The organism is Klebsiella planticola (assembly GCF_000783935.2).
Lineage (GTDB): Bacteria > Pseudomonadota > Gammaproteobacteria > Enterobacterales > Enterobacteriaceae > Klebsiella > Klebsiella planticola.
In genome coordinates, this window is sequence record NZ_CP026047.1 from 3737660 (window position 1) to 3852372 (window position 114713).

Consider the following 114713-nt stretch of genomic DNA (forward strand, 5'->3'; position numbering starts at 1 on the left):
TCTGTGCCAATACTCAGGATACGGTTATCCATGCGCTGCGCGATGTGATTAAACATACGCCGGATCTGCTCAGCGTCCGCTGGAAGCGTGAAGGGTTTATTTCCGATAGCGCCGCGCGGAGTAAAGGCAAAGAGACGCCGGTTAACCTGCTGGGCTTTAAAGACGGCACCGCGAACCCGGTCAGCAGCGATAAGGCGCTGATGGATGAAGTGGTATGGGTGACCGCCGATCAGGGTGAGCCGGCATGGGCAACCGGCGGCAGCTATCAGGCGGCGCGAATCATCCAGTTCCACGTGGAATTCTGGGATCGCACCCCGCTGAAAGAGCAGCAGACCATTTTTGGGCGCGATAAGCACAGCGGCGCGCCGCTGGGCATGCAGCATGAGCATGACGTGCCGGATTACAGCCGGGATCCTGACGGCGATATTATTGCCCTGGACAGCCACATTCGACTGGCGAACCCGCGGACACCGCAGACGCAGTCCAGTCTGATGATGCGTCGTGGCTACAGTTATTCGCTGGGCGTAACCAACTCCGGGCAGCTGGATATGGGACTGCTGTTCGTCTGCTATCAGCATGATCTGGAGAAGGGATTCCTGACGGTGCAAAAACGCCTTAACGGCGAAGCGCTGGAGGAGTACGTCAAACCTATCGGCGGTGGCTACTTCTTTGTGTTACCGGGCGTTATCGACAGCCAGCACTTCCTGGCGCAATCCCTGCTTGAAGCCTGACGCACCTGCCCGTAAGGGCAGGGCGTTTCTGCTGTTTTTCCATTCTTTTTTTGTATTTCCTGCCTTGTGTTATTTTTCTGTAATCTAAATGACGGAAACTCGCTCCAGCTGTACAGGGAAATATTTGTTGCGTCTATGTAAAAAATAAGTTGCATTAAGAATAATTTTTGATGTACTTATTACAGACGCGGTAGTTCCCGGCAGTGATGTCGTTTCACTATGGAGATCGCGAATGGTAGGGTCCTGTACCGGACAACGCAAAACAACACACCGTACTCTTCAGCACGGAGGGAAAACCTCCGGCAGCGATTTCGTCAGCGTAAATTCACCTCTTTCCACCCCCACAGAACATCCGAACCCTGACCGGGTACGCGGTGCGCGTAGCCGTGACTCGTTGTCAATTCAACCGGCAAGCAATGGCTTAAAAGGAAGCCAAACCTCAATCGTTTGTGCGCATAATCGCGTCGATGCTGACGCGTGTGATGTAAACCAACAACGCAAGGTGCTATCCATGGGAAGACAAAAAGCAGTGATCAAAGCTCGTCGTGAGGCAAAACGTGTGCTGAGACGCGATTCGCGCAGCCATAAGCAACGCGAAGAAGAATCGGTCACATCGCTTGTGCAAATGAGTGGCGTAGAAGCAATTGGCATGGCGCGGGACAGCCGTGATACTTCCCCAATTGAAGCGCGCAATGACGCTCAGGCGCATTATTTGAATGCCATCGACAATAAACAGCTGATTTTTGCAACGGGCGAAGCCGGGTGCGGTAAAACCTGGATTAGCGCAGCAAAAGCCGCCGAAGCCCTGATTCACAAAGATGTGGACAGGATTATTGTTACCCGTCCCGTTCTGCAGGCCGATGAAGATCTCGGCTTCTTACCGGGAGATATCGCCGAGAAGTTTGCTCCCTATTTCCGACCGGTGTACGACGTACTGGTGAAGAGGCTGGGCGCTTCCTTTATGCAATACTGCCTGCGACCGGAAATTGGCAAGGTGGAAATCGCGCCGTTCGCCTATATGCGCGGACGTACATTTGAAAATGCCGTGGTGATTCTGGACGAGGCCCAGAACGTGACGGCTGCGCAAATGAAAATGTTTTTAACCCGCCTCGGGGAAAACGTGACGGTCATCGTGAACGGCGACATTACCCAGTGTGATTTACCCTCTGGCGTGAAGTCCGGGCTGGTCGATGCGCTGGCGCGTTTTGAGGAAGACGAGATGATCGGCATTGTGCGTTTTACCGCCGATGATTGCGTCCGTTCGATGCTCTGCCAGCGAACGCTGAAAGCCTACTACTGATCGCTATCTTGTGTGCAAAGCCCGGGGAAACCCGGGCTTTGTTATTTTGATGCGGCGACGAGGCCGGCAGCGAAGCGCTAACCCCTGTTAACCTATCGCGCCCAGCGCATCTTCGCTGCCCTGCGTTTTCGGCAGTAAGAACAGGGTGGCGAAAATATCCAGCAGATACAGAAGGGCCAGCAGCGTGATGGCAGCGGTGAACGACCAGTGGCTGACGCACAGACCAATCACCAGCGGCCCAAAACCACCGACGCCGCGACCAAGGTTAAACAGCACGTTCTGCGCCGTAGCGCGGACCTGTAGCGGGTAGGTATCAGAAATAAGCGCCCCGTAGCCGCCAATCATGCCGTTGACAAACATTCCCATTACCGCCCCGGTAAACAGCATCAGGGTCGGGTCCCGCAGCTGGGCATAGATAATGACCATCACGACGGCCCCAACCTGGTAAATCAGAAAGATCTTCCAGCGGGCGAAACGGTCCGCCAGCACGCCGAACAGCCAGATGCCGAAGGTCATCCCCACGACGGTGACCGCGGTCCAGAGTCCTGATTTGGTGAGCGAAAAACCAAAACTGGAGGAGAGATAGCTGGGCATCCAAATCATCAGGCCGTAGTAGCCAAAATTCTGTACCGAGCAGAGGATGAGGATCCCGATACTGGCCTTCGAGGTGGCGCGGTCAGCAAACAGCATCCGGAGACGGGTCGTGAAGGAGACCTGTTGGGTGACTGCGATATCTTTGGTAAACGCGTCGGGCTCCCCCATGCCGCGGCGAATGGCAAATGAGACCAGGGCGGGCAGCAGCCCAACGAGGAACATTCCGCGCCAGCCGATGATATCCAGCAGGAGAGGGGTGATAAAGGCGGCAAGCAGCACGCCAAGCTGCCAGCCGATACCGACCCATGCCGAGGCGCGATTGCGTTTGCTGGCGGGCCAGACTTCAGCAATCAGCGCCATGCCAATACCGAATTCGCCGCCTAGCCCCATACCTGCAAGAGTTCGATAGGCCAACAGATCCCAATAACCCTGCGCAACCGCACAGAGGCCGGTAAAGACCGAGAACATCAGGATCGTGAAGGTCAGGACGCGAATACGGCCCAGGCGGTCGCTGAGATGACCGAAAAAAATCCCGCCCAGTACCGCGCCAATCAGCGTCCAGGTCACGAGGGAACCGGCCTGAGAAGTGCTGAGCGCCAGCGAAACGCTGATCGCAGGCAGCATGAAACCGAGGATCAGCAGGTCAAAGCCATCCATTGCGTAGCCGCTGATCGCCGCGACCATCGCTTTCGCCGGCGTGACGCCGCGTTTGTTAAGTGGAGAAGAGAACGTCATGTCCAGACCTTAGAGTGAAAATTGTGCGCCAAGTATAAGTTTGTCGGCGGCCGCAATCTACAGGCAACGCGGGGTAAAAGGGTCCGGGCAAGGCAAGAATGCCGACCGCAGGAAAAGGCATTCGCGCTGCCGTCGGTCAGGGCGATGCGGTAGGCGGAAAAAACGTGGCTGCGTACGGACTTTCGGCAGACGACCAGGTGGTACGCATATCCACCTTTTTGTGCCTTAAGTCTGGCCCCCCCCTGAAGGGGCCGGGTGTTATTTTAGCCCCTCCCATAGTCCTTCAACGATCGCGGCAGCCATTGAGGAACTGTGGCCGGTATGTTCCACGCAATATGACTGCGCGGTATCGAGGTCTTTGCGAACACGGTGGCTTTTGGCAAATGCCTGGCTTGATACCGATGAACCGCCCGTGTAGATCTCAAGGCTGGCAACGCTTTCTGCATGACGCGTCACGTCAAAACGATTTACGCCGACTTCATTGTTGAGTTTTCCGTACTCCAGAAGGTATCCCTGAGAAAAAAGCTTATCCTGCATGCAAGAGTATATCGCTCTGGGTTTTGCTGAATCCTTGTAAAAGTAGCTTTGGGTGACCTCAGTATCCTTGCCGTACGGCTGAAGCGATGCGCAGCCGGCAATCAACAAGGGGACCACAAGAACAGTTCTTTTCCGCATAAAGGTTATTCCTTTTAAGGATACGTATCATTGCGCCATCGGTCATAAGAACAGATATTCCTGCTATGCTGCGCTCCGCTATTTGACATCCTCTTTAAGGAGTAAATATATCAACACTGAGGTGGGGCAATGCTTCAGATTTTAATTCTAATATTAACGAAGTCGGGTAAACCTGAGATAAACAAACTTAAGATAAAACTTTCCGTATCTGATGGGCTAAAGCAGAACTGCGTTGCAACCGCTGCATACATATAATTAACACTCCGGACATTGGTATTAACAAAAGGGCTGTTGGTGTTGATTCAATTAGCAGGGTAGAAGTGGCAATGGCAATGCAGGAAAATACTGCACTCACGCCACCACTTTGCTTCGCGAAAAGCTGAATAAGGGGACGGTCATCCACTCGACTGTTTGAGGACCAAATCTGCTATATCGTGAAAAAAATAGTACAGGTTCTACTAACACGCTTTTTAACTATACGGCGACCACGCGTGACAAACCCCTACAATCGACTTCGTTGTCGTCATGATATTGCATGATCCTGTCCCCGCATTATGGGTCTGACTTTTTCTGCCAGGCCCGCTTCATTCACACTGAGATTTGGCTTGATTTGAAACTTAAACGGAATTCAAACACCAGCAAATTAGTTTGTTTTATAAATATTACAACTATTATAATTAACTTACGAAATCATTGCGGTGGTGCTGTATTTCTGAAGTGAAGATCATTGAATTATATACAAATTAAATTTCCTCATGTTACATGCGTGCTAATAAAAAGATCCGCGGGATACTTTTCAATAGGAATAAACTATCAAAATGTTGGTTTTGATAGTTTATGTGATTTTGTGATTTTTATTAGATGGTTTAATTTCTGTCGCATATGAAATGCACATGATTGTCATCTGGCTTTATTTATAAACAGGGGGCGGGAAAGATATTTCTGACAATAACTTTATTTAACTTTACATTGGTTAGTCCGCTAAGAATTGGGGAATATTCCTATGCCGGCGCTGGCAATTTTCTGTAGCGGAGAGGTTTTTTTCTAAAATTCAGCGTGCATCATGTCTGAGACGCTCTACCAGAGAGGGCCTGATTGCTTATTCGTCACTAAAGGGGAGGTTGCCATTTTATTTAAAGTCGCTAATGATTGTTTATTGATTCAAATCAAGTCATTTTTATAATGAATCGCATAAACAAAGAGTTATTTTTTTGTTGCTCATTATTTATTAAGATTTTTCCTCAAAAAAACAATGATGAAAACTTCATATTTAATCATTGGCCTGGAATACAGTGGCGCTTACAGGCTGAAAAATGATTTGTTTTATCTATCAAAACCCATGTTGATTTGAGTTAAAAACTGTTAGGAAAAATTTGGGTGGTATGATTTAAATAAAGGTGTAAGAAAACAATACTAAACAATTTTGAATGTGTCTGTTTGACACGTTGATTTCGTGTGCGTTGAATAAACAGAGAGAAAATGCGATATCATATTGTATCAGATAATTTATATTTTCTCCTGGGGGTCAGAGGACTATTTAACCGGAAGGGGTTGTTTGCATTTATATATTACAGCTGTGAGCAGTCTACGCTGGAGTTGATGCGTGATATCAATGGTCATCTGAAACCTGGTGATGTGCTGGTTTGTGCACTCAATGATATTATTCTTAGGCAGAATGTACTGAAGTTATCATGCGTATTGTTTGGGCGAATATTATTTATGCCTTTTTTTACAGTATCTGAAAAAACGACGGGTTCATTACCCTGGGTCCTGAATAGTACTGTAACAGAAGATGCTTTCTTTATTCTCCTGAAGAAAATGGAAACCGCTACATACTCTAAAAGAAATATCACCGATAAACATATGGAAACAATAGGGTTTCTGACGTCCGGTAAAACAATTAATGAACTGGTCATGGCGACGGGCTGGACCGCGAAAAAACTCTATTACCAGCGAACGGCATTGCTGAAGAGGTGCGGTCTTACCGGAACCACGGATCATGAAGTTCTTCTCTGCAGAGACATATTGACCTTATTAAGGAGGCATAACGTAACGAAAGCTGAAGTACCGCCATCTCAACATCATCTGTCAAAAGGTGAATATTATTCATAGTTAAGTAGTAAAGGGACCTGTATGAAAAGAAATACTTTATATAAAGCCTTAATTTCCGCTTTCGTGATTGTGGGGGGCTTGTCAGCCAATGCAAACGCTGCCGACGGTACCATCAACTTTCAGGGAACAGTAACATCGAGCGCCTGTACCACCATTGTTGGGGCGGCTCCGGCTGGAGGGACTGCCGGGAGTACCACAACCGTTAACCTTCCTCCGGTATCTGCCGACACGCTGAACGCCCTGGCCGGTACCTATGCCGGACATACCGCATTCACCATTCAGCTGACCGGATGTCAGGCTGCCGGTTCGTTGAACAGCGTGCGCGCAACGTTTTCTACCGCTTCTCCGGCTGCCGGAGACAATACGGTAATGGGCAATACCGCCCCTTCCGGTGCGGCCGACGTGGCAGTTGCGATTCTGACCGCGCAAAGTGCACCGGTTCATCTGAACGGTGGCACATTGCTCGATCCCGGTGCCGCGCTCCCTACCGCGGCGGCCGGTCCGGTCACTCTTAATTATCTGGCGGCATACAAATCCCTCAGCACAGCCGTCACCCCCGGTCCTGTCACTGGCATTGCCGACTACGTGATTTCCTATTTCTGATAATACGGAATAACTGTTGTATTTGTGATTAAAGCCGGGTCGACCGGCTTTTCTGGGTAACGACAGTATCTGGTTTCTACCGCGCTATACCGGGGAATATCATTATATGTATCGTTTTTTACTGCGCTGTATTCACACGGAAGAACCACGGAGTCAGGTATCCCGGATATCGATGATTCTCCCGGTGCTTTTCAGTAGTGTCAGCGTCAGTGTTTTTGCCGGAAACGATTTTGAGGAAGCGTTTTTGCGGCGCGATAAAAACGGTGTATCTCAGGATGTTTTTATGTACCAGGATCCTGTTATGCCCGGGAGGAGACTGACTGATATCGTTATTAACGATCGGTTACGGGAAAAGACCGAAATTGACTTCGTCAGCAATGGCAATAACAAGGTTATCCCCTGTCTTTCATACCGCCAGCTGAAAGCCTCAGGCATCAGGGTTAGCCACTATTCCGGCTGGGAAACCCGCGAAGGGGAAGCGGCTGGTTCGTCTGACGCGGAAACCTCCGTGCCTTCCCGCTGTGAAGATCTCGCGCTGCGAATACCTGCTGCTTTTGTTCAGTATGACCACACCCACCAGGTGCTGAACATTACCGTACCGCAGGAGGCCATGGACAACGAGCGCTTCACCATGATCTCGCCAGCTGAATGGGATCACGGCACTCCCAGTCTGCGCTCATCCTACAGCGGCTATTTTTACTCGTCACGGCTGAAGGGGGCATCCGGACCGGGCTGGAAGGTAGATGATAGTACCACTGAGAGTGCCTGGCTTAGCCTGAATACCACGGGAAATGCCGGCCCATGGCGTCTCTACAGTATTGATTCGTTTTATCGTAATGACCGGCATCAGTGGAAATCCAATCATGACAGAGCCTATCTGGCACGTGATATTGCGTTACTGCGCAGCAGCCTGCAGGTAGGTGAAATCTACACCCGAACCTCAGGCACGATGACCGGAGCCATCCCTCTGCGGGGGATCTCGCTGGCAACCAGTGAACGCATGTCGCTCGATAACCAGTACAGCTATGCACCGGTTATCCGGGGAGTGGCGCGCACTAACGCCAGATTGACTGTGCGCCAGCGTGATGCGGTGATTTACAGCACGTTGTTGACCCCTGGCGCATTCGCAATTGATGATCTGTATACCGCTCAGGTGGGGGCCGATCTTGACGTTATGGTGGAGGAATCGGACGGGCAAATTCAGTCCTTCCGGGTTCCCTATACGGCCCTGCCGGGCATGATTCGTGCCGGCTCGATACGCTACAGTCTGGCCGCCGGTACCTGGCGCGGTCCGGACGGTGGGACATCCGAACCTGCGCTGTTATCCGGCACTCTGGAATACGGTTTTGAACATTTCACCCTGAATAGTGCATCTGTGATGACTGAAAATTATCAGATGTTCTCCTCGGGAGCGGCATGGAATATCGGTGCAATCGGGGCTTTCTCTGCCGACCTGGCGTATGCCCGCCACAGCGAAACCTGGAGAGATAACCGCCAGCGCGAAGGTACGGCAGCCAGGCTGCTTTATGCCCGTCAGTTTGATGTCACCGGGACATCATTGCAACTGCTGGGCTACCAGTATCAGTCCGAGTCCTTTCTTGATGCCGGGGAATTTCTTGCACGTCAGAGCCAGAGCTGGATTGACGGGTATGCTCCGGATACGACGACCTGGCAGAGGCGCCGGCGTAACCGGATGGAGATGACCGTCAGCCAGAATATGAACTCTGTCGGCAATCTGTATATGACCATCAGTCAGGAAAGCTTTTACGGCACGGGGGATAAAAACAGCTCGCTGAGTGCCGGAGCGGGTACCACCGTCGGTTCGGCCAGCGTATCCCTGGCCCTGACGCATAATCGTTACCAACGTCTCAGCGATAATCAACTCACTCTTTCCCTCAGTCTGCCGTTGTCAGTATGGCTCCCCGCCAGGCAGGATGCTGGTTTTCTGAGCTATGGTCTCAGCCGCAACAAAAACAACCAGTACGGCCAGTCTCTGGGGTATGCGGGCAACAGCGCTGGCAACGACTTCAGTTATTCGGCCAGTCTCCAGCGGGATACTCAGGGGGAATACAGTCAGTCAGGATCTCTGGGCTGGAATAGCAGCAGGGCAAATATCACCGCAGGAATTAGCCACGCAAGGGATTATCGCCAGTACTCCGCCGGGATGTCCGGCGGTGTGACGCTGTACCGCGGAGGGGTCATTATGTCGCCGCCATTGGGTAACACCGTGGCGATTGTTGAAACCCCTGGCGCGGAAAATATCAGGGTTTCCGGTATCAATAATGCCCGGACCGATTCAGCTGGCCGGGCGGTGGTGACCTGGCTGACGCCTTATCGCTATAACCAGATTAACCTGGACGCCGGGGAGTCTGATGGTGCTGAGTTGCAGGAGTCGTCCCGCAAAATCGTCCCTACAGAAGGTGCCGCCGTGCTGCTCCGGTTTGCCACCCGGTCGGGTAGAAGAGCGCTGGTGGAAATTTACAGCCGAAAAAGTATTCCGCTGGGTGCGCTGGCGTACACCGAAAGTGCTCCCGGTGTTAATGAGACCGAGGAGGCCGGTATCGTGGGTCAGAAAGGACTTGTCTGGCTGACCGGGCTGGATACCCACAGGGCGCAGGTACTGAATGTTATCTGGGGCCAGCGGCCTGAAGAACGATGCCAGATTGCGCTTTCCGCACCCACTGAAGAGCAGCTTAAACCCGATAACTGGCATAAAAAAATCAGAGCGGAGTGTCTCTGATTCTTCACCATGAAACTGCATAAAAAGAGTAACGTAATGAAATTGCTGAAATTATATATCACCGGGCTTCTGACGGTCATTTTCCTCGCCGGTACGGCGACAGCCGGCGTCAGGCCGCAACTGACACGCATTGTTGCCTATGCACAGGACAGAGAAACTCCGGTAGACGTGATAAATGACAGCCAGGAGACCTATATGGTGCAGGCCTGGTTAGAAGATCTTCGGGGGAATGACAATGATCTTCCGCTGGTGCTGACTCCGCCGGTGATGAAGCTTGAGGCTAAAAAACAGGGGAAATTCCGACTCGTGGTTCTGAGGGGAGGGATTGCGAAGGACAGAGAGTCCGCATACTGGCTATCGCTGCAGGAAATACCGCCAAAAGCCGGCAGTGCAAATAAGCTGGTGATTGCCGTACGCAGCAGACTTAAAGTTTTTGTCCGTCCTGACGGACTTAACTCTGCCGGTGCCCGCGATGCGGTAAAGCAAATTCGCTGGAGTCTTGAGAAAGACGGTAATGCCGTCTGGCTGAAAGCAAGCAATCCCACGCCTTATTTTGTCAGCTTTGCCCGCCTGAGTGTGGGGGCCGGCAAGGGGATTACGTTGGAGGATCGCCATCGTATGCCTCCGCCGTTTGGTAGCGAACGTTACCGTCTGCCTGCTTCAGTTAACCATACCAGCGTGACCGTGACCTGGAGTGGGATCCATGACTGGGGCGGTGCGGGTGAAGAATACCGGGCGGAGCTAATACCATGAAGAGGGCGGCAGGCACATGTATCGTACTCATCAGAATAAGGGGTCTGTCCCTTTTTCTGATGGCTGTCGTGCTTATGTTTACTACAACAGTAACGAGGGCAACGACGTATACCATCAGTTACGTCTGGTCATCCGCCAGTGACCCTAATGTGAATAAACTGGCAGGACAATGTTCTTACACCTATCCGGATAATCAGCCTTTTTCTGTTCCCCGTTCCGTTGTTGCCGATAACTCGGTACCGGCAGGAACGATTCTTGCTTCGTGGAGTTACGCTGACTTAAATGTCCCTCTGTCGGTGAGTTGTAGCGGGAGCGGTATTGAAGGTACGACCCCGCTCGTCTCTTCTTCATATGGCGGGATTATTGCCAATTCAAGCAGCCTCACCGTTATGGGATATAATATTGCGGGGTCATTAGTGGATTCAGGGATCCTGAACACCACCGTCCCCGGTATCGGTATTCGGTTTTATGTACAGTCAGATACGCCGGACCTAGGGAACGGGATTGATACGCCTGCCTATATTCGTCTGGCCGGGTTTGGTGACTCTTCCGGTTCAGCTGTATTTGCCGCAAGTGGTGTGGAGTATCCGTATGCTGGCCCTACCGTAGGGCAGGCGGCTCTGGCCATGAGTATGCTGCGGTCGCGTACAGAAAATGGAACGACCCTCTGGTATATTCCAACACGGAGTTTATCGATTTCCCTGCGGGCTGAACTGATTAAAACCGGTTATGTAGAGAATTATGGTCCAGTCTCCTTCAGTCATCTGTTTAACTCGTGGATAACGCCATCTCCATCGGGTTCGGCGAGTGTTGTCCTGCCTCCTTCCATCCATTTTCTGACGGGGACGGGGGTGACGCTGGTCCGGCCGACCTGCAAACTGAGCTCACAGCGTCCAACGGATTATTCGGTCAACATGGGAACGTGGGATGCCAACACCATTTCCCGAGAGGGAGCCCCTGCCTTCGGGCCTGATGTTCCGGTTCCGGTGGAACTGGAGTGTAATGGGATGGCGGAGAATATCCGAATGCGATTTGAAGATGCGGGAGCGTCGCCTCTTCCGGTGAGTAACATTGGTCTTTACGATGCCGCCGGTGGACATAAAATTGATGGGCTGGAAATTGAGCTGCGGTACAACGGTAACCATATTGATGTCAACGGGTCGGCCGTCAATATTGGGAGTTATGGTTCGGGGGCCACGTCTGTGGGGGGGGATAAGATGTTTGCTGTGCCATCGACAAGTTTTGTGCCGATAACCTTCCAGGCACGCTATATCCAGCGAGCAATGATCACGCGATCTGCCGTCAATTATACCGGGCCAGTCAGCGGCACCGTTAATCTGTTTATGGTTTATGACTGATGATGCTTTCAACGGGGATCTGCTGCGGGGAAGAGAGGCCTGCTCGCAGCGCGATCCCTGATGCTCGCAGGACTGCGCCAGCTGTCGCACCCCGGTCGGGGATTCTCATCCCCCCGCAGGCATGCAACATGCAAAAAAAAGCCCGCATTTTCATGCGAGCTCTTCTTTAAATATGGCGGTGAGGGGGGATTGACTCGCTTTGCTCGCCCTACGGGCAGCCTGTTCGCTACGCTCTCAGTCTGTCCAGCTGGCTGCGCCAGCTGTCGAACCCCGGTCGGGGATTCTCATCCCCGCAGGCGTGCAACATGCAAAAAAAAAGCCCGTACTTGCGTACGAGCTCTTCTTTAAATATGGCGGTGAGGGGGGGATTGACTCGCTTTGCTCGCCCTGCGGGCAGCCTGTTCGCTACGCTCTCAGTCTGTCCAGCTGGCTGTCGCCAGCTGTCGAACCCCGGTCGGGGATTCTCATCCCCCCGCAGGCATGCAATATGCAAAAAAAAGCCCGTGACTGCGTACGAGCTGTTCTTTAAATATGGCGGTGAGGGGGGATTGACTCGCTTTGCTCGCCCTGCGGGCAACCTGTTCGCTACGCTCTCAGTCTGTCCAGCTGGCTGCGCCAGCTGTCGAACCCCGGTCGGGGATTCTCATCCCCCCGCAGGCGTGCAACATGCAAAAAAAAGCCCGTGACTGCGTACGAGCTGTTCTTAAAATATGGCGGTGAGGGGGGGATTGACTCGCTTTGCTCGCCCTGCGGGCAGCCTGTTCGCTACGCTCTCAGTCTGTCCAACTGGCTGTCGCCAGTTGTCGAACCCCGGTCGGGGCTTCTCATCCCCCCTGGTGGTGCAACATGCAAAAAAAAAGCCCGTACTTGCGTACGAGCTCTTCTTTAAATATGGCGGTGAGGGGGGGATTCGAACCCCCGATACGTTGCCGTATACACACTTTCCAGGCGTGCTCCTTCAGCCACTCGGACACCTCACCATATTGTTTTGCTGCTCACCCTGGGTGGGCAACGGGGCGCTACTATAGGGAGTTGCGCTAAAACGGTCAAGCAGTATTTATTCTTTCTTTACCGTTCGGTCAAGCAATGAACACTACGCCAGCCGAAAACCGTCAGGGCAGCAGTTTTAACGCTGAGAATCAAGCTGTTCGCTATTCTTCAGGACATCCTGAGCTTTACTGTAGCTTTCGATCAGCAGCTGGTAGGCCGGGAAGATTTTGGTATACACCTCCGCCCACTCCGCAGCATCCGGACGGTTCCAGCTGCGCTGGAGCTCGGAAGCCACCGCCGCGGTATCCATCGGCACGACGCCAGCTTGTACCACGCGTGCCAGAGTGATCTCCTGCGCCATCTTGCTGTAGGTGCCGGACGCATCTATGACGGCGAAAACCCGATAGCCGTCGGCAACTGCGGCGATAGAGGGAAACGCCATGCAGACGCTGGTAATGGTGCCGGCAATAATCAACGTCTTGCGTCCGGTAGCTTTCACGGCGGCAACGAAATCCGGATTATCCCAGGCGTTGATTTCGCCTTTACGCGCAATGTATTGCGCGTGAGGCGCATTTTCGTGGATTTCCGGGATCAGCGGCCCGTTCGGCCCCTGCGGTACCGAGGCCGTCGTGATCACCGGGAGTCCTGCCAGAGAGGCCATTTTTGCCAACGTGGCGGCGCGAGCGCGCAGTTCAGGCATTGGCATATCGCCCACGGTCTGGAACAGGCCGCTTTGATGGTCAATCAATAACATGGCAGTATCGTTCACATCAATCATTGGACGGGAGTCGTTAAAGTTTGCTGGAGCAGACATCTTATTTACCTCTGTAGTTTCAGATTTGGCCAAAGCGGCCGCTGTTGTAATCCCGCACGGCTTCTGCGATCTGGGCTTTTGTGTTCATCACAAACGGGCCGTAGCCTACGATGGGTTCCTGTAACGGCTCACCAGCCAGCAGCAGTACCCTGGCGTTAGCCGTAGCGTGGAGATGAATCGCTTCTCCTTTCTGACTTAACACCACCAGCTGGCCTTCACGGGCATTGTCACTGCCGTTGACGTTGACTTCTCCTTCGAAAACCACCAGCGCGCTGCTCCAGCCATCAGGTTGCGTGAACGTCACGTCGTGGCCGTGATTTAACTGCATATCCCAGACATTCAACGGCGAGAAGGTATGCGCAGGTCCGGCAATATCACCGTAACTGCCGGCGATCACCCGCAGAGTACCGGCGCCATCCGGTAGGGCGGCATCAGGAATGACATCCGCCGTAATGCTCTGATAGCCAGGATGGGTCATCTTGTCTTTGGCTGGCAGATTGACCCACAGCTGGATCATTTTCAGCTCCCCGCCGGTGCGGGTAAATTCCGCCGAATGGAACTCTTCATGCAGAATGCCGGCACCTGCGGTCATCCACTGCACATCGCCTGGGCCAATGATGCCGCCTTTGCCCGTTGAGTCACGGTGTTCAACTTCACCGGAATAGACGAGGGTCACGGTTTCAAATCCGCGATGCGGATGTTCACCGACCCCGCGCTTACCGCTTCCCGCCGGGAAATAGTGTGGACCGGCATAGTCCAGTAGCAGGAAAGGACTCAGCTGTTCGCCCTGTGTCTGGTAAGAAAATAGCGAGCGAACCGGGAAACCGTCGCCCACCCAGTGCTGTGCGGGGGAGGTATAGACACCTGTAATCTGTTTCATTGTGCTCTCCTGTGTGTCTGTTTCTGATGTCAATAAGCTTATATGTGCGACCTATAAGCCGGTAGATAGCAAAAATGACCTATACTGTTCTAAAAATGGAACAGTGGGGGAAGGATGCAGGATCTCAACGATTTAGCCTGGTTTGTGCAGGTGGTGGATCATGAAGGATTCGCTGCTGCAGGAAGGGCGCTCGATCAGCCCAAATCAAAGTTAAGCCGCCGGATAGCGCAGCTGGAAGAACGGCTTGGCGTGCGCTTAATTCATCGTACGACCCGACAGTTCGTGGTGACTGAAGTCGGGCAGACGTTCTACCGGCACTGCAAGGCGATGTTGATAGAGGCTGAAGCGGCGCAACAGGCAGTGGAAACATTGCGTTCGGAACCGCGCGGTAGCGTGAAGCTCACCTGCCCGGTGACCTTATTACATGCGCATATCGGACCAATGCTGGCGCGGTTTATGCTGCGTTACCCTGGGGTGAATGTGTTGCTGGAGGCAACGAACCGGCGGGTTGATGTTGTTGGAGAAGGGGTCGATGTCGCGATTCGCGTACGCCCGCGACCGTTTGATGACAGCGATCTGGTGATGCGTGTGCTGGCCGATCGCGGGCATCGGCTGGTGGCCAGCCCGTCATTGATTGCACGCATGGGGCGACCTCAGGTGCCATCAGAACTGAGCGCGTGGCCTGGGCTCAGTCTTGGGGCCGGCAGGCATCAGCATAAATGGCAACTGACAGGACCAGGGGGGGCGCGGGCGGAAATTTACTTCACGCCGCGTATGGTGACGACGGATATGCTGGCGCTGCGCGAGGCTGCAATAGCGGGCGTCGGAGTGGTTCAGCTACCGCTGTTAATGGTCCGCGACCAGTTGGCTGCCGGTGAGCTGGAGGTGATACTCGATGCATGGCAACCGCAGCGGGAAGTGATTCACGCGGTCTTCGCCTCTCGCCGCGGTATGCTGCCATCGGTGCGAGCACTGGTAGATTTTCTGAGTGAAGAATATCAGCGAATGGAAGAGGATTGATCTTTTGCCGGCGTGGTGTAGGCGAGACAGTTCTGTCGACTCCCGGTCGGGGCTTCGCATCCCCCCGACCTGCGCAATATACGAAAAAAGCCCGTGACCGCGTACGAGCTCTCTTAAAATATGCGCTGAGCGGGCCGCAATGTACGAATGCCTTGATGGCCTCTTTATCATGCTAACAATATGATATATAAAATTTATACGGGTTGGTTGGTCTGACAAAATCAGTTGTTATCCTGTTAAAGCCAGTAATATATGACATAGTTTTCGATCCGGATGCTATCAGCGAGATCCGCAATCAATGGGGAGTTTTCAGAGATCGTCATCCTGAAATGTCTACCGCGATTCTTACCTCTGATGGGGAGGCTCGTGGGAAACAGGAAGTGTTAAATCAGACCCGGAACCCGTTTTGCCTGGCGCAATTCACGTGGTGTACTCTACGCGGCAGCCATTTTCGGCAAAAATGCGCGGAATGACTCATTTTCGGATTAAGGCTTTTCAGCGCCATGGTTCGTGGGATAGCCGTAAAATTAATCCTCGCCGTGGGTCAGTCTGCGAATTTATCCTGCTGAGTCAGGGTTCAATAACGATTCGACGAATAAGGTTACCTTCAAGGTAGAACTGCATGAGTCCGCAGCCATTAAACTTATCGCTTTTTACATTGATCTGTACAGCCTGGCCAGACAAACCATCACGCTCAATTGCATTGACCGAAATAACTTTCATTGTGGCATTTACCCCAATGTTATCGGTGGTGTTCCAGTCAAGCAGACCCTTCGCTCCCTGGTAGTGATGGCCCCAGTCGGTGATCTCTGCATCTGAAGTAAATTGAGCAAGATATGCTTTTGTATCATGGTTATTCGTTGCGGTGATAAAGTTTTTCACAGGTATGGCAAGGGATTGGTTCATAGCATTATGATCCACAAAATGAGTCCTTGTAGGGTCTCCACAGGCATTGAGAAATATGCTGAAAAATAGAAGCAAAATACACCGGGCTGAGACATGATGAATATTTATTTTACGGTATGCGTTCATAACGGGTTATTTATCCGAGCGCCACAACGCGACTAAAACCGGCGGAAAAAATATTAACAGGAAAATCGGCAACTCTTCCAGGGCGCTATAGCCAGCTCTGGTAACGCCGAGGATCATGTTAGCTGCTGCCAGACCGAACCACAGCACGGAAAACAGAATGGGAAATATGCCGGGAGCTGGTGGGTAAACCGGTAGAGATAATCGAACCAGCAGGCGACATAAGCCTGCTAACAGAAAACCAGTAGCCAAAAATAGCAAGGTTCGCATAGCCAGTACTTCCTCAGCAGAGGGGTAATCGGCCGGAGTTTCTCCGGCCCTCGGCGATATCATTCATGGCTATGGGGAGTTAATAAATCCCCTAATCCAATGCGTTGTAAAAACTCTTTGCGGATACGATCGGCTACCGCGTTAACAACGATGGCGCCATCATCTGATGGATCGACATGTACCCTGAATGGACGTGTTCTATAAGGTGTATTAACGATATCGACCATTGCCGCTGCGACTTCAGCAACATCTGCATCTTCTGGTTCGCAGGCGGCGAGGCCGCGCAGCGCTTCATCGCCAAGACCTGCGGTTGGACCGGTTTCGGTATATTCGCGTTCGCGTTCAGTATCTGCTGGCTTACCGGAATGCAGGAAGTGGTTGGTGCCTTTAGTAAATGCGCCTGGCACAATAATGGAGGTTTCGATCCCCCAGCGTGCCAGTTCCGCAGCATAACTTACCGCAACGGCGTCCATCGCCGCTTTTGCCGCGAAGTAAGGTGCCAGGTACGGCGGCGTGCCGCCGCGGGTACTGCTGCTACCGACCCACAGTAACAATCCTTGACCTTGTTTACGCAACTGCGGCAGGGCTGCGCGGTTTACTCGCTGAGTGCCCAGAACGTTGATGTCATAGAGTTGTGAGAATTGTTCCGGCAGGAACGCTTCAGTTGGCCCGTAGACCATATGTCCCGCGTTATGTACCACCACATCCAGCCGCCCGTCCTGGGCGATAATCTGCGCGATGGCGGCATCTGCGGAATCCTGTGATTGAACATCCAGTTCGACGGTACGTAAATCAACATTATGCTGCCTGGCGTATTCAAGCGTGCTTTGCACTTGCGGAGCGTTACGGCCTGCGGTATCCCGCATACTGGCGTAGACAATATGACCCGCATGGGCGAATGCACGGGCGGCCAGCGCGCCAAAGCCGCTGGAAGCACCGGTAATCAGAATGACTTGTTGCATGATGATCTCCTGATAGCGGATAGGATGTTATCCGCATCACGGTGGAATTTAAGCGAAACCGCCGTTGACACGAATGACCTGGGAGTTGATCCAGCTGCCATCCGGTCCAGCCAGCGTGGCCACTACACTGGCGATCTCTTCCGGCGTGCCAATACGTTCCAGCGGCGCCAGTTTAGCAATGGCGCTGATCTGCTCTTCGCTTTTACCGTTAAAGAACAGATCGGTCCCGGTGGGGCCTGGCGCGACGGCGTTTACGGTAATATCGCGGCCACGGAGTTCGTTCGCCAGGACATGTACCAGACCTTCAACGCCTGCTTTGGATGCGATATACGGGCCATATGCCGGGAAAGATTTTGCAATAACGCTGGTGGACAGTGCGATAATGCGCCCGCCTTCGCTAACGGACTCCGCTGCGTTAGCCAGCACCAGGAACGCGCCGCGTAGATTTGTGTGAATCACTTTGTCAAAGTCAGCGAGGCCAGCTGGCGTGATTTTCGCCATCGGCATAACACCGGCGCTATGTACCACCACATCCAGATGACCGGTTACGGCTTTGGCCTCACTGAAAAGGCGGCCGACATCCGCTTCGCTGGAGACGTCAGCCTGAATGGCGACCGCTTTACCACCCTTAGTGATAATGTCCTTAACCGTTTCTTGAGCTGCATTAGCATTGCCGGCGTAGTTAACGACCACCGAAAATCCATCCTGTGCCAGGCGTTCAGCAATTGCACGACCTATACCGCGTGATGCGCCGGTCACCAGAGCTGTTTTATTCGTTACGCTCATTGTCTTCTCCAGATGTTGTTTGATGAGTCACCCGTGTAACCACGGTGTGATGCAAGTATTAGTGTTTTATCTGGAAGTATAAAGTTGGGTAAATTGATATTATAATTCCATTTAAATTAATAATAGGTTGAGGGAAGGGCCGCTCCGATGGATAAATTTGACACCCTGTTGCTCTTTACCCGGATTGTGGAACTGGAGAGTTTCAGTCAGGCCGCTGACCAGCTGGGGATCCCCAGAGCCACTGCAAGCAACGCGATAAAAGCGCTGGAAAATAATCTGGAGTGTCGATTGCTGGAACGCACGACCCGACATGTACGAACGTCTCTGGACGGCAGGGCTTTTTATGAACGCTGCGTGCATATCCTCTCAGAACTGGATGATGCCGAATCTTCTCTGCGTCATACCATCGTGCGGCCACGCGGTATTTTGCGCGTTGATCTGCATGGCGCTCACGCAACGCGGATTGTTTTGCCGAGAATTGACGAGTTTCATATTGAATACCCGGATATACAACTGGTTATCAGTAGCGGTGACCGGCTGGTTGACCTGGTTCGTGAAGGCGTCGATTGTGCTGTCCGTGCGGGTAAATTGCACGACTCGTCACTGGTCGCACGCCATTTAGCCACCATGCCGCAAGTCATATGTGCCAGTCCGACGTATTTGCAGCAGCATGGCAGACCTCTTTCACCAGACGATCTCATGTCGCACCAGTGTGTGAATTTTTTCTCTACCAGCAGGGGGACTAACTATCCAATTGAACTTCTTGTTAATGGTAAAAAGCAGGCTTATCAACCAAAGGGATGGTTGACGGTTAATGATGCGGAAAACTATGTTATTTGCGCACTTCGTGGCGGTGGGTTGGTACAGTTACCTCGCTACCATGTTGCGGATGCGCTGGAAGAAGGGCGTCTTGTCGAGGTGCTGAGTGAATGGCAAAGTCCGGGAATGTCACTTTCGGCACTCTATCCACAGCACAGGCAGCTGTCGCCCCGAGTGCGGGTATTCATCGACTGGTTGCGTTCTCTCTACAAAGAACATTTCCCTGAAGAGAAGCAATAACAACATAAAACCCCGGATATTGATTATTGTTTCCAGTGAAAGGATGGCATGACCGGTCCCCGGTACGCTCCCGATAGGGAGGAGAACCAAACCGTTCCGTAAGAAAATCCACGAAGGCGCGGACTTTTTTTGATGTCCGACGACCAGGGAGAAGTCGCGCTGAGATTGCGCCATCCTCTCTCCAGATCGGCCAGGATCCGCCTCGCGTGTTCATAATAAATTTCCCCGGAATTGGTCAGGGTCAGGTGCGGCGACAATGTTGCAGGAGGTGAATCTATTCGCTGCAAAGGGACGGGGGGGATAAAACATGCGGAAAATAATCACTCAAGCCACACGCCGTGTGGCTTGATATGAAGCATTGATGAGGCGTACTCACGGCGTCAACGTTGATGGTTGCGGATCAGCCGGGGAATTGGGCGTGACGAATTATATCCAGCACCTGCATATTCCGTAGGCTTTCCTCGGGCGATATCAGCCGTGCGGGCTGGTTTAGCACGGCGGCGGAAAAGTGATGGATTTCCGCCTGATAGCGATCCGATTGCGCGACGGAAAGCACGCGTACTCCCTGAGCGGAATGCAGATATATTTCTTCCGCATCATCCAGAAAAGGCGTGTCGACACAGAGCAGGCCTTTGTCGCCGATGATTTCCGCATAGTTTCGCCCGAATGCGTTGAAACCGCAGTGAATATTGGCAATCAGTCCATCGTCATACTGCAACAGCGCCGATAAATTGGTATCCACGCCCTGCTGTATCTCACTCAGCACCTGGCAACGTTGCGGGAGGCGCCCGGTGACCATCCCGAGAAAGTTGACCGGATAGCATCCCACATCATACAGGGCGCCACCGCCGAGTTCGGCTTGCATCTTGATGGTATTGGGCCGATCCAGCAGGAAGCGGAAGGAGGCATTAATATGCCGCAATTCACCTAATTCCCCGCCGTCCAGCACCTCTTTTACCACCCGCATCCGGTCAGTGTAGCGGTACATAAAGGCTTCCATCAGAATACGGTTATGCTGGCTTGCGACCTGCTGCATAGCGGCCACTTCAGCGGCATCTAAGCCCAGCGGTTTCTCACATAACACGTGTTTACCCGCCTCCAGCGCCCGAATAACCCACTCTTTATGTAACGAATTAGGTAAGGGGATATAAACCGCCTGAATATCGCTATCTGCCAGCAGGTCGGCATAACTGGCATAGGTTCTCTCCCACTGATCCGTGGGTAATCCGTCAGAATTGCGCGAGGCAACTCCGAGTAGCCGGGCGTTTTCCGCTCGTTCGATGGCAGGAATAACGGATTGTCGGGCTATCCGGGCATAGCCCAGTACGCCCCAGGTGACGATATCAGACATCAGATTATCCTTATAAAATCAGGGTGATAATACGGTACCCGGCGCATGGTGCTCCCGGTATGTCTGACTGATTCTAAGGTTCTGCGGCCTGATAAGGTATGACAGCCTTCAATAATTTATCATATATGTTTTGATATTTATCATACAGCAATCATGGCGGGATGATCTTTCACCTCCGGATGCGCCCACAGAAATGCTATCTACCTGCTCCTGTTTGAAGTGATGCGCTTCATCTTTTGAAATGAACATTGAAGCAAACCATTGTCAGGAAGAATAAGGCGTTATTGTCGGTTCCGTTTCTCTGCGGATATGTTCTCGCTGGCCGCTGTTTGCGTCAGGCATCTCAGCATGCACGCCGATGCGGTTTTTATTCGATGCCTTAATTTTTAGCCATTAATGAAATGCGATCGGCGCAGCGCTTTTTATGCAGATATTGCCATCGACGTACGACGCCTGGCATCTATGTAAAGGTCGCCCCGGTGATAAACAATTATGATCGGGGGGCTTTGGAACAGGAGATAACGATGGCAATCCTCAATATTCTCGACTTTGGTGCAGATCCGCAGGCCCGGCAGCTGGCAACATCCGCTATCCAGCAAACTATTGATAGCGCCGGAACCGGCGACACGATCCTGATCCCTGCCGGACGCTTTCTCAGCGGAGCGCTGTTTCTGAAAAGCGATGTGACGTTCCATTTAGCCAAAGATGCGCTATTACTCGGCAGTCAGAATCTTGCCGATTACCCTCTGGTGACTACGCGGGTGGCCGGTATCGATATGCCCTGGCCGGCAGGTATCATCAATATTCATCGCTGCCAGAATGTCCAGATCAGCGGGACGGGGACTATTGATGGTCAGGGGACCATCTGGTGGGAGGCTTTCTGGGGGCGCGACGGCCGCGGCGGCATGCTGCAAACATACGCGGCGCAGGGGCTACGTTGGGTGGTCGATTATGATTGTCAGCGCCCGCGCAATCTTGTGGTCTACGAGAGCGATACTATCCTGTTACAGGATTTCACCAGTCGCGAGTCAGGTTTCTGGAATCTGCACCTGTGCTATTCACGTCGTCTGCGCGTCCAGAACCTGACGATTGCTAATTCCGCGGGCCCCAGCACCGACGGAATTGACGTGGACTCATGCGAACAGGTCCTTATAGAAGGATGTACCGTCTCCTGCAATGATGACAATATCTGCGTGAAGGCAGGGCGGAGAAAAGCGGCCGCGCTGAAGGGACGAGCGTCGCGGGATGTGGTGATTCGCCATTGCACGCTGCTACGCGGTTCCGGAATTACCCTCGGCAGCGAAACCTCCGGCGGCATTGAACGCATTACCATCGAACAGAACCGCTTTCGCGGTACCGGCGTTGGGTTTCGCATTAAATCGGCGCGTAATCGCGGTGGGTTTATTCGTGACATTACGGTCCGCCATCTCGACCTGTTGGATGTCACCTTTCCGCTGATGATCCAACTGAACTGGTTCCCACTTTATAGCTACGGTGCGCGGGACGATCTTACCGATGCCCCGGCTCACTGGCGCGATCTGGCTGAAGGCGTCGATGGCGAGGCCGGTTTAACGCGGGTCTCCGCCATTGAGATTAGCGATATTTCAGCCCGCCGCGGGCAGCAGGAGGGCTTTTCCCGTGCGTTCTTTATTGAAGGTTATCCGGAGCAGGCGATTGACGGCCTGACCTTAAGCGCCATTGATATCGACGCGACAGAATTTGGCAAAATAGCCGGGGTGAAGAGGCTGCGGTTTGATCAGGTCACGGTGAACGCGCCGACCCTCACTCAGACAGAAAATGACACGTATGAGCGTTAGAAGGTGAACCGCCCAGACAGGGCTAGTTGGGTGGCAGCGACTTAGCCATGCGTCACCGCCCTGGTCGCGAGGAGTGATTTCCCGGCGGGTAAATGAAAAGTACGAGCTGTTATTAAAATATGGCGGTGAGGGGGGATTGACTCGCTTTGCTCGCCCTGCGGGCAGCCTGTTCGCTACGCTCTCAGTCTGTCCAGCTGGCTGTCGCCAGCTGTCGACCCCCGGTCGGGGATTCTCATCCCCCCCTGGTAGTGCAACATGCAAAAAAAAGCCCGCATTTTCATGCGAGCTCTTCTTTAAAGATGGCGGTGAGGGGGGGATTGACTCGCTTTGCTCACCCTGCGGGCAGCCTGTTCGCTACGCTCTCAGTCTGTCCAACTGGCTGTCGCCAGTTGTCGAACCCCGGTCGGGGATTCTCATCCCCCCGCAGGCGTGCAACATGCAAAAAAAGCCCGCATTTTCATGCGAGCTCTTCTTTAAATATGGCGGTGAGGGGGGGATTGACTCGCTTTGCTCGCCCTGCGGGCAGCCTGTTCGCTACGCTCTCAGTCTGTCCAGCTGGCTGTCGCCAGCTGTCGAACCCCGGTCGGGGATTCTCATCCCCCCGCAGGCGTGCAACATGCAAAAAAAAGCCCGCATTTTCATGCGAGCTCTTCTTAAAATATGGCGGTGAGGGGGGATTGACTCGCTTTGCTCGCCCTGCGGGCAGCCTGTTCGCTACGCTCTCAGTCTGTCCAGCTGGCTGTCGCCAGCTGTCGAACCCCGGTCGGGGATTCTCATCCCCCCGCAGGCGTGCAACATGCAAAAAAAGCCCGCATTTTCATGCGAGCTCTTCTTTAAATATGGCGGTGAGGGGGGGATTCGAACCCCCGATACGTTGCCGTATACACACTTTCCAGGCGTGCTCCTTCAGCCACTCGGACACCTCACCATATTGTCGCTCCCGTTGTTGCCGGGAACGGGCGCTAATTTAGGGAAATACGTATCTCTCGTCAATCAACTTTTTCAAAAAACAGCGTATTTAGACAAACTTCGCGCAACTTGCTTTTTTAATGCGCGACAATCGTTTTTTTTGTCGCCACCCGCTTTTTATTCGATAGAAAAATGAAATTTGCTATGCTGGCAATCCAATAGAAAACAATAAGTAAAATACGGCGCCAGGGTCAACCTGCAACCCGCGCCCGCGATCAGGAGCCATGATGGACATAATCTTTTATCACCCGACATTTGATACCGCTTACTGGATTGCCGAGCTGGAAAAGCAGCTGCCGGGGGCGCGCGTACGTGAATGGAAATCCGGCGATACTCAGCATGCGGACTATGCGCTGGTCTGGCATCCGCCGGTGGAAATGCTGCAGGGACGGGACTTAAAAGCCGTTTTTGCTCTCGGCGCTGGCGTCGATTCTATTCTGAGTAAACTCCGTGAACACCCGGAAATGCTGCCGATGTCGATTCCACTCTTTCGCCTCGAAGACACCGGAATGGGTCAGCAGATGCAAGAGTATGCGGTGAGTCAGGTGCTGCACTGGTTCCGTCGCTTCGACGATTACCAGGCTTTAAAACAGCAGGCCCGCTGGCAGCCGCTGGAGGACTATCGTCGCGAAGAGTTTACCATCGGGATAATGGGCGCGGGCGTGCTCGGCTCGAAAGTGGCGGAAGCGCTGCAGGTATGGGGGTTTCCACTGCGGAGCTGGAGCCGTAGTCGTAAATCCTGGCCTCAGGTACAAAGCTTTGCCGGTCAGGAGGAGCTGGGCGACTTCCTTGGCGCTACGCGGGTGCTGATCAACCTGCTGCCGAACACGGCGGAAACCGTCGGCATTATTAACCAGAGACTGTTGGCGCAGCTTCCGGATAACAGCTATGTTCTCAATCTGGCACGCGGCGTTCACGTGGTCGAAGCGGATCTGCTGGCGGCACTGAATAGCGGTAAGCTTAAAGGCGCGATGCTGGATGTCTTCAGCCGCGAGCCATTACCGGCGGAAAGCCCGCTGTGGGCGCATCCTCGGGTGGCGATGACGCCACATGTCGCTGCAGTCACGCGTCCGCAGGAAGCGATCGCCTATATTGCCGGCACCATTGGTCGGCTGGAGCGCGGGGAAGCGGTGAACGGGCAGGTCGACCGTCAGCGCGGCTACTAAGAGAAAACCCCGCTGTGGCGGGGTTTTGCTAATCATGCGTCCTGATTCCTGCTATTCTTGCCACAAACAGAGAAGGAGATTGTGATGTATCCTGTTGACCTGCATATGCATACCGTCGCCAGTACCCACGCCTACAGTACCCTGCACGATTATATTGCTGAAGCAAAGCGTAAGGGGATCAAACTTTTCGCCATTACCGACCATGGTCCGGATATGGCCGATGCTCCGCACTACTGGCATTTCGTCAATATGCGCATCTGGCCGCGGATGGTTGACGGCGTCGGTATTTTACGCGGTATTGAAGCCAACATAAAAAATACCCAGGGCGAAATTGACTGCACCGGGCCGATGCTGACCTCACTGGACCTGTTTATTGCGGGCTTCCATGAGCCGGTTTTCCCGCCGCAGGATAAAGCCACCCATACTGAAGCGATGATCGCCACGATGGCGAGCGGCGCGGTACATATTATTAGCCATCCGGGTAATCCGAAATACCCCGTCGATATTCCGGCGATAGCCGCCGCAGCGGCAAAATACCAGGTGGCGCTGGAAATCAACAACTCATCCTTCGTCTCGTCACGTGTGGGCAGCGAAGATAACTGCCGGGCGATTGCCGCCGCCGTACGCGATGCCGGGGGTTGGGTCGCGCTGGGATCGGATTCGCATACCGCATTTACGCTCGGCGAGTTCAAAGAGTGTCGTAAGATCCTCGATGATGTGCACTTCCCCGAAGAGCGGATCCTTAACGTGTCCCCGCGTCGGCTGTTGAATTTCCTTGAGTCTCGCGGGATGCCGGCGATCCCTGAATTTGCCGATCTTTAATATGAATAACTGGAAAAATTGAATGAACGAGTTTTCAATCCTCTGCCGCGTACTGGGCTCTTTGTACTACCGTCAGCCGCAGGATCCGCTGCTGGTCCCGCTGTTTACCCTGATCCGTGAAGGGAAGCTGGCGGCGAGCTGGCCGCTGGAGCAGGATGAGCTGCTGGAACGTCTGCAAAAAAGCTGCGACGTGCAACCGCTGGCCGCCGATTACAATGCGCTGTTTGTCGGTGAAGAGTGCAGCGTTCCTCCTTATCGTAGCGCGTGGGTTGACGGGGCAAGCGAAGCTGAAGTTCGCGGTTTCTTCAGCGAGCACGGGATCCCGAGCGGAGAAGGTCAGGCCGACCACATTGGGTCACTGCTGCTGGCCGCCTCCTGGCTTGAAGATCATCCTACGGAAGAGGAAAGCGAAACGCTGGAAACGCTGTTTGCTGACTACATTCTGCCGTGGTGCGGGGTTTTCCTCGGCAAAGTCGAGGCGCATGCCGGTACCCCTTTCTGGCGGACGATGGCACCTCTGACGCGGGAAGCGCTCTCCGCCATGTGGGATGAACTGCAGGAAGAAGCGGAAGAATAAACGTGACTTTGGTCACGTTTTTGTTGCAATGAAAAGTATGATCTTGCATATAACGTGCTTCAGATCTCATTTGGCGGGCGCGTATCTGCTATGATACGCGCCATGAACATACTCCTCGCAATCGCAATAACGACAGGCATTCTCTCCGGAATCTGGGGATGGGTGGCGGTCGCGCTTGGCCTGTTGAGCTGGGCAGGCTTTCTGGGCTGCACGGCCTATTTCGCTTGCCCGCAGGGCGGGCTAAAAGGGTTGCTGATCTCAACTTGTACGGTAATGAGCGGTGTGGTGTGGGCGCTGGTTATTATTTACGGCAGCGCGCTGGCGCCGCATCTTGAAATCCTCGGCTATATGATGACCGGGGGCGTGGCGTTCCTGATGTGTATTCAGGCTCGTCAGCTGCTGCTCTCCTTTGTCCCAGGCACTTTTATTGGCGCCTGCGCCACGTTTGCCGGCGACGGTAACTGGCGGCTGGTCGTACCTTCGCTGGCACTAGGGCTGGTGTTTGGTTACGCGATGAAAAATTGCGGGCTATGGTTGGCCGCGCGTGCGCGGAAAAACAAATCCCCATTAGTGAACGAAACGCCCGACCAGGCATAAGCTGATTTCGCCCGCATAATAAACAGGACCTCAGGTCCTGTTTTTCTTTCTGCCTGTACTGTTCTGGCTGTTCAGACCGGTGGCCCGTCGGCCCGATTCATGGGGGAGCCCCGCGACGAAACCGCAACGTCAAGAGATATTAACCCGCAACATAGCCTTGCTATCCTCCGGACAGGTTATAACCAGCCGCAGCTTCCCGGACTTTCGTCGGGCGGGCTATCGTGCCATATTACCCACTATGCTTTATGTAAAGACGTTTGCCGACAGGAGGCGAAATGACTGTTAAACCTGAGGTTATTCTCGGCGACATCACTACGCTTGACGTCGATGTTATCGTCAATGCCGCCAATCCCTCGCTGCTTGGCGGCGGGGGCGTGGACGGCGCAATCCATCGTGCAGCCGGGCCGGAGCTCCTTGCCGCTTGTCAGGTCGTCCGGCAACAACAAGGCGAGTGCCCTCCTGGTCATGCGGTGATTACTACCGCGGGTCAGCTGCCGGCAAGCGCGGTGATCCATGCCGTCGGGCCCGTCTGGCACGGCGGCGGTCATCAGGAGGCTGAACTGCTTGCTGATGCGTATCGAAACAGCCTGCAGCTGGCGTCGGCGAACAGCTACCGCTCGATTGCCTTCCCGGCCATCAGTACCGGGGTATATGGATATCCTAAGCAGGCGGCGGCGGAAATCGCCGTGCAGACGGTCAGCGCCTTTCTGACGCGTTACAACCCTCTGGAGCGCGTCTGCTTTGTCTGTTTCGATGAGGAGACCGCGGATATTTATCGGCGCTTGCTTGAGCCCCGCCGCGGTGCGTGAAAGTGGGCGCACCCCGACCACCCGCCGCCTGACATCTGCAGGCGAGCGGGCGGGCGATCAGCCTGCGGACACTTGAGTCTTAGCCGCTTTCGGCTGGAATTTCCCCGAAAAGAGAAAGCGTAACAGGGGGATGCGCAGATGGATTTCATACAGCACCAGCGCAATACCGACCACGAAGACTAAGCCAGCAATAAACCCCAGCGCATTGGATTTGATCGCTGGCGCCAGCCATGCGCCATAAAGCAGGGTAAGCGGGTGGTGCACCAGATAAATGAACAGTGAAGCATTAACAAAATAGGTCACCCGCGCCGACTGAAAGTTCAGCAGACGGTGGCCGAGAGAAAAGACCACGTTCACCATCCACAGACCCAGTACCATGGTAATGACCGACTCGGTTTCATACATCCAGCCATCACCGGAACCATATTGCTGATTCAGGCGATAGGCGATAAAGCCTAGCAGCGCGCCGACGAAGCACCATGGCGACGGGGTGGTAAACATCGTTTTTAAGCGCGGATTGATAAATACCTGGGCGCCAAGAATGAAGAAGGGCAGGTAAAACAGAGTCTGCATTACGATGAAATTAAACAGGCCGTTGCTGAGCAAGGGGGCATAAAGGACAAACAGCGAGCGGCGGATCACCGCGTAAAGCACGCCGAGCGCCAGAAAAATCATCGATAGCTGACCTAATGTGACGGTGTCACCAAAGGTTGACGCCTTGCCTGAGCGGCGGCCGGTCAGCCACCGAAACAGCACGACGCCCAGAGACGTCAGCACTACCAGCACCAGTAAAAACCACAGGTGAGAAACCAGTTCCCACGCCAGAGTATTGAATTTGTCGTAACCCGAGAGGGTGTGCCAGTTTTCGGCCTTGCCGTTAACGTACTGCAGCATGATGAACTGCGGCAGCGTCAGCAGAGGGATGGCGGTCAACATAGGAATGCCGACACGCTCAACGCGCACTTTCCACCACTTCTTCAGCGGATAACGTAAAAAAAGCATGTAGGAAAAGTAGCCAGAAATGACAAAGAAGACCTGCATGCGAAAAGCATGGATAAAATCGTTAAACAGCGTCAGCCACCAGGAGGGCTCGAGGCTATTCACATGCCAGCTGTGGCTGGAATAGATCAGTGATATATGAAAAGGGATCCCCAGTAGCATCAGCCAGGCGCGGATGCTATCGAAGAAATATTCACGTTGTACTGGCGTATTATTCATACAATATCACTACATTCTCGGACAATTCGTCTTATCACTCAACGTGATAACGTTTAAATTCTCAACAACCCTACATCAACTCTGGATACCTGTCTCCAGGATAAGTACGTAAAGTACCAATGTGACAGTTAACTGCCTATTACCTGCGCCGCTAAGGTGAACAAAGCAGGGATTATGTTGTCGGATTGCCTGAATTACCATTAAAATAGATCGGATCGATTTAAGCACACAAAGGGGGAAGTGCTTACTTATATGAAACTTAAACCACAGATGATGAAAATGCGCTGGTTAAGCGCAGCCGTAATGTTGTCCCTGTGTACTTCATCTGCATGGGCGTTTAGCATTGATGACGTTGCAAAACAGGCCAAAGCGTTAGCCGGGAAAGGCTATGAAGCGCCGAAGAGCAACCTGCCCTCCGCTTTCCGCGACATGAAATACGCGGACTACCAGCAAATCCAGTTTAATCACGATAAGGCTTACTGGAACAATCAGAAAACCCCATTCAAACTAGAGTTTTATCATCAGGGCATGTACTTCGACACGCCGGTCACCATTAACGAAGTGACGGCAAGCAGCGTGCGTAAGATTAAATATAATCCGGATTACTTTAATTTTGGCAGCGTCCAGCATGATAAAGATACGGTGAAAGACCTGGGCTTCGCCGGTTTCAAAGTACTGTACCCGATCAACAGCAAAGATAAGAACGACGAAATCGTCAGCATGCTCGGCGCCAGCTACTTCCGTGTTCTGGGCCAGGGCCAGGTGTACGGGCTTTCCGCGCGCGGCCTGGCTATCGATACCGCGCTGCCTTCCGGCGAAGAATTCCCTCGTTTTCGTGAGTTCTGGATTGAGCATCCAAAAGCCACGGACAAGCGTTTGACTATTTATGCACTGCTTGACTCCCCACGTGCGACCGGCGCCTATCGTTTTGTGATTATGCCGGGCCGCGATACCGTCGTTGATGTGCAGTCTAAAGTGTACCTGCGTGACAAAGTCGGCAAGCTCGGCGTTGCGCCGCTGACCAGCATGTTCCTGTTCGGGCCGAATCAACCCTCTCCGGCGACCAACTATCGTCCGGCGCTGCATGATTCTAACGGCCTGTCGATTCTTGCCGGTAACGGCGAGTGGATCTGGCGTCCGCTGAACAATCCGAAGCATCTGGCCGTCAGCAGCTATGCGATGGAAAATCCGCAGGGCTTTGGCCTGCTGCAGCGCGGCCGTCAGTTCTCGCGCTTTGAGGACCTCGACGACCGTTACGATCTGCGCCCGAGCGCCTGGATCACTCCGAAAGGCGACTGGGGTAAAGGGAAAATCGAACTGGTTGAAATCCCGACCAACGACGAAACCAACGACAACATCGTGACTTACTGGACGCCGGATCAGCTGCCGGAACCGGGTAAGGAGATGAACTTCAAATACTCGATTACCTTCAGCCGCGATGAAGACAAACTGCACGCGCCGGATAACGCCTATGTGATGCAGACCCGCCGTTCTACCGGTGATGTGAAGCAGTCGAACCTGATTCGTCAGCCGGATGGCACCATTGCCTTTATCGTTGACTTCACCGGCGCTGAAATGAAAAAAATGCCGTCAGATACGCCGGTAACGGCGCAGGCGAGCATCGGTGATAACGCGGAAATTGTTGAGAATACCGTGCGTTATAACCCAGTCACCAAGGGCTGGCGTATGGTTCTGCGTGTGAAGGTGAAAGATCCGAAGAAAACCACGGAAATGCGCGCTGCGCTGGTCAATGCTGACCAGACGCTGAGTGAAACCTGGAGCTATCAGCTGCCTGCCAATGAATAAGATAACCAAGTACATTGACGCGTTGCCGCTGTCTGAGGCTGAAAAAGCCGCGCTGCCTGATACCAGCCTGCAGGCCGTACATGAAGCGCTGGACGCCGATCATCATGCTTTTGTTCGTGAAGACGATTCCCCACTGGGTTCCGTGAAATCCCGACTGGAACATAGCTGGCCAGACTCCCTGGCCGGTAACCAGCTGATAAAAGATGATGAAGGGCGTACTCAGCTCAACGCAATGCCGAAAGCAAAACGCTCCTCAATGTTCCCGGACCCGTGGCGCACCAACCCGGTTGGGCGTTTCTGGGATCGGCTACGCGGACGTGATGTCACCCCGCGCTATCTTTCTCGCCTGACCAAAGAAGAGCAGGAGAGCGAGCAGAAGTGGCGTACCGTCGGGACCATCCGTCGTTACATCCTGCTGCTGCTGACGCTGGCGCAGACCGTTGTCGCAACCTGGTACATGAAAACCATCCTGCCGTATCAGGGATGGGCGCTCATCAACCCGGCTGACATGGTCGGGCAGAATCTGTGGATTTCCTTCATGCAGCTGCTGCCGTATATGCTGCAAACCGGGATCCTGATCCTTTTCGCGGTCCTTTTCTGTTGGGTTTCGGCCGGTTTCTGGACCGCGCTGATGGGCTTCCTGCAGCTGCTGATGGGGCGCGATAAGTACAGTATTTCCGCCTCAACCGTCGGCGATGAACCGCTTAACCCGCAACACCGTACGGCGCTGATCATGCCGATCTGTAACGAAGACGTCGATCGCGTATTCGCTGGCCTGCGTGCCACCTGGGAGTCGGTGAAGGCGACAGGGCAACAGCAGCACTTCGACGTGTATATCCTGAGTGACAGCTACAACCCGGATATCTGCGTTGCCGAGCAGAAAGCGTGGATGGAGCTGATTGCGGAAGTGCAGGGCGAGGGGCAGATTTTCTATCGCCGTCGTCGTCGTCGCGTGAAGCGTAAGAGTGGTAACATCGATGACTTCTGCCGTCGCTGGGGCAGCCAGTATAGCTATATGGTGGTGCTGGATGCTGACTCGGTGATGACCGGTGAATGTCTGACCGGGCTGGTGCGTCTGATGGAAGCGAACCCGAATGCCGGGATCATCCAGTCCTCGCCGCGCGCCTCTGGTATGGACACCCTGTATGCCCGTTGCCAGCAGTTTGCGACCCGCGTTTACGGTCCGCTGTTCACCGCCGGCCTGCACTTCTGGCAGCTTGGCGAATCCCACTACTGGGGCCACAACGCCATTATTCGCGTGAAGCCGTTTATCGAGCACTGCGCGCTGGCGCCGCTGCCGGGAGAAGGTTCATTTGCCGGGTCGATTCTGTCGCACGACTTCGTGGAAGCGGCGCTGATGCGTCGTGCCGGCTGGGGGGTGTGGATAGCCTACGATCTGCCGGGCTCTTATGAAGAACTGCCGCCGAACCTGCTGGACGAACTGAAGCGTGACCGCCGCTGGTGCCACGGTAACCTGATGAACTTCCGTCTGTTCCTGGTCAAAGGCATGCACCCGGTGCACCGTGCGGTGTTCCTGACCGGCGTCATGTCCTACCTGTCGGCGCCGCTGTGGTTCATGTTCCTCGCCCTGTCGACCGCGCTACAGGTTGTACATGCGCTGACTGAGCCACAGTACTTCCTGCAGCCGCGGCAGCTGTTCCCGGTATGGCCGCAGTGGCGTCCGGAGCTGGCGATTGCGCTGTTCGCCTCGACAATGGTGCTGCTGTTCCTGCCGAAATTGCTGAGTATTATTCTGGTGTGGTGCAAAGGTTCAAAAGAGTACGGCGGCTTTATTCGCGTCACGCTCTCTTTGCTGCTGGAAGTCCTCTTCTCGGTACTGCTGGCGCCGGTGCGCATGCTGTTCCACACCGTGTTTGTGGTCAGCGCGTTCCTCGGTTGGGAAGTGGTGTGGAACTCTCCGCAGCGTGATGATGACTCCACCCCATGGGGTGAAGCCTTTATGCGCCATGGTTCGCAGCTGCTGCTGGGGCTGGTGTGGGCGGTCGGGATGGCGTGGCTGGATCTGCGTTTCCTGTTCTGGCTGGCGCCGATTGTCTTCTCGCTGATCCTGTCGCCGTTCGTGTCGGTGATTTCCAGTCGGGCTACCGTGGGTCTGCGCACCAAACGCTGGAAGCTGTTCCTGATCCCGGAAGAGTATTCCCCGCCGCAGGTGTTGAAGGATACCGATGCGTATCTGACCCTGAACCGTCAGCGTTCCCTTGACGATGGGTTTATGCACGCCGTGTTTAACCCGTCCTTCAACGCGCTGGCGACGGCAATGGCGACGGCACGTCACCGCCACGGTCAAATTCTGGATATCGCCCGCGAACGTCACGTTGAACAGGCGCTGAACGAGACGCCCGACAAACTCAATCGCGACCGTCGTCTGGTGCTGTTGAGCGACCCGGTCACCCTGTCACGTTTGCACTATCGCGTGTGGGCCGCGCCGGAGAAATACTCTTCGTGGGTGAGCGCCTATCAGCAGGTGACGCTCAACCCGCTGGCGTTGAAAACGAAATAAGCGGTATGTGAAGGAAAATACCGGCAATATTGCCGGTATTTTTTTATCTGAGAATTGAGGTAGCAGATGAGAATTTTACTGGTTATCGCCATGGCGCTGCTGCTCAGCGGCTGCGGCAGTATTATTAGCCGCACGGTGCCGGGGCAGGGGCATGGGAATCAGTATTACCCCGGAGTGCAGTGGGATGTGCGCGATTCGTCATGGCGATACATCACCATTCTCGATCTGCCTTTTTCGCTGGTGTTCGATACGTTGCTGTTGCCGCTTGATGCCAGCCACGGTCCGTATAACTAATCAGCGTTCATCCCACTCATCGGCGGCAGTCTGACCCTCTTCGGTATCCAGAGAGGGTTCCAGCTGAAATTCTCCTTCGTCCCACTCATGCAGCGTATTCTCTTCCAGCCACTCCTGACGCAGCTCTATCTCGTCATAGTCACCGTCAAAAACGCTTTGTGCCGCTTCGCCGCTTAACATCGGCAGGCATTCGCCTTCTTCATCTTCGTCGGCAAAAAATTCGGCCTGCCAGGCGATATCGCCATCCTGCAGAACGTATTTTTGGATATTCAACTGCTCAACGTTGGCACTCTCCTCGTCGCTATCCGGATTATTGACCAGGAACTCTTCGCGGGCCGCATCGATAGCTTCTTCGAGCGTGGCATAGAAAATCGAATCCTTTGGCATAGATAACCCCCTAAGAAGAATGAAAAATGGACACGATTCAATCTATAGAAGGCGGCGAGCGTTGCGTCAAGGGGAAGGCGGCGCTGTTGAACTTAATTTACCGAACGGCCGCCCGAGTCCGCGTTCTGCGCGCGTTCATCAGCGGAAGGGCGTCGCAAGCTAAGGGTGGAATAGATAACGTTGAACAGAACGACTGCCGCGGTGACAAAAAAGACCGCCCGGAAACCATAGCTGGCAGACACCGATGCGCCGATCAATGGGCCGGTGACGTTGCCGATATCGCGAAATGACTGGTTATAGCTAAAAATGCGCCCGGCCACCTGGCTGGTTGAGTTGTACACCAGCAGCGTCTGGACGGCCGGCAGCAGCGCGCCGTCGGCGGCACCCAGCAGAAAACGTAAAATAGCCAGCTGCAGCGGGGTCTGGACGAACGACATCGGAATCAGCAGCAGAACGGAGACCATCAGCGCGACGATAAGGATTTTTTCCGGCCCGATACGATCCCCGAGCTTACCGAGGCGCGGGGCGCTGATCAGCGCCGCCACGCCCGGGACTGAAGCAATCATTCCGCTGATAAAGGCGATATTCCCGACGTCTCCGGCCAGGTCTCGTACGTAGAGGGTCAGAATCGGGGCGATTGAGCCGGTGGCGACCTGAATAATCATCGTGGTGACAAACAGACTCAAGACCAGCTTTGGGCTTTTCAGGGACGAAAAGACATCCCGGGCATTAAGCATCTCTTTCTTCGCGACCGGGACGAACTGCTCGCGGATGAAAAACAGCGTCAGGATAAAACAGACGAGCAGGACGCTGGCGGTGAGAAAGAAGACGGTGCGCAGTCCCCAGTGGTCGGCAAGAAAGCCGCCCGCCAGCGGGCCAAGGAGCGCGCCGCTCACGGCTCCGGTGGAGAGCGTGCCCAGCGCCCAGCCGCTCTTCTGGCGAGGAATCTGGGTGGCGATCAGGGCATTCGCATTGGGAATAAACCCCCCCAACAGCCCCAGCAAGGCCCGTAGTATCAGAAACTGCCAGATGTTTTGCGCCAGCCCCATCAACATCATGACGATAGCCATCCCCAGCGCGGAGCGCAGCAGCATAATTTTGCGCCCTTTGCGATCGGCCAGACCGCCCCAGAAAGGAGAGGCAACGGCGGAGAACAAGAAGGTAATGCTGAATACCAGTCCTGACCACATATTCAGGGCGCTGTGGCCCGTCACGCCAAGCTGCTCGACGTAGAGCGGGAGAAAGGGCATGACCAGGCTAAAGGCGGCGCCGGTCAAAAAACAGCCGAGCCAGGTGACGGTGAGATTTCGTTTCCAGTTAATCGGACTATCTGCAGACGACATAGGCTTCCATGGGCCTGCGATGCAGGACAAAAAAAGAAAAGGTGAGCCTGCTAATTATGCGCCTGAGTAACGATCATCGCAATGGTGGAGAGCGCTTAAAGCTAAAGCGGAAAGGTGCCTCCGGCCAGTATCGGGCTGCCGGAGGAAGCACACTTAATAGCGCGAAGGTACGCCGGGCGGGCGGGTCTTAAAGCGGCGGTGCAGCCACATATATTGCTCCGGCGCCATCAGGATGCATTTCTCGACGATGCGGTTCATCCAGGCAGCGGTCGTTTCCGCATCATCAAGCGGCGGATCGCACTCCGGCGGCAGAATAATCAGCTCATAACCTTTACCGTCGGGTTTACGCCGCGGAACGAACGGAACAATGCAGGCTTTCGACATCTTTGCCAGCATCCAGGTCCCCGACGTCGTTGCCGCCTGATCGACGGCAAAGAGCGGCACGAATACGCTGGCGGCCGGGCCGTAGTCGTGGTCCGGCGCATACCAGATCACTTCGCCTTTTTTCAGCGCGCGAATCATCCCTTTCAGATCTTTACGGTCGATCATATCTTTATTCGAACGCAGCCGGCCCCAGGTTTGCAGCCAGTCAATGACCGGGTTGTCATTCGGACGGTAGACGCCGATGCCGGGTTCGTTGATGCCAAACATCCGCGCCCCCATTTCCAGCGTCAGGAAGTGGATGCCGATCAGCAGAATGCCGCGCTGTTGCGCCTGAACTTCCCGGATATGCTCGACGCCGATAGAGTCGGTCCAGCGCGCAATACGCCGGGTCGGCCAGAACCAGGCCATCCCGGTCTCCATTAAACCCATTCCCACCGATTCGAAGTTTTGCACCACCATCTGATGGCGCTCATCTTCGCTTTTGTCCGGGAAGCAAAGTTCCAGGTTACGGTAAGCGATTTTGGCGCGGCGTTTCATAAAGCGCATTGCCAGGCGGCCAATCGCATTGCCAAGGCGGTAAATCAGCGGATAGGGAAGCTGAACAACCAGCCACAGCAGGCCAATACCTAGCCAAAGCAGCCAGTAACGCGGATGCAGCAGCGCCGCGGAAAATTTAGGTAAATGGGTCATCTCATACCTGTTTAAATAAGCAACTCATTCTATTATCGCATTTTTTCATGCTTCAGCCAAAACGGCGGTCCCAGTTGGCATTTATTGTTAAACGTGAACCAACGGGAGTGAAATGAATGTAGCGCAAAATGTGGGGATGTAAATTAACGTCGTTTGCTATATGATGCCGGCCGTTTATTTACCTCATTTCCTATGTCGAGCAGGTACACCATGCCAGTGTTACATAACCGCATTTCAAATGAGACGTTAAAAGCGCAGATGTTAGCTGAGAGCGAACCGCGTACAACGATCTCGTTTTATAAATATTTCACCATCGTGGATCCAAAAGCCACGCGCGATGCATTGTGGATTGCCCTGACCAAATTAAACGTGTTTGGTCGTATCTATCTGGCCCACGAAGGGATCAATGCACAAATCAGCGTGCCAGAAAGTCAGGTCGACGCGCTACGCGAGTTTCTCTACGCCTTCGACCCGGCGCTGGATGGCCTGCGGATGAACATTGCTCTGGACGATGACGGAAAATCCTTCTGGGTGCTACGCCTGAAAGTCCGCGATCGTATCGTAGCGGATGGGATCGATGATCCGACGTTTGATGCCTCAGACGTTGGTGATTATCTGAAAGCGGCTGAAGTGAATGCGATGCTGGATGATCCCGATGCGGTGTTTATCGATATGCGTAACCACTACGAATATGAAGTGGGTCATTTTGAGCAGGCGCTGGAAATCCCGGCGGATACGTTCCGCGATCAGCTGCCGAAAGCGGTCGAGATGATGCAGGAACATAAAGATAAAAAAATCGTTATGTACTGCACCGGCGGTATTCGTTGTGAAAAAGCCAGCGCCTGGATGAAGCACAACGGCTTTAGTAAGGTCTGGCACATTGAGGGCGGGATTATTGAATATGCCCGTCGTGCGCGTGAACAGGGGCTGCCGGTACGCTTTATCGGTAAGAACTTTGTCTTTGACGAGCGGATGGGGGAGCGGATTTCCGATGACGTGATTGCCCACTGCCATCAGTGCGGCACCCCGTGTGATAGCCATACTAACTGCCTGAATGACGGCTGCCATCTGCTGTTTATCCAGTGCCCGAGCTGCGCCGAGAAGTTTGCCGGCTGCTGTAGCGAGGCGTGCATGGAAGAGCATAAGCTGCCGGAAGAGGAGCAGCGTCAGCTGCGCGCCGGACGAGAAAACGGCAATAAGATCTTCAACAAATCTCGCGGCCGCCTGAACACGAAGCTGGGGATCCCGGACCCTGAAACCTCAGAAAAACCATAACCAGATAAGATCAACGATCGCCAGCAGCAGCCACAGTGCGAGATAAATCATAAAGTGCTCGCGGACGTTGTTGACCAGTAAATCGTACAGGCGACGCATAAACTCTCTCTGTGATGAACGGCCTCCTCTGAGGCCGTTTTTTATTGCGCAAATCAGGACCGCGCGCAGCGGCCAACTATCGCTGAAAGCGTGCCAGCGAGAACGGGGTCAGGTCGAAGGCTGGCGTCTCTCCCAGGGCAAACTGCGTGGCAATTTCTCCCAGCACTGGGGCGAATTTGAAACCATGGCCGCTTAATCCGCTAATCAGCAACGTATCAGGATGGCCGGGAAGGGTGTCGATAATAAAGTCTTCATCCGCCGTATTATCGTAGGTACAGGAGGCGCCATGCAGGCAGCCGCCGATACCGGGCAGAACGTTACGCAGGAAGCTGAACGACTCGGAGCCGTCGGTGGCCACCGCGCCAAACGGCGTGCGTTCTTGCGGCGCGGAGATCGGCTGCCCGCCGTTGTGCTTACCGATCTTCAGTTCATTGTCTTCCGCCGGGAAACCATAGAACTGATCGCCGTTCGGCAGCTCACCGGTAAATGCCGGGAAGTGGTTTTTAGTGCTGTAACGTCCATCAGCCTGGAACCAGGCGAAGATTTTGCGCACCGGCTGGACTGGCAGGTCGGGCAACAGACGCGTTACCCACGTACCGGCGCTGACCAGCAGTTTCTTGCCGCTGTAGCTGCCATCGGCGGTGTCGATTGTCACGCCATCCGGGTGATGGTGTATGGCGGTAACCGGGCAATTAAACAGCTGAGCGCAGCCCGCCTCGCGCGCGAGGCGTATCCAGGTTTCGATGGCCAGCTCGCTGCGTAAAACCCCTGATGCCGGTTCGAATAGGCCACGATAATCTTCCGGTACGCGAATCTCAGGCCAGCGGGCCATGATAGCTGGGGCATCCATCTCTTCAACATCCAGCTGAAACTGTCGGGCGCTGTGCGCAACGTTGCTGAGAAACGTCGAGTTTGCCGGGCCGAGGTTAATCACCCCGGTACGTTCGAAGACGGCCTCGCCGCTGAGGGTAGCAAGCTCATCCCACAGCGTCTGCGCACGCAGCACCAGCGGGACATATCTCTCTCCTTCACCGTAGGCGTGACGGATAAGGCGCGTATTGCCGTGATGGCTGCCTTCCTGATGCGGAGGCGTGTGCGCGTCGGTCATCAGCACGTTGAGTCCAGCCCGGCGGGCATAATAGCCGGCAGCGGCACCAGTGGAGCCGCTGCCGATAATGATGAGGTCGTATTGCATGGTCTGTTCCGGTTTTTTGCTTTATTAGCAGGGTAATTAACAACCTGCATATATACAAGCCCGAAAATAAATCAGGCACCCGCAGGTGCCTGTTGAGTTAGCATATATCGATCGCGGCATAATCATTAATGCCTGCGGTACTCGTTTGCCTGGTATTCACCTGATTCTATCTTCGCAATACCTGCTTCCAGGATAGAAATAAATTGACGTGCGACTTCCGTCGTTAGCCATAGCGTCTGGCCAATTTCAGCTTCGTTACTGCTTTCTTGAGTGGGGTTTTGGTAGTGCAGGCGCAACATCATTGCATCGTAGCTATCAACGGTGCTGATGTCCCATCCGACGAGGGGATGGGTCTGGATGACTTCATTATTCTTTTCCATCATAACCCCTTATTCATATGTTAAAAGACAACAATTCTCGAGGTTTAATGCATATTTTTTGAAGCAAGTTAATTATATCAGGTGTTAAGAATAAACTCGAGAAATTAAATTAAACAGGGCGAACTTTCATCTGTTTGGTGCTTTTTTGCACAAACTTAGTGCCGCGCATCGTTATTTTTAAAGGAAATAATGAGGAGAAAGAAGAAAAGTCTGAGACTGACACGGGGATAAAAAAGCCGGGGCGACCCGGCAAAAAAAAGCACAATGAGGGAGCAAATTAAATTTGCTGTACCCGGCGCGATGTTCCGGCGGCTTTTGCTTCAGACTGGCCTGCTCTGTTTGTTCAGAGTCAGCGCCACTCTGCCGCGGTATGCCGCCAGAGAGGCGTCAGGATACGTCATGGTCAAACCAGTCATCAGCGCTTTCCCAGGTTTCTTGCAGGATTTCGCTTATCCGGTCTTTATCTTCTTTCAGGCCGCCAATGACGGACAAATTGTTACTGGCGGCAAAGCGTACGGTTACCTGGCTTGGATAAGCCGGGAACTGCTGTTCAATGCGTCGGGAGAGTTCGTTATTTAGCGCTTCTAAGGCGCCGTTCGGTAAGGCTGTGGATTTGGCGATAGACACTTCGATGCGCATAATTGCCCCCTGTGTAATATACTGTTTATTTATACAGTATCTGATTTACCTTTACAACAAGGGGCAGTGCTTTTATTTCTTCATCGTCCAGCGCAGGGTTTCACCGGCAAGGAAAGGCACCAGGGTATCGTCCGGTAGGGCGATGCTGTCAACGACGGTGCTCTCTTCGCGCACCAGCTCAACAAAGGTGTCATTCACCGGCAGGCCGTAGAAGCGCGGGCCGTTGAGTGAACAAAACGCTTCGAGGTGCTGCAGGGCATTCATCTCTTCAAATACCGTGGCATAGCTGCTCAGCGCGGTCGGCGCGTTAAAGCAACCGGCGCATCCGCAGCTGGCCTCTTTACGATGGCGGGCGTGCGGAGCGGAGTCGGTTCCCAGAAACGCGCGGCTAAAGCCGCTGGCAACCAGCTCACGCAGCGCCTGCTGGTGGATATTACGCTTCAGAATCGGCAGGCAGTAAAGATGGGGGCGCACGCCGCCAACCAGCATGTGATTACGGTTAAACATCAGGTGCTGAGGAGTAATGGTCGCGGCCAGCAGTTCGTTACCGTCGCGTACGTATTCGGCGGCATCCTTCGTGGTGATATGTTCGAATACCACTTTCAGGCCAGGTAAACGCTGGCGCAACGGCTCCATTACCGTTTCGATAAAGCGCGCTTCGCGATCGAAGATGTCAATCTCGGCGTGGGTGACTTCACCGTGAACCAGCAGCGGCATGCCCAGTTTTTCCATGCGCTCCAGCACCGGCATGATGGCATCGATGCTGGTGACGCCGTGGCTGGAGTTAGTGGTGGCATTGGCCGGGTAGAGTTTTGCCGCCGTGAATACGCCAGCGTGGAATCCACGCTCCAGCTCTGCCGGGTCGAGCGTATCGGTCAGGTAGCAGGTCATCAACGGCGTAAAATCGTGCCCGGCGGGAACGGCGTCGAGGATGCGCTGGCGATAAGCTATCGCCGCTTCAACGGTGGTGACAGGCGGCACCAGATTCGGCATCACGATCGCCCGGCCATAAAACTCACTGGTGTAAGGCACGACGGTCTTCAGCATATCGTCATCGCGCAGATGGATATGCCAGTCGTCAGGGCGGCGGATTTTCAATACCTGGGATTGTGCTGTCATGGAAAGCTCCGGCTAATAGGGTCAGTCATCAGGGCTGTTTTTGCCGGGCACTAAGGATAAGCGTAAACGTTTTCCTTTGCATCAATTTCCGTAAAAAAACGGGCGCCGCAGCGCCCGTCGTATTAATTGGTGAACGGGATGATAATTTCGCCCGGTTTCACCTCGATGCCTTTCGCGTATTTTTTCGCCAGCGCTTCGCCGGTGCTGGCGTCTTCGCGCAGGACGTAGGCCGGCTGCTGGTTAAAATAGCTACGCAGAGACTGATTCAGGTAGGGAATCAGGGTCTGCACGACGGATTGCAGCTTCTCAGGTGACACTTTCGCCTCTACGACCTCCATCTCCTGCAGGAAGATCGCGCCTTTCTCTTTATTAAAGACCGGCAGCGCCTTGAGCTTCAGATCGATGGTGGCTTTCTGGTTGCCGAATAACGAGTTCAGATCCAGGTTGGCAATGCCGCTCAGCGTCACTTTATTCGGCTCTTCACGGCCAATCGCGCTGGTCAGATCGTGTAACTCAATATGCGCATCCGCCACGCCCGGCAGGCCGATATCTTTGGCGAAATGGTTACGTTTCTGCAGCGCCTGGTTAATTTCCTGCTCGCTAACTGAATACTGCGTAAGCTGGTTACAGCCGCTCAGAAGGCCGCTGACAATGAGCGCGGCCACGATAAACATCTTTTTCATTAGATTCCTTAACGGTCATGCCAGGACTTATCCTGACATAAAGCAGTATGGCCTGCCAGCATTCGACGCACTAGCCGGAAAATGCTGAAAACAGGCCTTACGTTAAACCTCTGGTCAGGTACGTGGCTCCAGCATGCCGGATGTCGACCGCTTCTGGCTGAACTGCCACCACAGGGCAAGGAAGGTAAACAGGCCGATAATCCCCAGCATCAGCCACGGCAGTTCGGGCTGATTCAGCGCTTTACCCGCATCGAACAACCATCCGCCGCCGGCATAGCCAAACGCGCCGCCAAAGGCCAGCCCCAGCCGGCTGAAGCCCATATAGCTGCCTCGCGCCCGGGCATCGGCTAAAGAGGCTCCCAGCGTTTCCCGCGCCGGTTCCGCAACGATCGATCCAATATAGAAGATACAAATCAGGGTAAACAGCTGCTGTAAGTTGCTGGTCAAGCCGATGGGCAGCATGGCGATGGTCATCACCAGTAACCCGGCCATCAGCCGATGCTCGAGGCGAAAGCGCTGTTCGCTCCAGCGGGCAATGGGGTAGAGCAGGGTTAACGATATAGCGGCTTCAATGGCATACATCCATTTTACCGCGGTCGGTGAACCGGCGATGTCGTTAACCATAATGGGCAGCATGAGCATCACCTGGACAGCCAGCATGTAGTAACCGGTGAGCGTCAGAACGTAGGTGACAAAGCGCTTATCGCGCAGTACCCGGCCCAGTCCTTCCCGAACCGGCGTTTTCACGGTGGAAAGCTTCCACGCCGGGAGATACCAGGCGTTGAACGCGGCGCAGGCGACAAACAACGCCGCGCCCACGCTACAGACAAGACGGAAGTCATATTGCAGCAACCAGCTGCCGATCAGGGCGCCGATCACCGCCCCGGCGCTGTCCTGCATCATCAGAATCGAAAAGAACCGCCCGCGCTGATGCGGGCGCACCAGCTTGACCACCAGCGCGGCGCGCGGCGGATCGAACAGGGTGCCGCCGAGCCCGGAGAGAATGCAGGAGAGCCACAGCACCCACGATTCATGGGCCACGGCCATCGCCGCGAAACCGCCCGCGCGCATGAGCATGCCGGTGACGATCATCGGCTTGGCGCCAAAGCGATCGGCGACCGCGCCGCCAAAAATGCCTAATCCTTGTTGCACCAGCTGGCGCAGGCCGAGCGCAATCCCGACCATCAGCGCCGCCCAGCCCATCTGGTCAACAAAGCGAATAGAAATCAGCGGGAAGACGACAAAAAAGCCCAAAACCACCAGCATGTTGTCGACCAACAGGAAATATTTACCCAGGCTCCTTGCCTGCGATACGCGGGACATTTCCCCTCCAGGGAAAATAAAGAGTTACCCGGATAGTGTGCGGGGAAGATGCTGACTTTCCCAGCATCCTTGCGACAATATTTTTTTATCAAAATGCAAGATCGATTGAGTCTATTCATCGAAAAAGGGAGATGGTGCAGAAAATGGTATGTTGCTGTTTTCACACAACCGTTCAGGACAGGTATAGTGAAGGGAGCAGGTAATCAGTCAGGGGAACAGGAGAAGGGAATGTTTGGCTATCGCAGTAACGTACCGAAGGTGCGTTTGACGACGGACAGGCTGGTGGTGCGGCTGGTATACGATCGTGACGCCTGGCGTCTGGCCGATTATTACGCGGAGAATAAAGGGTTCTTAAAACCCTGGGAGCCAGTGCGCGACGACAGCCACTGCTACCCCTCTGGCTGGCAGGCGCGTTTATCGATGATTTCCGAGTTTCATAAGCAGGGCTCGGCATTCTATTTTGCGCTGCTCGATCCGGAAGAGAAAGAGATTATCGGCGTGGCAAATTTTTCCAATGTGGTCCGCGGGTCGTTTCATGCCTGCTACCTTGGCTATTCCATTGGCGAGAAGTGGCAAGGCCAGGGGCTGATGTTTGAGGCCCTGACCGCGGCAATTCGCTATATGCAGCGCACGCAGCATATCCATCGCATCATGGCCAACTACATGCCGCATAATCAACGAAGCGGCGATTTACTCGCTCGTCTTGGCTTTGAAAAAGAGGGGTACGCCAAAAATTATCTGCTGATTGACGGGCAGTGGCGTGACCATGTACTGACGGCGTTGACGACACCGGACTGGACTCCGGGTCGCTGAGGAGAGAGCATGAAATATCAGTTAACCGCACACGAAGCGCGCGTCATCGGGTGTTTGCTGGAAAAACAGGTTACCACGCCTGAGCAGTATCCGCTGTCGGTCAATGCGGTGGTGACCGCCTGCAATCAGAAAACTAACCGTGAGCCGGTGATGTCGCTCAGCGAAAGTGATATTCAGGATCTGCTGGATACCCTGGTCAAACGCCATTACCTGCGTACCGTCAGCGGTTTCGGCAATCGGGTAACCAAATACGAACAGCGCTTTTGTAATTCCGAATTTGGCGATTTGAAGCTGTCTTCGGCGGAAGTGGCGGTTGTGACAACGCTGCTGCTGCGCGGTGCGCAGACCCCGGGCGAGTTGCGCAGCCGGGCGCAGCGAATACATGACTTTAGCGATATGGCGGAAGTGGAGAGCGTGCTGGAAACGCTGGCAACCCGGGATGACGGGCCTTTCGTCGCGCGTCTGCCGCGCGAGCCCGGGAAGCGAGAATCCCGCTATATGCACCTGTTCTGCGATGATATGGACTCGCTTATTACCGCCGTTGAGGCCGTCTCGCCGCCGGCCGATGATCTTCTCGCGCGGGTTGAGGCGCTGGAAGGCGAAGTCGCGGAACTGAAAGAACGGCTGGCCTCGCTGCTGGCTCACCTGGGAGATTAATCGTGACCGCGAAATTACGCATTGGCGTGGTGGGGTTAGGGGGCATTGCGCAGAAGGCCTGGCTGCCGGTGCTGGGTGCCGCAGACGGTTGGACGCTGCAGGCGGCCTGGTCGCCGGGTAAAGAGAAAGCGCTGCGTATCTGTGAGGGCTGGCGCATTCCCTATGCCGACTCGCTGGAGCAGCTGGCGGCGCAGTGCGATGCGGTCTTTGTGCATACTTCAACGGCCTCCCATTTTGAGGTGGTCAGCCGCCTGTTGAATGCCGGGGTGCATGTGTGCGTGGATAAACCGCTGGCCGACAAGCTGAATGAGGCAGAGTCGCTGGTCGAACTGGCGGCGCGCCGCAAGCTCACGCTGATGGTCGGTTTTAACCGTCGCTTTGCGCCGCTGTATCGTGAACTCAAAACGCAGATGGGCAGCGCCGCATCGCTGCGCATGGATAAACATCGCAGCGACAGCGTCGGCCACGATCTGCGTTTTACGTTGCTGGATGATTATCTGCATGTGGTGGATACTGCGCTGTGGCTGGCGGGCGGTACCGCGCGCCTGAGCGGCGGCTCGCTGCAAACCACGGCCCAGGGCGAAATGCTCTATGCCGAACACCACTTCAGCACGCCTCAACTGGAGGTCACCACCAGTATGCACCGGCGTGCCGGTAGTCAGCGGGAGTGGGTGCAGGCCGTAACTGACGGCGGCCTGTACGCCGTCTGCGATATGCGCGAATGGCAGGAAGAGCGCGGTCAGGGGGTGATTATGCGCCCGGTTCCGGGCTGGCAAACCACGCTGGAGCAACGCGGGTTTGTCGGCTGCGCGCGCCACTTCATCGAATGCGTGCAAAATCAGACGGTTCCGGAAACTGCGGGTGAACAGGCGCTGTTGGCCCAACGGGTGGTCGAAAAACTCTGGCGCGAGGCAATGAGTGAATAATTGGTTGTAACATCTGGGAGTAGTAATTCATGACGAACCCGGTAGACTATCGCCACTTTCCAGCGCCCGCAATCGCGGGCGTTTTACTTCAGGGTTGTGGAATAACACGTTAATGAACCTTTTAAAATCACTGGCAGCAGTCAGTTCGATGACCATGTTTTCACGCGTTCTGGGGTTTGCGCGTGATGCTATCGTCGCCCGAATTTTTGGCGCAGGGATGGCGACGGACGCCTTTTTCGTCGCGTTTAAATTACCGAATTTGCTGCGCCGTATCTTCGCTGAAGGGGCCTTCTCTCAGGCATTTGTACCCATTCTTGCCGAATATAAAAGCAAGCAGGGCGAAGATGCGACCCGCGTGTTTGTGGCCTATGTCTCTGGCCTGCTGACGCTGGTTCTGGCGGTCGTTACCGTTCTTGGAATGCTGGCGGCGCCCTGGGTGATTACCGTCACTGCGCCCGGTTTTGCCGACAGCCCGGATAAATTTACCCTGACCACCCAGCTGCTGCGCATCACCTTTCCTTATATTCTGCTGATTTCACTGGCGTCGTTAGCCGGGGCGATTCTCAACACCTGGAACCGTTTTTCCGTTCCCGCCTTCGCCCCGACGTTCCTCAACGTCAGTATGATCGGTTTTGCTCTGTTTGCCGCGCCCTATTTCCACCCACCAATGCTGGCGATGGCGTGGGCGGTCACCGTCGGCGGCGTGCTGCAGCTGGCCTATCAACTGCCGCATCTGAAAAAGATTGGCATGCTGGTTCTGCCGCGCATTAACCTGAAAGATGCCGGCGCAATGCGGGTGGTCAAACAGATGGGGCCGGCGATCCTCGGCGTCTCTGTTAGCCAGATTTCATTGATTATCAACACTATCTTTGCCTCGTTTCTGGTGTCCGGTTCGGTGTCGTGGATGTATTACGCGGATCGCCTGATGGAGTTTCCGTCCGGGGTCCTTGGCGTGGCGCTGGGGACTATTCTGCTGCCATCGCTGTCAAAAAGCTTTGCCAGCGGTAATCATGATGAGTACTGTCGCCTGATGGACTGGGGGCTGCGTCTGTGTTTCCTGCTGGCGTTGCCCAGCGCCGTGGCGCTGGGGATCCTGGCGAAGCCGCTCACCGTTGCGCTGTTCCAGTATGGGAAATTCAGCGCGTTTGATGCGGCGATGACCCAACGCGCGCTGGTGGCTTACTCCGTCGGACTGATGGGACTGATTGTCGTTAAGGTATTGGCACCGGGCTTTTATTCGCGGCAGGACATTAAAACGCCGGTAAAAATCGCGATCGTTACGCTGATTATGACCCAGGTGATGAACCTGATCTTTATTGGCCCGCTGAAGCATGCCGGGCTGTCGCTGTCTATCGGCCTGGCGGCCTGCCTTAACGCCGGTCTGTTGTACTGGCAGTTGCGTAAGCAAAAGATCTTTACTCCGCAGCCTGGATGGTTCTCCTTCCTGCTGCGCCTGGTGGTTGCGGTGCTGGTGATGTCGGCGGCGCTGTTGGGCATGATGTATCTCATGCCGGAGTGGTCGCAGGGCTCGATGCCGTTCCGTCTGCTGCGCCTGATGGCGGTGGTGGCCGCGGGCGTGGTGGCCTATTTTGCCACCTTAATGGTGCTGGGCTTCCGGGTTAAAGAGTTTGCCCGACGTACGGCCTGACGCCATACGCCGGATTGAAAGAGACCCGTTCCGCATTGCGGCGCGGGTTTTTTTATCGCACTGCGCGCGCTATTGATGCCAGACGGGCGCTTTCCCGCAGGCGAATCGCGAGCGCAATCGCGCCGGTAACTACGGCCAGGACAACGACGCCGTTCCAGCCGGCGACCACGTATAGCCGGCTGCCGAGTACTGAGCCGAGCGCCATACCAATAAACACGCCGGTGAACAGCAGGGCATTCAGGCGACCGCGAGCCTGCGGCTCGAGGCTGTAAACCAGATTCTGATGCGCGACCAGGCTGGACTGCAGACCGAGATCGAAGCCGATCGCCGAAAGGCCGATCAGCAGCAGCTGACCATGTGGCGGCAGTAGCGGCATCAGGAACATCAGGGCGAAAGAAAGGGTAACCAGTCCGGCCCCTAGCTGAGTGACCCTTCCCGCGCCATATTTATCGGCCAGTCCGCCCGCCAGCGGGGCGGCAAGGGCCCCGGCCGCACCGGCGATGCCGAATCCCCCGGCCACGGCGCTGCCCATCTGATAATGTGCGAGCAGCATCACCGCCAGCGTTGACCAGAAGGCGCTGAAGGCGATGGATAAAAAGCCCTGGGCCAGTGCCGCGCGTCGCAGCGCAGGATAGCGTTGCCACAGGTGCGCCATCGATTTCATTAGCTGCGGATAGCTTAGCGTTGAGGGAATCGCAAAGCGGGGCAGAATACGCCACATCAGCAGGCCGATGAGAGCGATACTCAGAGCTGCCGCCTGATACATCACCCGCCAACCGAACAGCGCCCCGACCAGTCCGCTGACGGTCCGCGAGAGCAGAATTCCCAGCAGCAGACCGGTCATCACCGTCCCGACCATTTTCCCCTGCTTACCCGCCGGGGCCAGAATCGCTGCTGCCGGAACAATATCCTGCGCCATTGTCGCGGCCATCCCGATCAATAAGCTGACCACCAGCAGTGAAGTGAGCTGGTCCGTCAGGCTACACAGCAGCAGCAGGACCGCCAGCGCCGCGCTTTTCAGTAGAATCAGCGTCCGCCGGTCGTGGCGATCGCCGAGCGGCAGCAGAAACAGAATGCCCAGCGCGTAGCCGGCCTGGGTCAGGGTCGGGACGAGGCCCATCCCTTCAACGCTCAGGTGCAGGTTGGCGCCCATCAGCGGGAGCAGGGGCTGGGCGTAATAAATAGAGGCAACGCTAAAACCAGCGCCAAGAGCGAGTATAAAAATAATCCAGCCTGCCTCGCGGGAGGATAGTGGAGTCGGGGTCATGATGAAGTCCTCGTAGATGAGATGGCGCTATTCTTCCCCGAATGCCGCTGGCGCGGTAGATAGCGTGGTGGTAAAACGGTTATACGTTTAACGTATAGAGAAAGTGATAATGAAGAGGCAGGAGCGTATAGACCGCATTGAACTGATGCGGACCTTTATTCGAATTGTCGAGGCCGGTTCACTCTCTTCGGCGGCACGGCAGCTGGATACCACTCAGGCGACGGTCAGCCGCCGTCTGCAGTCGCTGGAGAGCATGCTCGGTAATCGACTGATCCTGCGTACAACGCATGCCATGAAGCTCACCGATGATGGTGAACGCTGTTATCAGCACGCGCGTCAGGTGGTGGATGCGTGGCTGGCGCTGGAGGACGAGATGAGTATTGCTGACGATCGGCCGGTAGGGGTACTGCGCGTGCGTGCGCCTCATGCCTTTGGTCAGCAGCAGCTGCTGGGGCCGCTGGTCAGTTTTCTGCAACGCTATCCGCAGCTGGCGGTGGAGTGGATGCTCAATGACAAAACCGTCGATTTTCTCAGTGACAATATCGATTGCGCGATTCGGGTGGGCGCTGAAGTTGACCCGGCCACGGTGTCGGTGCTACTGGCCGAAGTTCCGCGTAGTCTGGTGGTTGCCCCACAGCTGTTGTCACGCTATCCGGCATTAGCGATGCCTGAGGATCTGTCGCGGCTGCCGTGGGTGGCCATCAGTACCTTTTATCAACATGAAGTGGAGTTGCAGCATCAGGAGGATAGCCGGGAGATATCGTTTGGTATTGTGCCCTGTCTGAGCACCGATAGCGTGTATGTGGCCCGTAATACGGCGCTGGCGGGGCTGGGGGTTGCTATCGTGTCGAGTTGGGCTGTGACGGAGGATATCGCCGCCGGTCGGTTGGTTGAGCTATTTCCGCAGTGGCGGGCCTCTTCGCTGCCGGTCCACCTGGTCTATCCGTGGGCGCGTTATTACCCGACCCGGCTACGAAAGTTTCTCGACCTGATGCGCGAAGTGATGCCGCAGGTTGCCGGGATGCAGCGCCCGGAGGGGGAATAAAAAAACCGGCCAGAGGCCGGTTTTTTGATGCCGTACCGCGTTTACTCGGCAGGTTGTGGGCGGGTTGGTTCCGCCGTCGCCTGATGAGTCGCGCTGTGGCCGCCTGCCGCACCTTTGCCGTCAAAGGCAAACGACGGGCGAACCCAGTCGCTGTGACGCGGCGCTTCTGGCTCGTAGGCTGGCGCCGGGGCACGCGTCATCGGGGCGGTCGCGTGGCGATGAGACACGATAACCGCCGCCGCGGGTGTGGCGACCACCACCGGAGCAGGCGCTGATTCGACGACCGGCGCTGTTTCCAGGACCGGAGCGGCTTCAACCACTGGGGCGGGTTCAACCACCGGAGTAGCTTCAACCACCGGCGCGGGTTCAATGACCTGCGGTGCCGGAGCTGCTTGTGCCACAACCGGGGCAGATTCCTCAACAACGGCTTCAGCTGCTGTTTCTACTGCTACCGTTTCCGGTTCTGCAGCAACCGGCGCAACACCGCTTTCTGCCTCAACAACCGGCGCTTCTGCGGCGATAGCATCCTGCGGCGCAACCTCGGTTTCGCGGGCGACTTCCGGCTGAACAGTCTGCGCGGCTTCAGCGGCGGTTGCTTCGGCTACGACAGGTTGTTCGGCGGCAGCAGGCGCCGCCTCGGCAACCGCCGGGGCGACCACTTCTGCAATGGCGGCTTCAGCGACAGCAACAGGAGCGACAGTTTCAGTAACGGACGCCTGAATCTGCTGTTCTTCCTGCTGTTGATCCTGCGGACGGACAACCGGGTAACGAATCCACACTTTACCTGACGCCATTTCCGGGGATGCACAGGCTACGGTCAGCGGCATCGGCGACTGGGTCGGGTAACGCTCATCGCGGTAACGACGACGACGCTGGCCGCTGACGCGCAGATGACGCGGCGAGCGACGGGAGCGACGCGGCATACCGTTGGCTTCGCGAGACTCGTTGTTGTCGTCATGGTCGCCGTTGCTTTCAACGACGGCAGGCAGATCGACTTTCGCCAGTTCCGTGCGCGGAGCGACCGCTTCCGGCTGGACCGCAGGCACGGTTTCAACAACCTGATCGGCCGTTTCAGCTACCGCAGACTCGATGCGAACTTTCTGGGATAACTGACGCGGTTTACGACGGGACATCGTCTGAACGCGTTCTTCCTGCTCGACTTCCTGTTGAACTACTGGCTCTTCGCGCGTTTGTGCTTTGGCTTCCTGCGGAGCCTGGCGCTTCTCGTCATTACGACGACGATTACGCTCACGACGCGGCTGCTGCTCATCGCGCGCTTTACCTTTTTCTGCATCCTCGGTCACCGTCTGACGAGATTCACGCGGCTCGACATTCTGCTGCTGTTTCTCGCGACGATTACGGCGGTTTTCCTCGCGGGATTCACGAGGTTCACGGCCTTCGGTATTTTCAGCACGGTTATCGCGGTTATCACGACCGTCGCGGTTATCACGGTTATCACGGCGATCGTTGCGATCGCGGCGATTGTTGGTCCGCGGTTTACGACGTTCTTGCTGACGTTCCGGTTTCTCTTCGGCTTTCTTCTCTACCTGAGGTTCTGCCGGTTTCGTCTCTTCTGCGCCGGAGAAGATGTTTTTCAGGGCGCCAAAGAAGCGGGAGAGCAGACCAGGCTGCGCTGGCGCAGCAGCGGCTACCGCTGGTTTTGCGGCGGCAGGTGCGGCAACAGGAACTTCCTGCTCTGGCGCAGGCGGGACGTCCGGCATCACGAAGGTGGCCAGGGCCGGCTGCTCAGGGCGCTTACGCTCGGCCGGTTCTTCGTCAGCAGGCAGCGCCATCTCTTCTTCGTGCAGTTTAGGCAGCAGATAGCTCAGGGTAGAGGTCTCTTCGCCTTTACGTACGCGCAGCACGGAGTAGTGCGGGGTTTCCATCTGATCGTTCGGGACGATGATCACGCGCACGTCGCCCTGGCGGGTTTCGATGGCGCTCACCGCAGCACGTTTTTCGTTCAGCAGGTAGGACGCAATCGGCACAGGCACGATAGCGTGAACTTCCTGGGTGTTCTCTTTCAGCGCTTCTTCTTCAATCAGACGCAGGATAGAGAGCGACAGGGATTCGTTATCACGAACGGTGCCGGTACCGCTACAGCGTGGGCAGACGTGATGACTGGATTCACCCAGCGACGGGCTCAGACGCTGACGCGACATCTCGAGCAGGCCGAAGCGAGAGATATGACTGATCTGGATACGCGCACGATCCTGACGCACCGCTTCGCGCAGGCGGTTTTCCACCGCGCGCTGGTGGCGTACTGGCGTCATGTCGATGAAGTCGATGACAATCAGGCCGCCGAGGTCACGCAGACGCAGCTGGCGAGCAATCTCATCGGCTGCTTCCAGGTTGGTGTTGAATGCCGTTTCTTCGATGTCGCCGCCGCGGGTGGCGCGAGCGGAGTTGATATCGATAGCGGTTAACGCTTCGGTGCTGTCGATTACGATTGACCCGCCGGAAGGCAGGCGCACTTCGCGCTGGAAGGCGGACTCAATCTGCGATTCGATTTGATAATGGCTGAACAGCGGGATTTCACCGGTGTACAGTTTGATTTTGCTGCTGAAATCCGGGCGGCCCAGTGCGGCGATGTGCTGGCGAGCCAGCTCAAGCACTTTCGGGTTATCGATCAGGATTTCGCCGATGTCCTGGCGCAGGTAATCACGGAAGGCACGCACGATGACGTTACTTTCCTGATGGATCAGGAACGGCGCCGGGCGGCTTTCAGCGGCTTTCTGGATTGCTTCCCAGTGTTTCAGACGGAAGCTCAGGTCCCACTGCAGCGCTTCGGCAGATTTGCCGACGCCCGCGGTACGCACGATAAGCCCCATGCCGTCCGGCAGTTCAAGGCTGGCCAGCGCTTCTTTTAGTTCTGTACGATCGTCACCCTCAATGCGGCGTGAAATACCGCCCGCGCGCGGGTTGTTCGGCATCAGTACCAGATAGCTACCCGCCAGGCTGATAAAGGTGGTGAGCGCGGCGCCTTTGTTGCCACGTTCTTCTTTATCAATCTGAACAATCACTTCCTGACCTTCACGCAGAACATCCTTAATATTCGGACGACCATGAGAATTGTAGTTAGCAGGGAAGTATTCGCGGGCGATTTCTTTGAGGGGGAGGAAACCATGACGCTCGGCGCCGTAATCAACAAACGCGGCTTCAAGGCTAGGTTCAATACGGGTAATTTTGCCTTTGTAGATGTTCGCTTTTTTCTGTTCGTGCCCGGGGCTTTCGATATCCAGGTCGTACAGGCGCTGCCCATCAACAAGGGCGACGCGCAACTCTTCCTGCTGAGTTGCGTTGATTAACATTCTTTTCATCGTAACTTACTCATTATTCTTACATTGACGACTAAGCTGCGGGCAGAGTATTGCCTTGCCGGGGGAAACCGATGGCCTCGTGTCTGTTTCACGTCGCCAACCTCACGGTTGTCGCGCGCTTAAGAGGCGCAGAGTGTCGGTCGCCTGTATTTCAAACGGAAACACAGCGCAATTAGCAGGGGAACAGCCTGGGATGTATCACCAGAGAAGATTCCATTTATACGCGTCATTTTCCAGGTTGCTTCTGCGTCGGCTTGCTCGTTTCACCCCTGTTGCTGACTTACTGATGATGTCAGTTCCGGAGATTCTCTCTTTCGCCGCCTTGGCGCATCCTGAATAATTTTGCGTATATCTCGTCGTCTTTCACGTTACAGATGTAGTGGCTTAACCCGCTCATCTCAATCAGCGGACTGAGTAGAGCACCCGGGAATACCCGGAGTCGACGCCTTCCTGCGACGTGAAATCCATAGAGGCCTGTACCGGTAAGGACTGCAACCCGCAGCCCGCTAACTGTCTGAAAGATCAATACGTCTTACGCCATTGCTGCGTGGATGATCGGTCAGACAAAATTGGTCATTCCGCTAATTTCTTGTTCTAACAAGATTCAACACGGAAAACGGCATCATTATTCCATTGCTAACCTTGTTATAGCAAGTTGACTTTTACCTTTTATCACCCGGTTACTCACAGTTTTTTCACCAGCGCATACAGATTGTTCTAATAACAAACAAAACGCCGATGAAGCATTCAATGAAAACCGGATAATGATAAATATAAGCATATAAAAATGAGTGGCGCTAATGCGTCGGGCTATTTAGAATCGCGCACCATGAAAACTGAGACTCCAAGCGTAAAAATGGTTGCCATTACCGCCGATGAAGCGGGGCAACGCATCGATAACTTTTTGCGTACGCAGCTAAAGGGCGTACCGAAGAGCATGATTTATCGCATCCTGCGTAAAGGCGAGGTGCGGGTGAATAAAAAACGCGTCAAGCCGGAATACAAGCTGGAAGCCGGCGACGAAATCCGCATTCCGCCTGTTCGGGTTGCCGAGCGTGAAGAAGAAGCCGTCTCCCCGCATCTGCAGAAAGTGTCGGCGCTGGCCGACGTGATTCTGTATGAAGATGACCATATTCTGGTGCTGAACAAACCTTCCGGTACCGCGGTGCACGGCGGCAGCGGCCTGAGTTTCGGCGTCATTGAAGGCCTGCGCGCGCTGCGTCCGGAAGCCCGTTTCCTCGAACTGGTTCACCGCCTTGACCGCGATACCTCCGGCGTACTGCTGGTCGCGAAGAAGCGTTCCGCGCTGCGTTCGCTGCATGAACAGCTGCGCGAAAAGGGGATGCAGAAGGATTATCTGGCGCTGGTGCGCGGGCAGTGGCAGTCGCACACCAAAGTGGTGCAGGCACCGCTGCTGAAAAACATTCTGCAGAGCGGCGAACGTATCGTTCGCGTCAGTCAGGAAGGAAAACCGTCGGAGACGCGCTTTAAGGTTGAAGAGCGCTATACGCACGCGACGCTGGTTCGCTGCAGTCCGGTGACCGGGCGTACGCACCAGATCCGCGTTCACACGCAGTATGCGGGCCACCCCATTGCCTTTGACGACCGTTATGGCGACCGCGAGTTTGACAAACAGCTGGCTGGCACCGGCCTGAATCGGTTGTTCCTCCATGCTGCCGCGCTGAAATTTACTCATCCGGGGACCGGGGAAGTGATGCGTGTCGAAGCGCCGCTGGATAACCAGCTGAAGCGCTGCCTGCAGGTGCTACGTAATAGTAAATGATCGTCCCGGCGGACGCTGAGTCCGCCATTGTCATCTGCTGCGTCGCTGTGCCAGCATTCACCGCGACGTTTTTCTCCTTTATGGGTAAATTTACCCGCCGCGCCAGCGCGATATCCCATACCGCACCCCATCAGGATTGCCGTTCGCCAGACCTCCGGGCCAGGCCAGACGGCGGCTGGCTCGCTCCCCACTGCCACTGACCTGTCGCCAGCGCCATCCTGACTTCGGCAATAGTGGTGTTGTTTCGCCCATCAGCGGATGGATAAACAGGCCGGCAGTCTGCCCCATCCCCACGGTGATGAGCAACATCAGGCTGGCAGGGTAACAGACAGCCGCGGCCAGGCGCGTGAGTGAGTCCACGGTTATTTTCAGTCGCTAAGAGGGGAAATGAGATGACTGGCTGAGACGGAAAAAAACCAGGGTAGAGCAGCAGGCCAGAACGGCGGTTCCGGCCCGGCAGAATAAACGGCTAGCGCAACAGCGGATTACAGCCTTCCCGGCGTAGCATCTGACACAGGGCGATCAGCGGCAGGCCCACCAGCGCATTCGGGTCACGTCCTTCCAGTCGCTCGAAAAGGGTAATGCCCAGACCTTCACTTTTAAAACTCCCGGCGCAGTGCAGCGGACGCTCTTTGCGCACATAATTGTCTATTTCCTGGTCGCTTAAATGGCGAAAATGGACATCAAAGGGTTCACACTCGGTTTGTAGATGGCCGTTGGCGGAATGATAAAGTGCCAGTCCGGTATAAAAGGTCACAATCGTGCCGCTGGCTTTCCTTAACTGCAGGCGCGCATTCTCTTCGCTGTGCGGCTTGCCGGTAATTTCGCCATCGAGGACGCAAACCTGATCGGATCCGATAATTAAGTGCCGGGGATAGCGTTCGGCAAGAGCCTGCGCCTTTGCCTGCGCCAGACGGACCACCAGCTGACGGGCAGATTCGCCGGGGTGGGGTGTTTCATCCACATCAGGCGCCGCGCAGTCAAACGGCATGGCCAGTTTTTCCAGCAGCATTCGCCGCCACGGCGAGGTCGACGCCAGGATAAGTTCAGACATATTTTTTCATCCACATATAGCGCTTCTAAGAGCATCATTTTAAACTATGGGCCGCAATGTGTGCGAATAAATGGCGAAAGGCAACCTGAGGCTGCCTTTTTCTTTGACTCTATGACATTACAAAGTTAATATGCGCGCCCTATGCAAAAGGTAAAATTACCCCTGACTCTCGATCCGGTTCGCACGGCTCAAAAACGCCTCGATTACGAAGGTATCTATGCCCGTGATCAGGTTGAACGTGTAGCCGATTCAGTAGTCAGCGTGGACAGCGATGTGGAATGCAGCATGTCGTTCGCTATTGATAATCAGCGCCTTGCCGTTATTACCGGCGATGCAAAGGTATCAGTAACCCTCGAATGTCAGCGTTGCGGGAAACCGTTCCCCCATCATGTCCACACCACGTATTGTTTTAGCCCCGTCAGAAATGACGAACAGGCCGAAGCACTGCCGGAAGCGTATGAGCCGATTGAGGTTAACGAATTCGGTGAAATCGACCTGCAAGCGATGGTTGAGGATGAAGTCATTCTCTCCTTGCCTGTAGTTCCGGTGCATGATTCTGAACACTGTGAAGTGTCCGACGCGGACATGGTCTTTGGTGAACTGCCTGAAGAGGCACAAAAACCAAATCCATTTGCCGTATTAGCCAGCTTAAAGCATAAGTAATTGAGGAGTAAGGTCCATGGCCGTACAACAGAATAAACCAACCCGTTCCAAACGTGGCATGCGTCGTTCCCATGACGCTCTGACCGCAGTCACCAGCCTGTCTGTAGACAAAACTTCTGGTGAGAAACACCTGCGTCACCACATCACTGCCGACGGTTTCTACCGCGGTCGCAAGGTTATCGCTAAGTAATCACGCACGACTCCATGGATTTCGCGCGGCAAGAGGCGTAAGCGAGAACATCGCCGGCAGCATAGACAACTATGTGACTGGGATGAACGAGCGCAGTCAATATACTTGCAGCGTGAAAGACAAAGAGTATGAGCGTGATGAAGCTTAGCGAGGATTTCCCCAGGTGACTGGGGAATAACCGAACCGGGCAGCGACGATATCTTGACACGTCTAACCCTGGCGTTAGATGTCATGGGGGGTGATTTTGGCCCATCCGTGACAGTGCCTGCAGCACTGCAGGCACTGAACTCTAATTCGCAACTCACACTTCTTTTAGTCGGCGACCCCGACACCATCACGCCATTACTTGCCAAAGCTGATTTCGAACAACGTTCGCGTCTGCAGGTGATCCCTGCGCAGTCAGTTATTGCTAGTGATGCGCGGCCCGCTCAGGCGATCCGCAGTAGCCGCGGAAGCTCAATGCGCGTGGCGCTGGAGTTAGTAAAAGAAGGGCGGGCGGAAGCCTGCGTCAGCGCGGGGAATACCGGCGCGCTGATGGGACTGGCCAAGTTATTACTCAAACCCATTGAAGGGATTGAGCGTCCGGCGCTGGTGACGGTGTTACCGCATCAGCAAAAGGGCAAAACGGTGGTGCTGGATTTGGGCGCCAACGTGGATTGCGATAGTACGATGCTGGTGCAGTTTGCGGTCATGGGCGCCGTACTGGCCGAAGAAGTGGTCGGCATTGAGAACCCCCGCGTCGCGCTGTTGAACATCGGCGAAGAAGAGATGAAGGGCCTCAGCAGTATCCGCGATGCCGCTGCGGTGCTGAAGACACTGCCGTCGCTGAACTATATCGGCTATCTTGAAGCCAACGAACTATTGACGGGCAAAACCGATGTGCTGGTTTGTGATGGATTCACGGGCAACGTCACATTAAAAACTATGGAAGGTGTTGTCAGAATGTTCCTCTCGCTGCTGAAATCACAGGGTGAGGGCAAAAAACGGTCGTGGTGGCTGCTGTTATTGAAGCGTTGGTTACAAAAAAGCCTGGCAAGGCGATTCAGTCACCTCAACCCCGACCAGTATAATGGCGCCTGTCTGTTAGGATTGCGCGGTTCCGTGATTAAGAGTCACGGTGCTGCCAATCAGCGCGCCTTCAGCGTGGCGATAGAGCAGGCAGTGCAGGCGGTGCAGCGGCAAATTCCTCAGCGGATCGCCGCTCGCCTGGAATCTTTATACCCAGCAGGTTTCGAACTGCCCACGGGCGACAGAAACGGGAACTCCCGGCAGCAAAGCGGGACGAACGAAGAAGGCTGACGCCCAGCGGTTTGAACAAGGCGGGTATATTACCCAAGAGTGACTGAGCGTACATGTATACGAAGATTATTGGTACCGGCAGTTATCTGCCCGAGCAAGTGCGTACTAACGCCGACCTGGAAAAAATGGTAGAGACGTCCGACGAGTGGATTGTTACTCGTACGGGTATCCGTGAACGTCGTATTGCTGCACCGAATGAAACCGTTGCTACGCTGGGTTTTGAAGCGGCAAAAAATGCGCTGGATATGGCGGGTGTTAAACCGGAGCAAATTGGTCTGATCGTTGTTGCGACCACCTCGGGTACTCACGCATTTCCAAGTTCGGCTTGTCAGATTCAGTCTATGCTGGGTATTAATGGCTGCCCGGCCTTTGACGTGGCGGCGGCGTGCGCAGGGTTTACCTACGCACTGAGCATCGCCGATCAATACGTGAAAAACGGAGCCGTGGACTACGCGCTGGTGATTGGCGCTGACGTTCTGGCGCGTACCTGCGATCCTGGCGATCGCGGGACGATTATTATTTTTGGTGATGGCGCGGGAGCCGTCGTACTGGGCGCTTCTGAAGAGCCGGGTATCATTTCCACCCACCTGCATGCGGATGGCCGCTACGGCGAGCTGTTAACGCTGCCGAACGCCGATCGCGTTGAGCCGGAAAATCCGATCTATCTGACGATGGCGGGCAACGAAGTGTTTAAAGTTGCCGTGACCGAACTGGCGCATATTGTCGATGAGACGCTGGCGGCTAACAATCTCGATCGCTCGGCGCTGGACTGGCTGGTACCGCATCAGGCTAACCTGCGCATCATCAGCGCGACGGCAAGAAAACTGGGGATGTCGATGGATAACGTGGTGGTGACGCTCGATCGTCATGGCAATACCTCCGCGGCTTCCGTTCCCTGTGCGCTGGATGAAGCGGTGCGCGATGGCCGCATCCAGCGTGGTCAGCTGATTCTGCTGGAAGCCTTTGGTGGCGGTTTCACCTGGGGTTCCGCGCTGGTTCGTTTTTAGGATAAGGATTTAGACATGACGCAATTTGCTTTTGTGTTCCCGGGACAAGGTTCTCAGACGGTCGGCATGTTGTCTGACATGGCAGCGGCGTATCCGGTTATCGAAGAAACTTTCCGTGAAGCCTCTGCGGCGTTGGGTTACGATCTGTGGGCGCTTGCTCAGCAGGGCCCGGCGGAAGAGCTGAACAAAACCTGGCAAACCCAGCCTGCGCTGCTGACTGCTTCCGTGGCGCTGTATCGCGTCTGGCAGCAGCAGGGCGGTAAGACCCCGGCTCTGCTGGCGGGTCATAGCCTGGGTGAGTATTCCGCGCTGGTTTGTGCCGGCGTGATTGATTTTGCCGACGCGGTGCGTCTGGTCGAAATGCGCGGCAAATTTATGCAGGAAGCGGTCCCGGAAGGGACCGGCGCGATGTCAGCGATTATCGGTCTTGACGATGCGTCTATTGCGAAAGCCTGCGAAGAGTCCGCCGAAGGGCAGGTCGTGGCTCCGGTCAACTTTAACTCTCCGGGCCAGGTGGTCATTGCCGGCAACAAAGAAGCCGTTGAGCGTGCCGGTGCTGCCTGTAAAGCTGCCGGCGCTAAACGTGCGCTGCCGCTGCCGGTGAGCGTCCCGTCCCACTGCGCGCTGATGAAGCCTGCGGCGGAAAAACTGGCTGTCGAACTGCAAAACATCACCTTTAACGCACCGGTTATTTCGGTGGTGAACAACGTTGATGTGCAGTGTGAAACGGCGCCAGACGCGATTCGCGATGCGCTGATTCGCCAGCTGTACAGCCCGGTTCAGTGGACCAAAACCGTTGAGTTTATGGCATCCCAGGGCGTAGAACACCTGTATGAAGTGGGACCGGGTAAAGTCCTCACCGGTCTGACCAAACGTATTGTTGACACCCTGACCGCTTCCGCGCTTAACGAGCCAGCAGCGATGTCTGCGGCGCTTGAGCAATAAAAGAGGAATACCATGAGTTTTGAAGGAAAAATCGCGCTGGTTACCGGTGCAAGTCGCGGCATTGGCCGCGCAATCGCAGAAACGCTTGTCGCCCGTGGCGCGAAAGTGATCGGCACGGCCACCAGCGAGAGCGGTGCGCAGGCGATCAGCGATTACCTCGGTGCTAATGGCAAAGGTATGCTGTTGAATGTGACCGATCCGGCATCTATCGAATCTGTTCTGGGAAATATTCGCGCAGAGTTTGGTGAAGTTGATATCCTGGTTAATAATGCCGGTATTACTCGTGATAACCTGTTAATGCGAATGAAAGATGATGAGTGGAACGATATTATCGAAACCAACCTGTCATCAGTTTTCCGTCTGTCAAAAGCAGTAATGCGCGCTATGATGAAAAAGCGTCACGGCCGCATTATTACTATCGGTTCTGTGGTCGGTACCATGGGAAATGCTGGTCAGGCCAACTACGCTGCGGCGAAAGCGGGTCTGATTGGTTTTAGTAAATCGCTGGCACGTGAAGTCGCGTCCCGCGGTATTACTGTTAACGTTGTTGCTCCGGGCTTTATTGAAACGGACATGACGCGTGCGCTGTCTGAAGATCAGCGTGCGGGTATTCTGGCGCAAGTTCCTGCGGGTCGCCTCGGCGATGCAAAAGAAATCGCCAGTGCGGTTGCGTTCTTAGCTTCTGACGAAGCAGGTTACATCTCTGGTGAAACCCTGCACGTCAACGGCGGAATGTATATGGTCTGACCGAGATTTGCACAAAACGCTCAGGAACCGCGCAGTCTGTGCGATCCCGAATGCGGTTTTGTGCAAAATGATTTGCGTTCTGAGGGCAAACACCCGCAAAATAGCGTAAAATCGTGGTAAGACCTGCCGGGATTTAGTTGCAAATTTTTCAACATTTTATACACTACGAAAACCATCGCGAAAGCGAGTTTTGATAGGAAATTTAAGAGTATGAGCACTATCGAAGAACGCGTTAAGAAAATTATCGGCGAACAGCTGGGCGTTAAGCAGGAAGAAGTTACCAACAATGCTTCCTTCGTTGAAGACCTGGGCGCTGATTCTCTTGACACCGTTGAGCTGGTAATGGCTCTGGAAGAAGAGTTTGATACTGAGATTCCGGACGAAGAAGCTGAGAAAATCACCACTGTTCAGGCTGCCATTGATTACATCAACGGTCACCAGGCGTAAGTGAACATCTCCAGGCGGTCATTCGACCGCCTGAGTTTTATCTTTTTTTGTCCCACAAGAATCTATTTTCCCTCCCTGGAGGACAACCGTGTCTAAGCGTCGTGTAGTTGTGACCGGACTGGGCATGTTGTCTCCTGTCGGCAATACCGTAGAGTCTACCTGGAAAGCTCTCCTTGCCGGTCAGAGTGGCATCAGCCTGATCGACCATTTCGATACTAGCGCCTATGCAACAAAATTTGCTGGCTTAGTAAAGGATTTTAACTGTGATGACATTATCTCGCGCAAAGAACAGCGCAAGATGGATGCCTTCATTCAATATGGAATTGTCGCTGGCGTTCAGGCCATGCAGGATTCTGGTCTTGAAGTAACGGAAGAGAACGCAACCCGCATCGGCGCCGCTATTGGTTCCGGTATTGGCGGTCTTGGCCTGATCGAGGAAAACCACAGTTCGTTAACCAACGGCGGACCTCGGAAGATCAGCCCGTTCTTTGTACCGTCTACAATTGTTAACATGGTGGCCGGGCATTTGACCATCATGTTTGGTCTGCGTGGGCCGAGTATTTCTATCGCGACCGCTTGTACCTCTGGCGTACACAATATTGGTCAGGCTGCGCGTATGATTGCGTATGGCGATGCTGATGCAATGGTGGCCGGCGGTGCGGAAAAAGCCAGTACCCCGCTTGGCGTGGGTGGCTTTGGCGCCGCGCGTGCGCTCTCAACCCGCAACGACAATCCGCAGGCGGCAAGCCGTCCGTGGGATAAAGATCGCGACGGTTTTGTGCTGGGCGACGGTGCAGGTATGGTGGTGCTGGAAGAGTACGAGCACGCCAAAAAACGCGGCGCGAAAATCTACGCGGAAATCGTCGGCTTTGGTATGAGCAGCGATGCTTACCATATGACGTCTCCTCCGGAGAACGGCGCCGGCGCGGCCCTGGCGATGGTGAATGCCATCCGCGATGCAGGGATTGAACCGGGCCAGATTGCTTACGTTAACGCGCATGGCACCTCGACGCCGGCGGGCGATAAAGCAGAAGCGCAGGCGGTTAAATCTGTCTTCGGTGACGCCGCAAGCCGCGTGATGGTCAGCTCAACCAAATCAATGACCGGGCACCTGCTGGGCGCTGCCGGAGCAGTAGAATCGATCTACTCCATCCTGGCGCTGCGCGATGGCGTGGTTCCGCCGACCATCAACCTGGATAATCCGGATGAGGGTTGTGACCTGGACTTCGTTCCACACGAAGCGCGTCAGGTTTCCGGTATGGAGTACGCGCTGTGTAACTCCTTCGGCTTTGGTGGCACCAACGGTTCACTGATCTTTAAAAAGATCTAAGCCCGTCGCGCTTGCCGCTAAATCCTGACTCAGGCCTGCATCAAATGCGGGCCTTCTTTTTTCTTCAGCTTTCTCTGCTTGTCCTGCGTAATTCATCCTGAGACACTGACAGGCCACCGATAAGGAGCCGCTATGTTCTTGATTAATGGCATTGAACGGGACACCCTGGCCGCTAATGACCGGGCCATTCAGTTTGGGGATGGGTGCTTTACCACCGCACGCATTGCGGGACGTAAAGTACAGATGTTGCCAGCCCACCTTCGCCGTTTGCAGCAGGCCTGCGAAAAACTGATGATTCCCTACACCCGCTGGCAAACGCTGGAAGAGGAAATGCGGCACCTGGCGCTGGCGCATGATGACGGCGTGCTTAAAGTCATTCTGACGCGCGGTGCAGGCGGACGCGGCTACAGCGGCGCGAGCTGTCAGGCTCCCACACGTATCCTCAGCGTTTCGGCTTATCCGGCGCATTATGCGCGCTGGCAAGAAACCGGCGTTGCGCTGACGCTAAGCCCGGTTCGGCTGGGACGTAATCCGGCGCTGGCCGGGCTGAAGCACTTGAACCGCCTGGAACAGGTGTTGATCCGGTCTCATCTTGAGCAGACGGACGCCGATGAGGCGCTGGTTCTTGACAGCGACGGGTGGCTTACGGAATGCTGTGCCGCGAATCTGTTCTGGCGCAAGGGGATGGATGTGTTTACGCCACGTCTCGATCATGCCGGGGTCAATGGCATTATGCGCCAGCATTGCATCGCGCAACTGGCACAATCGCCGTTTCGCGTTGTCGAAGTCACTGCGGGTACGGATGCGTTGCGTGATGCCGATGAAGTGCTGATATGCAATGCGCTGATGCCGCTGGTACCGGTTCGCCGCTGGGACGAGACATGCTGGTCCTCGCGAGAGCTTTATCATTTTTTAGCCCCACTGTGTGAGCTGTCTGGTTAGTCATGAAGAAAATGTTACGTTTTATCCTGCTGTTGTTGGTAGTGCTGGGCATTGCTGCAGGCGCGGGCATCTGGAAAGTTCGTCAGCTTGCACAGAGCAAGCTGCTGATTAAAGAAGAGACGATCTTCACCTTAGAGGCCGGTACCGGGCGCATGGCGCTGGGTGAGCAGCTGTACGTCGATAAGGTGATCAACCGGCCGCGCGTATTCCAGTGGCTGCTGCGTCTTGAGCCTGAATTATCCCACTTTAAAGCCGGTACCTACCGCTTTACGCCGGACATGACGGTGCGGGAAATGCTGCAACTGCTGGGCAGCGGCAAAGAGGCCCAGTTCCCGCTGCGCTTTGTGGAGGGGATGCGGGTGAGCGACTACCTGCGTCAGCTGCGCGATGCGCCGTATATCAAACATACGCTGACAGATGACCGCTACGAAACCGTCGCCCAGGCGCTTAACCTCGAGCATGCGGATTGGGTTGAAGGCTGGTTCTGGCCGGATACCTGGATGTATACCGCCCATACCAGCGATGTGGCGATCCTCAAGCGCGCGCATCAGAAGATGGTCGCGCAGGTCGAAAAAGCCTGGGAAGGGCGGATGGATAATCTGCCGTACAAAGATCAGAACCAGCTGCTGACCATGGCGTCCATTATTGAAAAAGAGACGGCGGTTGCCGAAGAGCGCGACCGCGTGGCGTCGGTATTTATCAATCGCCTACGGATTGGTATGCGTCTGCAAACCGACCCGACCGTTATCTACGGTATGGGGGAGAGTTATACTGGCAAGCTGACGCGCAAAGATCTGGAGACGCCGACGGCGTACAATACCTACGTGATCGGCGGTATGCCGCCGGGGCCCATCGCCGCACCGGGAGAAGCCTCTCTGAACGCCGCGGCGCACCCGGCGAAAACGCCCTATCTCTATTTTGTTGCCGATGGTAAGGGTGGGCATACGTTTAACACCAATCTGGCCAGCCACAACCGCTCGGTGCAGGATTATCTGAAAGTACTTAAGGAAAAAAATGCGCAGTAACTATATCGTTATCGAAGGCCTGGAAGGCGCAGGGAAGACCACCGCGCGCAATCTGGTGGTGGAGGCGCTGCAGGAATCAGGTATCAGCGATCTGGTGTTTACCCGCGAACCGGGCGGCACTATTCTGGCCGAGAAGCTGCGCAGCCTGGTGCTGGATATCCAGTCCACCGGCGATGAAGTCATTAATGACAAAGCCGAAGTGCTGATGTTTTACGCCGCCCGCGTTCAGCTGGTCGAGACGGTGATCAAACCCGCTCTGGCTCGCGGTCAATGGGTCATCGGCGATCGCCACGACCTGTCGACCCAGGCCTATCAGGGCGGCGGTCGCGGTATCGACCAGACGATGCTGGCTACGCTGCGTGATGCGGTACTGGGTAATTTTCGCCCGCACCTGACGCTGTATCTGGATGTGACGCCGGAGGTGGGGTTGAAGCGCGCGCGCGCGCGCGGTGAACTCGATCGCATTGAACAAGAATCGCTGGCTTTCTTCAATCGTACCCGGGCGCGCTACCTTGAGCTGGCGGCACAGGATCCGACTATTCACACCATTGATGCGACGCAGTCGCTGGAAGCCGTCGCAAGTGATATCAAGGCGGTTATCCGCCGGTGGGTCGCGGAGCAAAGCGCATGAAATGGTACCCGTGGTTACGCCCGTCATTTGAACAATTAGTCGCCGGCTATCAGGCTGGACGGGGTCACCATGCGTTACTGCTTCAGGCATTGCCTGGCATGGGAGGGGAGGCGCTGATCTACGCGCTGTGCCGTTATCTCATGTGCCGACAGCCGGAAGGAAATAAAAGCTGCGGGCAGTGCCATAGCTGCCAGCTGATGCAGGCTGGCACGCACCCCGATTACTACACCCTGGCGCCGGAAAAAGGCAAAAGCGCCCTCGGTATTGACGCTGTGCGTGATGTTAACGAAAAGCTTTATGAGCGTTCCCGTCTTGGCGGCGCCAAAGTGGTGTGGGCAGGCGATGCTGCTTTGTTAACGGATGCGGCGGCAAATGCCCTGTTAAAAACGCTGGAAGAGCCGCCGGAAAATACCTGGTTTTTCCTCGCCTGTCAGGAGCCCGCGCGGTTGCTGGCCACGCTGCGCAGCCGCTGTCGCCTCCATCACCTCGCGCCGCCGTCAGAGTCCTACGGGCTGGCGTGGCTGGAACGCGAGGTGACAATGCCTCAGGAGACGCTGCTCTCTGCGCTGCGCCTGAGCGCGAATGCGCCAGCAGCGGCGTTGGATCTGCTGCAGGAGAGTCACTGGGCTTCCCGGCAGCAGCTTACCCAGACGCTGGCTGGCGTCTTAAGCAGCGGCGACTGGCTGGCGCTGCTGCCGATTTTGAATCACGAACAGGCCGCGGTTCGTTTGCACTGGCTGGCATCGCTGCTGCTGGATGCACAAAAACGGCAACAGGGCATCACGCTGGTGAGTAACCCTGATGCCTGGACGCTGGTCAATCAGCTGGCGCAGGCGCTGCCTGCCGCCCGTTTGCAGGCGATCGCCCGCGACGTCAGCGCCTGCCGGGACCAGCTGTTGAACGTGGTTGGCGTCAACCGCGAACTGCTGCTAACCGAGCGCCTTCTGCGCTGGGAACATTACCTGCAACCTGGGACGGTACTTCCCGTATCCCACCTCTGAGCGAGACATTATGTTTTTAGTCGACTCCCACTGCCATCTGGATGGTCTGGATTATCAAACGCTGCACAAAGACGTGGACGATGTGCTGGCAAAAGCCGCGGCCCGTGACGTGAAGTTTTTCCTCGCGGTGGCCACGACGCTGCCGGGATACCGTGGAATGCGTGAGCTTGTCGGACCGCGCGACAATGTGGTTTTCTCCTGCGGCGTACATCCGCTCAATCAGGATGAAGAGTACGATGTTGACGAGCTGCGTAAGCTGGCGGCGGAAGAGGGGGTTGTCGCAATGGGGGAGACCGGGCTGGACTATTTTTACACGCCGGAAACCAAACCCCGCCAGCAGGCTTCCTTCCGCGATCATATCCGCATTGGCCGCGAGTTAAACAAGCCGGTTATCGTGCATACCCGCGATGCGCGCGCCGACACGCTGGCCATTTTGCAGGAAGAAAAAGTGACGGATTGCGGTGGCGTACTACACTGTTTCACTGAGGACAGGGAGACGGCAGGTAAATTGCTGGATATGGGTTTCTATATCTCGTTTTCCGGGATCGTCACTTTCCGTAATGCCGAGCAGCTGCGCGATGCCGCGCGCTATGTTCCGCTCGACCGCCTGCTGGTGGAAACCGACTCGCCGTACCTGGCGCCGGTCCCGCATCGCGGCAAAGAGAACCAGCCGGCAATGGTACGCGATGTTGCGGAATACATGGCGGTACTGAAGGGGGTTTCGCTTGAGCAGCTGGCGCAACAGACCACGCAAAATTTCGCCAGCCTGTTCCACATTGACCCCGCCAGACTGTAACCTGCCGATCTTTCTATTATTTTAAGGCTCGTAATTAATAGGTAAAGCGAGTAAAGTTCACCGCCACAAAATGGGCGGTGAAGGGTTTTTTGCAACATCCAGAAACGGATTATGTAAGTTGGTGTAAATTTTTCAACGCTGACTGATTGAAACGTGATAGCCGTCAAACAATGATTCCGTCAATTATTTTACTCTGTGTAATAAATAAAGGGCGCTTAGATGTCCTGTCCACGGCACGGTTCTCCCCCCGTGCCAATGCGTGAAAACGTAAAAAGCACCAAATACTCAGGAGCACTCTCAATTATGTTTAAGAATGCATTTGCTAACCTGCAGAAGGTCGGTAAATCGCTGATGCTGCCGGTCTCCGTGCTGCCTATCGCAGGTATCCTGCTGGGCGTCGGTTCCGCAAACTTCAGCTGGCTGCCAGCCGTTGTTTCCCACGTTATGGCAGAAGCAGGCGGTTCAGTCTTTGCCAATATGCCATTGATCTTCGCTATCGGTGTGGCGCTTGGCTTCACCAATAACGACGGCGTATCTGCGCTGGCTTCCGTTGTTGCTTACGGCATCATGGTGAAAACCATGGCGGTCGTTGCACCGCTGGTTCTGCATTTACCTGCTGAAGAAATTGCGGCCAAACACCTGGCTGATACCGGCGTACTCGGCGGTATTATCTCTGGTGCGATTGCAGCGTACATGTTCAACCGCTTCTACCGCATCAAGCTGCCTGAATATCTGGGCTTCTTTGCGGGCAAGCGTTTTGTTCCGATTATCTCCGGTCTCGCCGCTATTTTCACCGGCGTGATCCTCTCCTTCATCTGGCCACCGATCGGTACTGCTATCCAGACCTTCTCGCAGTGGGCGGCATACCAGAACCCGGTTGTGGCGTTCGGTATCTACGGCTTCATCGAACGCTGCCTGGTACCGTTTGGTCTGCACCACATCTGGAACGTTCCTTTCCAGATGCAGATTGGCGAATACACCAACGCGGCAGGTCAGGTCTTCCACGGCGATATCCCTCGTTATATGGCAGGCGACCCGACTGCGGGTAAACTGTCCGGCGGCTTCCTGTTCAAAATGTACGGTCTGCCGGCTGCTGCTATCGCGATTTGGCACTCCGCTAAGCCGGAAAACCGCGCGAAAGTGGGCGGTATCATGATCTCCGCAGCGTTGACCTCGTTCCTGACCGGTATCACCGAGCCGATCGAGTTCTCCTTCATGTTCGTTGCGCCGATTCTGTACGTTATCCACGCTATTCTTGCCGGTCTGGCCTTCCCGATCTGTATCCTGCTGGGTATGCGTGATGGTACGTCGTTCTCTCACGGTCTGATCGACTTTATCGTACTGTCTGGTAACAGCAGCAAACTGTGGCTGTTCCCGATCGTCGGTATCTGCTATGCCATCGTCTACTACGTTATCTTCCGCGTGCTGATTAAAGCTCTGGACCTGAAAACTCCGGGTCGTGAAGATACGACTGAAGACAGCAAAGCCGGTGCGACCAGCGAAATGGCTCCGGCACTGATTGCAGCGTTCGGCGGTAAAGACAACATCACTAACCTTGATGCATGCATCACCCGTCTGCGCGTCAGCGTGGCCGACGTAGCGAAAGTTGATCAGGCTGGCCTGAAAAAACTGGGCGCTGCCGGTGTGGTTGTTGCAGGTTCAGGCGTTCAGGCCATCTTCGGGACCAAATCCGATAACCTGAAAACTGAAATGGATGAGTACATCCGCAGCAACTAAGTCGTGATGTGGGGAGACTAAGGCAGCCGAATGGCTGCCTTTTTTATTGTTCTCAATCTGCCGGCTGAAACCTGGGGTACGTATTAAGGCATAAAAGAGATGTGGGCATCAGCCTTTGATACCCGCGGTGGTGCCAAAAAGGCCCTTAAGCGAGCCCGGCGCAAAGCCTGAAGCCGCAATATGATTAATCCATCAGCAGCTATCACCGTCGCGACATAAGAAAAAGCGCATTCGGGTTGAAAGAGAGGGAGTAACTCGCTCATACTCTTAGGCGAATCCTGTGCATCCGCGTTTATCTGCAGAGGCAGGCCAGAGCACGGTATAAAAATTAATAAGGAATCAGTCATGGCAGAAGAAACGATTTTTAGCAAAATCATTCGCCGGGAGATCCCGTCGGATATGGTTTATCAGGATGAACTGGTGACCGCTTTTCGCGATATTTCCCCGCAGGCGCCGACCCACATTCTGATTGTCCCCAATATCCTGATTCCTACCGTCAACGATGTGACCGCTGAACATGAACTGACGCTGGGGCGCATGATGACCGTTGCGGCAAAAATTGCGCGTGATGAAGGTCTTGCTGACGATGGCTATCGTCTGATTGTCAATTGCAACCGCCACGGCGGCCAGGAAGTCTACCATATCCACATGCACCTGCTGGGCGGTCGCCCGCTAGGCCCGATGCTGGCTCACAAAGGTTAATCGATGCGCGCAGCTCATTTCGGCCCGCTTCTGGCGGCTGTGCTCCTGGTCGGGTGCGGTTCCCATGCGGAAATCCCCGTTGGTGAACAGCAGACTCTGGTGATGGAATCCAACGTGCTGGCGGCGGGCATCAGCGCCGATGCGCCAGAGGTCACGGCCTCAGAGATTCAGGCAACCGCCACCTCCAGACTGTTTAATGAACGACAGGAACCGATCACCGTGCATTACCGCTTCTTCTGGTATGACGCCAGAGGACTGGAAATGCATCCGCTGGAGCCGGCCCGGAGTATCACGGTGCCTGCGCACTCTTCTGTCACCTTGTACGGTAGCGCAAATATTTTGGGGGCACATAAGGCCCGCCTGTATCTTTATCTGTAAGGGGTAATTGTAATGATTAAAATGTGTCGCTACGCGTTAATCACGGCACTGGCGATATTCCTTGCCGGGTGCGTGGGGCAACGTCAGGAGCCCGCTCCCGTTGAGGAGGCGCAGCCGAAGCCAACCCAGCCCGCGCAGCCGCAGCCGACGGTGCCAACCGTACCTACGGTTCCGACTATTCCGGAGCAGCCAGGGCCGATTGAACACGAGCAGCCGCCGGCACAGCCAGCGCCGCGCGTGCGTCATTATGACTGGAATGCGGCGGTACAGCCGATGGTGGGGCAAATGCTGCAGGCGGGCGGCGTCAATGCGGGCAGTATTCTGCTGGTCGACAGTGTGAATAACCGCACCAACGGCACGCTGAACGCCGGAGAGGCGACGACGGCGTTGCGCAATGCCCTGAGCGGCAATGGCAAATTTACGCTGGTGTCTGCCCAGCAGCTGGGAGTGGCAAAACAGCAGCTGGGTTTATCCCCTCAGGATAGTCTCGGCAGCCGCAGCAAAGCGATGGGGATTGCCCGTACCGTGGGAGCTCAGTACGTGCTGTACTCGAATGCGACCGGCAACGTCAATTCACCTGAGCTGAAAATGCAGCTGATGCTGGTGCAGACTGGCGAGATTATTTGGTCAGGTAAAGGTGCCGTTCAGCAACAGTAAACTGACGCGCGATGAGGTGTTGTCGCGCTTTTTCCCCCGCTATTCACCTGTCGCCGGCCTGGGCCAGAATGGCCTGAGCGGCGGCAGCTGTATTATCAGCGACGGCGTCCGGCGGCTGGTCCTGCGCCAGCCGCACGACCCCGACGCTCCCGCCCGTGATTTCCTCCGTCAGTACCGCACCCTGTCTCGCCTGCCGAAGACCGTCGTCCCCGCGCCGCTTTTTTATTCGCCGGGCTGGCTGGTGGCGGAATATTGCGATGGCGAGATGAAAAGCACGCTTCCGGAGTGCCCGCAGCTGGCAGGGTTATTGTATCATCTGCACCGGCAGTCGCGTCTGGGCTGGTATGTGGCGCTGGCGCCGCTGCTTGAACGCTACTGGCTGGCCTGTGATCCTGCGCGGCGTACGCCGCTGTGGCTGCGTTGGCATAAACGTTTGTTGCAGCGCGGCGAGCCTCGTCCTCTGCGGCTGGCGCCGTTACATATGGATGTGCATGCCGGCAATATTGTCCATACGAAAGCGGGGCTGCGGTTGATCGACTGGGAATATGCGGGCGACGGCGACATTGCGCTGGAGCTGGCCGCGGTGTGGATTGCGCCGGCGGCGCATCGCCAGCTGGTCACCGCATATGCCCGGCTGGCGCGTATTGATGAGCGGCTGCTGTGGCGGCAGGTACAACGCTGGCGTCCTTGGGTCATATTGCTGATGGCGGGCTGGTATGAACGCCGCTGGCAGCAGACCGGCGACCGGCAATTTATCACGCTGGCAGATGAAACATGGTGTCAGTTAGACAAAGAATGAAAAGGATAAGAGAGGTCAGTGTGGGTCCGGTAATGTTGGATGTCGAAGGGTTTGAACTGGATGCGGAAGAGCGTGAGATTCTCGCCCATCCGCTGGTGGGCGGGCTGATTTTATTCACCCGCAACTATCACGATCCGGCCCAACTGCGGGAACTGGTGCGCCAGATCCGCGAGGCTTCGCGCAATCATCTGGTGGTGGCCGTCGATCAGGAAGGCGGGCGCGTACAGCGCTTTCGCGAGGGGTTTACCCGACTGCCGGCCGCGCAATCTTTTGCGGCGCTGCTGGGGATGGAAGAGGGCGGCGCGCTGGCGGCTCAGGCCGGTTGGCTGATGGCCAGCGAGATGATCGCGATGGATATCGATATCAGCTTTGCGCCGGTTCTTGATGTCGGCCACATCAGTGCCGCGATCGGTGAACGCGCTTATCATGACGATCCGGATAAAGCGCTGGCCATCGCCCGCCGCTTTATCGACGGTATGCACGAGGCGGGGATGAAAACCACCGGGAAACACTTCCCTGGACACGGTGCTGTGAGCGCGGATTCGCATAAAGAGACGCCGCGAGATCCGCGCGCTGAAGCTGAGATTCGGGCCCGGGATATGGCGGTTTTCCGCACCCTGGTGGCGGAAAATCGTCTCGATGCCATTATGCCTGCCCACGTTATCTACAGCGATGTGGATCCGCGCCCGGCCAGCGGTTCAGCGCACTGGCTGAAGACGGTGCTGCGCGGTGAGCTGGGTTTCGACGGGGTCATTTTCTCTGACGATCTGTCGATGGAAGGGGCAGCGATCATGGGCAGTTATGCCGAACGTGGGCAGGCATCGCTGGATGCAGGTTGCGATATGATCCTGGTCTGCAATAATCGTAAGGGTGCGGTCAGCGTGCTGGATAACCTGTCGCCGATCAAAGCAGAGCGTGTTACGAAATTGTATCATAAAGGTTCATTTACCCGTCAGGAGTTAAGGGATTCTGCCCGTTGGAAGACGGTTAATGCGCAGCTGGAGCAGCTCCACGCGCGTTGGCAAGAGGCGAAGTCTGCGTAATTGACCTGAAGTCTGGTGAGGATGCGATGATTATCTATTTACACGGTTTTGACTCAAACAGTCCCGGAAACCATGAGAAAGTGCTGCAGCTGCAGTTTATCGATCCCGATGTGCGTCTGATAAGCTACAGCACGCGGCACCCAAAACATGATATGCAGCACTTGTTAAAAGAAGTCGATAAAATGCTGCAGCTTAATACTGACGATCGGCCGCTGATTTGCGGCGTCGGTCTGGGCGGCTATTGGGCGGAACGGATCGGTTTCCTTTGCGATGTGCGTCAGGCCATTTTTAACCCCAATCTGTTTCCCGCAGAAAACATGGAAGGTAAGATCGACAGGCCTGAAGAGTATGCTGATATCGGGACCAAGTGCGTCAACAACTTCCGCGAGAAAAACCGCGATCGTTGTCTGGTGATACTCTCCCGCCAGGACGAAGCGCTGGACAGCCAGCGTTCCGCTGACCTGCTGCATCACTACTATGAAATCATCTGGGATAATGAGCAGACCCACAAATTCAAAAACATCTCCCCCCATCTGCAGCGGATAAAAGCCTTTAAGACGCTAGGCTGAACCGCTCCTGGACTCCGGCCCGCCGTATGTGAATACGGCGGGCTTTTTTTATGGCGCCAGGGATGGCATGGTTAAAAAACAGGCGGTAAAACTTGATGCATATCAATTTTGGTATGACCAATGACCCGTTCATGGTATTCTCAATTTCGCTGAATGGTTTCACTGCTGTAACTTGTTGTTAAATAAGAGCTATTTATATAACTTTTAATTAACAATTGGTTAATATTTTTAGGGGGTCTCGTGACTACACCATTGAAAAAAATCGTAATCGTAGGTGGCGGTGCCGGTGGACTGGAACTGGCGACTCAGCTGGGGAGAAAGCTGGGGCGTAGCAAAAAAGCGAAAATCACGCTGGTGGATCGTAATCATAGCCATCTGTGGAAGCCGTTGCTGCATGAAGTGGCGACCGGTTCGCTCGATGAAGGCGTCGATGCGCTGAGCTATCTGGCCCACGCCCGCAACCACGGTTTCCAGTTCCAGCTGGGTTCAGTGGCGGATATTAACCGTGAAGCGAAAACCATTACGCTGTCCGAGCTGCGTGACGAGAAGGGCGAGCTGCTGGTCGCCGAGCGTAAGCTGCCGTACGACACGCTGGTGATGGCGCTGGGCAGTACCTCTAACGACTTTAATACTCCGGGCGTCAAAGAGAACTGTATTTTCCTTGATAACCCGCACCAGGCACGCCGTTTCCATCAGGAAATGCTGAACCTGTTCCTGAAATACTCGGCTAACCTCGGCGCCAACGGCAAAGTCAATATCGCGATCGTGGGCGGCGGGGCTACCGGCGTTGAGCTCTCCGCTGAGCTGCACAACGCGGTGAAACAGCTGCACAGCTACGGTTACAAAGGGCTGACTAACGAGGCATTGAACGTGACTCTGGTTGAAGCGGGTGAGCGCATTCTTCCTGCTCTGCCGCCGCGTATTTCCAGCGCCGCTCACAATGAACTGACAAAGCTTGGTGTACGCGTCCTGACGAAAACCATGGTGACCAGCGCCGATGCCAACGGTCTGCACACCAAAGACGGCGAGTTCATTAATGCCGACCTGATGGTCTGGGCGGCGGGGATCAAAGCGCCGGACTTTATGAAAGAGATCGGCGGTCTGGAAACCAACCGTATTAACCAACTGGTGGTTCAGCCAACGCTGCAAACGACGCTCGACCCGGATATTTATGCGATCGGCGACTGCGCATCCTGCGCGCGTCCGGAAGGTGGATTTGTGCCACCGCGCGCCCAGGCGGCTCACCAGATGGCGACCTGCGCATTGAATAATATTCTGGCGCAGATGAAAGACAAGCCGCTGAAGCCCTACGTCTATAAAGATCACGGTTCGCTGGTTTCGCTCTCCAACTACTCGACCGTGGGGAGCCTGATGGGCAACCTGATGCGCGGTTCCATGATGGTCGAAGGACGTATTGCGCGTTTCGTGTATATCTCTCTGTACCGTATGCACCAGATTGCGCTGCACGGCTACTGCAAGACCGGTCTGATGATGCTGGTAGGGCGCATCAACCGCATCATTCGTCCCCGTCTGAAGCTGCACTGATAGTCTGTTTGCCTCGTTCCCGGATTGTGCCGCCAGGCCCGTTTGGGATGGTAACAAGGTGAACATTGAGCCGGTAATCTCCTTGCCGGCTCAATGACAGAATTTCTGTCTGCCATTTCGCGCATAACATCTCGGATTCCTCTGAATCCACTCCGTTTGCCGCTTTTCCCCGCATTTTTCATCCGCTTTCTCATTTGCAAGGTCCCCGGGTCGATAGCAAAATTGTTTCTATCAGCAACAAGGGAGGATACCCCGTGAATAAATCAATGTTGGCGGGTATAGGGATTGGCGTGGCTGCCGCGCTGGGTGTTGCAGCTGTCGCTGGTCTTAACGTCTTAGATCGTGGCCCGCAATATGCGCAAGTGGTGTCCAGTACACCGATAAAAGAGACCGTAAAAACTCCGCGTCAGGAATGCCGTAACGTCACCGTGACCCATCGTCGTCCGGTGCAGGATGAAAACCGCATCGCCGGCTCCGTTCTTGGCGCCGTTGCCGGCGGGGTCATCGGCCATCAGTTTGGCGGCGGTCGTGGTCGCAGCGTGGCGACCGTCGTGGGCGCTCTGGGCGGCGGTTACGCCGGTAACCAGATTCAGGGTTCGATGCAGGAAGGGGATACCTACACCACCACGCAGCAGCGCTGTAAAACGGTGTATGACAAGTCGGATAAAATGCTGGGCTACGATGTGACCTACAAAATTGGCGAACAGCAGGGAAAAATCCGCATGGAACACGATCCCGGGACGCAGATTCCGCTGGACAGTAACGGCCAGCTGGTCCTCAACAACAAAGCGTAAAAAAGACGTGACTGTTATTTGCCCCTCCTGCACTCAGGCTGAGGGGCTTTTTTTATCAGAAGCTGACGGCGTAGTTCAGGCCAAAGGTACGGCCGCGACCTTTGTATTCATACAGTGAACTGCTGCCGTAGGTCGGGCTGTAGAGCAGCGGGGCGCGCTGTCCCCAGATGGTGACATAGTCTTCGTTCAGCAGGTTCTCGATGCTGAAGGTCAGTTTGCCCACCGGGAGCGCATAGCTGCCGATAAAGTCTACGGTATTATAGCCGTCGAGCTTATTACCGCTGGCATCGCTCAGGTCGAATACCTGCTGGGTTTGCACGCGCAGCGACCACGGATCCGGCGCCCAGCCGACCCAGGCGGTGGCTTTAGATGGCGAAGCGAGAGTCACATCCCATTTCTGCCAGCTACCGTCACTCTTCACCTGAGATTTCAGCACGTTGAAGTTCGCACCTGTGCTCCAGTCGCTATCCGGGAAGAAGTAATCGACGGCCCCTTCCACGCCGTAAATACGCCGCTTGTCGGACTGGACGTCGATCGTCATATCGGTGCGGTTAACGACAATGGTTTTGTCCGAGGTGGAGTAGTATGCCGCCAGCTGCGTGCGCAGGTTATCGCCGGTGTAACGCCAGCCCAGTTCGTAGGAGTTGACTTTGATCCCCTGCAGCGGCGAATCACCCACGTTGACGCTCGACAGCAGGGGATAGTTGCCGTTGACCGCCGCGCCGTATTTGCCGATACCATAGTATTTACCCGGGTCCGGTAGCTCGACGCCCTGCGAGAAGTTAAACCAGGTCTGCTGGCGGTCGGTGAGGTGGGCGACAATACCGGCGTTAAACAGGAAGTTATCATAATCCGTTTTACCGCCCGGGATGGCATCGGCCGAGTTCACTTTGCCGCTGGCGACATCCTGCTGCTGGGCGTAGCCGACAAAATCATCAACCCGGTTTTCCGTCCATTGATAGCGCACGCCGCCGCTCAGGGTGAAAATATCATTCAGGTCATAACTACTTTGCAGGAACGGCGCCAGGTTTGTAATGCTGTAGCCCGGGTAGCGTCCTGTCGTGTAGATTGACTCGTTGTGCAGGCCGCCTGACGCCATCGAAGTGTTCAGATCGAAGAACATCTGGTTGGCATTAAAGGTCTCATGATCGGCATCCAGCCCCCAGGTCAGATCCCAGCCGTCAAGCGGTTGGCTGTTGAGGGTAATTTTCGCACCGTACTGATCGGTATCCTGTTTAGATGAGGAGAAGCTGCTGACCTGACCTTTGGTGAGCGTCGGGAAGGGGTAAAAGGTCAGCGACTCGTCGCGATAATAGATCTGGCTGACCAGATTCTGGCCATAGAAATCGGCATCGGAGTATTGCAGGCTAATCAGATGCCGTTCGGTACCAGGAACGCGGTCGGAATTAAGCCCGTCGGTGGTATAGGCTTTGCCCTCACCGGTGACGGCCGACATGTTTTTGCCGAGATACAGGCCGTAATCATCGCCCTGGCTTTTATAGTATTGCGTCACCAGCTGCAGCTGACGGTTATCGTCGATGTTGATGGTGCCGGTGCCCATGACATCGAGGCGATCCGAGTGCTGCAGGCCGGTCTGCGTATTATCGAGGACCAGCGCATCGTTATTGCCATCATACCAGCCGCCAAAGCGCTGATAAGCCACCGATAACCGTCCGGAAGCATGGTCGGTGCCGCCGCTGACCGCCGCCGCCACGCGTTCGTCGTGATCGTTGCTGTTGGCAAATCCGCTTTTGCCGCCTAATTCCAGATCCACCTGGCGTTCCTGCTGCCCTTTTTTGGTCACGATATTGATCAGGCCGCCGGTACTGCCGCCGCCATACAGCGAAGTGGCGCCGGAGATGACTTCAATATGCTCAATGTTGAACGGGTCGATAGCGTCGAGCTGACGGCTGTCGGTACGGGAAGAGTTGAGGCGAACGCCGTCGATCAGCACCACGATGGCCCGTCCACGCATGTTCATTCCGTAGTTGGTTCGTCCCTGGCTGCTGACATCAATTCCGGGAATCAACTGGGCCAGGACGTCTTTGAACTCCTTTCCTCCCTGAACCTGTTGTTCTATCTCCTGACCTTCGATAACCCACGTGGTTTGCGCCATTTCGGCGACGGTGCGGTGAGTTCGGTTGGCGCTAACGATAATGTTTTCTTCTTCCGCCTGCGCGGCAAAGGCGGGCAGGGCGGTGGCCAGCAGCAGTGGGTTAAGCACCCAGAGACGCTTGTTCATACGCATTCCTTTTATGAGTTAACTGCAGTCATGTTGTTTTTAGTGTTCGATGCGGGCGCATCGGTTGTTACAGATGGAAATAAGCAGAAAAACTTAAAAGCGGATTTTGCACGTAGTGATTATTGTTATCAATATCATTTACAACAAAATTGATACGTAACAGTGTGAAAACATGAGTAAAACTGGGGTTAATCAGGAAAGACAGGGGAAAACCCGGTGGCGATTGTCACCGGGGAAGCGCAGATTAGTGCTGGAGGATTTGCGGCCACAGCCGCAGGGTGGTATCGGCGATTTGCATCAGCCTGGTGAAATCAGCCCCTTCGCGTGCGCTGATGGACATCCCTTGCAACACGCAGTTTAAGAACTGCGCCAGCTGTCGCACATCGCCGTTTTGCGGCAGTTCGCCGCGCAGCTGCCGCTGCTGGAGGAACTGGGTCAGCGTTTGTTCCTGCATCGCGTGCCGCGACTTAATGGTATTGGCGATCGCGGTAGATGATGCCGCCAGCGCCGCGGACGTATTGATCATAAAACAGCCTGCCGGCGTGTCTTTACTGGTAAAGCAGGTGGCAATGGCGGTGAAATAGTCTCGCAGCGCCTGATCAACTGATTTTTCTTCGGCAAACAACAGCGCTTCATGTCTGGCGGCAAAACGTGAAATATAGCGATCCAGAACCGCGCGAAATAACCCTTCCTTGTTGACGAACTCAGCGTACAGCGTCGGTGCTTTTGCCCCGGTCGCCTCCACCAGATCGGCAAGAGAAGTTGCCTCGTAGCCGTGCTGCCAGAAAAGTGCCATAGCCTTATCCAGCGCCGCTTCCTTGTCGAACACTTTGGGTCGGCCACGGCTTTTTTTTGTGCAACTTTGAACGTCAGTTGTCATGATGCCGCTGTACCTATGTTGGTTTGTTGAAGAGGCATTATAAAAATAAACCTTACAACCTTCCAGCGCTGAACCCGCAAAAATAAATAATTCATATATGTATGAATTTTAAGTTGTTTATAAATAAATAAACGATCGTTATAAAAATTCATTGACGTGTGATATAGGTCACATTATTATTTACCTATCGATCGTTAAGTTAATTCTTACGACCCTACTAAAAAAATCATCTGCATAGGTATAATAATCATGAAAAACATCAAAACGCTGACGCTTGCCGCCGTGCTGAGCTCTCTTTCTTTCGCCAGCTTCGCGGCTGTTGAAGTGCAGTCCACACCTGCCGGCCAACACAAAATCGGTACCGTTTCTGCCTCCGCCGGGACAAACCTGGGCTCGCTGGAAGACCAGCTGGCGCAGAAAGCGGAAGAAATGGGCGCCACCTCTTTCCGTATCACCTCAGTAACGGGTCCAAACACCCTGCATGGCACTGCGGTTATCTACAAATAAGTTTCGTTTTACCCCTGTCATGCCACTGACAAAACGCGACCCCTGACCCCTTTATCAGGCCGCGAGCAGTAAGTTGTTCCCTGTTATGCCACTTACGTGACGCGGTTTTCACCCCTTTATGAAACCGCGAAGCGTCGCACTATCGTTTTACCCCGTTTGTTATCCCATAAAAAAACCGCCCCCCGGGGCGGTTTTTTTATTTCTGTCTAAGCGCTTACAATGACTGTTCGCCAGTATTGTGATGACGGGTAACGTCAATCGGCATACCCGAACGCAGCGCCATCGCACGATCCATCACCGTCTGGTCGGTCTGCGCGGCCTGCTTAAACGCCGACATCTCGCTATTCAGGACTATCGGCAGCGTCTGCGGATCGTCATTTAAGTGTTTGGACAGCGGCTGATGGATTTCCACCAGACGCCTGCCGTCAGGCTCCACGGAGACTTTTACTGGCGTATTGATAATATTGACTTTCGTCCCTGGGGTAACGAGGTTAAACAGGGTTTTGATGTCGTCATCGCGCAGGCGGATACAGCCGGAGCTTACGCGCATTCCGATGCCAAAATCGGCATTCGTGCCGTGCAGCAGATAGACGCCGCCGTAGGCCGCAAGGCGGATAGCATGGTGCCCCATCGGGTTATCCGGCCCGGCAGGTACTACGCCCGGGAGTTCTATTCCCATCGCTTTATACCGTGCGCGAATATTCGCCGTCGGCGTCCAGGTTGGATTTGCGCGCTTGTCGGAGACGGTGGTGATCATCGTCGGAGTAAGGGTATCCCCTCCTAACTGGCCGATACCGATAGGGTAGACGGTGACCTCATTTTTCCCCGGCGGGTAGTAGTAGAGGCGAAGCTCGGCGAGGTTGATCACCAGCCCTTCGCGCGGCGCTTCCGGCAGTAGGGTCTGCAGCGGAATGGTCAGTACGCTGCCGGCACGCGGAACGTAAGGATCGACGCCGGGATTTGCCTGAAGCAATGCCAGAAAGCCCACGTTGTATTTTTTGGCGATAGCCTCCAGCGAACCGCCGTCATTCTGGACGACGTGAAACTGATTTTGCCCGACGAGGCGGCTACCTGAAGGCGGTAAGGGCCAGGTATTGGCGCGGGCAGGGAGGGCCAGGACGCCAGCAACGGCCGCCATTGCCAGCCACAGTGAAAAACGCGATACGAAAGTAGCCATAATAAATAAGTGGTTATTTTTTATGAGGAAACAGACGGGGATTATCGCGCGGGTCTCTGTGGGGAAACCCTGGTGAATTGCAAAATGTTTGTAAAGTTTACCGGGTGTGACCGTGAAGGAAGAAAAAGGCGCGGAAGACGGTGACGGGCACCGCCTCCGCGCTGCGATTAAGCGGTTGCGTTCTCTTCTAACTGACGCATAAACTGGCGAACCCACTCCATCCGCGTTTTACGCTCGCCAAGTTCCTGCATGAACTTCAGCCGCGTCGGGCCATCCAGGCGGAAGTGCTGAGGCTGTTTTTGCAGCAGGCCAATCAGCCACACCGGGTTGACGTTGTTCTTTTCATTGAACTCAATCACGCCACCTTTCTCATTGCCCTCCAGCTTACGGATACCCAGCTTCTGCGCCTGTTGACGCAGGCGGGCGATATCCAGCAGGTTTCTCGCCGCATCCGGTAGCGGGCCAAAGCGGTCAATCAGTTCGACTTTAATCTCTTCCAGGTCGTGCTCATTCCTGGCGCTGGCAATCCGCTTGTAGAACGAGAGTCGGGTATTCACATCAGGAATAAAGTCGTCCGGCAACAGTGAAGGCATACGCAGCTCAACTTCAGTCTGCTGGCTGGTCAGATCCTCAAGCGAAGGTTCGCGTCCGGCTTTCAGCGCATCGACAGCATTCTCCAGAAGCTCCATATAGAGCGAAAAACCGATGGTGGTCATCTGCCCGCTCTGATCTTCGCCCAGCAACTCGCCGGCGCCGCGGATTTCCAGGTCATGCGTGGCCAGCGCGAAACCGGCGCCGAGATCCTCCAGCGAGGCGATGGCTTCCAGACGCTTTTGCGCATCGGTGGTCATTGCTTTCGGGTGCGGCGTCAGCAGCCAGGCATAGGCCTGATGATGCGAACGGCCGACGCGTCCGCGCAGCTGGTGCAGCTGAGCCAGACCGAAATGGTCCGCGCGCTCGATGATAATGGTATTGGCGGTCGGGATATCGATCCCGGTCTCAATGATGGTGGTACAGACCAGTACGTTAAAGCGCTGATGGTGGAAATCATTCATCACCCGTTCCAGCTCGCGCTCGCGCATCTGCCCGTGACCGATGGCAATACGAGCCTCCGGCACCAGCTCCGCCAGCCGATCCGCCGCTTTCTGGATATTCTCCACGTCGTTATAGAGGTAGTAGACCTGGCCGCCGCGCAGCACTTCACGCAGAATCGCCTCGCGAACCACCAGCGAGTCATACTCCCGGACGAAAGTTTTCACCGCCAGACGGCGGGCGGGCGGGGTGGCAATAATGGACAGATCCCGCATTCCGCTCATCGCCATGTTCAGCGTTCGTGGAATCGGTGTGGCGGTCAGCGTCAGAATATCGACATCGGCACGCATCGCCTTGATTCGCTCTTTGTGGCGAACCCCGAAGCGATGCTCTTCATCGACGATCAGCAGCCCAAGGTCACGCAGTTTGACTTCACTTTGCAGCAGCTTATGCGTGCCGATAAGAATATCGATTTTACCTTCGGCGGCCTGTTCAAGAATCTGCGCCTGCTCTTTCGCGCTGCGAAAGCGCGACAGCATTTCAATACGTACCGGCCAGTTGGCAAAGCGGTCGCAGAAGTTATCGAAGTGCTGCTGCGCGAGCAGGGTGGTCGGCACCAGGACCGCGACCTGTTTGTGGTTCTCCACTGCCAGGAAGGCGGCACGCATTGCCACTTCGGTTTTACCGAAGCCGACGTCGCCGCAGACCAGGCGGTCCATGGCCAGCGGCTGACACATGTCGCTGAGAACGGCATTAATTGCCTGCGCCTGATCCGGGGTGGTTTCAAAGGGGAAACCGTCGCAGAACAGCTGGTACTGTTCGCGATCGTGCTTAAAGGCAAAGCCCGATTTCGCCGCGCGCTGGGCGTAAATATCGAGCAGTTCTGCCGCCACATCGCGCACTTTTTCTGCCGCTTTCTGCCGCGCGCGCGCCCAGGCATCGCCGCCGAGTTTATGCAACGGCGCGCTCTCTTCTGCGCCGCCGGCGTAGCGGCTAATCAGATGCAAGGATGACACCGGTACGTACAGTTTGGCCTCGTTGGCGTAGGTCAGCATCAGGTATTCCCCTTTGATGCCGCCGGCTTCCAGCGTGGTCATACCGGCGTAACGGCCAACGCCATGCTCCAGGTGCACTACCGGCTGGCCGATATGCAGTTCCGCCAGGTTACGGATTAAGGTGTCGGGGTTAATGGTGCGGCGTGAATCCTGGCGACGGCGCGCCACGCGCTCGCCCAACAGGTCGCTTTCGCAAATCAGTGCCAGATCACGCTGGCTATCGATAAACCCATGTTCGGCGGCGCCAATCATCAAATAGCGGCCGTTGCCGGTGGCGTCTTCCAGCCGCAGAATATGTTTTGGCGCAATTTTGATGCGCGCCAGCACTTCGCCCAGCGCTTCCCGGCGACCTTCGCTCTCAACCGAGAATATGACCGGGCCGGTAAAGGCTTCAAGGAAACGGCGCAGATTGTCCAGCGGCGCTTTGTTCTGCGCCTGTACAGAGAGGTCCGGCAGCTTCTGATAACCGAGGTTAATGTTGGCGGCTTTCTCGGCCAGACGCTCCGTTTTTAACTGAATGCGCGGCCATTTTTTCAGCTCGCTGAACAGTTCGTCAATCCGCAGCCAGAGCTGTTCCGGCGGCAGCAGCGGACGCATCGGGTCGACGCCGCGGCTTTCGAAGCGGGCGCGGGTTTCGTTTTGAAAACGCCCGGCGCTGGCTTCCAGATCGCCGGTATTCACGATCAGGGCGTTCGCCGGGAAGTAGCTGAACAGCGGCGGCAGAGGCTCACTGAAAAACAGCGGCTGCCAGTATTCGATACCGGTCGGTAATGTCCCTTTACTGACCTGCTGATAGATATGTTCGGCGTCGCGTTTGACCTCAAAGCGATCGCGCCACTGGCTACGAAACAGCTCAATCGCCGCCTGATCGGTCGGGAACTCATGGGCGGGCAGCAGATTAATGGCGGCCACCTCTTCCAGCGTACGCTGGCTGTCGACGTCGAACAGGCGCAGGCTGTCGATTTCATCATCGAAGAAGTCGAGGCGATAGGGTTGCTCGCTCCCCATCGGGAACAGGTCAAGCAGGGCGCCGCGGGTGGCATACTCTCCGTGCTCCATCACCTGATCCACATGGCGATAGCCGGCGCTGTCCAGCTGAGAGCGCAGGGCATCACGCGACAGACGCTGGCCTTTTTTCATCACCAGCGCATGTCCGTGGAGGAAATTATGCGGACAGACGCGCTGCATGAGGGTGCTGACCGGCACGATCAGTACACCGCGCTGCATGGTGGGTAATTGATAGAGCGTGGCGAGGCGGGAAGAGATAATGTCCTGATGCGGCGAGAAGCTATCGTAAGGTAGCGTTTCCCAGTCTGCCAGGCCTGTCACCATGCTGTCGGTAAACTGGCGAACTTCATCGTTCAGGCGCAGGGCATTTTGCATATCGGGGGCGACGAGGATAACCGGCCCACCGTGGCGCTCGGCCATTTCCGCAACCAACGTGGCACAAGCCGCGCCGGTTAATTCACCGAGGTGCCGCTGTTCGCCGGGCTTGACCGGCAGTGTGTATCGGTATTGTTGAGGCATAGCTGTTATCAGGATCCCTTCTTGATTCGCTCTATATGTGTACCCTAAATATTCGAATTGCTGCTCAAAAACACCTCAGGCATTGTTGAACAGCGCTTGCACTGACCCCGAAGGGGCAAGGCCATAGGCCAGGTTACGCGGCAAGTGAGCGACAAATTCGTCAGAAACGAACCTGAACAGTCGACGATGCCTCTGGCAAGGGACAAAGAGGTCCCTCATTTTGCCGATTGCTGCCCGATGAGCTTACGCAGGTAAGTGATTCGGGTAAACCAGCGTCGCCAATGCACATGCAGCTTGCAGTATGACCGGTATATAAGGGCAAATCGCTAATATTCAATGTTGATGATTATCCGCGATTGACCCGTATTCGCCAACCTGATTGACGGTAAGAGGGGCCGCTACGGTGAAAGATTCTGATAGATAAGCGCTGACTAATCAAATATCCATTTGATTTATCTTTACTTTTTTCTTATTACGCGACAAAAACTTACCGTTTCAGTGATTTACGCGTTGTGCTATGCCATATATACTCGTGCATCGGCTATCAGCAACCAGATGGATTACATGTACCAACCTGCCGCACTCTTTATCGGCCTTCGCTACATGCGCGGGCGCGCAGCCGACCGCTTCGGTCGTTTCGTCTCCTGGCTATCCACCATCGGCATTACGCTTGGCGTGATGGCGCTGGTGACCGTGCTTTCGGTCATGAACGGCTTCGAGCGCGAGCTGCAGAACAACATCCTGGGGCTGATGCCGCAGGCCATGATTAGCGCACAGCAGGGCTCGGTGAACCCTCAGCAGCTGCCGGAAAGCGCCATCAAGTTACAGGGCGTCACGCGCATAGCGCCATTAACGACCGGCGATGTGGTGCTGCAAAGCGCCCGCAGCGTCGCAGTTGGCGTGATGCTGGGTATCGACCCGACGCAAAACGATCCGCTCACTCCCTATCTCGTTAACGTGAAGCAAAGCGATCTTCAGGCCGGCAAATATAACGTCATTCTTGGCGAACAGCTGGCCGGTCAACTGGGGGTTAACCGCGGCGACCAGATTCGCGTCATGGTGCCTTCAGCCAGTCAGTTCACGCCAATGGGGCGGGTGCCCAGCCAACGCCTGTTTAACGTGATCGGCACCTTTGCCGCCAACAGTGAAGTGGACGGCTATCAGATGTTGACCAATATCGACGATGCCTCGCGCCTGATGCGCTACCCGCTGGGCAACATTACCGGTTGGCGTCTGTGGCTGAGCCAGCCTTTACAGGTGGATACCCTCAGCCAGCAGACGCTGCCGCAGGGAACGAAGTGGCAGGACTGGCGCGAGCGGAAAGGCGAGCTGTTCCAGGCCGTGCGCATGGAAAAAAATATGATGGGCCTGCTGCTGAGCCTGATTGTGGCCGTCGCGGCGTTTAATATCATTACCTCGCTGGGGATGATGGTCATGGAAAAACAGGGCGAGGTGGCGATTTTGCAAACCCTGGGGCTGACCCCGCGACAGATTATGCTGGTCTTTATGGTCCAGGGGGCCAGCGCCGGGATCGTCGGAGCCTTGCTTGGCGCCGCACTCGGCGTACTGCTCGCCAGCCAGTTAAATAATTTAATGCCGATTATCGGCGCGTTCCTTGACGGCGCTGCGCTACCGGTCGCCATCGAGCCTTTACAGGTGACGATTATCGTACTGGTGGCCATGGTGCTGGCATTGTTGTCTACGTTGTATCCTTCCTGGCGCGCTGCCGCCACTCAACCCGCTGAGGCTTTACGTTATGAATAAGATCCTGCTGCAATGCGACAATCTGTGCAAACGCTATCAGGAAGGCAGTGTGCAAACCGACGTGTTGCATAATGTCAGCTTCAGCATTGAGGAAGGGGAGATGATGGCGATTGTCGGTACCTCGGGTTCCGGGAAGAGTACGTTGCTCCATCTGCTCGGCGGGCTGGATACGCCGACCTCCGGCGATGTGATTTTCTCCGGGCAGTCGATGAACCGGCTCTCCGCAGCCGCGCGAGCCGACCTGCGTAACCGTGAGCTGGGCTTTATCTACCAGTTCCACCACCTGTTGCCGGATTTCACCGCCCTCGAAAACGTGGCAATGCCGCTGCTGATTGGCAAACAGAAAGCAGCGGATATTGAACGTCAGGCTAAGGCGATGCTGCATGCCGTGGGGCTGGAACACCGCAGCAACCACCGCCCGTCAGAGCTTTCCGGCGGCGAGCGCCAGCGGGTGGCGATTGCCCGGGCGCTGGTCAACAAGCCCCGGCTGGTGCTGGCGGATGAACCGACCGGTAACCTCGATGCCCGCAATGCCGACAGTATTTTTCAGCTGCTGGGGGAACTGAACGTTGCCCAGCGCACCGCTTTTCTGGTGGTGACCCACGACCTGCAACTGGCCAAACGGATGAACCGCCAGCTGGAGATGCGTGATGGCCATCTGGACGCGGAACTGACCCTGATGGGGGCCAGGTAATGACTTCTCCGTTATCGTTATTGATTGCCCTGCGTTTTAGCCGCGGACGGCGACGTGGCGGCATGGTGTCGCTGATTTCGGTGATTTCAACCATCGGGATTGCGCTCGGGGTGGCGGTGTTGATCGTCGGCCTCAGCGCAATGAACGGTTTTGAACGTGAGCTGAACAACCGCATTCTGGCGGTGGTTCCGCATGGCGAAATCGAGCCGGTAAAGCAGCCGTGGACCAACTGGAACGACGCGCTGGCGAAGGTGGAAAAAGTTAAAGGGATCGTTGCCGCGGCGCCGTACATTAATTTCACCGGGCTGGTGGAGAGCGGTAGCAACATGCGCGCCATTCAGGTCAAGGGTGTCGATCCGCAGCAGGAAAGCCGCCTGAGTTCGCTGCCTCAGTTTGTCCAGAATAACGCGTGGGCTAATTTTAAAGCCGGCGAACAGCAGGTCATTCTCGGTAAAGGGGTGGCGGATGCGCTGCACGTGAAGCAGGGCGACTGGGTTTCCATCATGATCCCCAACTCTGATTCCGAGCATCAGCTCCTGCAGCCGAAACGCGTCAGGCTGCATGTGACCGGGATTTTGCAGCTCAGCGGCCAGCTCGATCACAGTTTTGCGATGATCCCGATGAGCGATGCCCAACAGTATCTGGATATGGCTGGCAGCGTGACCGGGATTGCGATTAAAGTCACCGATGTGTTCCACGCCAATACGCTGGTGCGTGATGCCGGCGAAGTGACCAACAGCTACGTTTACATCAAGAGCTGGATCGGAACCTACGGTTATATGTATCGTGATATTCAGATGATCCGCGCCATTATGTACCTCGCGATGGTGCTGGTGATCGGCGTGGCCTGCTTTAACATCGTTTCCACCCTGGTGATGGCGGTGAAAGATAAAAGCAGCGATATTGCGGTACTGCGTACGCTCGGGGCGAAAGATGGCCTGATCCGCGCCATTTTTGTCTGGTATGGTTTGCTTGCCGGTTCGGTCGGGAGCCTGATTGGTGTGGCGATCGGCGTCATTTGTGCGCTAAATCTGACGTCCATCATCAACGGCCTTGAATACCTGATCGGGCACAAATTCTTGTCCGGCGACATCTATTTTATTGACTTCCTGCCGTCTGAACTGCACTGGCTGGATGTTATTTATGTGCTGGTGACGGCACTGTTGCTGAGTTTGCTGGCCAGCTGGTATCCCGCCCGCCGCGCCAGCCGCATTGACCCGGCGAGGGTGCTGAGTGGCCAGTAATTCAGTGGATTGCGGGGAATGAACCGGTAGGTCGGGTAAGGAGAAGCTGCCACCTGACATTGCGCCCGGTGGCGCTTCGTTTGCGCGGACCTACAAGAATCTCTGTTATCCACTCTTTACGTCCTGACCTTTTCGGTCAGTAAAGAGGAATGGCTATGTACTACGGATTTGATATTGGCGGCAGCAAAATAGCGCTGGGCGTGTTTGATAAAGCGCGGCGATTGCAGTGGGAAAAACGCGTTGCCACGCCGAAGGAGAGTTATGCCGACTTTCTACAGGCGGTAGAGGCGCTGGTCCGTGAAGCTGACGGCCGCTTTGACTGTCAGGGGACGGTAGGGATTGGTATTCCGGGGATGCCGGAAACCGCGGACGGCACGCTGTATGCCGCCAACGTCCCCGCTGCCAGCGGCCAGTCGCTGCGCAGCGATCTGAGCGCCCGGCTCGGGCGTGAAGTCCGTCTGGATAACGACGCCAACTGCTTTGCTCTCTCCGAAGCCTGGGACGATGAATTTACGCAATACCCGCTGGTGATGGGGCTGATTCTCGGCACCGGGGTGGGCGGCGGCCTGGTCCTCAACGGTAAATCGATTACCGGACATAGCTATATTACCGGTGAATTTGGCCATATCCGGCTGCCGGTAGATGCGCTGGAGGTCGTGGGGCGTGATTTCCCGCTCACCCGCTGCGGCTGCGGTCAGCTGGGCTGCATTGAAAACTATCTCTCCGGCCGCGGTTTTGCCTGGCTCTATGAACATTTCTATCAACACACCTTAACCTCTCCCGAAATCGTGGCGCTCTGGCAGCAGTGCGATGCGCGGGCGCACGAGCACGTCGAGCGCTATCTTGACCTGCTGGCGGTCTGTCTGGGTAATATTCTGACGATTGTTGATCCGGATCTGCTGGTGCTTGGCGGAGGATTGTCTAACTTTACTGCCATAAGCGAAGGGCTGGCGCAACGCCTGCCGCGACATTTACTTCCCGTTGCCCGGGTGCCGCGTATTGAACGTGCGCGCCATGGCGATGCCGGAGGCATGCGCGGTGCGGCCTTCCTTCATTTGACTCATTAACCACAGGGGGAGCTATGTTGTCGCGCCGCTTACACCGATTGAGCCGTTTTCGTCGCAATAAACGTCGCTTGCGTGAACGTCTGCGCCAGCGGATTTTTTTTAAAGAGGATAAGGCGGCTGTGGAAACAACAGATAAACCCAGGGTTGTGGTGCTGACCGGCGCGGGCATTTCGGCGGAGTCCGGGATTAAAACGTTTCGCGCGGCCGATGGTTTGTGGGAAGAGCACCGGGTGGAAGATGTGGCGACGCCGGAAGGCTTCGCCCGCGATCCTGCGCTGGTGCAGACGTTTTATAACGCCCGTCGCCGGCAGCTGCAAAGCCCGGAGATAGCGCCGAATGCGGCACATCAGGCGCTGGCGCGGCTGGAAGCGGCGCTGGGCGATCGATTTGTGCTGGTTACCCAGAATATTGATAACCTGCACGAACGTGCGGGAAATCGTCGGGTGATTCATATGCACGGCGAGCTGTTGAAGGTGCGCTGTTCGTGGAGCGGACAGGTACTGGAGTGGACCGGAGACGTCACGGCGGAAGATAAGTGCCACTGCTGCCAGTTCCCGGCGCCGCTGCGTCCGCACGTGGTCTGGTTTGGCGAGATGCCGCTGGGGATGGATGACATTTACAGCGCGCTGGCCGATGCCGATATCTTCATCGCCATTGGCACTTCCGGGCACGTTTACCCGGCGGCAGGTTTCGTGCACGAAGCCCGTCTGCAGGGGGCGCATACCGTGGAACTTAACCTCGAGCCCAGCCAGGTCGGCAGCGAATTTGCCGAAAAACACTACGGTCTGGCGAGTGAGGTTGTTCCGGCATTCGTCGACCGGCTGTTGAAAGATCTCTGATCCCGTAACGCTACGGCTTTGATTGCTAAAGCTCAGGTCGGAGGAGAGCGGTTTCCCGGTGTTTCGAGGGCCCCTGCTGGCGATCCTGCGGTGGCAGGATGAGGGGATAAAAAGGGGTTACCTGCCCAACCGGCAGGCCACCCCTTTGACCTCGTCGTCGGGCTGCGCGGTTATTGTTTACCCATCGTGTCTTTGCCCATCTTGTCTTTCGACATGGCATCTTTGGCCATGCTGTCTTTGCTCATTTTATCCTTCGACATGCCATCTTTAGACATACACTCTTTTTTCATGCCATCTTTTGTGCAGTCGTGAGACATCTTGCCCATGTTATCTTTGGCCATATTATCGGCAGCGTAGGCGCTGGACATACCGAAAAGTAAAGCAGAGCACATCAGTAATGTATTAATCTTTTTCATTTTGCAATTCCTTCATGTTGTATGAATAACGGATGATGACGACCACGAATTAACTACCGGCGAACCAGTTATAACCCTGGTCTTCCCAGTAGCCGCCGGGGTAGCGGTTGGTGACTTCAATTGACATAATATGCTTCGGGTTTTTATAACCGAGCTTGGTCGGAATTCTTAACTTCATCGGGAAACCATATTTACGCGGTAATATCTGGCCATCGTAGGTTAATGCCATAATCGTCTGCGGATGGAGCGCAGTGGCCATATCGATACTGGTATAATAATTATCAGCACAGCGAAAGCTGACGTAGCTGGCGCTCAGATCGGCGCCGATACTTTTGAGGAATAGGGCAAACGGAACGCCACCCCATTTACCGATGGCGCTCCATCCTTCCACACAAATATGTCGCGTGATCTGGCTGACCTGCGCCATCTTATGCAGTTCGGCCAGTGTCCATGGGCGTTTGTCAGCCACTAATCCAGAAACTTCAAGACGATAATCGCTGCCGTCGATCGCGGGCGCCTGATCCTCGCTGTAAAATGCATTAAACGGGAAAGGGCGAGCGATCATACTTTCGGGATAAACCGGCGCAAGGTTATTAGCATTAAATAACCAGCGTTGAATACGATCGTTAAATTGTGAGATCTGGCTTAAGGTTGTTTCGACCTCGCTGTTATTGCTGATATCGCAACCGCTTAACAGCATCAGACCGCCAAAAGTTAACCCCTGCCTGATAAAGCGGCGACGACCTTCCGATGAGAGCCGCTTGTTAATTTCCCGGCTCGCCTCCTGGACTACGATGGCCTTGTCGGCGGCGGAGAATGAATTTTTATGATTGTTCACTGTATTTTCCTTATCGTCCGCGGAGCATGGCCAGTAACGTTTTCGGGACCAGCAGCACCATCAGCAGATGAATAACGACAAATCCCATCAGTGCGGACATCGCAAAGAAATGAATCACCCGTGCGCTGTCATATCCCCCGAGTAAGATTCGTAGCAGCGGAAACTGCACCGACTTCCAGATAACCAGGCCGGATAACGCCAGAATAATGCTATCGAGCATGACGAAGAGATAGGCCAGTTTCTGGACGTAGTTATAATGGCCGGGATTGTCATGTGTCAGCCTGCCGCGTAGTGCGGAAATAAAATCGTCAATTACTCCTTGCGGCGACAGAGGCCAGAATTGTTTTTTTAAGCGCCCGCTGACAAGATTCATCAGCAGGTAAAATACACCGTTAAGAGCAAACAACCACATTGCTGAAAAATGCCATTGCAATGCGCCTGCCAGCCAACCGCCAAGAGTCAGTACATCCGGAATATCAAAATTAAACAACGGTGATGCGTTATAAATACGCCAGCCGCTGGTCACCATAATTAATATCGAAAGCGCATTAACCCAGTGGCAAATTCTTAACCACAGAGGATGAATGGTCGCGGGCTTACTCTGATTTGAGAGACTGTTCATCATGATATTCCCGGTTATTGCGTTAATAACAGTGTGGCCTGAATCTGTTCGCCGATGTATCACGAAAAGTTAAATTAAATGTGATAACTCGCGATGTGAATGTCGTCTAAACTGTCTCTGACAGAACGCAATAAGGCGGCAGCGATGAAGCCCAAAAAAGTATTAATTATTGAAGATGATGAAAATATCGCGGAGCTGCTGCAGCTGCATTTATGCGAGGAGGGCTATGAAATCAGCCATGCTGCTGAAGGCACCGGCGGGCTGGCGATGGTCAGGCAGGGCGGCTGGGACGCGCTGATCCTCGACCTGATGTTACCGGGCATCGACGGTCTGGAGATCTGCCGGCATGCCCGCACCATGGCAAGCTACATGCCGATAGTGATAATCAGCGCGCGCGCAAGTGAAGTCCATCGTGTCCTGGGGCTGGAACTCGGGGCAGATGACTACCTCGCGAAACCCTTTTCGATGCTTGAGCTGGTGGCGCGAGTGAAGGCGCTCTTCCGTCGTCAGGAGGCCATGGCCCAGAATCTGATGCAGGACGCCGGCATTCTGCACATTGACCGGCTGACCATCGATCCGCTTGCGCGCGAAGCGCGTCTGCGCGATCTCGCGCTTGACCTGACGCCGCGCGAGTTCGACCTGCTGTGGTTCTTTGCCAGGCATCCCGATAAGGTCTTTTCCCGCATCAGTTTGCTCAACCAGGTGTGGGGCTATCAGCATGAAGGGTATGAGCATACGGTCAACACGCACATTAATCGGCTGAGGATGAAAATAGAAGATAATCCGGCGGAGCCGGAGTTTATTCTGACGGTATGGGGAAAAGGATATAAGTTTACGGCCCCGCAGCCAGAGCCTGGCAACTGAAACATTGCGCCGGCGCGAGTTGAATGCGACGAGCGTACCACTCGCGCATTCTTCACTGCGCCCGCCGTTCATCGGCCCCTCTTCTGCGCGCTGCCGCCGCGCGTGAAAAGCCATTTCCCATCACATTCCCCGCTGCCAGACGAGGATTCTTGTGCGTGAACGCTAAATTTTGCACATCTGTTTTGGTTGGCTGCCCGGGTTGTTGCCAGATTTAGTGAGAGTTCGGGTGCACACCGGACCGCATCACTTACACAACATATCAGCCTGTCGCGGAGTAACAGCCATGCATCCACCGATGATGTATCAGGATTTAACGACCCGGACGCTCATTGAGCATGCCGCGCGCTATCATAGCGATACGGAAATTGTTTCGGTCGGGACGTTAGGGGGAAGAGAGTACAGTAGCTGGGGAAAGGTGGCGGATAACGCCCTGCGTCTGGCTTCCGCCATGAGCCGGCTGGGGCTCCCGACAGGCGCCCGCTGCGGCACGCTGGCGTGGAATAATCGCCGCCATCTGGAGATCTATTTTGGCATCAGTGCTGGGGGATGGGTGACGCATACCATCAACCCACGCCTGTCCACGGAACACCTCGCGTTTATCATCAATGATGCCGCGGACGAGATTCTGTTTTTCGACGACACCTTTCTGCCGCTTATCTGCGCGCTGCGGCCCCAGTTGCCAACGGTAAAGCATTTTGTTCTGCTGGAGCCGCGGAATGAAGAGGCGCTCGCCGCGCTGGACTCGCTGCTGTTTTTTGATGAGCTGATCGCTGCAGCGGATCCGGCGTATCGCTGGCCCGAGGTGAGCGAACATTCGCCGGCGTCGCTGTGCTATACCTCGGGGACCACCGGCAAGCCGAAAGGGGTGCTGAATACCCACCGCTCGCTGGTACTGCATGCGCTGAGCGGCAATCAGCCGGATGCGGCCGGTATCTCGGCACAGGACACGCTGTTGCCGGTAGTGCCGATGTTCCACGTCAATGCCTGGGGCACGCCTTTTATTGCCGCGATGGCCGGCGCTCGCCTGGTTCTGCCGGGGCCGAATCTGGACGGCGACAGCCTGCTGCGGCTGTTGAGCGAGGAGCAGGTCAGCGTCGCCTTCGGCGTTCCGGTCATCTGGGCAGGATTGCTTGCCGCGCTGCGTAAATCGGATGTTCGCCTGCCCTGTTTTAAACGATCTTTTGTCGGTGGGTCGGCGCTGCCCCCGTCGATGATTGAGGTCTTCCGCCGCGATTATGGTATTGAGCTGATTCATGCCTGGGGGATGACCGAGACTTCGCCCATCGGCACCATCAACACGCCGCTGAGCAAACATAAAGCCCTGCCTCAGGAGGCACAACAAAAACTGGGGCACGGTCAGGGGCGCGTCATTTTTGGCATCGATCTGCGGGTGGTGGATGCTGAGGGCCAGGCGCTGGCCAACGATGGCGAAAGTCAGGGCTATCTACAGGTGCGCGGCCATTGGGTGGCGGCAAATTACTACGGTCGTCCCGATACCGCGTTGACCGATGACGGCTGGTTCGACACCGGTGATATTGGCACGGTTGATGAGAATGGCTACCTGGTGATTCACGATCGGGCGAAAGATATCATTAAGTCCGGCGGAGAGTGGATCTCAACGGTCGAGCTGGAGAATATTGCGCTTGCCCATCCGGCGATTCGCAGCGCGGCGGCGATTGCGGCGCAGCATCCGCGCTGGGATGAGCGTCCGGTGCTGCTGTGTGTCAGGGCAGAAGATGGCGAAATTGAAGAGCCGGAGCTGTTGGCCTGGTACCAGACACGAGTGCCGAAATGGCAGCTTCCGGACCGGATTCTGTTCATCGATGCGCTCCCCGTCAGCGCCACCGGTAAAGTCCTGAAAAACCGGCTGCGCGCCGAGTTTGGTCAGATTCTGATGGCGGATGGGCGCGATGCGGGATAAGCCGGCCTCCGGGTGCCTCAATCAACGTGCGGGTGCTAATACCCAGAGTTGAATCGCGGAGGAATGGCCGCACCCGGCGGCTTACGCGGGATGATAATGGCGACCCGATTGCCCCGCCTCGGCAGCAGTCATACCGTCGCCAGCATGATTAGCCTCGTGGCGGAAATTCTGCGCTGGTATGAGTGTCAGTGTTGCGCAGTAGAGCGGGGGAAGGACGAAACAACGGCGGAGCCGGGGCTCCGCCTGACGGGATTAACGGCCCGCTTTTAGCTTCTGATAATACTCTTCATACAGGGTGCTGGCGCTGCCCACATCGTTTTGCCATTCGCCCCTGGCGATAGTGTCCGCATCCGGGTAGAGCGACTTATCATTGGCGACTTCCGGGCTGAGCATTTTACGCGCGGCGAGATTTGGCGTCGGGTAGCCGATGGTTTCCGCCACCTGTTTTGCCACTTCCGGACGCAGCAGGAAGTTAATCAGCTTGAGCGCGCCGTCGACGTTTTTCGCATTCGCCGGAATCGCCAGGCTATCCATCCAGAAGATCCCGCCTTCTTTCGGCCAGACGACCTCGAGCGGCGTGCCCGACTGGCGGGCAACCCATGCCGAACCGTTCCACACCATGCCGAGATTCACTTCCCCTTCCATATACGGGTTGGCCGGATTATCGGAGTTAAACGCCGCGACGTTAGGCATCAGTTTTTTCAGCTCGTTGTAGGCGGCTTCAATCTCTTTCGGGTCGGTGGTATTGCCGGAATAGCCCAGCTTACGTAAGGCTATCTGGAACACTTCCCGCGCATCGTCGGTCAGCAGCAGGCTGCTCTTATACTCTGGTTTCCACAGGTCGGCCCAGCTGGTGACGGTTTTCGGGTCGATAGCATCGCTATTGACGCCAATGGCGGTGGCGCCCCAGATGTAGGGAATGGAATAATCGTTGCCCGGATCGAACGGTTTGTTCAGCATCTGCGGATCGAGGTTGCTGAAGTTCGTCAGCTTGCTCTTATCGATCTTCTGCAACATCCCTTCTTTACGCATCTTGTCGACGAAATAGGTGGAAGGCACTACCAGATCGTAGGCGCCGTCTTTGTAGGTTTTGAGTTTGGCGTACATGGTTTCATTCGACTCGTAAGTGGAATAGATAACCTTGATGCCGGTCTCTTTGGTGAACTGCTCCAGCAGACCCGGCGGCACATACTCGGTCCAGTTATAGAAATAGAGCGTTTTGCTGTCGTCCGCATGCGCGGCGCTGATACCCATTACCAGAGCGCCCGCTGCGAGCAGGTGGCGTGACCATTTTTTCATTTTAACGTCCCCTGAGTTTTATCACGTGCAATCAATTGGCTGGCGATGACCATCACCAGCGACAGAACTAACAGAATCGTCGCCAGGGCATTCACTTCCGGCGATACGCCCACTTTGACCATCGAATAGATCTTCAGCGGCAGGATCTCGTAACCCGGGCCGGTCACGAATGACGACACCACCACATCATCCATCGACAGCGTAAAGCTCAGCAGCCATCCGGCGGCCACGGCAGGCAGCGCCAGCGGCAGAAGAATTTTACGCAGAATGGTCAACTCGCTGGCGCCCAGATCTTTCGCCGCCTCCAGCATCCGCACATCAAAACCTTTGAGGCGCGAATAGACCGTCACCACCACGAAAGGCAGGCAGAAGGTGATGTGCGAAAACAGCAGCGACCAGAACCCCAACTGAATGCCGATCAGCATAAACAGCACCAGCAGGGAGATGGCCATGACGATATCCGGCGACATCATCACCACGAACAGCATCCCGCTGACGAACGGTTTACCACGAAAACGATAGCGATACAGCGCGACGGCGGTCAGCGACCCGATAAGCGTTGCAAAGGTGGCTGACAGCACCGCCATGGTCAGCGAGTGCTGTGCAGCCTGCAGCAGACTATCGTTGTTCATCAACAGGCTATACCATTGAGTGGTAAAGCCCTGCCAGTTAATACCAAAGCGCGAACTGTTAAACGAGTTGACGATCAGAATAATGATCGGAATATACAGGTAAGCATAAATGGCGGTCATAAAGCCGCCGCGCAGCAGTCGACCGATCATTCGAGTTCCACCTTGTTATTCAACAGACGCGCCGCGCGCCAGTAAATTAACAGCATCAGGCCCATCACCAGCGTCAGCGTAATGCTGGTCGCGGCGCCAAACGGCCAGTCGCGGATATTCAGGAACTGACTCTTAATCACGTTACCGATCAGCAGGTTTTTGGCGCCGCCCATCAGATCCGAGACGTAGAACAGCCCCATCGCCGGCAGCATCACCAGCAGACAGCCGGCAATAATGCCCGGCATGGTCAGTGGAATAATGATGCGGATAAAGGTTTGCAGCTTGCTGGCGCCCAGATCTCTTGCCGCTTCCAGCAGAGGACGATCCAGCTTCTCAATACTGGAGTACAGCGGCATCACCATAAACGGCAGCAGAATATAGACCAGTCCGATGATGACCGCAGACGGGGTATACATGATGCGCAGCGGCGTATCAATCACTCCCAGCCACAGCAGGAACTCGTTGAGATACCCTTTGGTGCTGAGGAAGATTTTCAGCCCGTAGATACGGATCAAGGAGTTGGTCCAGAACGGCACGATCAGCAGAAACAGCAGCAGCGGGCGCACTTTTTCCGGCAGCCTGGCCAGAAACCAGGCGAAAGGATAGCCGAGCGCCAGACAGGCAAGGGTCGCCAGCAGCGCCATATTGAGCGAGTGCAGCAGCACGTCGTAATAGAGCGGATCCAGCAGGCGCGTGTAGTTATCCAGCGTGAAGACCATCTTGACGAAACTGGCGTCGTCGCGGGTCAAAAAGCTGGTACCGATGATCATCAGGTTGGGCAGGAACACAAACAGCACAAGCCAACCCACGATAGTGGCGATCACCACATTCTGGAATTTACTGGTGTTCTTCATCAGCCAGCACAACCTCCCAGCTTTCTACCCAGTTAATGGCCATTTTCTGGTCAAGCGGGTGATCAAAGTCCGGATCGTCTTCGTTAAAGAATTCACTGACCATCACCATTTTGCCATTTTCCAGTTCGACAACCGACTCCAGCGTCATGCCTTTGTAGTTGCGCTCGCGAATGTAGCCGATCAGTCCGTCGGCGTCGCTGCCGTCGTGGACTTCATCGACGCGCAGATCTTCCGGGCGCAGCAGAACGTTCAGCCGCTGACCCCGCTCGACGGGGAAGTTGACGTAGATATTGCATTCGCGGCCTTCAACGCTGGCGCGGACGCGCTGCTCGTCAAGGCGTTCAATGACCGTAGCATTAAACAGATTAATCTCGCCGATAAAACTGGCGACGAACAGGTTTTTCGGCTCTTCGTAGATTTCACGCGGCGTGCCGTCCTGCTCGATTTTCCCATCGCGCATGACCACGATGCGGTCGGACATGGTCAGGGCCTCTTCCTGATCGTGGGTGACGAAGACGAAGGTGATGCCCAGCTTACGCTGCAACGCCTTCAGCTCGTTTTGCATCTGCTTACGCAGCTTGTAATCCAGCGCCGACAGGGACTCATCTAGCAGCAGCAGGCGCGGTTTGTTGACCACCGCCCGGGCGATAGCCACCCGCTGCTGCTGACCGCCGGAGAGCTGATGCGGTTTGCGTTGGGCAAACTCCTCCAGCTGGACCATGCGCAGCGCATCGAGGACGCGAGGCGTGATTTCCGCCGCCGGCGTTTTCTGCATCCGCAGACCGAAGGCGACGTTTTCGAATACGCTCATATGGGGAAACAGAGCGTAGCTTTGGAAAACGGTATTGACGTGGCGGTTTTCCGCCGGAACATGAGTGATGTCCTGATCTTCGAGATGAATTCGCCCGCTGTCGACGTTTTCAAGCCCGGCAATAAGACGAAGAACGGTGGTTTTACCGCAGCCAGAGGGGCCAAGCAGGGTGAGAAACTCACCGTTGTTGATGGTCAGATTCAGATCTGAGATAACCGTTTTTCCATCAAAGCTTTTGCGAATTCCCGCCAGTTGCACCAGCGGCGAAAGCGAACGCGGTTGTATATTCAATTTTTAACTCTGTCCCATGTAGACGCAGCGGACGATTGACCGTTGCGGGGTTTGTGGTTAACCACCTTTGCGGTTGCGCATAATAAACGAGGGCCAGCATTCTACGGCAATCGCTTGCGATCGCCAATGCCTGTCTCATACGGATACACGACCTTTACAACAATACGCCGGTTCATGTATTAAATTTTTATTTGCCGGGCTAAAAATGACCTGACGCAATATTTGTATATTCGGGCTTATGAATAATGTTGTCACAAAAGATGAGGGTGGCTACATGGATAAATTGCTTGAGCGTTTTTTACAGTACGTTTCTCTGGACACACAGTCGAAGCCTGGCGTGCGTCAGGTTCCAAGCACGGAAGGTCAGTGGAAGCTGTTACGCCTGCTGCAGGCGCAGCTGGAAGAAATGGGACTGGTTAATGTGACGCTAAGTGAGAAAGGGACGGTAATGGGAACCCTTCCGGCCAACGTTGCCGGCGCTATTCCGCCCATTGGCTTTATTTCCCACGTCGACACGGCGCCGGATTTCAGCGGCAAAAACGTGAACCCGCAAATCGTTGAAAACTACCGTGGCGGTGATATCGCGCTTGGGATTGGCGATGAAGTGCTCTCACCGGTGATGTTCCCGGTACTGCACCAGTTGCTTGGGCAAACGCTGATCACCACCGATGGCAAAACGCTGCTTGGCGCCGATGACAAAGCCGGTATCGCCGAGATAATGACCGCGCTGGCGACGCTGAAGGCGAAAAATATTCCTCACGGCGATATTCGCGTGGCCTTCACGCCTGACGAAGAGGTCGGGAAAGGGGCGAAGCACTTTGATGTCGCCGCGTTTGACGCCCGCTGGGCCTATACCGTTGACGGCGGCGGAGTGGGCGAGCTGGAGTTTGAAAACTTCAACGCCGCATCGGTGACCATTAAGATCGTGGGCAACAATGTCCATCCGGGCACCGCAAAAGGGGTGATGGTGAATGCGCTGTCGCTGGCGGCACGGATCCATGCGGAAATCCCTGCCGATGAGGTGCCGGAGACGACCGAAGGCTACGAAGGTTTTTACCATCTGGCGAGCATGAAAGGCAGCGTTGACCGGGCAGAAATGCACTACATCATTCGCGACTTTGACCGTAAGCAGTTCGAGGCCCGCAAGCGCAAAATGATGGAAATTGCCAAAAAGGTCGGTAAGGGGCTGCATCCGGATTGCTATATTGAGCTGGTGATTGAAGACAGCTATTACAATATGCATGAAAAAGTGATGTCGCACCCGCACGTCGTGGAGATTGCCCGCCAGGCGATGGTGGATTGCGATATTGAACCGCAAATGAAGCCGATTCGCGGCGGCACCGACGGCGCTCAGCTCTCTTTTATGGGGCTACCCTGTCCGAACCTGTTTACCGGCGGCTATAACTATCACGGCAAGCATGAATTCGTCACGCTGGAGGGGATGGAGAAGGCGGTGCAGGTGATTGTGCGGATTGCGGAGCTAACGGCAAAACGCGGCGCCTGATCCCGAAGAACTCCCGGATAGCGCGGTGCTTATCCGGGCTATTGGTAGGCCCGGTAAGCCGCAGCGGGCAATATATGCGGTGCGCTACATAATTCCGGAGCCCGGACCGTAGGCCCGGTAAGGCGTGAGCCGCCACCGGGCAATATATGCGGTGCGGTACATAATCCCGGAGCCCGGACCGTAGGCCCGGTAAGGCGTAAGCCGCCACCGGGCAATACCGAACGTGCGGTTCGCAAAGACTGCGTACCTGCACCTGCGGAAGGGGAGGGAACCTCTGATGTCAAATTACCACCGCAGCCATATCCCTGGCGGCACCTGGTTCTTTACCGTCAATTTGCGAAATCGGCAAAGCGATCTTTTGACCCGCTATATCGCTCAACTTCGCGCTGTGACAGCTGATATTAAACGCAAAAAGCCCTTCCTGATTAACGCGTGGGTTATTTTACCCGAACATATGCACGCTATCTGGACGCTACCGGAAGGCGATACCGATTATTCGGGACGCTGGCGGGATATTAAAAAAACATTCACCCGCGAACTGGGAATGCGCGAGGTCTGGCAGCCCCGTTTCTGGGAACATGCGATCCGTCATGAGGACGATTACCGACGGCATATGGATTACGTTTACATCAATCCGGTGAAACATGGCTATGTGAAGAGGGTGATTGACTGGCCGTATTCAACTTTTCATCGTGATGTGAGCCTCGGGTTGTATCCGCCGGATTGGGCTGGGGACGTTGCCGATTTTGACGCCGGAGAGCGCAAACAGAACGCCGGGTGACGGCTCACGCCTTACCCGGCCTACAGAATCCAGACTCACATTCATCCCGTAGGCCCGGTAAGGCGCGAGCCGCCATCGGGCAATATATGCGGTGTGGTACACAATCCCGGAGCCCGGACCGTAGGCCCGGTAAGGCGCGAGCCGCCACCGGGCAATATATGCGGTGTGGTACATAATCCCGGAGCCCGGACCGTGGGCCCGGTAAGGCGTAAGCCGCCACCGGGCAATATATGCGGTGCGGTACACAATCCCGGAGCCCGGACCGTAGGCCCGGTAAGGCGTAAGCCGCCACCGGGCAATATATGCGGTGTGGTACACAATCCCGGAGCCCGACCGTAGGCCCGGTAAGGCGCGAGCCGCCACCGGGCAATATATGAGGTGTGGTACACAATCCCGGAGCCCGGACCGTAGGCCCGGTAAGGCGTGAGCCACCATTGGGCAATATATGCAGTGCGCTACATAATTCCGGAGCCGGGACCGTAGGCCCGGTAAGGCGCGAGCCGCCACCGGGCAATATATGCGGTGTGGTACATAATCCCGGAGCCGGGACCGTAGGCCCGGTAAGGCGTGAGCCGCCACCGGGCATCTCGCGGCTCAGTCCTCGAAGAACCAGTAGCCGCAGTTGACCAGTGCGGCAAGCATTGCGAGGAACGATGGATCTTCCAGCGCATCGCCAAAATGTTCCGCGTTAAGCGACAGATGCGTGGCCAGCGCGTCCAGCGCCGGACGGTGCGGCGAATTAATCTTCTCGCCGTTGACGAACACCTCGCCATCGATACGCAGTACGCGCAGCCCGCCCAGCCGCACCAGGCGATCGCCCTGTTGTAGCGCGTCGTAAATCTCATCAGGCTGATACGGCGGCTCAGCAGGAGCGACGTCCAGCTCATGGCGGGATTGGGTGATAAACTCCCCAAACCACTGCTTAAAATGCTCTGGCTGGTTAATCAACCCCAGCATCATATCGCGCAGACGGTCGAGTTCAGCTGGCAGAATATCCGCCGGATGATCGCGGGAAGGCACATCCGGATCGACATAGCGCTGGCTACCCAGTTCACGTTGCAGAATATAGTCGGCAAAGCCGCTGAACAACTCGCGGGCATTTGGCGAGCGATAGCCTACCGAATAGTTCAGCGAGTTTTCCAGGGAATACCCCTCGTGCGGGAATCCCGGCGGAATATAGAGAATATCGCCCGGCTCCATCTCTTCATCAATGATGGCGTCGAACGGATCCACCTGCAGCAGGTCTGGATGCGGGCAGTGCTGCTTCATCGGGACTTTATCGCCCACGCGCCAACGACGCCGGCCGGTTCCCTGGATGATAAACACGTCGTACTGATCGAGATGGGGACCTACGCCGCCGCCGGGCACGGAGAAAGAGATCATCAGATCATCAATACGCCAGTCGGGGAGAGCGCGGAAGGGCTGCATCAGCGCGGCCGTCGGCTCGTGCCAGTTATTCACCGCCTGCACCAGCAGCGACCAGTTGTTTTCGCTCAGATGGTCGTAGCTTTCGAAAGGACCATGGCTGACCTGCCATTTCCCGTCCTGATGGCTGACCAGGCGGCTATCGACTTCGCTTTCCATCGCCAGCCCGGCCAGTTCATCCGGGCTAATGGGATCGACGAAATTCGCGAAGCCGCGCTTGAGGACTACCGGGCGTTTTTGCCAGTAGCGTTCGATAAAGTCAGGCCAGTTAAGCGTTAATTGATAATCCATTTTATTTATTCCACAGCAGGTGTCTGTTTGGGATTATACACGCCATGCTTCAAACTGCCTCTTTGTTGACGGCGATTGTGCTTCGTAGTCACAGAGTTTGCCCAGGCGTGGGAAGCGGGGCGATTCAGCTTTCCGTATCGTCGGGCAGCTGGCGGCCAAAAACCACCTCCATGCAGGCTCCGCCGAGCAGACTTTCGCCGGTGAGAATGTCGCCATCGTATTGCTCAACGATCTCCCGGGCGACGGAGAGTCCCACGCCCTGGCCTGGCCGCAGCGTATCGGCACGTTGCCCGCGATCGAATACGGCAGTCCGCTGGTTTAACGGGATGCCGGGGCCATCATCTTCCACCAGAATATGCAGGTGGTTGTCGTTGGTCTGACGCACGGAAACTTCGACAAATTCCAGGCAGTATTTACAGGCGTTATCCAGCACGTTGCCCATTACTTCCATAAAATCATTCTGTTCGCCGACAAAGCTGATCTCCGGAGAGATATCAAGACTGATATTGACCCCTTTGCGCTGATAAACCTTGTTCAACGCCGAGGTCAACTTGTCGAGCAGCGGCGCAATGGGGTGCAGTTCGCGGCTGAGCAGGGTACCGCCGCTGCGCATACTGGCGCGATGCAGGTAGTAGCCGATTTGCTGCGAGATGCGGCTGATCTGCTCCAGCATGATCGGTTCTGCTTCATTAAGGTCAATCTTTTCGCCGCGCAAAGAACGCAGGGTGCTTTGCAGCACGGCCAGCGGCGTTTTCAGACTATGGGTCAAATCGGTCAGCGTGGTGCGATATTTGTCGTAGCGCTCGCGCTCGCTGGTCAGCAACCGGTTAAGGTTGCTGACCAGTCGGGTCAGTTCGCGGGTGGTATTCGGGTTGAGCATGTCGCGGTGATGCTCTTCCAGCTCGCGGACCTCTTTTGCCAGCGACTCGATGGGGCGCAGGCTCCACCAGGCCGCCACCCAAAGCAGCGGGATCACCAGCAGCAGGTTGGCAACCAGCACATAGATAAACCAGCTCCAGACCATATAAGAGCGTTTCAGCTCGACAGGAATGGTGTCGATCACCACGATGCTCAGCTGCGGCATCTTATCGGTTGCCGGGTAGATATTGATCGCCACCGAGTGGGTCATTTCTGAACCATCATCCTGCTGGCGAAGGGCGTCCAGCTCCTCCTGGAACTGTTGATTGTTGCGCAGCAGCATGCTGCTGCTGTCAACGTCGGACTCGATTTCGTGGAAGCCGTTGCTTTTCAGCCATTCAGGTTGAATACGTTTTGCCAGCCAGGCGACATCGCGCTGCATCCACAGCAGTTTGCCTTTGGCATCGTATATCAACGTAACCGTTGGGCTCTGCATGTTGAGGTTTTCGGGGATATCCACGTCGATGTGGTTGTTTTCCCACCTTGCCAGCATATAGAACAGGTTGCTTTCGCCGCGCAGCAGGCGAAAGGTGGTTTTATCAAAGCTGACGCTGTAGCCCACCAGCGCCACCATGCCGTAGGCCAGCGAAAGCACCAGCACCACTGCCGCCGTCGCCAGCAGAAAACGCACGCGTAATGAAAGCGGCAAAATATGCCGTAGCGGACTTTTCATTCGCGTAGTTCAAATAAATAGCCCTGGCCGCGCACGGTCGTAATGACGTCATGCGGGTGCTGAGTCTGAATTTTTTTCCGCAGCCGCCCCATCAGTACGTCGATGGTGTGACTTTCGCGCAGTTCAGCATCGGGGTAGAGCTGGAGCATTAATGAATCTTTGCTGACGACTTTGCCACGGTTACGAATCAGCGTTTCCATAATGGTGTATTCAAATGCGGTCAGCTTGATGGGCTGTTCGTTAATCGACAGCTCGCGGCGTGACAGGTCAACCTGGAAAGGCGGAATGGAAATAACCTGTGATGCCAGGCCGCTGTTACGGCGCAGTAGCGCCTGCATCCGGGCAGCGACTTCTTCAATATGGAACGGTTTGGTGACGTAGTCGTCCGCACCGGCGCTCAGCACCTCGACTTTATCCTGCCAGCCTTCACGGGCGGTCAATACCAGTACCGGAACCGACACGTCATGACTGCGCCAGCGGCGAATCAGCGAAAGACCGTCTTCGTCGGGCAGGCCCAGATCGACAATGGCGATATCCGGCACGTGTTCACCCAGATAGTAATCGGCTTCCTTTGCATCTTCTGCTGCGTCCACCTGATGGCCTAATTCCTGGAGCTGAACTTTCAGGTGATGGCGCAGTAAAGCGTTATCCTCAACGACGAGCACGCGCATGCCTTTTCTCCCATTTATTTTGGTTTCGAGTAGTGTAGCGCTGAATAGATATACTGAATTTAAACGGCTGTAAATGAAAGGCTTGCGTTATAACTTCACCTGCCGTCCCCATTTTCTGGCCTGCCAGGCCGGTGGAGAGAGGGAGGTAGCGCCAGCGCCCGATATACATCCGGTACGAGAAAGGGGCATACCGTGGGCATATATTGGCAAGTTTATCTTCGTGTTTCCACTTCGACGAGCATTGTGCTGATAATTTGGTGGGTCTGGCCAGGATGATTATCCGTCAACGACCGGGCAACTAGCGAATGATCGTATATCCTTAGTGATGATTATCTCTGCATCCCCCCACACATGGAGTTCACGTATGAGACTGAATGAGTTGAAACGCGCTTCGTTGATGCTAACCACATGTTTAACCTTAGTTTTTTGTTCATCAGCCCTGGCAGAAAACCCCGCCAGCAGCACGTCAGAAAAACAGGCGGAAAAAGAGCAGCTAAAAAATCCGGATCACATCATCGATGACTGCAGAGCCGTCAGCGGTGCACAAGTGAAGGAGGGGTGTAAAACTCAGGCTGAGTTAAAAAAACATGAAATGAAAAATGAGGCAAAAATGAAAAGCGGCACATCGATGGATGATGTGACGAAAAAGTGAACTAAGGCGCGTGACGGGCACGGTCATCGCCCTGACGAATTGATGGCCGGAATGATTCCCGGCCATCTGTTTCTCTGCATTCACGCACTCTCCGCCGATTCACGGAGGAAGGTGAGACAAAGCGATTACTTCAGTTCGTCAACCATGGTGGTCGCGCGACCGATGTAGTTGGCCGGCGTCATGGCTTTCAGGCGAACCTTCTCGTCTTCCGGCAGCGGCAGGCTGTCGATGAACTGTTGCATCCCTTCCGCGTCCACGCGCTTACCGCGGGTCAGCTCTTTCAGCTTCTCGTACGGTTTTTCGATGCCGTAGCGGCGCATCACGGTCTGGATCGGCTCAGCCAGCACTTCCCAGTTATGATCCAACTCGTCCAGCAGGCGATCGCCGTTCAGCTCCAGTTTGCTGACACCTTTGAGGGTCGACTGATAAGCAATCAGCGCGTAGCCGATACCGACACCGAGGTTACGCAGTACGGTTGAATCGGTCAGGTCGCGCTGCCAGCGGGAAACCGGCAGTTTGCTCGCCAGGTGCTGCATCATGGCGTTAGCCAGGCCGAGGTTACCTTCGGAGTTCTCGAAATCGATCGGATTCACTTTATGCGGCATAGTGGATGAACCGATTTCACCGGCGATCGTCTTCTGCTTGAAGTGGTTCAGCGCGATGTAGCCCCACACATCGCGATCGAAGTCGATCAGGATGGTGTTGAAGCGGGCGATGCAGTCGAACAGCTCGGCAATATAGTCATGCGGCTCAATCTGCGTGGTGTACGGGTTCCACTGGATGCCCAGCGAGGTAACAAACTCTTCACTGAACTGGTGCCAGTCCACTTCCGGATACGCCGCGATGTGGGCGTTATAGTTACCCACCGCGCCGTTGATTTTACCCAGAATCTCCACCTGGTTTAGCTGACGATACTGACGCTCCATACGGTAAGCGACGTTAGCCATCTCTTTACCCATTGTGGACGGCGTGGCCGGCTGACCGTGAGTTCGGGACAGCAGCGGTACATCGCGATACTGAACCGCCAGCTCTTTCACCGCGTCGATAAGCTTGCGCCAGTACGGCAGAACCACCTCATCGCGCGCGGTTTTCAGCATCAGCGCGTGGGAGAGGTTGTTAATGTCTTCGGAGGTGCAGGCGAAGTGGATGAATTCAGATACCGCATGCAGTTCAGCGATATCGGCCACTTTTTCCTTGAGGAAATACTCTACCGCTTTCACATCGTGGTTGGTGGTACGTTCGATGGTTTTGATGCGCTGCGCATCTTCAACGCTGAAGTCGGCAACGATTTTATCAAGGAAACCGTTTGCGTCAGCAGCAAAAGCAGGAACTTCCTTGATCGCTGCGTGCGCGGCTAACTTCTGCAGCCAACGTACTTCGACTTGTACACGGAATTTCAGCAAACCGAATTCGCTGAAGATACCGCGCAGCGCGCTGACTTTATCGCCGTAGCGTCCATCGACAGGGGAAACGGCGGTCAGTGAGGATAATTCCATAGATCACAACTCCGGGGTTAAATGAGCAAGAATTTGTTTTGCCTGGTTAACCAGACGATTACGAGAAAACATGAGCTGCATGCGTCCGCCGCCCACCTGGTGCCAGAGCACGGCGGCACGAATGCCTGCCAGCAGCGAGGCGCGGACCTTGGCCTGAACCTGCGGGCTCTGCAACACGGCGGGGGAGCCGGTCACCTGAATACGCGGGCCCAGCGGACTGATGACGTCAACGTAGATCCCCGCCATGGCGCTGAGCAGCGTTTCTGATTGCAGATCGAAATGCTCCAGCTGACGGCGCAGGCCGGCGATGCGGTTGCCAAGGGTATCCATCGCCCCTTTGCTCCCGTCAAGCTTACGCTCAAGCACCATCAGGCTTAAGGTGTAGCGGGTCAACTCAGCATTGAGACCCTGGCGGCTGCCGCTGTTGAGTACGCCAAGCAGCGTTTCCAGCCCGAGGCGAAGATTGGCTTCACTACCACCGAACACCGCCAGCGTTGAATCCGGGTTGAGATCGATGATGCTGTTCAGCGACACGTGCAGGGCATCGCTGTCGCAATGGCCCTGGTGCGCCAGCTGCTGAACCAGACGGGCGGCCTGGCAGATGCCCGCCAGCGCCAACGTGATGTCATAATAATTCTTCGCCACACCTACTCCTTGTAAACCGTCGGGGAGGGTTTTGTCTCACCGGCGGTAAAAACTGTCTGTCAGGACTGCAGCGGCAGACGCTGCTCGATCACGCCGCCGCCGAGGCACACTTCGCCAAGATAGAAGACCGCCGACTGGCCCGGCGTCACCGCCGCAACCGGTTCGTCAAAAAGTACCTCGATGCGGTCGTCATCCAGAGCTTTCACGGTGCACGGAATATCGGTCTGGCGATAGCGGGTCTTCACCGTGCAGCGCAGAGTGCCTTTAACCGGCTCGCGATCGACCCAGTGCAGCTGTTGGGCAATCAGGCCCCTGGACATCAGACGCGGGTGGTCGTGGCCTTGAGCTACGACCAGAATATTGTTTTCGACGTCTTTATCAACAACGTACCACGGGTCCTCGCTGCCTTCTTTGGTGCCGCCGATGCCGAGGCCTTTACGCTGGCCAAGGGTATGGTACATCAAACCCTGATGCTCGCCGATTTCGTCGCCGTCAACGGTGACGATTTTGCCCGGCTGAGCAGGAAGGTAGCGGCCGAGGAACTCGCGGAATTTGCGTTCGCCGATAAAGCAGATCCCGGTAGAGTCTTTTTTCTTCGCGGTGATCAGATCCAGATCCTCGGCGATCTTGCGCACCTGCGGCTTTTCCAGCTCGCCAACCGGGAACAGGCTCTGGGCAATCTGCTCATGGCTAAGGGTGTACAGGAAGTAGCTCTGATCTTTGTTGCCGTCCAGGCCGCGCAGCAGCTGGCTTTTGCCGTTGACATCGGCACGGCGCACGTAGTGACCGGTCGCAATATAGTCGGCGCCCAGATCTTCTGCTGCGAACTCCAGGAAGGCTTTAAATTTGATTTCTTTGTTGCACAGAATGTCCGGGTTCGGCGTGCGTCCGGCTTTGTATTCAGCGAGGAACAGTTCAAATACGTTGTCCCAGTACTCTGCGGCAAAGTTAACGGTATGAAGCTCAATCCCGAGCTTATCGCAGACGGCTTGCGCGTCGGCGAGGTCGGCAGCGGCGGTGCAGTATTCCTCACCATCGTCTTCCTCCCAGTTCTTCATGAACAGGCCTTCTACCTTATAACCTTGCTGAAGCAGCAACCAGGCAGAAACAGAGGAGTCGACGCCGCCGGACATGCCGACGATCACTTTTTTTTGGCTTTCTGACATTGGAATATTCACCACATTGAACTTCAAGGCGGCATATTCTAGCACGCACGAGCGGCTCAGGCACCCCCCAGGAGCGGCCAGTTAAACGCACCAATTAATGACAGCGGGTAGCGCGGGTCCTGTTGATAGCTGCGGATGCTTTCAGCAACCAGCTGGGAGCGCAGATTTGGCGCAGTCAGGATCTCATGCGCACTCAGCCACAGGCAGCGGTCGATATCGCTGTCATGCGGCTGCGTGGCGCACGTATCGTTAAGTTCGATGGCGAACAGGAAGCGTAAAAACGGCGTATTGTCCGGCGCAATCCACTGGTGCATGCGGATAAAATGCTGCGGCGTGGCGCGAATGCCGGTCTCTTCCCACAGCTCTCGCTCGGCGGCCTGCACCAGCGTTTCATCTGCTTCGAGGTGTCCTGCCGGCTGATTCCACAGCGCTTTGCCGTTGATGGTTTCCTCAACGATCAGAAATTTGTCTTTCGCGTGTACGACGCAGGCGACGGTGACGTGCGGTTTAAACATACTTCCCGTTCCTTGTGTGATTAGCCGACCTGGCGCCACTCGCCGTTGGCCAGTCCGTCGAGAGTATAGCCGCCCATGGCGTAACGAATAAGCCGCAGTGTGGGGTAACCTACGTGTGCGGTCATGCGTCGCACCTGACGGTTGCGTCCTTCATACAGGGTGATTTTCAGCCAGCTGGTGGGTATGGATTTGCGTTCGCGGACCGGCGGGTTGCGGGGCCACAGCCAGGTCGGTTCAGCGACCCGCTCAATGCCAGCGGGCAGGGTAGGACCATCGTTGAGCGTGATGCCTGCGCGCAGCGCGGCCAGCGCATCTTCTGATGGCAGGCCTTCAACCTGAACGTAGTAAATTTTGCCGGTGCGTTTGCCGGGCTGAGTCAGCGTGGCCTGCAGCGCGCCATCGTTGGTCAGCACCAGCAACCCTTCGCTATCGCGGTCAAGACGACCCGCAGCGTAGACCCCGGAGACTGAAATAAAATCTTTCAGCGTGCTGCGTCCGGCTTCATCCGTAAACTGCGGCAACACATCGTAGGGTTTATTGAACAAGATCACGCGTTTTGGCGCGTGTTCTTTGCGTTGTCTGGCGACTTGTTGTGAGCTGAATCGCTCAACGCGATGTTTTCTAAATGAAGTTTTCTGCATGGTATTTTCAGATCCTGACAATTGCCGCATTATAGCCTAATTACGAATGCCTTTCATGGACGCAAACATTCAGGTAGTATTGACATGCTCATCACAATTTTTTAACAAAAATATTGCTCAAACTGATTCGCGCTACTAGAAAGCGGCACGGACGCGAATCTCCGGTTAGCGGGATGACCCGGTGGCGGAGTGGGCGGATAAAGCCAACGCTCGGTTAGTGTGAAAAGGAAGAGCAGAACCAGAAGCGCTCGAAGGAGAGGTTAATGGAAAGCAAAGTAGTAGTTCCGGCGGAAGGTCAAAAAATCACCCTGCAAGATGGCAAACTGAATGTCCCTAACAACCCGATCATCCCGTTTATCGAGGGTGATGGTATTGGTGTTGACGTGACTCCGGCGATGCTGAAAGTGGTGGATGCCGCCGTTGAGAAAGCCTATAAAGGCGAGCGTAAAATTTCCTGGATGGAAATTTACACCGGCGAAAAATCGACCCAGGTGTATGGCCAGGACGTCTGGCTGCCTGCCGAAACTCTTGATCTGATTCGTGACTATCGTGTTGCTATCAAAGGCCCTCTGACGACGCCAGTTGGCGGCGGTATTCGTTCTCTGAACGTTGCGCTGCGCCAGGAGCTGGACCTCTACGTCTGCCTGCGCCCGGTTCGTTACTACCAGGGTACTCCGAGCCCGGTTAAACACCCTGAGCTGACCGACATGGTTATCTTCCGTGAAAACTCCGAAGACATCTATGCGGGCATCGAGTGGAAAGCGGACTCTGCTGAAGCAGAAAAAGTGATCAAATTCCTGCGTGATGAGATGGGCGTGAAGAAAATTCGCTTCCCGGAACATTGCGGTATCGGCATCAAGCCGTGCTCTGAAGAAGGTACCAAACGCCTGGTTCGCGCGGCTATGGAATACGCTATCACCAACGATCGCGATTCGCTGACCCTGGTACACAAAGGCAACATCATGAAGTTCACCGAAGGCGCGTTTAAAGACTGGGGCTACCAGCTGATCCGCGAAGAGTTCGGCGGTGAACCGATCGACGGCGGCCCGTGGCAGAAGGTTAAAAACCCGAATACCGGTAAAGAGATCATTGTCAAAGACGTGATCGCCGATGCCTTCCTGCAGCAGATCCTGCTGCGTCCGGCGGAGTATGACGTCATTGCCTGTATGAACCTGAACGGCGACTACATCTCTGATGCTCTGGCAGCTCAGGTTGGCGGTATCGGTATCGCACCGGGCGCGAACATCGGTGACGAATGTGCGCTGTTCGAAGCGACCCACGGTACAGCACCGAAATATGCTGGGCAGGATAAGGTGAACCCGGGTTCTATCATTCTGTCCGCTGAGATGATGCTGCGCCACATGCAGTGGTTCGAAGCCGCAGACCTGATCGTTAAAGGCACCGAAGGCGCTATCGCCGCCAAGACCGTGACCTATGACTTTGAACGTCTGATGGAAGGCGCTAAGCTGCTGAAATGTAGCGAGTTTGGCGACGCGATCATCGCGAATATGTAATCAGTGATGGCTGATTAAAGATAAAAGGGAGCCTCATGGCTCCCTTTTTTACGATCATTCAAAATCTTTCCCCAAAACTGGCTTAAAATCATACTGCTTTTTGACCTACAACGAGCCAGTCTTTATCCCGGTCATATGTCGGAAGATCTCTAAAAGCGAATGGTTCGTTTTGCAGGGATATTTACAATTCCATACCTACCAAGTATGGAATCATAAAAAGGGTGATTTTTAAAAATTAATCATTCTGCCAGTGTAATAGGCTCTCATTTTATTGGTAAATTTTGATCGTAAAATACTGTGGTTTAGCGTTAAACTATGTAAAAAGGAAATTTTTTAGATGGTTACACAGTTTAGAACCATGAGGTTCTCGGCTTACTCTCGTGTCCATACGGCTATTTTTTTCTCAAATGGCCATGAGTACGAGCTGAACTTGCAGAGCATTTCAGAGTTCAATCTAGTTGATTCCTCAGTGATTTTCCCAGAAGGCTATATTTTTAGTCCTAATGGGTGCTGGGAAATCTCGTTTGATTTAGCGGAAAACCTGGCAAATGGAACCTATTTCGAGCGTCCAGAGTTAGGTGCAGTAAGCGCTGTAAGCGTCGTGAGGACAGTTGAAAGAGCTATTCTTGACCACTATAATGAATTCAAGACTGGAATGTACGTTTTTTTGCCGGATAATGACAAATTAGAAGCTGTGTACAAACGACTTATCGCAAGACACTTAGGACACGGCTTCACAATAGAAACTGGACTGGATCCTGACAGGAGGGGTTATGTCTTACGAACGCCAAAATGCTACTAAACGTTCTGCGTCAATGCAGGTTGCGTTGGATAGACGTGCAGCTCGTATGCTCCGTGCCCGGGAAGCCCGTCTAGAAGGCAAAATGGATGACGCAACGAAACAAGATGTTGACGCCAGTCTCGCCACACTTAAAGAAATGAGAAAACTGAGCGTTATTGAGCCAGCAACAGCCAAACTTTTTGGCGATCTCAAATTCCTTAACGCACATGCTGCAGCAAAATACACGGTAATAAAAAGCGGCGGTATCAAATATAACGCCGAAAGTGATATGAAAGTCGTTTTGGTCAATCTCGAACGTGGACTTGAAAAACCCTTCGATCCCAAAGAATTAAAAGTTGTCACACCATATATATCGAACCCCTGGCATGCTTACGAAAAGAAAGTTAAATAAAGCCCCAGATGGGGCTTTATCATTTATCGAAACCAAATTCATCCTTCTCTCTGAGCAAGGGGCTATCGCGGTCCTGTGCCATTTAGGAATGAGCATTTCTCAGGCACTTCATTATCCTTCTTTTGTGTAAATACAGTCATGCATCTCACCTTTTTAATTATTATAACTCGAACGTAAAGATGATCTGCTAAAGGAAAAGGTTATTATATTTTTACACCTATCTGCTTCAAATACTCATCCCCTACCAGCATGGGCCTATAAATCAGACCCGTAACATCATCAGCTTTCTTTGCGATAAATATTCCGGCATTTTCAGGCTGATTATTATTAATAGCAAACGTTGTACTAAGGGTCAAGTCTATGATTTCATAGCTTGGAAGTGTTAGCCAGGCGTGAATGTCCATTGTTGGAGAGTGGTGCCCATGAATTAGCTTATGTTGTATATCGTGCTCTGTAAATTCATATAAATTAGATTCTTCAGAAGAGGTGGTTTCGACCCAGCCCAAAGTTAAAAAAACTGGTAGGGAAATACATTTTTCAATATCATCACGAGCCATGAAATGAATAAATACGCATTCGTTGGCAAGTTGTCGAAACCCCAGCTCTGGTTTTATTACCTGAGTGAGAGCCTTCACTATTTTTCGCATATTTTTATCATTAAGTATCCTACGATTTTCCATTTCTATAAATGGTATCCCATCGCTCAAACCTAATCGTTCTGTTCTTGCGATAGCATCTGCCCATTCATCTTTATACATGCTGTGTGCTCCGTTATATTGAAAAGGCTCCCTTATGGAACCTTTTCAAGTTACAGCGTCATAGCTAATGTTGCAAGTTCATTGTATCCGCCAATCGGATCGCCCTCAATGAAGATTTGCGGAACCGTTCGAACCGGTTTCCCTACCAGCTTACTAAGCGCAGCTGCATCAATACCGGCTTCAACAAAGTTGGTAAACGCTTAAAGAAATCTTGTTTGACCATCTTCGTAATATGTGAATTCTCATATTGAGAGCAATCGGCAGTTTTCGAAGACCAAACGATGTGTTGTAAAACGTAGTAGGAGCGGATACTTACTCATCGTGATATGATAGCTTTAATGGTATATGAAGGGATCATAGATGATGACCTTAAAATATTATTTACGGTACTGCTTATGGGGATGGTGTGGATATGGCTATCTGCTCTATTTTATAGTGCGCGATATGAATAACGGGCACATTTTTCCTCCCTATGCTCCTTATATGTCATTTGTGGTTGCATATCTTGTTTTAAGCGCCTCCCTGTACCCATTCTCATATTATACTTCGGAGAAATTAGCCCTTAAGATAATGACCAAAGACTTTTGGGATCGTCACATTGGCGTGAACAGCGGTGTATTTGGCATGTTCGTTATTGTGTGGTTGTTCTGCATGCCGCTGTCTGTACCCTTATTTATTGTGTATTTATGTATACGCGAAAAAGCTAGAATAAGTACCTAAAAATATAAAAATCTCGTAATTGCATCACGCTACGTCTGATAATGGCATGGAACTGCTGGTAACTACGGGGTTGTTAATTTCTGGAAGGCTGCCGCGTATTTGGCGATGTCGCTCATTTTGACTGGATCACTGGCTGTTTTGTGTGCCCAAAACGGCCCCAAACAGAGCCGTATTGTATTACAGAGTGCTTGCGAAAGCAGCAAATTCTGTGTACCCGCCGGTTGGAACATCGTCCAAAAACACCTGGGGAATGGTTTCTACCAGCTTCCCAACCATGTCACTCAGCTTTTGTTTATCGATCCCTTCAGCGATAATGTCAACATACGGGTATTCGCCGTATCCATGGCCCTGCAGCTGCTTTGCCAGCTCAACGGCTCGATTACAGAAGGAACAATTATCTCGGCCATAAATTACAAAATTATTTTTTTCAATTGCTTAGCGTCGATGGGTTGGGGGGGCGGCCGATCTCTGAACTTGCTGGTTAGTAGTAGGCTATACCGAACGGCAGAGGTAAGAAGTCTTTCTCGGTTTCCATATCAATCATATTTTCCTTACAGATAGGCTTGAAGCGCCACTTTACACAGCTCAGATCGCACGCAATCTTCGGCCGTGAACTCAACGAGGACAACCTGACGGGACGGTTCGAACCGCTCCAGTGAGTCCTCAAGGCCGGATTTAACATTACCTGGCAGGTCACATTGGGTTACATCACCATTAACGATGACCGTTACGTTCTCTTCCATCCGGGTCAGGAACATCTTCATTTATGACACTGTCACGTTTTGGGCGTCATCGAGGATGACCACAGCATTTTCGAACGTGCGACCGCGCATGTATGCGAAGGGCGCGATCTCCACTTTGGCCACCTCTGGCTTTAAGCAGTATTCGAGAAATGAGCCATCTAGGCGCTTCTGTAGCACATCGTAGACGGGACGAAAGAACGGAGCGAACTTCTTCAAAAGGATAAAGCTAGTTATCTTTTTGGTGTGTTCAAACGACAATTCCCTATAGGAAAAGGTATGAAATTCTACTAAGGTGGGAGATATGTCAAATAACATTGTCTATAAAATAATCAGTGGCTCAGATTGGGAGTGGGCGGAAGATTATATATATCTATATGCAGAATATGTTGTAGCTTGCGAACCAGGCCGACAATGTCAAGTAGGTATGGGAGTATTTATTGACGGAGAACCAAGAGGAGAAAAAATACGTTTTTCTGGCGCGGAGACTTATTAAAGTGGTATTAGTCGGTGCTCTGTATTTCCGTGTTGACGATGGCAAAGGCCCATGCAACATGCCTTTACTCAAAAGGATAACCAACCGCTCTCATGGACATGGTGAAAATTGAAAAGGCCCAGAAAAATGGGCCTTTTCAATAACAACATCGCTTTCGCAATGGGACGGTTTTCAAGGCCTCTTGGGCGCCATGCTCCCTATCCTCCGTCCAGATGCTTATCTTATGGTTGCTTCAACGAGCTGCAATTCATCACAACGGTAAGGGCATTCAGGGAAAGAGAACCGTCGCGAACAGCCAAAGAGCGCGCCTTCCTTACTGTCGTCCAAATACCCTTACCGTTGTGGCGAGGTGGGCGGATTTGAACCACCGATCCGTTGATTAACAGTCAACCGCTCTACCACTGAGCTACACCATCTAAGGTGGACACCGTCAGCCTCTGTCGATTTACGGACTTGTGGGGCTGTATCGCCGATTCACCGGTGTCGTTCGCAGCAGTCCTATCAGCAATTGATAGGATTTCTGTCACTTGTGCTTTACGTGTTCACCAAACGC

At 54.9% G+C, this 114713-nt stretch carries 108 protein-coding genes, 3 tRNA genes, 7 other RNA genes and 1 pseudogene (1 of these 119 cut by a window edge); 63 read left to right on the forward strand and 56 right to left on the reverse strand.

The features are described 5' to 3' along the window. Positions 1-731, forward strand: the 3' portion of a protein-coding gene (gene efeB, locus MC50_RS17945; RefSeq protein ID WP_032688406.1) for an iron uptake transporter deferrochelatase/peroxidase subunit. It extends 553 nt beyond the left edge of the window; the window shows 731 of its 1284 coding nt (coding positions 554-1284); its start codon lies beyond the left edge, outside the window; the stop codon is at positions 729-731. Positions 732-1242: 511 nt separating this feature from the next. Next, positions 1243-2031, forward strand: a complete 789-nt coding sequence (phoH, locus tag MC50_RS17950) for a phosphate starvation-inducible protein PhoH (protein WP_032695716.1) — start codon at positions 1243-1245, stop codon at positions 2029-2031. A gap of 87 nt (positions 2032-2118) precedes the next feature. On the opposite strand, the gene MC50_RS17955 is transcribed toward phoH, so the two are convergent. Together MC50_RS17955 and MC50_RS17960 are read right to left on the reverse strand one after the other, a co-directional pair. Continuing rightward, a complete protein-coding gene (locus MC50_RS17955; RefSeq protein ID WP_032688405.1) occupies positions 2119-3360 on the reverse strand; it encodes an MFS transporter in 1242 nt (413 codons plus the stop codon). Positions 3361-3618: 258 nt separating this feature from the next. Then, positions 3619-4035: a hypothetical protein gene (locus tag MC50_RS17960; RefSeq protein WP_032695717.1), complete on the reverse strand. Its 417-nt coding sequence runs from the start codon at positions 4033-4035 to the stop codon at positions 3619-3621. Positions 4036-5634: 1599 nt separating this feature from the next. Here MC50_RS17960 and MC50_RS17965 point away from each other — a divergent pair. From MC50_RS17965 to MC50_RS28540, 5 genes are all read left to right on the forward strand, one after another. Continuing rightward, positions 5635-6147, forward strand: a complete 513-nt coding sequence (locus MC50_RS17965; RefSeq protein ID WP_123618898.1) for a hypothetical protein — start codon at positions 5635-5637, stop codon at positions 6145-6147. A gap of 21 nt (positions 6148-6168) precedes the next feature. Next, positions 6169-6750 (forward strand): fimbrial protein, encoded by a 582-nt coding sequence (locus MC50_RS17970; RefSeq protein WP_048619527.1) that lies wholly within the window; start codon positions 6169-6171, stop codon positions 6748-6750. A gap of 283 nt (positions 6751-7033) precedes the next feature. Next, positions 7034-9490, forward strand: a complete 2457-nt coding sequence (locus MC50_RS17975; RefSeq protein ID WP_267284455.1) for a fimbria/pilus outer membrane usher protein — start codon at positions 7034-7036, stop codon at positions 9488-9490. A 9-nt stretch (positions 9491-9499) separates the two neighbouring features. After that, complete coding sequence (locus MC50_RS17980; RefSeq protein WP_049267542.1) at positions 9500-10243, forward strand: fimbrial biogenesis chaperone; 744 nt, start codon at positions 9500-9502, stop codon at positions 10241-10243. Positions 10244-10392: 149 nt separating this feature from the next. Then, a complete protein-coding gene (locus MC50_RS28540) occupies positions 10393-11601 on the forward strand; it encodes a fimbrial protein (RefSeq protein ID WP_123618899.1) in 1209 nt (402 codons plus the stop codon). Positions 11602-11952: 351 nt separating this feature from the next. Here MC50_RS28540 and MC50_RS17990 read toward each other — a convergent pair. The 6 genes from MC50_RS17990 to MC50_RS18015 form a co-directional block, all read right to left on the reverse strand. Continuing rightward, positions 11953-12090: non-coding RNA, RtT sRNA (locus tag MC50_RS17990), on the reverse strand. Positions 12091-12133: 43 nt separating this feature from the next. Further along, a non-coding RNA gene (locus tag MC50_RS17995) (RtT sRNA) lies at positions 12134-12269 on the reverse strand. A 43-nt stretch (positions 12270-12312) separates the two neighbouring features. Then, positions 12313-12449: non-coding RNA, RtT sRNA (locus tag MC50_RS18000), on the reverse strand. 44 nt (positions 12450-12493) lie between these two features. Further along, positions 12494-12581, reverse strand: a tRNA-Ser gene (locus tag MC50_RS18005). Positions 12582-12727: 146 nt separating this feature from the next. Further along, entirely contained in the window at positions 12728-13405 is a 678-nt protein-coding gene (locus MC50_RS18010; RefSeq protein WP_047664626.1) for a hydrolase, read from the reverse strand. A gap of 19 nt (positions 13406-13424) precedes the next feature. Beyond that, positions 13425-14285, reverse strand: coding sequence for a pirin family protein (locus tag MC50_RS18015; protein WP_047664628.1), 861 nt, complete (start codon positions 14283-14285; stop codon positions 13425-13427). A 114-nt stretch (positions 14286-14399) separates the two neighbouring features. Here MC50_RS18015 and MC50_RS18020 point away from each other — a divergent pair, with 114 nt between their 5' ends. Next, complete coding sequence (locus MC50_RS18020) at positions 14400-15305, forward strand: LysR family transcriptional regulator (RefSeq protein ID WP_047664630.1); 906 nt, start codon at positions 14400-14402, stop codon at positions 15303-15305. Between the two features lie 570 nt (positions 15306-15875). On the opposite strand, the gene MC50_RS18030 is transcribed toward MC50_RS18020, so the two are convergent. The 4 genes from MC50_RS18030 to MC50_RS18045 form a co-directional block, all read right to left on the reverse strand. Beyond that, a complete protein-coding gene (locus MC50_RS18030; protein WP_052135789.1) occupies positions 15876-16226 on the reverse strand; it encodes a nuclear transport factor 2 family protein in 351 nt (116 codons plus the stop codon). Positions 16227-16343: 117 nt separating this feature from the next. Next, positions 16344-16604, reverse strand: coding sequence for a hypothetical protein (locus tag MC50_RS18035; RefSeq protein WP_047664633.1), 261 nt, complete (start codon positions 16602-16604; stop codon positions 16344-16346). Between the two features lie 59 nt (positions 16605-16663). Beyond that, complete coding sequence (locus tag MC50_RS18040; RefSeq protein WP_032688395.1) at positions 16664-17566, reverse strand: SDR family NAD(P)-dependent oxidoreductase; 903 nt, start codon at positions 17564-17566, stop codon at positions 16664-16666. Between the two features lie 48 nt (positions 17567-17614). Next, a complete protein-coding gene (locus MC50_RS18045; RefSeq protein ID WP_032688394.1) occupies positions 17615-18352 on the reverse strand; it encodes an SDR family oxidoreductase in 738 nt (245 codons plus the stop codon). Positions 18353-18499: 147 nt separating this feature from the next. Between MC50_RS18045 and MC50_RS18050 the strand changes: the two genes are divergently transcribed. Beyond that, positions 18500-19411 (forward strand): LysR family transcriptional regulator, encoded by a 912-nt coding sequence (locus MC50_RS18050; protein WP_032688393.1) that lies wholly within the window; start codon positions 18500-18502, stop codon positions 19409-19411. Between the two features lie 400 nt (positions 19412-19811). Here MC50_RS18050 and MC50_RS18055 read toward each other — a convergent pair whose 3' ends face one another. Next, positions 19812-20762 (reverse strand): Gfo/Idh/MocA family protein, encoded by a 951-nt coding sequence (locus MC50_RS18055; protein ID WP_047664635.1) that lies wholly within the window; start codon positions 20760-20762, stop codon positions 19812-19814. A 524-nt stretch (positions 20763-21286) separates the two neighbouring features. Between MC50_RS18055 and MC50_RS18065 the strand changes: the two genes are divergently transcribed. Beyond that, complete coding sequence (locus MC50_RS18065; protein ID WP_102990900.1) at positions 21287-22579, forward strand: glycoside hydrolase family 28 protein; 1293 nt, start codon at positions 21287-21289, stop codon at positions 22577-22579. Positions 22580-22699: 120 nt separating this feature from the next. Here the strand turns inward: MC50_RS18065 and MC50_RS18070 are convergent. From MC50_RS18070 to MC50_RS18090, 5 genes are all read right to left on the reverse strand, one after another. Further along, positions 22700-22836, reverse strand: a non-coding RNA gene (locus tag MC50_RS18070) — RtT sRNA. 43 nt (positions 22837-22879) lie between these two features. Continuing rightward, positions 22880-23017: non-coding RNA, RtT sRNA (locus MC50_RS18075), on the reverse strand. 42 nt (positions 23018-23059) lie between these two features. Beyond that, a non-coding RNA gene (locus MC50_RS18080) (RtT sRNA) lies at positions 23060-23197 on the reverse strand. Between the two features lie 43 nt (positions 23198-23240). Next, positions 23241-23377: non-coding RNA, RtT sRNA (locus tag MC50_RS18085), on the reverse strand. Between the two features lie 42 nt (positions 23378-23419). Then, positions 23420-23507 (reverse strand) — tRNA-Ser (locus MC50_RS18090). Positions 23508-23775: 268 nt separating this feature from the next. Between MC50_RS18090 and ghrA the strand changes: the two genes are divergently transcribed. The 5 genes from ghrA (at position 23776) to ymdB (ending at position 27519) form a co-directional block, all read left to right on the forward strand. After that, complete coding sequence (gene ghrA, locus MC50_RS18095; RefSeq protein WP_032700315.1) at positions 23776-24714, forward strand: glyoxylate/hydroxypyruvate reductase GhrA; 939 nt, start codon at positions 23776-23778, stop codon at positions 24712-24714. An 84-nt stretch (positions 24715-24798) separates the two neighbouring features. After that, the gene (locus tag MC50_RS18100) at positions 24799-25536 is read left to right on the forward strand and encodes a phosphatase (RefSeq protein ID WP_032688389.1); all 738 of its coding nucleotides are present in this window, start codon (positions 24799-24801) and stop codon (positions 25534-25536) included. Between the two features lie 22 nt (positions 25537-25558). Next, positions 25559-26113, forward strand: a complete 555-nt coding sequence (locus MC50_RS18105) for a TorD/DmsD family molecular chaperone (RefSeq protein ID WP_032695726.1) — start codon at positions 25559-25561, stop codon at positions 26111-26113. 102 nt (positions 26114-26215) lie between these two features. Continuing rightward, positions 26216-26710 carry a DUF1097 domain-containing protein gene (locus MC50_RS18110; protein ID WP_094898267.1) on the forward strand — a complete coding sequence of 165 codons (495 nt, stop codon included), beginning with the start codon at positions 26216-26218 and terminating at the stop codon, positions 26708-26710. A 275-nt stretch (positions 26711-26985) separates the two neighbouring features. Beyond that, the gene (gene ymdB / locus MC50_RS18115; protein ID WP_032688386.1) at positions 26986-27519 is read left to right on the forward strand and encodes an O-acetyl-ADP-ribose deacetylase; all 534 of its coding nucleotides are present in this window, start codon (positions 26986-26988) and stop codon (positions 27517-27519) included. A gap of 57 nt (positions 27520-27576) precedes the next feature. On the opposite strand, the gene mdoC is transcribed toward ymdB, so the two are convergent. Next, positions 27577-28737, reverse strand: a complete 1161-nt coding sequence (gene mdoC / locus MC50_RS18120) for a glucans biosynthesis protein MdoC (RefSeq protein WP_032688385.1) — start codon at positions 28735-28737, stop codon at positions 27577-27579. 252 nt (positions 28738-28989) lie between these two features. Between mdoC and mdoG the strand changes: the two genes are divergently transcribed. The 3 genes from mdoG (at position 28990) to MC50_RS18135 (ending at position 33358) form a co-directional block, all read left to right on the forward strand. Next, entirely contained in the window at positions 28990-30543 is a 1554-nt protein-coding gene (gene mdoG, locus MC50_RS18125; RefSeq protein ID WP_004860475.1) for a glucans biosynthesis protein MdoG, read from the forward strand. Continuing rightward, a complete protein-coding gene (mdoH, locus tag MC50_RS18130) occupies positions 30536-33064 on the forward strand; it encodes a glucans biosynthesis glucosyltransferase MdoH (protein ID WP_032695729.1) in 2529 nt (842 codons plus the stop codon). Before mdoG ends, mdoH begins: the two co-directional genes overlap by 8 nt. Before the next feature lie 66 nt (positions 33065-33130). Further along, positions 33131-33358, forward strand: coding sequence for a YceK/YidQ family lipoprotein (locus MC50_RS18135; protein ID WP_004860481.1), 228 nt, complete (start codon positions 33131-33133; stop codon positions 33356-33358). On the opposite strand, the gene MC50_RS18140 is transcribed toward MC50_RS18135, so the two are convergent. From MC50_RS18140 to MC50_RS18155, 3 genes are all read right to left on the reverse strand, one after another. Next, positions 33359-33745 carry a MysB family protein gene (locus MC50_RS18140; RefSeq protein ID WP_004860482.1) on the reverse strand — a complete coding sequence of 129 codons (387 nt, stop codon included), beginning with the start codon at positions 33743-33745 and terminating at the stop codon, positions 33359-33361. 92 nt (positions 33746-33837) lie between these two features. Then, complete coding sequence (mdtG, locus tag MC50_RS18145) at positions 33838-35088, reverse strand: multidrug efflux MFS transporter MdtG (RefSeq protein ID WP_032688383.1); 1251 nt, start codon at positions 35086-35088, stop codon at positions 33838-33840. Between the two features lie 153 nt (positions 35089-35241). Continuing rightward, positions 35242-36162 (reverse strand): Kdo(2)-lipid IV(A) acyltransferase, encoded by a 921-nt coding sequence (locus tag MC50_RS18155; RefSeq protein WP_032688382.1) that lies wholly within the window; start codon positions 36160-36162, stop codon positions 35242-35244. Positions 36163-36372: 210 nt separating this feature from the next. Between MC50_RS18155 and trhO the strand changes: the two genes are divergently transcribed. After that, the gene (trhO, locus tag MC50_RS18160) at positions 36373-37437 is read left to right on the forward strand and encodes an oxygen-dependent tRNA uridine(34) hydroxylase TrhO (RefSeq protein WP_004860488.1); all 1065 of its coding nucleotides are present in this window, start codon (positions 36373-36375) and stop codon (positions 37435-37437) included. Here the strand turns inward: trhO and MC50_RS18165 are convergent. The 7 genes from MC50_RS18165 to mdtH form a co-directional block, all read right to left on the reverse strand. After that, positions 37423-37536 (reverse strand): YceO family protein, encoded by a 114-nt coding sequence (locus MC50_RS18165; protein WP_004860490.1) that lies wholly within the window; start codon positions 37534-37536, stop codon positions 37423-37425. The genes trhO and MC50_RS18165 overlap by 15 nt on opposite strands. 76 nt (positions 37537-37612) lie before the next feature. Further along, positions 37613-38731 (reverse strand): N-methyl-L-tryptophan oxidase, encoded by a 1119-nt coding sequence (gene solA, locus MC50_RS18170; RefSeq protein WP_047664639.1) that lies wholly within the window; start codon positions 38729-38731, stop codon positions 37613-37615. A 125-nt stretch (positions 38732-38856) separates the two neighbouring features. Continuing rightward, positions 38857-39111 (reverse strand): biofilm formation regulator BssS, encoded by a 255-nt coding sequence (bssS, locus tag MC50_RS18175; RefSeq protein ID WP_004860493.1) that lies wholly within the window; start codon positions 39109-39111, stop codon positions 38857-38859. A 387-nt stretch (positions 39112-39498) separates the two neighbouring features. After that, positions 39499-39750 carry a DNA damage-inducible protein I gene (gene dinI, locus MC50_RS18180; protein ID WP_032688380.1) on the reverse strand — a complete coding sequence of 84 codons (252 nt, stop codon included), beginning with the start codon at positions 39748-39750 and terminating at the stop codon, positions 39499-39501. A gap of 72 nt (positions 39751-39822) precedes the next feature. Next, positions 39823-40869 carry a dihydroorotase gene (gene pyrC / locus MC50_RS18185; RefSeq protein ID WP_032688379.1) on the reverse strand — a complete coding sequence of 349 codons (1047 nt, stop codon included), beginning with the start codon at positions 40867-40869 and terminating at the stop codon, positions 39823-39825. 122 nt (positions 40870-40991) lie between these two features. Next, positions 40992-41552: a lipoprotein gene (locus MC50_RS18190; RefSeq protein WP_032688378.1), complete on the reverse strand. Its 561-nt coding sequence runs from the start codon at positions 41550-41552 to the stop codon at positions 40992-40994. Between the two features lie 114 nt (positions 41553-41666). After that, the gene (mdtH, locus tag MC50_RS18195; RefSeq protein WP_047664641.1) at positions 41667-42875 is read right to left on the reverse strand and encodes a multidrug efflux MFS transporter MdtH; all 1209 of its coding nucleotides are present in this window, start codon (positions 42873-42875) and stop codon (positions 41667-41669) included. 228 nt (positions 42876-43103) lie between these two features. Between mdtH and rimJ the strand changes: the two genes are divergently transcribed. From rimJ to murJ, 4 genes are all read left to right on the forward strand, one after another. Then, a complete protein-coding gene (rimJ, locus tag MC50_RS18200) occupies positions 43104-43688 on the forward strand; it encodes a ribosomal protein S5-alanine N-acetyltransferase (protein WP_004860498.1) in 585 nt (194 codons plus the stop codon). Positions 43689-43697: 9 nt separating this feature from the next. Next, positions 43698-44345 (forward strand): YceH family protein, encoded by a 648-nt coding sequence (locus MC50_RS18205; RefSeq protein WP_047664643.1) that lies wholly within the window; start codon positions 43698-43700, stop codon positions 44343-44345. A 2-nt stretch (positions 44346-44347) separates the two neighbouring features. Beyond that, the gene (locus tag MC50_RS18210; RefSeq protein ID WP_032688375.1) at positions 44348-45271 is read left to right on the forward strand and encodes a Gfo/Idh/MocA family protein; all 924 of its coding nucleotides are present in this window, start codon (positions 44348-44350) and stop codon (positions 45269-45271) included. A 112-nt stretch (positions 45272-45383) separates the two neighbouring features. Beyond that, positions 45384-46919 carry a murein biosynthesis integral membrane protein MurJ gene (murJ, locus tag MC50_RS18215; RefSeq protein WP_047664645.1) on the forward strand — a complete coding sequence of 512 codons (1536 nt, stop codon included), beginning with the start codon at positions 45384-45386 and terminating at the stop codon, positions 46917-46919. Between the two features lie 52 nt (positions 46920-46971). Here the strand turns inward: murJ and MC50_RS18220 are convergent, their stop codons facing one another. Next, positions 46972-48186, reverse strand: coding sequence for an MFS transporter (locus MC50_RS18220; protein ID WP_046852765.1), 1215 nt, complete (start codon positions 48184-48186; stop codon positions 46972-46974). A gap of 109 nt (positions 48187-48295) precedes the next feature. Between MC50_RS18220 and MC50_RS18225 the strand changes: the two genes are divergently transcribed. Further along, positions 48296-49231, forward strand: a complete 936-nt coding sequence (locus MC50_RS18225; RefSeq protein ID WP_032688372.1) for a LysR family transcriptional regulator — start codon at positions 48296-48298, stop codon at positions 49229-49231. A gap of 41 nt (positions 49232-49272) precedes the next feature. Here the strand turns inward: MC50_RS18225 and rne are convergent, their stop codons facing one another. Continuing rightward, entirely contained in the window at positions 49273-52551 is a 3279-nt protein-coding gene (rne, locus tag MC50_RS18230; protein ID WP_047664647.1) for a ribonuclease E, read from the reverse strand. An 829-nt stretch (positions 52552-53380) separates the two neighbouring features. On the opposite strand from rne, the gene rluC reads away from it, so the two are divergent. Next, positions 53381-54334, forward strand: a complete 954-nt coding sequence (gene rluC / locus MC50_RS18245; protein ID WP_015584649.1) for a 23S rRNA pseudouridine(955/2504/2580) synthase RluC — start codon at positions 53381-53383, stop codon at positions 54332-54334. A 90-nt stretch (positions 54335-54424) separates the two neighbouring features. Here the strand turns inward: rluC and MC50_RS28545 are convergent, their stop codons facing one another. Further along, positions 54425-54694, reverse strand: a complete 270-nt coding sequence (locus MC50_RS28545; protein WP_123618909.1) for a hypothetical protein — start codon at positions 54692-54694, stop codon at positions 54425-54427. Positions 54695-54803: 109 nt separating this feature from the next. Next, positions 54804-55388 (reverse strand): Maf family protein, encoded by a 585-nt coding sequence (locus tag MC50_RS18250; protein WP_032688367.1) that lies wholly within the window; start codon positions 55386-55388, stop codon positions 54804-54806. A gap of 141 nt (positions 55389-55529) precedes the next feature. Here MC50_RS18250 and yceD point away from each other — a divergent pair, with 141 nt between their 5' ends. The 22 genes from yceD (at position 55530) to MC50_RS18375 (ending at position 74635) form a co-directional block, all read left to right on the forward strand. Further along, a complete protein-coding gene (gene yceD / locus MC50_RS18255) occupies positions 55530-56051 on the forward strand; it encodes a 23S rRNA accumulation protein YceD (protein ID WP_047664648.1) in 522 nt (173 codons plus the stop codon). Positions 56052-56067: 16 nt separating this feature from the next. Continuing rightward, a complete protein-coding gene (gene rpmF / locus MC50_RS18260; protein WP_000290724.1) occupies positions 56068-56241 on the forward strand; it encodes a 50S ribosomal protein L32 in 174 nt (57 codons plus the stop codon). A gap of 201 nt (positions 56242-56442) precedes the next feature. After that, on the forward strand, positions 56443-57540 hold the full coding sequence (gene plsX / locus MC50_RS18270) for a phosphate acyltransferase PlsX (RefSeq protein WP_071824628.1): 1098 nt from the start codon (positions 56443-56445) through the stop codon (positions 57538-57540). Positions 57541-57593: 53 nt separating this feature from the next. After that, positions 57594-58547 (forward strand): beta-ketoacyl-ACP synthase III, encoded by a 954-nt coding sequence (locus MC50_RS18275; protein ID WP_032688349.1) that lies wholly within the window; start codon positions 57594-57596, stop codon positions 58545-58547. Positions 58548-58562: 15 nt separating this feature from the next. Continuing rightward, the gene (gene fabD / locus MC50_RS18280) at positions 58563-59492 is read left to right on the forward strand and encodes an ACP S-malonyltransferase (protein ID WP_032688348.1); all 930 of its coding nucleotides are present in this window, start codon (positions 58563-58565) and stop codon (positions 59490-59492) included. 12 nt (positions 59493-59504) lie between these two features. Continuing rightward, on the forward strand, positions 59505-60239 hold the full coding sequence (gene fabG / locus MC50_RS18285; RefSeq protein WP_004860512.1) for a 3-oxoacyl-ACP reductase FabG: 735 nt from the start codon (positions 59505-59507) through the stop codon (positions 60237-60239). Positions 60240-60449: 210 nt separating this feature from the next. After that, on the forward strand, positions 60450-60686 hold the full coding sequence (gene acpP, locus MC50_RS18290; protein ID WP_000103754.1) for an acyl carrier protein: 237 nt from the start codon (positions 60450-60452) through the stop codon (positions 60684-60686). A gap of 88 nt (positions 60687-60774) precedes the next feature. Beyond that, entirely contained in the window at positions 60775-62016 is a 1242-nt protein-coding gene (gene fabF, locus MC50_RS18295; RefSeq protein ID WP_032688347.1) for a beta-ketoacyl-ACP synthase II, read from the forward strand. Between the two features lie 132 nt (positions 62017-62148). Further along, positions 62149-62958 (forward strand): aminodeoxychorismate lyase, encoded by an 810-nt coding sequence (gene pabC, locus MC50_RS18300; RefSeq protein ID WP_047664650.1) that lies wholly within the window; start codon positions 62149-62151, stop codon positions 62956-62958. Positions 62959-62960: 2 nt separating this feature from the next. Continuing rightward, entirely contained in the window at positions 62961-63983 is a 1023-nt protein-coding gene (gene yceG / locus MC50_RS18305; RefSeq protein WP_102990899.1) for a cell division protein YceG, read from the forward strand. Beyond that, the gene (tmk, locus tag MC50_RS18310) at positions 63973-64614 is read left to right on the forward strand and encodes a dTMP kinase (protein ID WP_032688343.1); all 642 of its coding nucleotides are present in this window, start codon (positions 63973-63975) and stop codon (positions 64612-64614) included. The genes yceG and tmk overlap by 11 nt, the downstream gene beginning before the upstream one ends. After that, positions 64611-65615 (forward strand): DNA polymerase III subunit delta', encoded by a 1005-nt coding sequence (holB, locus tag MC50_RS18315; RefSeq protein ID WP_032688342.1) that lies wholly within the window; start codon positions 64611-64613, stop codon positions 65613-65615. Before tmk ends, holB begins: the two co-directional genes overlap by 4 nt. Positions 65616-65625: 10 nt before the next feature. After that, the gene (locus MC50_RS18320) at positions 65626-66411 is read left to right on the forward strand and encodes a metal-dependent hydrolase (RefSeq protein ID WP_004860525.1); all 786 of its coding nucleotides are present in this window, start codon (positions 65626-65628) and stop codon (positions 66409-66411) included. A gap of 303 nt (positions 66412-66714) precedes the next feature. Continuing rightward, positions 66715-68148, forward strand: coding sequence for a PTS glucose transporter subunit IIBC (gene ptsG, locus MC50_RS18325; RefSeq protein WP_004860526.1), 1434 nt, complete (start codon positions 66715-66717; stop codon positions 68146-68148). Between the two features lie 345 nt (positions 68149-68493). After that, positions 68494-68850 (forward strand): purine nucleoside phosphoramidase, encoded by a 357-nt coding sequence (gene hinT, locus MC50_RS18335; protein WP_004860530.1) that lies wholly within the window; start codon positions 68494-68496, stop codon positions 68848-68850. A 3-nt stretch (positions 68851-68853) separates the two neighbouring features. Beyond that, positions 68854-69228 carry a YcfL family protein gene (locus tag MC50_RS18340; protein WP_015584643.1) on the forward strand — a complete coding sequence of 125 codons (375 nt, stop codon included), beginning with the start codon at positions 68854-68856 and terminating at the stop codon, positions 69226-69228. Between the two features lie 21 nt (positions 69229-69249). Beyond that, on the forward strand, positions 69250-69885 hold the full coding sequence (gene lpoB, locus MC50_RS18345) for a penicillin-binding protein activator LpoB (RefSeq protein WP_165457265.1): 636 nt from the start codon (positions 69250-69252) through the stop codon (positions 69883-69885). Further along, complete coding sequence (gene thiK / locus MC50_RS18350) at positions 69866-70684, forward strand: thiamine kinase (protein WP_032695740.1); 819 nt, start codon at positions 69866-69868, stop codon at positions 70682-70684. Before lpoB ends, thiK begins: the two co-directional genes overlap by 20 nt. Before the next feature lie 20 nt (positions 70685-70704). Then, entirely contained in the window at positions 70705-71727 is a 1023-nt protein-coding gene (gene nagZ, locus MC50_RS18355; RefSeq protein WP_047664654.1) for a beta-N-acetylhexosaminidase, read from the forward strand. Between the two features lie 26 nt (positions 71728-71753). Further along, complete coding sequence (gene ycfP, locus MC50_RS18360) at positions 71754-72296, forward strand: alpha/beta hydrolase YcfP (protein WP_032688339.1); 543 nt, start codon at positions 71754-71756, stop codon at positions 72294-72296. A 240-nt stretch (positions 72297-72536) separates the two neighbouring features. Further along, on the forward strand, positions 72537-73841 hold the full coding sequence (locus tag MC50_RS18370) for an NAD(P)/FAD-dependent oxidoreductase (protein ID WP_032688338.1): 1305 nt from the start codon (positions 72537-72539) through the stop codon (positions 73839-73841). A gap of 254 nt (positions 73842-74095) precedes the next feature. Beyond that, the gene (locus tag MC50_RS18375; RefSeq protein WP_048619515.1) at positions 74096-74635 is read left to right on the forward strand and encodes a glycine zipper 2TM domain-containing protein; all 540 of its coding nucleotides are present in this window, start codon (positions 74096-74098) and stop codon (positions 74633-74635) included. A 55-nt stretch (positions 74636-74690) separates the two neighbouring features. Here the strand turns inward: MC50_RS18375 and MC50_RS18380 are convergent, their stop codons facing one another. Next, positions 74691-76877, reverse strand: coding sequence for a TonB-dependent siderophore receptor (locus MC50_RS18380; protein ID WP_032700297.1), 2187 nt, complete (start codon positions 76875-76877; stop codon positions 74691-74693). Positions 76878-77121: 244 nt separating this feature from the next. Beyond that, entirely contained in the window at positions 77122-77757 is a 636-nt protein-coding gene (locus tag MC50_RS18385; protein ID WP_032688336.1) for a TetR/AcrR family transcriptional regulator, read from the reverse strand. Between the two features lie 249 nt (positions 77758-78006). Between MC50_RS18385 and bhsA the strand changes: the two genes are divergently transcribed. Then, complete coding sequence (gene bhsA, locus MC50_RS18390) at positions 78007-78264, forward strand: multiple stress resistance protein BhsA (protein WP_004860548.1); 258 nt, start codon at positions 78007-78009, stop codon at positions 78262-78264. A gap of 214 nt (positions 78265-78478) precedes the next feature. On the opposite strand, the gene ldtC is transcribed toward bhsA, so the two are convergent. Together ldtC and mfd are read right to left on the reverse strand one after the other, a co-directional pair. Then, on the reverse strand, positions 78479-79441 hold the full coding sequence (gene ldtC / locus MC50_RS18395; protein WP_047664656.1) for a L,D-transpeptidase LdtC: 963 nt from the start codon (positions 79439-79441) through the stop codon (positions 78479-78481). Positions 79442-79608: 167 nt separating this feature from the next. Continuing rightward, on the reverse strand, positions 79609-83055 hold the full coding sequence (gene mfd / locus MC50_RS18400; RefSeq protein WP_047664658.1) for a transcription-repair coupling factor: 3447 nt from the start codon (positions 83053-83055) through the stop codon (positions 79609-79611). A 564-nt stretch (positions 83056-83619) separates the two neighbouring features. Here mfd and lolC point away from each other — a divergent pair. The 5 genes from lolC to cobB all read left to right on the forward strand — a co-directional run bounded on the left by lolC (position 83620) and on the right by cobB (position 88663). Then, positions 83620-84819 carry a lipoprotein-releasing ABC transporter permease subunit LolC gene (gene lolC, locus MC50_RS18405; RefSeq protein ID WP_049267684.1) on the forward strand — a complete coding sequence of 400 codons (1200 nt, stop codon included), beginning with the start codon at positions 83620-83622 and terminating at the stop codon, positions 84817-84819. Continuing rightward, a complete protein-coding gene (gene lolD / locus MC50_RS18410) occupies positions 84812-85513 on the forward strand; it encodes a lipoprotein-releasing ABC transporter ATP-binding protein LolD (protein ID WP_032688332.1) in 702 nt (233 codons plus the stop codon). The genes lolC and lolD overlap by 8 nt, the downstream gene beginning before the upstream one ends. After that, positions 85513-86757 carry a lipoprotein-releasing ABC transporter permease subunit LolE gene (gene lolE / locus MC50_RS18415; protein WP_032688331.1) on the forward strand — a complete coding sequence of 415 codons (1245 nt, stop codon included), beginning with the start codon at positions 85513-85515 and terminating at the stop codon, positions 86755-86757. The genes lolD and lolE overlap by 1 nt, the downstream gene beginning before the upstream one ends. A 155-nt stretch (positions 86758-86912) precedes the next feature. Further along, complete coding sequence (gene nagK, locus MC50_RS18420) at positions 86913-87824, forward strand: N-acetylglucosamine kinase (RefSeq protein ID WP_047664660.1); 912 nt, start codon at positions 86913-86915, stop codon at positions 87822-87824. 14 nt (positions 87825-87838) lie between these two features. After that, positions 87839-88663 (forward strand): Sir2 family NAD+-dependent deacetylase, encoded by an 825-nt coding sequence (gene cobB / locus MC50_RS18425; RefSeq protein ID WP_047664662.1) that lies wholly within the window; start codon positions 87839-87841, stop codon positions 88661-88663. 170 nt (positions 88664-88833) lie between these two features. On the opposite strand, the gene MC50_RS18430 is transcribed toward cobB, so the two are convergent. Genes MC50_RS18430 through MC50_RS18440 form a run of 3 tightly spaced genes read right to left on the reverse strand, consistent with a single transcriptional unit; the run spans position 88834 to position 90539 of the window. Next, the gene (locus tag MC50_RS18430; RefSeq protein WP_046852757.1) at positions 88834-89079 is read right to left on the reverse strand and encodes a pentapeptide MXKDX repeat protein; all 246 of its coding nucleotides are present in this window, start codon (positions 89077-89079) and stop codon (positions 88834-88836) included. 49 nt (positions 89080-89128) lie between these two features. Then, the gene (locus MC50_RS18435) at positions 89129-89917 is read right to left on the reverse strand and encodes a molybdopterin-binding protein (RefSeq protein WP_047664664.1); all 789 of its coding nucleotides are present in this window, start codon (positions 89915-89917) and stop codon (positions 89129-89131) included. Between the two features lie 10 nt (positions 89918-89927). After that, complete coding sequence (locus tag MC50_RS18440) at positions 89928-90539, reverse strand: cytochrome b/b6 domain-containing protein (RefSeq protein ID WP_032695978.1); 612 nt, start codon at positions 90537-90539, stop codon at positions 89928-89930. Between the two features lie 144 nt (positions 90540-90683). On the opposite strand from MC50_RS18440, the gene MC50_RS18445 reads away from it, so the two are divergent. Both MC50_RS18445 and MC50_RS18450 read left to right on the forward strand, forming a co-directional pair. Next, positions 90684-91403 (forward strand): response regulator transcription factor, encoded by a 720-nt coding sequence (locus MC50_RS18445; RefSeq protein WP_032695746.1) that lies wholly within the window; start codon positions 90684-90686, stop codon positions 91401-91403. Positions 91404-91686: 283 nt separating this feature from the next. Further along, the gene (locus MC50_RS18450; protein ID WP_047664666.1) at positions 91687-93324 is read left to right on the forward strand and encodes a long-chain fatty acid--CoA ligase; all 1638 of its coding nucleotides are present in this window, start codon (positions 91687-91689) and stop codon (positions 93322-93324) included. A 252-nt stretch (positions 93325-93576) separates the two neighbouring features. On the opposite strand, the gene potD is transcribed toward MC50_RS18450, so the two are convergent. From potD to potA, 4 genes are read right to left on the reverse strand one after another with little or no spacing between them, the layout of a single operon-like run. After that, positions 93577-94623 carry a spermidine/putrescine ABC transporter substrate-binding protein PotD gene (gene potD / locus MC50_RS18455; RefSeq protein WP_032688324.1) on the reverse strand — a complete coding sequence of 349 codons (1047 nt, stop codon included), beginning with the start codon at positions 94621-94623 and terminating at the stop codon, positions 93577-93579. Continuing rightward, positions 94620-95405: a spermidine/putrescine ABC transporter permease PotC gene (potC, locus tag MC50_RS18460; RefSeq protein ID WP_032688323.1), complete on the reverse strand. Its 786-nt coding sequence runs from the start codon at positions 95403-95405 to the stop codon at positions 94620-94622. Before potC ends, potD begins: the two co-directional genes overlap by 4 nt. Beyond that, on the reverse strand, positions 95402-96259 hold the full coding sequence (potB, locus tag MC50_RS18465) for a spermidine/putrescine ABC transporter permease PotB (protein WP_032688322.1): 858 nt from the start codon (positions 96257-96259) through the stop codon (positions 95402-95404). Before potB ends, potC begins: the two co-directional genes overlap by 4 nt. Next, positions 96243-97361 carry a spermidine/putrescine ABC transporter ATP-binding protein PotA gene (gene potA / locus MC50_RS18470; RefSeq protein ID WP_032688321.1) on the reverse strand — a complete coding sequence of 373 codons (1119 nt, stop codon included), beginning with the start codon at positions 97359-97361 and terminating at the stop codon, positions 96243-96245. Before potA ends, potB begins: the two co-directional genes overlap by 17 nt. Positions 97362-97635: 274 nt before the next feature. On the opposite strand from potA, the gene pepT reads away from it, so the two are divergent. Then, positions 97636-98865 carry a peptidase T gene (gene pepT / locus MC50_RS18475; protein ID WP_047664668.1) on the forward strand — a complete coding sequence of 410 codons (1230 nt, stop codon included), beginning with the start codon at positions 97636-97638 and terminating at the stop codon, positions 98863-98865. 277 nt (positions 98866-99142) lie between these two features. Beyond that, positions 99143-99646, forward strand: coding sequence for an REP-associated tyrosine transposase (locus MC50_RS18480; RefSeq protein ID WP_032688319.1), 504 nt, complete (start codon positions 99143-99145; stop codon positions 99644-99646). Positions 99647-100240: 594 nt separating this feature from the next. On the opposite strand, the gene MC50_RS18485 is transcribed toward MC50_RS18480, so the two are convergent. The 3 genes from MC50_RS18485 to phoP all read right to left on the reverse strand — a co-directional run bounded on the left by MC50_RS18485 (position 100241) and on the right by phoP (position 103624). Continuing rightward, positions 100241-101362 (reverse strand): ribosomal protein uL16 3-hydroxylase, encoded by a 1122-nt coding sequence (locus MC50_RS18485; RefSeq protein ID WP_047664669.1) that lies wholly within the window; start codon positions 101360-101362, stop codon positions 100241-100243. Between the two features lie 124 nt (positions 101363-101486). Continuing rightward, positions 101487-102953: a two-component system sensor histidine kinase PhoQ gene (gene phoQ / locus MC50_RS18490; protein ID WP_032688317.1), complete on the reverse strand. Its 1467-nt coding sequence runs from the start codon at positions 102951-102953 to the stop codon at positions 101487-101489. Next, on the reverse strand, positions 102950-103624 hold the full coding sequence (phoP, locus tag MC50_RS18495) for a two-component system response regulator PhoP (protein ID WP_032688316.1): 675 nt from the start codon (positions 103622-103624) through the stop codon (positions 102950-102952). The genes phoQ and phoP overlap by 4 nt, the downstream gene beginning before the upstream one ends. Before the next feature lie 364 nt (positions 103625-103988). Between phoP and MC50_RS18500 the strand changes: the two genes are divergently transcribed. Further along, positions 103989-104276, forward strand: a complete 288-nt coding sequence (locus tag MC50_RS18500) for a hypothetical protein (protein ID WP_032688315.1) — start codon at positions 103989-103991, stop codon at positions 104274-104276. Between the two features lie 125 nt (positions 104277-104401). Here MC50_RS18500 and purB read toward each other — a convergent pair whose 3' ends face one another. The 5 genes from purB to rluE are packed head-to-tail and all read right to left on the reverse strand — an operon-like array spanning position 104402 to position 108769. Next, positions 104402-105772: an adenylosuccinate lyase gene (gene purB, locus MC50_RS18505; protein ID WP_032688314.1), complete on the reverse strand. Its 1371-nt coding sequence runs from the start codon at positions 105770-105772 to the stop codon at positions 104402-104404. A 3-nt stretch (positions 105773-105775) separates the two neighbouring features. Continuing rightward, complete coding sequence (gene hflD, locus MC50_RS18510; protein ID WP_004860640.1) at positions 105776-106417, reverse strand: high frequency lysogenization protein HflD; 642 nt, start codon at positions 106415-106417, stop codon at positions 105776-105778. Positions 106418-106476: 59 nt separating this feature from the next. Next, a complete protein-coding gene (gene mnmA, locus MC50_RS18515) occupies positions 106477-107583 on the reverse strand; it encodes a tRNA 2-thiouridine(34) synthase MnmA (RefSeq protein WP_032688313.1) in 1107 nt (368 codons plus the stop codon). 56 nt (positions 107584-107639) lie between these two features. Next, the gene (locus tag MC50_RS18520; protein WP_032688312.1) at positions 107640-108098 is read right to left on the reverse strand and encodes an NUDIX hydrolase; all 459 of its coding nucleotides are present in this window, start codon (positions 108096-108098) and stop codon (positions 107640-107642) included. A 20-nt stretch (positions 108099-108118) separates the two neighbouring features. Continuing rightward, positions 108119-108769 carry a 23S rRNA pseudouridine(2457) synthase RluE gene (gene rluE / locus MC50_RS18525; protein ID WP_047664671.1) on the reverse strand — a complete coding sequence of 217 codons (651 nt, stop codon included), beginning with the start codon at positions 108767-108769 and terminating at the stop codon, positions 108119-108121. A gap of 233 nt (positions 108770-109002) precedes the next feature. Here rluE and icd point away from each other — a divergent pair, with 233 nt between their 5' ends. From icd to MC50_RS18540, 3 genes are all read left to right on the forward strand, one after another. Beyond that, positions 109003-110253 carry an NADP-dependent isocitrate dehydrogenase gene (gene icd, locus MC50_RS18530; protein ID WP_032695751.1) on the forward strand — a complete coding sequence of 417 codons (1251 nt, stop codon included), beginning with the start codon at positions 109003-109005 and terminating at the stop codon, positions 110251-110253. Positions 110254-110590: 337 nt separating this feature from the next. Then, on the forward strand, positions 110591-111055 hold the full coding sequence (locus MC50_RS18535) for a hypothetical protein (RefSeq protein WP_047664672.1): 465 nt from the start codon (positions 110591-110593) through the stop codon (positions 111053-111055). Further along, complete coding sequence (locus tag MC50_RS18540; RefSeq protein ID WP_047664674.1) at positions 111027-111446, forward strand: hypothetical protein; 420 nt, start codon at positions 111027-111029, stop codon at positions 111444-111446. Before MC50_RS18535 ends, MC50_RS18540 begins: the two co-directional genes overlap by 29 nt. 203 nt (positions 111447-111649) lie before the next feature. On the opposite strand, the gene MC50_RS18545 is transcribed toward MC50_RS18540, so the two are convergent. After that, positions 111650-112204 (reverse strand): hypothetical protein, encoded by a 555-nt coding sequence (locus tag MC50_RS18545; protein ID WP_052135790.1) that lies wholly within the window; start codon positions 112202-112204, stop codon positions 111650-111652. 483 nt (positions 112205-112687) lie between these two features. Between MC50_RS18545 and MC50_RS29255 the strand changes: the two genes are divergently transcribed. After that, positions 112688-112924 (forward strand): colicin E1 family microcin immunity protein, encoded by a 237-nt coding sequence (locus MC50_RS29255; protein WP_223306668.1) that lies wholly within the window; start codon positions 112688-112690, stop codon positions 112922-112924. 177 nt (positions 112925-113101) lie between these two features. Here the strand turns inward: MC50_RS29255 and MC50_RS18565 are convergent, their stop codons facing one another. Then, positions 113102-113356 carry a GrxA family glutaredoxin gene (locus MC50_RS18565; RefSeq protein WP_072025005.1) on the reverse strand — a complete coding sequence of 85 codons (255 nt, stop codon included), beginning with the start codon at positions 113354-113356 and terminating at the stop codon, positions 113102-113104. A 119-nt stretch (positions 113357-113475) separates the two neighbouring features. After that, a pseudogene (locus tag MC50_RS18570) lies at positions 113476-113880 on the reverse strand (PhoH family protein); the annotation flags it as partial. Positions 113881-113968: 88 nt separating this feature from the next. On the opposite strand from MC50_RS18570, the gene MC50_RS28550 reads away from it, so the two are divergent. Further along, complete coding sequence (locus MC50_RS28550) at positions 113969-114160, forward strand: hypothetical protein (RefSeq protein WP_127913564.1); 192 nt, start codon at positions 113969-113971, stop codon at positions 114158-114160. 342 nt (positions 114161-114502) lie between these two features. On the opposite strand, the gene MC50_RS18575 is transcribed toward MC50_RS28550, so the two are convergent. Beyond that, positions 114503-114576 (reverse strand) — tRNA-Asn (locus tag MC50_RS18575). Between the last annotated feature and the right edge of the window lie 137 nt (positions 114577-114713).

Excerpts from the sequence above, each read along its gene's own strand:
- phoH (WP_032695716.1), top strand. The coding sequence starts at position 1,243 with ATGGGAAGACAAAAAGCAGTGATCAAAGCTCGTCGTGAGGCAAAACGT.
- MC50_RS17955 (WP_032688405.1), bottom strand. The coding sequence starts at position 3,360 with ATGACGTTCTCTTCTCCACTTAACAAACGCGGCGTCACGCCGGCGAAA.
- MC50_RS17960 (WP_032695717.1), bottom strand. The coding sequence starts at position 4,035 with ATGCGGAAAAGAACTGTTCTTGTGGTCCCCTTGTTGATTGCCGGCTGC.
- MC50_RS17965 (WP_123618898.1), top strand. The coding sequence starts at position 5,635 with ATGCGTGATATCAATGGTCATCTGAAACCTGGTGATGTGCTGGTTTGT.
- MC50_RS17970 (WP_048619527.1), top strand. The coding sequence starts at position 6,169 with ATGAAAAGAAATACTTTATATAAAGCCTTAATTTCCGCTTTCGTGATT.
- MC50_RS17975 (WP_267284455.1), top strand. The coding sequence starts at position 7,034 with ATGTACCAGGATCCTGTTATGCCCGGGAGGAGACTGACTGATATCGTT.
- MC50_RS17980 (WP_049267542.1), top strand. The coding sequence starts at position 9,500 with ATGAAACTGCATAAAAAGAGTAACGTAATGAAATTGCTGAAATTATAT.
- MC50_RS18010 (WP_047664626.1), bottom strand. The coding sequence starts at position 13,405 with ATGTCTGCTCCAGCAAACTTTAACGACTCCCGTCCAATGATTGATGTG.
- MC50_RS18015 (WP_047664628.1), bottom strand. The coding sequence starts at position 14,285 with ATGAAACAGATTACAGGTGTCTATACCTCCCCCGCACAGCACTGGGTG.
- MC50_RS18020 (WP_047664630.1), top strand. The coding sequence starts at position 14,400 with ATGCAGGATCTCAACGATTTAGCCTGGTTTGTGCAGGTGGTGGATCAT.
- MC50_RS18035 (WP_047664633.1), bottom strand. The coding sequence starts at position 16,604 with ATGCGAACCTTGCTATTTTTGGCTACTGGTTTTCTGTTAGCAGGCTTA.
- MC50_RS18040 (WP_032688395.1), bottom strand. The coding sequence starts at position 17,566 with ATGCAACAAGTCATTCTGATTACCGGTGCTTCCAGCGGCTTTGGCGCG.
- MC50_RS18045 (WP_032688394.1), bottom strand. The coding sequence starts at position 18,352 with ATGAGCGTAACGAATAAAACAGCTCTGGTGACCGGCGCATCACGCGGT.
- MC50_RS18050 (WP_032688393.1), top strand. The coding sequence starts at position 18,500 with ATGGATAAATTTGACACCCTGTTGCTCTTTACCCGGATTGTGGAACTG.
- MC50_RS18055 (WP_047664635.1), bottom strand. The coding sequence starts at position 20,762 with ATGTCTGATATCGTCACCTGGGGCGTACTGGGCTATGCCCGGATAGCC.
- MC50_RS18065 (WP_102990900.1), top strand. The coding sequence starts at position 21,287 with ATGGCAATCCTCAATATTCTCGACTTTGGTGCAGATCCGCAGGCCCGG.
- ghrA (WP_032700315.1), top strand. The coding sequence starts at position 23,776 with ATGGACATAATCTTTTATCACCCGACATTTGATACCGCTTACTGGATT.
- MC50_RS18100 (WP_032688389.1), top strand. The coding sequence starts at position 24,799 with ATGTATCCTGTTGACCTGCATATGCATACCGTCGCCAGTACCCACGCC.
- MC50_RS18105 (WP_032695726.1), top strand. The coding sequence starts at position 25,559 with ATGAACGAGTTTTCAATCCTCTGCCGCGTACTGGGCTCTTTGTACTAC.
- MC50_RS18110 (WP_094898267.1), top strand. The coding sequence starts at position 26,216 with ATGAACATACTCCTCGCAATCGCAATAACGACAGGCATTCTCTCCGGA.
- ymdB (WP_032688386.1), top strand. The coding sequence starts at position 26,986 with ATGACTGTTAAACCTGAGGTTATTCTCGGCGACATCACTACGCTTGAC.
- mdoC (WP_032688385.1), bottom strand. The coding sequence starts at position 28,737 with ATGAATAATACGCCAGTACAACGTGAATATTTCTTCGATAGCATCCGC.
- mdoG (WP_004860475.1), top strand. The coding sequence starts at position 28,990 with ATGAAACTTAAACCACAGATGATGAAAATGCGCTGGTTAAGCGCAGCC.
- mdoH (WP_032695729.1), top strand. The coding sequence starts at position 30,536 with ATGAATAAGATAACCAAGTACATTGACGCGTTGCCGCTGTCTGAGGCT.
- MC50_RS18135 (WP_004860481.1), top strand. The coding sequence starts at position 33,131 with ATGAGAATTTTACTGGTTATCGCCATGGCGCTGCTGCTCAGCGGCTGC.
- MC50_RS18140 (WP_004860482.1), bottom strand. The coding sequence starts at position 33,745 with ATGCCAAAGGATTCGATTTTCTATGCCACGCTCGAAGAAGCTATCGAT.
- mdtG (WP_032688383.1), bottom strand. The coding sequence starts at position 35,088 with ATGTCGTCTGCAGATAGTCCGATTAACTGGAAACGAAATCTCACCGTC.
- MC50_RS18155 (WP_032688382.1), bottom strand. The coding sequence starts at position 36,162 with ATGACCCATTTACCTAAATTTTCCGCGGCGCTGCTGCATCCGCGTTAC.
- trhO (WP_004860488.1), top strand. The coding sequence starts at position 36,373 with ATGCCAGTGTTACATAACCGCATTTCAAATGAGACGTTAAAAGCGCAG.
- MC50_RS18165 (WP_004860490.1), bottom strand. The coding sequence starts at position 37,536 with ATGCGTCGCCTGTACGATTTACTGGTCAACAACGTCCGCGAGCACTTT.
- solA (WP_047664639.1), bottom strand. The coding sequence starts at position 38,731 with ATGCAATACGACCTCATCATTATCGGCAGCGGCTCCACTGGTGCCGCT.
- bssS (WP_004860493.1), bottom strand. The coding sequence starts at position 39,111 with ATGGAAAAGAATAATGAAGTCATCCAGACCCATCCCCTCGTCGGATGG.
- dinI (WP_032688380.1), bottom strand. The coding sequence starts at position 39,750 with ATGCGCATCGAAGTGTCTATCGCCAAATCCACAGCCTTACCGAACGGC.
- pyrC (WP_032688379.1), bottom strand. The coding sequence starts at position 40,869 with ATGACAGCACAATCCCAGGTATTGAAAATCCGCCGCCCTGACGACTGG.
- MC50_RS18190 (WP_032688378.1), bottom strand. The coding sequence starts at position 41,552 with ATGAAAAAGATGTTTATCGTGGCCGCGCTCATTGTCAGCGGCCTTCTG.
- mdtH (WP_047664641.1), bottom strand. The coding sequence starts at position 42,875 with ATGTCCCGCGTATCGCAGGCAAGGAGCCTGGGTAAATATTTCCTGTTG.
- rimJ (WP_004860498.1), top strand. The coding sequence starts at position 43,104 with ATGTTTGGCTATCGCAGTAACGTACCGAAGGTGCGTTTGACGACGGAC.
- MC50_RS18205 (WP_047664643.1), top strand. The coding sequence starts at position 43,698 with ATGAAATATCAGTTAACCGCACACGAAGCGCGCGTCATCGGGTGTTTG.
- murJ (WP_047664645.1), top strand. The coding sequence starts at position 45,384 with ATGAACCTTTTAAAATCACTGGCAGCAGTCAGTTCGATGACCATGTTT.
- MC50_RS18220 (WP_046852765.1), bottom strand. The coding sequence starts at position 48,186 with ATGACCCCGACTCCACTATCCTCCCGCGAGGCAGGCTGGATTATTTTT.
- MC50_RS18225 (WP_032688372.1), top strand. The coding sequence starts at position 48,296 with ATGAAGAGGCAGGAGCGTATAGACCGCATTGAACTGATGCGGACCTTT.
- rne (WP_047664647.1), bottom strand. The coding sequence starts at position 52,551 with ATGAAAAGAATGTTAATCAACGCAACTCAGCAGGAAGAGTTGCGCGTC.
- rluC (WP_015584649.1), top strand. The coding sequence starts at position 53,381 with ATGAAAACTGAGACTCCAAGCGTAAAAATGGTTGCCATTACCGCCGAT.
- MC50_RS18250 (WP_032688367.1), bottom strand. The coding sequence starts at position 55,388 with ATGTCTGAACTTATCCTGGCGTCGACCTCGCCGTGGCGGCGAATGCTG.
- yceD (WP_047664648.1), top strand. The coding sequence starts at position 55,530 with ATGCAAAAGGTAAAATTACCCCTGACTCTCGATCCGGTTCGCACGGCT.
- rpmF (WP_000290724.1), top strand. The coding sequence starts at position 56,068 with ATGGCCGTACAACAGAATAAACCAACCCGTTCCAAACGTGGCATGCGT.
- MC50_RS18275 (WP_032688349.1), top strand. The coding sequence starts at position 57,594 with ATGTATACGAAGATTATTGGTACCGGCAGTTATCTGCCCGAGCAAGTG.
- fabD (WP_032688348.1), top strand. The coding sequence starts at position 58,563 with ATGACGCAATTTGCTTTTGTGTTCCCGGGACAAGGTTCTCAGACGGTC.
- fabG (WP_004860512.1), top strand. The coding sequence starts at position 59,505 with ATGAGTTTTGAAGGAAAAATCGCGCTGGTTACCGGTGCAAGTCGCGGC.
- acpP (WP_000103754.1), top strand. The coding sequence starts at position 60,450 with ATGAGCACTATCGAAGAACGCGTTAAGAAAATTATCGGCGAACAGCTG.
- pabC (WP_047664650.1), top strand. The coding sequence starts at position 62,149 with ATGTTCTTGATTAATGGCATTGAACGGGACACCCTGGCCGCTAATGAC.
- yceG (WP_102990899.1), top strand. The coding sequence starts at position 62,961 with ATGAAGAAAATGTTACGTTTTATCCTGCTGTTGTTGGTAGTGCTGGGC.
- tmk (WP_032688343.1), top strand. The coding sequence starts at position 63,973 with ATGCGCAGTAACTATATCGTTATCGAAGGCCTGGAAGGCGCAGGGAAG.
- holB (WP_032688342.1), top strand. The coding sequence starts at position 64,611 with ATGAAATGGTACCCGTGGTTACGCCCGTCATTTGAACAATTAGTCGCC.
- MC50_RS18320 (WP_004860525.1), top strand. The coding sequence starts at position 65,626 with ATGTTTTTAGTCGACTCCCACTGCCATCTGGATGGTCTGGATTATCAA.
- ptsG (WP_004860526.1), top strand. The coding sequence starts at position 66,715 with ATGTTTAAGAATGCATTTGCTAACCTGCAGAAGGTCGGTAAATCGCTG.
- hinT (WP_004860530.1), top strand. The coding sequence starts at position 68,494 with ATGGCAGAAGAAACGATTTTTAGCAAAATCATTCGCCGGGAGATCCCG.
- MC50_RS18340 (WP_015584643.1), top strand. The coding sequence starts at position 68,854 with ATGCGCGCAGCTCATTTCGGCCCGCTTCTGGCGGCTGTGCTCCTGGTC.
- lpoB (WP_165457265.1), top strand. The coding sequence starts at position 69,250 with ATGTGTCGCTACGCGTTAATCACGGCACTGGCGATATTCCTTGCCGGG.
- ycfP (WP_032688339.1), top strand. The coding sequence starts at position 71,754 with ATGATTATCTATTTACACGGTTTTGACTCAAACAGTCCCGGAAACCAT.
- MC50_RS18380 (WP_032700297.1), bottom strand. The coding sequence starts at position 76,877 with ATGAACAAGCGTCTCTGGGTGCTTAACCCACTGCTGCTGGCCACCGCC.
- MC50_RS18385 (WP_032688336.1), bottom strand. The coding sequence starts at position 77,757 with ATGACAACTGACGTTCAAAGTTGCACAAAAAAAAGCCGTGGCCGACCC.
- bhsA (WP_004860548.1), top strand. The coding sequence starts at position 78,007 with ATGAAAAACATCAAAACGCTGACGCTTGCCGCCGTGCTGAGCTCTCTT.
- ldtC (WP_047664656.1), bottom strand. The coding sequence starts at position 79,441 with ATGGCTACTTTCGTATCGCGTTTTTCACTGTGGCTGGCAATGGCGGCC.
- mfd (WP_047664658.1), bottom strand. The coding sequence starts at position 83,055 with ATGCCTCAACAATACCGATACACACTGCCGGTCAAGCCCGGCGAACAG.
- lolC (WP_049267684.1), top strand. The coding sequence starts at position 83,620 with ATGTACCAACCTGCCGCACTCTTTATCGGCCTTCGCTACATGCGCGGG.
- lolD (WP_032688332.1), top strand. The coding sequence starts at position 84,812 with ATGAATAAGATCCTGCTGCAATGCGACAATCTGTGCAAACGCTATCAG.
- lolE (WP_032688331.1), top strand. The coding sequence starts at position 85,513 with ATGACTTCTCCGTTATCGTTATTGATTGCCCTGCGTTTTAGCCGCGGA.
- nagK (WP_047664660.1), top strand. The coding sequence starts at position 86,913 with ATGTACTACGGATTTGATATTGGCGGCAGCAAAATAGCGCTGGGCGTG.
- cobB (WP_047664662.1), top strand. The coding sequence starts at position 87,839 with ATGTTGTCGCGCCGCTTACACCGATTGAGCCGTTTTCGTCGCAATAAA.
- MC50_RS18430 (WP_046852757.1), bottom strand. The coding sequence starts at position 89,079 with ATGAAAAAGATTAATACATTACTGATGTGCTCTGCTTTACTTTTCGGT.
- MC50_RS18440 (WP_032695978.1), bottom strand. The coding sequence starts at position 90,539 with ATGAACAGTCTCTCAAATCAGAGTAAGCCCGCGACCATTCATCCTCTG.
- MC50_RS18445 (WP_032695746.1), top strand. The coding sequence starts at position 90,684 with ATGAAGCCCAAAAAAGTATTAATTATTGAAGATGATGAAAATATCGCG.
- MC50_RS18450 (WP_047664666.1), top strand. The coding sequence starts at position 91,687 with ATGCATCCACCGATGATGTATCAGGATTTAACGACCCGGACGCTCATT.
- potD (WP_032688324.1), bottom strand. The coding sequence starts at position 94,623 with ATGAAAAAATGGTCACGCCACCTGCTCGCAGCGGGCGCTCTGGTAATG.
- potC (WP_032688323.1), bottom strand. The coding sequence starts at position 95,405 with ATGATCGGTCGACTGCTGCGCGGCGGCTTTATGACCGCCATTTATGCT.
- potB (WP_032688322.1), bottom strand. The coding sequence starts at position 96,259 with ATGAAGAACACCAGTAAATTCCAGAATGTGGTGATCGCCACTATCGTG.
- pepT (WP_047664668.1), top strand. The coding sequence starts at position 97,636 with ATGGATAAATTGCTTGAGCGTTTTTTACAGTACGTTTCTCTGGACACA.
- MC50_RS18480 (WP_032688319.1), top strand. The coding sequence starts at position 99,143 with ATGTCAAATTACCACCGCAGCCATATCCCTGGCGGCACCTGGTTCTTT.
- MC50_RS18485 (WP_047664669.1), bottom strand. The coding sequence starts at position 101,362 with ATGGATTATCAATTAACGCTTAACTGGCCTGACTTTATCGAACGCTAC.
- phoQ (WP_032688317.1), bottom strand. The coding sequence starts at position 102,953 with ATGAAAAGTCCGCTACGGCATATTTTGCCGCTTTCATTACGCGTGCGT.
- phoP (WP_032688316.1), bottom strand. The coding sequence starts at position 103,624 with ATGCGCGTGCTCGTCGTTGAGGATAACGCTTTACTGCGCCATCACCTG.
- MC50_RS18500 (WP_032688315.1), top strand. The coding sequence starts at position 103,989 with ATGAGACTGAATGAGTTGAAACGCGCTTCGTTGATGCTAACCACATGT.
- purB (WP_032688314.1), bottom strand. The coding sequence starts at position 105,772 with ATGGAATTATCCTCACTGACCGCCGTTTCCCCTGTCGATGGACGCTAC.
- mnmA (WP_032688313.1), bottom strand. The coding sequence starts at position 107,583 with ATGTCAGAAAGCCAAAAAAAAGTGATCGTCGGCATGTCCGGCGGCGTC.
- MC50_RS18520 (WP_032688312.1), bottom strand. The coding sequence starts at position 108,098 with ATGTTTAAACCGCACGTCACCGTCGCCTGCGTCGTACACGCGAAAGAC.
- rluE (WP_047664671.1), bottom strand. The coding sequence starts at position 108,769 with ATGCGGCAATTGTCAGGATCTGAAAATACCATGCAGAAAACTTCATTT.
- icd (WP_032695751.1), top strand. The coding sequence starts at position 109,003 with ATGGAAAGCAAAGTAGTAGTTCCGGCGGAAGGTCAAAAAATCACCCTG.
- MC50_RS18535 (WP_047664672.1), top strand. The coding sequence starts at position 110,591 with ATGGTTACACAGTTTAGAACCATGAGGTTCTCGGCTTACTCTCGTGTC.
- MC50_RS18540 (WP_047664674.1), top strand. The coding sequence starts at position 111,027 with ATGTCTTACGAACGCCAAAATGCTACTAAACGTTCTGCGTCAATGCAG.
- MC50_RS18545 (WP_052135790.1), bottom strand. The coding sequence starts at position 112,204 with ATGTATAAAGATGAATGGGCAGATGCTATCGCAAGAACAGAACGATTA.
- MC50_RS29255 (WP_223306668.1), top strand. The coding sequence starts at position 112,688 with ATGTCATTTGTGGTTGCATATCTTGTTTTAAGCGCCTCCCTGTACCCA.
- MC50_RS28550 (WP_127913564.1), top strand. The coding sequence starts at position 113,969 with ATGTCAAATAACATTGTCTATAAAATAATCAGTGGCTCAGATTGGGAG.